Source organism: Corynebacterium tuberculostearicum, assembly GCF_032821615.1.
Taxonomy (GTDB): domain Bacteria; phylum Actinomycetota; class Actinomycetes; order Mycobacteriales; family Mycobacteriaceae; genus Corynebacterium; species Corynebacterium tuberculostearicum_H.
Genome location: NZ_JAVBIF010000002.1, coordinates 110,526 through 195,554 on the forward strand (window position 1 = coordinate 110,526; position 85,029 = coordinate 195,554).

The 85,029-nt window shown below is 63.0% G+C and carries 79 protein-coding genes, 1 tRNA gene, 2 pseudogenes and 1 riboswitch (1 of these 83 cut by a window edge); of the genes and pseudogenes, 50 read left to right on the plus strand and 32 right to left on the minus strand.

All coding sequences use genetic code 11. The features are described 5' to 3' along the window. The 5 genes in view from RAE09_RS03375 to RAE09_RS03395 are tightly spaced (at most 55 nt apart) and all read left to right on the plus strand, a layout consistent with a single transcriptional unit that may run on beyond the window. A protein-coding gene (locus RAE09_RS03375; protein WP_005323115.1) for a type II secretion system F family protein crosses the window boundary here: on the plus strand, positions 1 to 476 show its 3' portion. Its footprint begins 313 nt before the window's first position; the window shows 476 of its 789 coding nt (coding positions 314-789); its start codon lies beyond the left edge, outside the window; the stop codon is at positions 474 to 476. Beyond that, complete coding sequence (locus RAE09_RS03380; RefSeq protein WP_179387299.1) at positions 473 to 1,069, plus strand: type II secretion system F family protein; 597 nt, start codon at positions 473 to 475, stop codon at positions 1,067 to 1,069. The genes RAE09_RS03375 and RAE09_RS03380 overlap by 4 nt, the downstream gene beginning before the upstream one ends. A 24-nt stretch (positions 1,070 to 1,093) precedes the next feature. Continuing rightward, a complete protein-coding gene (locus tag RAE09_RS03385) occupies positions 1,094 to 1,282 on the plus strand; it encodes a DUF4244 domain-containing protein (protein ID WP_005327144.1) in 189 nt (62 codons plus the stop codon). Between the two features lie 55 nt (positions 1,283 to 1,337). Continuing rightward, positions 1,338 to 1,652, plus strand: coding sequence for a hypothetical protein (locus tag RAE09_RS03390; RefSeq protein WP_005323101.1), 315 nt, complete (start codon positions 1,338 to 1,340; stop codon positions 1,650 to 1,652). Then, positions 1,645 to 1,971 (plus strand): Rv3654c family TadE-like protein, encoded by a 327-nt coding sequence (locus RAE09_RS03395; RefSeq protein ID WP_005327146.1) that lies wholly within the window; start codon positions 1,645 to 1,647, stop codon positions 1,969 to 1,971. The genes RAE09_RS03390 and RAE09_RS03395 overlap by 8 nt, the downstream gene beginning before the upstream one ends. Before the next feature lie 447 nt (positions 1,972 to 2,418). Here the strand turns inward: RAE09_RS03395 and RAE09_RS03400 are convergent, their stop codons facing one another. Further along, the gene (locus RAE09_RS03400) at positions 2,419 to 4,782 is read right to left on the minus strand and encodes a Zn-binding domain-containing protein (RefSeq protein WP_316980945.1); all 2,364 of its coding nucleotides are present in this window, start codon (positions 4,780 to 4,782) and stop codon (positions 2,419 to 2,421) included. A gap of 176 nt (positions 4,783 to 4,958) precedes the next feature. On the opposite strand from RAE09_RS03400, the gene RAE09_RS03405 reads away from it, so the two are divergent. Next, a complete protein-coding gene (locus RAE09_RS03405; protein WP_005323097.1) occupies positions 4,959 to 5,162 on the plus strand; it encodes a cold-shock protein in 204 nt (67 codons plus the stop codon). Between the two features lie 44 nt (positions 5,163 to 5,206). On the opposite strand, the gene RAE09_RS03410 is transcribed toward RAE09_RS03405, so the two are convergent. Next, the gene (locus tag RAE09_RS03410; protein WP_005327150.1) at positions 5,207 to 5,836 is read right to left on the minus strand and encodes a DedA family protein; all 630 of its coding nucleotides are present in this window, start codon (positions 5,834 to 5,836) and stop codon (positions 5,207 to 5,209) included. A gap of 248 nt (positions 5,837 to 6,084) precedes the next feature. Here RAE09_RS03410 and topA point away from each other — a divergent pair, with 248 nt between their 5' ends. After that, entirely contained in the window at positions 6,085 to 9,060 is a 2,976-nt protein-coding gene (topA, locus tag RAE09_RS03415; RefSeq protein ID WP_316980946.1) for a type I DNA topoisomerase, read from the plus strand. A gap of 18 nt (positions 9,061 to 9,078) precedes the next feature. Further along, a complete protein-coding gene (locus RAE09_RS03420; RefSeq protein ID WP_316980947.1) occupies positions 9,079 to 9,675 on the plus strand; it encodes a hypothetical protein in 597 nt (198 codons plus the stop codon). On the opposite strand, the gene RAE09_RS03425 is transcribed toward RAE09_RS03420, so the two are convergent. Then, on the minus strand, positions 9,625 to 10,839 hold the full coding sequence (locus tag RAE09_RS03425) for a DUF418 domain-containing protein (RefSeq protein WP_394371987.1): 1,215 nt from the start codon (positions 10,837 to 10,839) through the stop codon (positions 9,625 to 9,627). The two genes, RAE09_RS03420 and RAE09_RS03425, sit on opposite strands and share 51 nt — an antisense overlap. Positions 10,840 to 10,875: 36 nt before the next feature. Beyond that, positions 10,876 to 12,408, minus strand: coding sequence for an adenylate/guanylate cyclase domain-containing protein (locus RAE09_RS03430; RefSeq protein ID WP_316980948.1), 1,533 nt, complete (start codon positions 12,406 to 12,408; stop codon positions 10,876 to 10,878). Here RAE09_RS03430 and RAE09_RS03435 point away from each other — a divergent pair. Then, the gene (locus RAE09_RS03435) at positions 12,407 to 13,645 is read left to right on the plus strand and encodes a DNA polymerase III subunit delta' (RefSeq protein ID WP_316980949.1); all 1,239 of its coding nucleotides are present in this window, start codon (positions 12,407 to 12,409) and stop codon (positions 13,643 to 13,645) included. The genes RAE09_RS03430 and RAE09_RS03435 overlap by 2 nt on opposite strands. Positions 13,646 to 13,721: 76 nt before the next feature. Further along, positions 13,722 to 13,797 (plus strand) — tRNA-Thr (locus tag RAE09_RS03440). A 139-nt stretch (positions 13,798 to 13,936) separates the two neighbouring features. Here RAE09_RS03440 and RAE09_RS03445 read toward each other — a convergent pair. Together RAE09_RS03445 and RAE09_RS03450 are read right to left on the minus strand one after the other, a co-directional pair. After that, positions 13,937 to 15,115: an IS256-like element IS1249 family transposase gene (locus RAE09_RS03445; RefSeq protein ID WP_005323424.1), complete on the minus strand. Its 1,179-nt coding sequence runs from the start codon at positions 15,113 to 15,115 to the stop codon at positions 13,937 to 13,939. 154 nt (positions 15,116 to 15,269) lie between these two features. Continuing rightward, complete coding sequence (locus tag RAE09_RS03450; protein WP_316980950.1) at positions 15,270 to 15,686, minus strand: DUF4442 domain-containing protein; 417 nt, start codon at positions 15,684 to 15,686, stop codon at positions 15,270 to 15,272. A gap of 183 nt (positions 15,687 to 15,869) precedes the next feature. On the opposite strand from RAE09_RS03450, the gene RAE09_RS03455 reads away from it, so the two are divergent. Further along, positions 15,870 to 16,748, plus strand: a complete 879-nt coding sequence (locus RAE09_RS03455) for an alpha/beta hydrolase (protein WP_302259023.1) — start codon at positions 15,870 to 15,872, stop codon at positions 16,746 to 16,748. A gap of 19 nt (positions 16,749 to 16,767) precedes the next feature. Here the strand turns inward: RAE09_RS03455 and RAE09_RS03460 are convergent, their stop codons facing one another. The 4 genes from RAE09_RS03460 to RAE09_RS03475 are packed head-to-tail and all read right to left on the minus strand — an operon-like array spanning position 16,768 to position 20,351. After that, positions 16,768 to 17,385, minus strand: a complete 618-nt coding sequence (locus tag RAE09_RS03460; protein WP_316980951.1) for a response regulator transcription factor — start codon at positions 17,383 to 17,385, stop codon at positions 16,768 to 16,770. Continuing rightward, positions 17,382 to 18,557 carry a sensor histidine kinase gene (locus RAE09_RS03465; RefSeq protein WP_316980952.1) on the minus strand — a complete coding sequence of 392 codons (1,176 nt, stop codon included), beginning with the start codon at positions 18,555 to 18,557 and terminating at the stop codon, positions 17,382 to 17,384. Before RAE09_RS03465 ends, RAE09_RS03460 begins: the two co-directional genes overlap by 4 nt. Positions 18,558 to 18,584: 27 nt before the next feature. Then, positions 18,585 to 19,427 carry an ABC transporter permease gene (locus RAE09_RS03470; RefSeq protein ID WP_316980953.1) on the minus strand — a complete coding sequence of 281 codons (843 nt, stop codon included), beginning with the start codon at positions 19,425 to 19,427 and terminating at the stop codon, positions 18,585 to 18,587. A 24-nt stretch (positions 19,428 to 19,451) separates the two neighbouring features. Next, positions 19,452 to 20,351 (minus strand): ABC transporter ATP-binding protein, encoded by a 900-nt coding sequence (locus RAE09_RS03475; RefSeq protein WP_302259030.1) that lies wholly within the window; start codon positions 20,349 to 20,351, stop codon positions 19,452 to 19,454. Between the two features lie 206 nt (positions 20,352 to 20,557). On the opposite strand from RAE09_RS03475, the gene RAE09_RS03480 reads away from it, so the two are divergent. Genes RAE09_RS03480 through nagE form a run of 3 tightly spaced genes read left to right on the plus strand, consistent with a single transcriptional unit; the run spans position 20,558 to position 24,701 of the window. Further along, positions 20,558 to 21,715, plus strand: a complete 1,158-nt coding sequence (locus tag RAE09_RS03480) for an N-acetylglucosamine-6-phosphate deacetylase (protein WP_316980954.1) — start codon at positions 20,558 to 20,560, stop codon at positions 21,713 to 21,715. 19 nt (positions 21,716 to 21,734) lie between these two features. Next, positions 21,735 to 22,514, plus strand: coding sequence for a glucosamine-6-phosphate deaminase (nagB, locus tag RAE09_RS03485; protein ID WP_316980955.1), 780 nt, complete (start codon positions 21,735 to 21,737; stop codon positions 22,512 to 22,514). Positions 22,515 to 22,556: 42 nt separating this feature from the next. Beyond that, positions 22,557 to 24,701, plus strand: coding sequence for an N-acetylglucosamine-specific PTS transporter subunit IIBC (nagE, locus tag RAE09_RS03490; RefSeq protein WP_316980956.1), 2,145 nt, complete (start codon positions 22,557 to 22,559; stop codon positions 24,699 to 24,701). Here nagE and RAE09_RS03495 read toward each other — a convergent pair. Further along, positions 24,698 to 26,314, minus strand: coding sequence for an AMP-binding protein (locus tag RAE09_RS03495; protein WP_316980957.1), 1,617 nt, complete (start codon positions 26,312 to 26,314; stop codon positions 24,698 to 24,700). The two genes, nagE and RAE09_RS03495, sit on opposite strands and share 4 nt — an antisense overlap. A 151-nt stretch (positions 26,315 to 26,465) precedes the next feature. On the opposite strand from RAE09_RS03495, the gene RAE09_RS03500 reads away from it, so the two are divergent. The 3 genes from RAE09_RS03500 to RAE09_RS03510 are packed head-to-tail and all read left to right on the plus strand — an operon-like array spanning position 26,466 to position 29,033. Further along, positions 26,466 to 27,281 (plus strand): GDSL-type esterase/lipase family protein, encoded by an 816-nt coding sequence (locus RAE09_RS03500; protein WP_040424914.1) that lies wholly within the window; start codon positions 26,466 to 26,468, stop codon positions 27,279 to 27,281. Between the two features lie 52 nt (positions 27,282 to 27,333). Continuing rightward, on the plus strand, positions 27,334 to 28,419 hold the full coding sequence (locus RAE09_RS03505) for an S-(hydroxymethyl)mycothiol dehydrogenase (protein ID WP_316980958.1): 1,086 nt from the start codon (positions 27,334 to 27,336) through the stop codon (positions 28,417 to 28,419). Then, positions 28,419 to 29,033: an MBL fold metallo-hydrolase gene (locus tag RAE09_RS03510; RefSeq protein WP_316980959.1), complete on the plus strand. Its 615-nt coding sequence runs from the start codon at positions 28,419 to 28,421 to the stop codon at positions 29,031 to 29,033. The genes RAE09_RS03505 and RAE09_RS03510 overlap by 1 nt, the downstream gene beginning before the upstream one ends. 3 nt (positions 29,034 to 29,036) lie before the next feature. On the opposite strand, the gene rfbA is transcribed toward RAE09_RS03510, so the two are convergent. The 7 genes from rfbA to RAE09_RS03545 form a co-directional block, all read right to left on the minus strand. Beyond that, positions 29,037 to 29,885: a glucose-1-phosphate thymidylyltransferase RfbA gene (gene rfbA, locus RAE09_RS03515; RefSeq protein ID WP_005323086.1), complete on the minus strand. Its 849-nt coding sequence runs from the start codon at positions 29,883 to 29,885 to the stop codon at positions 29,037 to 29,039. Then, the gene (gene rfbD / locus RAE09_RS03520; RefSeq protein WP_316980960.1) at positions 29,886 to 31,241 is read right to left on the minus strand and encodes a dTDP-4-dehydrorhamnose reductase; all 1,356 of its coding nucleotides are present in this window, start codon (positions 31,239 to 31,241) and stop codon (positions 29,886 to 29,888) included. It lies immediately after the preceding gene. 2 nt (positions 31,242 to 31,243) lie between these two features. Continuing rightward, positions 31,244 to 32,248 carry a dTDP-glucose 4,6-dehydratase gene (rfbB, locus tag RAE09_RS03525; protein WP_316980961.1) on the minus strand — a complete coding sequence of 335 codons (1,005 nt, stop codon included), beginning with the start codon at positions 32,246 to 32,248 and terminating at the stop codon, positions 31,244 to 31,246. A gap of 2 nt (positions 32,249 to 32,250) precedes the next feature. Beyond that, entirely contained in the window at positions 32,251 to 33,783 is a 1,533-nt protein-coding gene (locus RAE09_RS03530; protein ID WP_316980962.1) for an HNH endonuclease signature motif containing protein, read from the minus strand. Between the two features lie 141 nt (positions 33,784 to 33,924). Continuing rightward, a complete protein-coding gene (locus tag RAE09_RS03535; RefSeq protein WP_316980963.1) occupies positions 33,925 to 35,250 on the minus strand; it encodes a M1 family metallopeptidase in 1,326 nt (441 codons plus the stop codon). A 45-nt stretch (positions 35,251 to 35,295) separates the two neighbouring features. Next, positions 35,296 to 36,375 carry an alpha/beta hydrolase gene (locus RAE09_RS03540; RefSeq protein WP_316980964.1) on the minus strand — a complete coding sequence of 360 codons (1,080 nt, stop codon included), beginning with the start codon at positions 36,373 to 36,375 and terminating at the stop codon, positions 35,296 to 35,298. A gap of 50 nt (positions 36,376 to 36,425) precedes the next feature. Next, positions 36,426 to 37,820 (minus strand): alpha/beta hydrolase, encoded by a 1,395-nt coding sequence (locus tag RAE09_RS03545; protein WP_316980965.1) that lies wholly within the window; start codon positions 37,818 to 37,820, stop codon positions 36,426 to 36,428. 534 nt (positions 37,821 to 38,354) lie between these two features. Here RAE09_RS03545 and lpdA point away from each other — a divergent pair. Then, complete coding sequence (gene lpdA / locus RAE09_RS03550; RefSeq protein WP_005327177.1) at positions 38,355 to 39,767, plus strand: dihydrolipoyl dehydrogenase; 1,413 nt, start codon at positions 38,355 to 38,357, stop codon at positions 39,765 to 39,767. Between the two features lie 128 nt (positions 39,768 to 39,895). On the opposite strand, the gene ramB is transcribed toward lpdA, so the two are convergent. Beyond that, complete coding sequence (gene ramB / locus RAE09_RS03555) at positions 39,896 to 41,305, minus strand: acetate metabolism transcriptional regulator RamB (protein ID WP_316980966.1); 1,410 nt, start codon at positions 41,303 to 41,305, stop codon at positions 39,896 to 39,898. 369 nt (positions 41,306 to 41,674) lie between these two features. Here ramB and RAE09_RS03560 point away from each other — a divergent pair, with 369 nt between their 5' ends. The 10 genes and pseudogenes from RAE09_RS03560 (at position 41,675) to RAE09_RS03600 (ending at position 50,589) form a co-directional block, all read left to right on the plus strand. After that, the gene (locus RAE09_RS03560) at positions 41,675 to 42,430 is read left to right on the plus strand and encodes a succinate dehydrogenase cytochrome b subunit (RefSeq protein ID WP_316980967.1); all 756 of its coding nucleotides are present in this window, start codon (positions 41,675 to 41,677) and stop codon (positions 42,428 to 42,430) included. A gap of 15 nt (positions 42,431 to 42,445) precedes the next feature. Then, entirely contained in the window at positions 42,446 to 44,461 is a 2,016-nt protein-coding gene (locus tag RAE09_RS03565; RefSeq protein ID WP_239230185.1) for a fumarate reductase/succinate dehydrogenase flavoprotein subunit, read from the plus strand. Continuing rightward, positions 44,461 to 45,210 carry a succinate dehydrogenase/fumarate reductase iron-sulfur subunit gene (locus RAE09_RS03570; protein WP_005327185.1) on the plus strand — a complete coding sequence of 250 codons (750 nt, stop codon included), beginning with the start codon at positions 44,461 to 44,463 and terminating at the stop codon, positions 45,208 to 45,210. Before RAE09_RS03565 ends, RAE09_RS03570 begins: the two co-directional genes overlap by 1 nt. Positions 45,211 to 45,266: 56 nt before the next feature. Continuing rightward, positions 45,267 to 45,641 carry a hypothetical protein gene (locus RAE09_RS03575; RefSeq protein WP_005323072.1) on the plus strand — a complete coding sequence of 125 codons (375 nt, stop codon included), beginning with the start codon at positions 45,267 to 45,269 and terminating at the stop codon, positions 45,639 to 45,641. Positions 45,642 to 45,927: 286 nt separating this feature from the next. Beyond that, positions 45,928 to 46,449, plus strand: a pseudogene (locus RAE09_RS03580) (IS6 family transposase); the annotation flags it as partial. A gap of 482 nt (positions 46,450 to 46,931) precedes the next feature. Further along, the gene (locus RAE09_RS11900; protein WP_367239367.1) at positions 46,932 to 47,210 is read left to right on the plus strand and encodes a pentapeptide repeat-containing protein; all 279 of its coding nucleotides are present in this window, start codon (positions 46,932 to 46,934) and stop codon (positions 47,208 to 47,210) included. A 791-nt stretch (positions 47,211 to 48,001) separates the two neighbouring features. Further along, positions 48,002 to 49,336: a DUF445 domain-containing protein gene (locus tag RAE09_RS03585; RefSeq protein ID WP_316980968.1), complete on the plus strand. Its 1,335-nt coding sequence runs from the start codon at positions 48,002 to 48,004 to the stop codon at positions 49,334 to 49,336. Positions 49,337 to 49,355: 19 nt separating this feature from the next. Continuing rightward, on the plus strand, positions 49,356 to 49,784 hold the full coding sequence (locus RAE09_RS03590) for a CGLAU_01105 family protein (protein ID WP_316980969.1): 429 nt from the start codon (positions 49,356 to 49,358) through the stop codon (positions 49,782 to 49,784). 5 nt (positions 49,785 to 49,789) lie between these two features. Continuing rightward, positions 49,790 to 50,080, plus strand: a complete 291-nt coding sequence (locus tag RAE09_RS03595; RefSeq protein ID WP_150851018.1) for a DUF2516 family protein — start codon at positions 49,790 to 49,792, stop codon at positions 50,078 to 50,080. Next, positions 50,080 to 50,589 carry a beta/alpha barrel domain-containing protein gene (locus RAE09_RS03600; protein WP_316980970.1) on the plus strand — a complete coding sequence of 170 codons (510 nt, stop codon included), beginning with the start codon at positions 50,080 to 50,082 and terminating at the stop codon, positions 50,587 to 50,589. Before RAE09_RS03595 ends, RAE09_RS03600 begins: the two co-directional genes overlap by 1 nt. On the opposite strand, the gene RAE09_RS03605 is transcribed toward RAE09_RS03600, so the two are convergent. The 3 genes from RAE09_RS03605 to RAE09_RS03615 form a co-directional block, all read right to left on the minus strand. Further along, positions 50,586 to 51,437, minus strand: a complete 852-nt coding sequence (locus RAE09_RS03605; protein ID WP_316980971.1) for an LmeA family phospholipid-binding protein — start codon at positions 51,435 to 51,437, stop codon at positions 50,586 to 50,588. The two genes, RAE09_RS03600 and RAE09_RS03605, sit on opposite strands and share 4 nt — an antisense overlap. 64 nt (positions 51,438 to 51,501) lie before the next feature. Further along, complete coding sequence (locus tag RAE09_RS03610) at positions 51,502 to 52,314, minus strand: class I SAM-dependent methyltransferase (protein WP_239193807.1); 813 nt, start codon at positions 52,312 to 52,314, stop codon at positions 51,502 to 51,504. Between the two features lie 20 nt (positions 52,315 to 52,334). Continuing rightward, positions 52,335 to 52,826, minus strand: coding sequence for a DUF2505 domain-containing protein (locus RAE09_RS03615; protein WP_179387320.1), 492 nt, complete (start codon positions 52,824 to 52,826; stop codon positions 52,335 to 52,337). Positions 52,827 to 52,850: 24 nt separating this feature from the next. Between RAE09_RS03615 and RAE09_RS03620 the strand changes: the two genes are divergently transcribed. Then, positions 52,851 to 53,957, plus strand: a complete 1,107-nt coding sequence (locus RAE09_RS03620; RefSeq protein WP_316980972.1) for a UDP-N-acetylmuramate dehydrogenase — start codon at positions 52,851 to 52,853, stop codon at positions 53,955 to 53,957. 137 nt (positions 53,958 to 54,094) lie between these two features. On the opposite strand, the gene RAE09_RS03625 is transcribed toward RAE09_RS03620, so the two are convergent. Continuing rightward, the gene (locus RAE09_RS03625) at positions 54,095 to 54,571 is read right to left on the minus strand and encodes an S-ribosylhomocysteine lyase (protein WP_086588932.1); all 477 of its coding nucleotides are present in this window, start codon (positions 54,569 to 54,571) and stop codon (positions 54,095 to 54,097) included. 71 nt (positions 54,572 to 54,642) lie between these two features. On the opposite strand from RAE09_RS03625, the gene RAE09_RS03630 reads away from it, so the two are divergent. Further along, on the plus strand, positions 54,643 to 55,941 hold the full coding sequence (locus RAE09_RS03630) for a YihY/virulence factor BrkB family protein (RefSeq protein WP_316980973.1): 1,299 nt from the start codon (positions 54,643 to 54,645) through the stop codon (positions 55,939 to 55,941). Here RAE09_RS03630 and RAE09_RS03635 read toward each other — a convergent pair. From RAE09_RS03635 to RAE09_RS03650, 4 genes are all read right to left on the minus strand, one after another. Further along, a complete protein-coding gene (locus RAE09_RS03635) occupies positions 55,938 to 57,476 on the minus strand; it encodes an AMP-binding protein (protein ID WP_316980974.1) in 1,539 nt (512 codons plus the stop codon). The two genes, RAE09_RS03630 and RAE09_RS03635, sit on opposite strands and share 4 nt — an antisense overlap. An 11-nt stretch (positions 57,477 to 57,487) precedes the next feature. Next, positions 57,488 to 59,197, minus strand: coding sequence for a long-chain-fatty-acid--CoA ligase (locus RAE09_RS03640; protein ID WP_316980975.1), 1,710 nt, complete (start codon positions 59,195 to 59,197; stop codon positions 57,488 to 57,490). Positions 59,198 to 59,269: 72 nt separating this feature from the next. Next, positions 59,270 to 59,755: a methylated-DNA--[protein]-cysteine S-methyltransferase gene (locus RAE09_RS03645; protein ID WP_316980976.1), complete on the minus strand. Its 486-nt coding sequence runs from the start codon at positions 59,753 to 59,755 to the stop codon at positions 59,270 to 59,272. Between the two features lies 1 nt (position 59,756). Next, entirely contained in the window at positions 59,757 to 61,472 is a 1,716-nt protein-coding gene (locus tag RAE09_RS03650) for a long-chain-fatty-acid--CoA ligase (protein ID WP_316980977.1), read from the minus strand. A gap of 66 nt (positions 61,473 to 61,538) precedes the next feature. Here RAE09_RS03650 and mshA point away from each other — a divergent pair, with 66 nt between their 5' ends. The 4 genes from mshA (at position 61,539) to RAE09_RS03670 (ending at position 65,620) form a co-directional block, all read left to right on the plus strand. Continuing rightward, on the plus strand, positions 61,539 to 62,804 hold the full coding sequence (gene mshA / locus RAE09_RS03655) for a D-inositol-3-phosphate glycosyltransferase (protein WP_316980978.1): 1,266 nt from the start codon (positions 61,539 to 61,541) through the stop codon (positions 62,802 to 62,804). A 39-nt stretch (positions 62,805 to 62,843) separates the two neighbouring features. Beyond that, positions 62,844 to 63,590: a phosphoglyceromutase gene (locus RAE09_RS03660; protein ID WP_005323030.1), complete on the plus strand. Its 747-nt coding sequence runs from the start codon at positions 62,844 to 62,846 to the stop codon at positions 63,588 to 63,590. A 63-nt stretch (positions 63,591 to 63,653) separates the two neighbouring features. Further along, complete coding sequence (locus RAE09_RS03665; RefSeq protein ID WP_005323028.1) at positions 63,654 to 64,916, plus strand: sensor histidine kinase; 1,263 nt, start codon at positions 63,654 to 63,656, stop codon at positions 64,914 to 64,916. Continuing rightward, the gene (locus tag RAE09_RS03670; RefSeq protein WP_005323020.1) at positions 64,913 to 65,620 is read left to right on the plus strand and encodes a response regulator transcription factor; all 708 of its coding nucleotides are present in this window, start codon (positions 64,913 to 64,915) and stop codon (positions 65,618 to 65,620) included. The genes RAE09_RS03665 and RAE09_RS03670 overlap by 4 nt, the downstream gene beginning before the upstream one ends. On the opposite strand, the gene RAE09_RS03675 is transcribed toward RAE09_RS03670, so the two are convergent. Next, positions 65,617 to 66,543: a hypothetical protein gene (locus RAE09_RS03675; protein WP_316980979.1), complete on the minus strand. Its 927-nt coding sequence runs from the start codon at positions 66,541 to 66,543 to the stop codon at positions 65,617 to 65,619. The two genes, RAE09_RS03670 and RAE09_RS03675, sit on opposite strands and share 4 nt — an antisense overlap. A 33-nt stretch (positions 66,544 to 66,576) precedes the next feature. Here RAE09_RS03675 and RAE09_RS03680 point away from each other — a divergent pair, with 33 nt between their 5' ends. The 5 genes from RAE09_RS03680 to RAE09_RS03700 all read left to right on the plus strand — a co-directional run bounded on the left by RAE09_RS03680 (position 66,577) and on the right by RAE09_RS03700 (position 70,168). Continuing rightward, entirely contained in the window at positions 66,577 to 67,506 is a 930-nt protein-coding gene (locus RAE09_RS03680) for a Ppx/GppA phosphatase family protein (protein WP_005327216.1), read from the plus strand. Between the two features lie 9 nt (positions 67,507 to 67,515). Then, a complete protein-coding gene (locus RAE09_RS03685) occupies positions 67,516 to 68,538 on the plus strand; it encodes a tripartite tricarboxylate transporter TctB family protein (RefSeq protein WP_316980980.1) in 1,023 nt (340 codons plus the stop codon). Between the two features lie 72 nt (positions 68,539 to 68,610). Next, positions 68,611 to 69,402: a pyrroline-5-carboxylate reductase gene (proC, locus tag RAE09_RS03690; protein WP_234447401.1), complete on the plus strand. Its 792-nt coding sequence runs from the start codon at positions 68,611 to 68,613 to the stop codon at positions 69,400 to 69,402. Between the two features lie 225 nt (positions 69,403 to 69,627). Beyond that, complete coding sequence (locus RAE09_RS03695; RefSeq protein WP_005276651.1) at positions 69,628 to 69,816, plus strand: helix-turn-helix domain-containing protein; 189 nt, start codon at positions 69,628 to 69,630, stop codon at positions 69,814 to 69,816. A 250-nt stretch (positions 69,817 to 70,066) separates the two neighbouring features. Next, positions 70,067 to 70,168, plus strand: coding sequence for a 30S ribosomal protein bS22 (locus tag RAE09_RS03700; protein WP_003855542.1), 102 nt, complete (start codon positions 70,067 to 70,069; stop codon positions 70,166 to 70,168). A 92-nt stretch (positions 70,169 to 70,260) separates the two neighbouring features. On the opposite strand, the gene RAE09_RS03705 is transcribed toward RAE09_RS03700, so the two are convergent. Continuing rightward, positions 70,261 to 71,418, minus strand: a complete 1,158-nt coding sequence (locus tag RAE09_RS03705) for an IS30 family transposase (RefSeq protein WP_316980991.1) — start codon at positions 71,416 to 71,418, stop codon at positions 70,261 to 70,263. A gap of 502 nt (positions 71,419 to 71,920) precedes the next feature. Beyond that, positions 71,921 to 72,958 carry an HAD family hydrolase gene (locus tag RAE09_RS03710; protein ID WP_204610349.1) on the minus strand — a complete coding sequence of 346 codons (1,038 nt, stop codon included), beginning with the start codon at positions 72,956 to 72,958 and terminating at the stop codon, positions 71,921 to 71,923. 88 nt (positions 72,959 to 73,046) lie between these two features. Between RAE09_RS03710 and RAE09_RS03715 the strand changes: the two genes are divergently transcribed. The 9 genes from RAE09_RS03715 (at position 73,047) to RAE09_RS03755 (ending at position 82,175) form a co-directional block, all read left to right on the plus strand. Further along, the gene (locus RAE09_RS03715) at positions 73,047 to 73,289 is read left to right on the plus strand and encodes a glutaredoxin family protein (RefSeq protein WP_150851354.1); all 243 of its coding nucleotides are present in this window, start codon (positions 73,047 to 73,049) and stop codon (positions 73,287 to 73,289) included. Positions 73,290 to 73,362: 73 nt separating this feature from the next. Beyond that, positions 73,363 to 74,697 carry a glutamyl-tRNA reductase gene (locus RAE09_RS03720; RefSeq protein WP_316980981.1) on the plus strand — a complete coding sequence of 445 codons (1,335 nt, stop codon included), beginning with the start codon at positions 73,363 to 73,365 and terminating at the stop codon, positions 74,695 to 74,697. Then, a complete protein-coding gene (gene hemC, locus RAE09_RS03725) occupies positions 74,698 to 75,585 on the plus strand; it encodes a hydroxymethylbilane synthase (RefSeq protein WP_150851790.1) in 888 nt (295 codons plus the stop codon). Positions 75,586 to 75,793: 208 nt separating this feature from the next. Then, the gene (locus RAE09_RS03730) at positions 75,794 to 77,470 is read left to right on the plus strand and encodes a bifunctional uroporphyrinogen-III C-methyltransferase/uroporphyrinogen-III synthase (RefSeq protein WP_316980982.1); all 1,677 of its coding nucleotides are present in this window, start codon (positions 75,794 to 75,796) and stop codon (positions 77,468 to 77,470) included. 28 nt (positions 77,471 to 77,498) lie between these two features. Further along, complete coding sequence (gene hemB / locus RAE09_RS03735; RefSeq protein ID WP_200435968.1) at positions 77,499 to 78,482, plus strand: porphobilinogen synthase; 984 nt, start codon at positions 77,499 to 77,501, stop codon at positions 78,480 to 78,482. A 9-nt stretch (positions 78,483 to 78,491) separates the two neighbouring features. Then, positions 78,492 to 79,235, plus strand: coding sequence for a hypothetical protein (locus RAE09_RS03740; protein ID WP_316980983.1), 744 nt, complete (start codon positions 78,492 to 78,494; stop codon positions 79,233 to 79,235). Next, the gene (locus tag RAE09_RS03745; protein WP_316980984.1) at positions 79,232 to 79,723 is read left to right on the plus strand and encodes a tellurium resistance protein TerC; all 492 of its coding nucleotides are present in this window, start codon (positions 79,232 to 79,234) and stop codon (positions 79,721 to 79,723) included. Before RAE09_RS03740 ends, RAE09_RS03745 begins: the two co-directional genes overlap by 4 nt. Before the next feature lie 37 nt (positions 79,724 to 79,760). Beyond that, positions 79,761 to 80,795, plus strand: coding sequence for a uroporphyrinogen decarboxylase (hemE, locus tag RAE09_RS03750; RefSeq protein ID WP_316980985.1), 1,035 nt, complete (start codon positions 79,761 to 79,763; stop codon positions 80,793 to 80,795). Further along, entirely contained in the window at positions 80,796 to 82,175 is a 1,380-nt protein-coding gene (locus RAE09_RS03755) for a protoporphyrinogen oxidase (RefSeq protein WP_316980986.1), read from the plus strand. It begins immediately after the preceding gene. A gap of 70 nt (positions 82,176 to 82,245) precedes the next feature. On the opposite strand, the gene RAE09_RS03760 is transcribed toward RAE09_RS03755, so the two are convergent. Both RAE09_RS03760 and RAE09_RS03765 read right to left on the minus strand, forming a co-directional pair. Further along, positions 82,246 to 83,283: an HNH endonuclease signature motif containing protein gene (locus tag RAE09_RS03760; protein ID WP_316980987.1), complete on the minus strand. Its 1,038-nt coding sequence runs from the start codon at positions 83,281 to 83,283 to the stop codon at positions 82,246 to 82,248. 116 nt (positions 83,284 to 83,399) lie between these two features. Beyond that, on the minus strand, positions 83,400 to 84,248 hold the full coding sequence (locus RAE09_RS03765; RefSeq protein ID WP_316980988.1) for an NAD(P)-dependent oxidoreductase: 849 nt from the start codon (positions 84,246 to 84,248) through the stop codon (positions 83,400 to 83,402). A 31-nt stretch (positions 84,249 to 84,279) separates the two neighbouring features. Next, a riboswitch (guanidine-III (ykkC-III) riboswitch) is annotated at positions 84,280 to 84,345 on the plus strand. Positions 84,346 to 84,353: 8 nt separating this feature from the next. Between RAE09_RS03765 and RAE09_RS03770 the strand changes: the two genes are divergently transcribed. Both RAE09_RS03770 and RAE09_RS03775 read left to right on the plus strand, forming a co-directional pair. After that, positions 84,354 to 84,668, plus strand: coding sequence for a DMT family transporter (locus tag RAE09_RS03770; RefSeq protein WP_250413600.1), 315 nt, complete (start codon positions 84,354 to 84,356; stop codon positions 84,666 to 84,668). Between the two features lie 150 nt (positions 84,669 to 84,818). Next, positions 84,819 to 85,029, plus strand: a pseudogene (locus RAE09_RS03775) (hypothetical protein); the annotation flags it as partial.

The following is an 85,029-nucleotide window of genomic DNA, read 5'->3' on the forward strand; positions in this document are numbered from 1 at the left end:
GGGCGCTCGCCCGTGGCGTGGAATCCCTGCCAGCTACCACCCCGCGCGAGGTATCCGCAGCACTAGAGTCCACGGCCGCTCTCGCCGCGCGCGGTGCGCCGCCGCACATGGCGCTGATAGATGCGCAGAGCGGCAAGGCCCTGCCAGAACTTCACCGCTTAGGTCACTTATTAGAGCTGTCCACTTACCACGGCATTGCGGTGGCCAGCTTGCTCGACCAAGCCCAAAGCCGCCTCGACGCTTCCCGACGCCACCAGCAATCCACCGCCGCTAGCCTGCAAGGCCCCCAAGCCACCGCCACGGTGCTCGCGTGCCTGCCCATAGCCGGCATCGCCATGGGCGGGGCCATGGGTGCCAACTCCCTCGGCTTCCTTTTAGGCGGCGGATTAGGCGGTATTCTCCTCGTGGTGGGTGTGGCGCTGGCCTGCGGCGGATTCGCCTGGTCGCGCGTCATTATCCGGAAGGCGGCCGCATGACCCCGCTCATCTTTATCGCCCTCGCCGCCCTTATCGGCCTGCCGCCGCATGCCGCCCGCTTGGCACCTGCCAGCGCAACCGAGACCACCGCCAAGACCCCGCGCGATGGCCCGACCGCGCGCGGGGGACTGATAAGCAAGCTCAAGCCCGCCGCACCGCTGGACCCACTGGCAGTAGCTGGCGACGTCGAACTTTTCGCAGCATGCCTGGCCGCAGGGCTATCCGTGCACGGCGCCACCACCGCGGTGGCCCGCACCGCGGATGCTCAGACCAAGGAACTGTGGGAGACCGTCGCCGCGCTGCTCGGCGTGGGCGTTCCCGCGCAGTCCGCGTGGGGCCACATGAAGGGCCATGCGGGGCTGGAGGACTTAGCGCAGCTTGTCATCATGTCGGGCCAATCCGGCGCCACCATCGCGGCCGGATGCCACCGAATCTGTACTTCTTTGCGCGCGGAAGCATCCGCCCACGCCACGGCGCAGGCGGAGCGCGCAGGAGTATTCATTGCCCTCCCGCTGGCGGTGTGCTTCCTGCCAGCATTCATCGTTCTAGGCCTTGCGCCCGTAGTCATCAGTTTGGGCGCACAACTTCTCTAAACCTCATGTGAAAGGACACTAATCATGCACGCACTTAATAAGTATTCCCAGCTCATCCGCAATGACGAGGGGATGAGCACCATCGAATATGCCATGGGATCTCTGGCGGCCGCCGCGCTTGCCGGGGTGCTCTACATGGTCATCAACGGCGGCGGGGTGGTCGATGCTATTGAGGGCATCATTACCGACGCCCTCTCGAATACCCCGAGCTAGCGACGCTCTTTAACCGCGGCCGGCGGGCCCAGCCTGCCGGCAGAAAGGAGGAAAGATGCACAGGGTATTTGATGACGATGGCTCCGTGACCATCGAGGCCGCCTTGGCTTTAAGCTCCCTGGTCTTGGTCGCGGCGGGAATCGTGGGTGCCATTGCCACGCTGGCATCCTATATCGCCGCGGTGGACATGGCGGGCGCGGCCGCGCGTTCGCACGCCATCGGCGTCGAATACCATCCCCCGCGCGAGGATGCCCAGGTCAGCGTGGAAGAAAGCGGTGGGTTGGTGAGGGCGTCGGTAAGCGTCGATGCCCCCGTCGGCACCATGCGCTCCGAGGCGGTATTTCCGGCCGAGGTGGGCGGAAATGAGTAGGCCGAGGCGCTGCGGCGAGGAAGGCTATGCCACCATTGCCGCGGCCGGTATCATCGTCGCCATCGTGAGCCTGCTGCTTATCGTGGCGGCAGTGGGCTCGCGCGTGGCCGCGCGACACGAGGCTCAGGTGGCGGCCGACCTCGCGGCGGTTGCCGGTGCCTGGGCCCTCGCTACGGGTGAAGATGCTTGCACCGCCGCGCGCGATACCGCCGCGCTTAACGACGCCACCTTAGAAACCTGCACCGAATCCGGCCGCGACGTCATCGTCACCGCCACGGTCCGTGGACGGTCCACTCAAGCGAAGGCCGGGCCGGTATGACCTGGCAAGAAGCAGTAGTGCGCCTTATCCCCACCGCAGTGGCAGCCGTAGCAGGCTTTATCGCTTGGCGGGAATACCGCCGAAAGAATTACTGGATGGTATTTTCTCCCCACAATTCTGGGATTATTATCGGACGTTGAAGGAGATTCCCCTTTTATCAACACGCTGTGGGACTTTGCCCAAGAGTTTAGAGAGGGTGAGCTCGACAAATCTGCCCCGAAAGAAGAAAGAGGCGATGCTCCATGAGGCATCCGCAAGGCTCGCCTTTTTATGAGCCGAATCCGGAAGTGCGGCGCACTCGCGCACGTGCAGCGGCGGAAATTCAGCGCATAATATTGGAGCGGTTTCCTCATCGGCGTGAGGAGCTATTGCAGCGCAGCGCCGACTATGAATACGCGCGGGCGCAGCGAGTAAATGAAGAAAAAGGCAGAACCGCTTAAGCTGCGGCTAGCCCTGCGTCATGGTGACCAGCGCACCCAGTAGCTTGATGGCGCCTTCCTTGCTGAGCGGATTATTTCCGTTGCCGCACTTCGGCGATTGCACGCACGACGGGCAACCGGATTCGCACGGGCAGGAGCGCACCGCCTCGAAGGTGGCCGCGATCCATTCGGGGAAGCGGCGGAAGCCCTCCTCGGCAAAACCGGCGCCGCCGGGGTGGCCGTCGTAGACAAAGACGGTGGGCAGCTGCGTATCGGGGTGCAATGCGGTGGACACGCCGCCGATATCCCAGCGGTCGCAGGTGGCGATAAGCGGCAGCAGGCCAATGGCGGCGTGCTCGGCCGCGTGTAGGGTGCCGGGCGTATCGGAGGCCGTCACACCCATGGCGGAAAGCGCCATCGGATCGATGGTATAGGCCACCGCCCGGGTGACTAGGCGTTGTTCGGGGAGATCGAGAGGGATGTCATCGCCAATGGTGCCGTCGGCAAGCCGCACCTGGTAGCCGGTGACGCGGTCGGTGACCTCCACCTCCACGTCCGCCACCCACAGCCCTGGGGAGTAATTGACTAGGTTATCGGCCTCGCGCAGGATGCGGATATCCGTGGTGGAGCGCGGAGTCGTGGAATAGTCCGGGGCCTCGGGCCGGGCCAGCGCCAGGTAATCGCTTAAGACGAGCTCCTCAATGACAAAGCTTTCGCCCTGGTGCAGGTACACCGCGCCGGGGTGGACTTGGCTGGTAGCGCGGGCGGCGTCGATGGTGCCGAGCAGGCGGCCGTCGGAGGAATCCACAATCATGACTTCTTCGCCCGCGCCGCCGCGCAGCGACACCGCGGTATGCGCCGTCTCCGGGGAGAGCTCTTCCGGCGCATGGGCGGGGATGGGCACGGCGAACCAGCCGCGCGCGCGGCGGCGCAGCAAGCCAGATTCGGCCAGCTGGTGAACCACGTCTTGCGCGCCCCAGGCGGCAATCGTGGCATCATTCAGCGGCTTTTCCACCGCGGCGCAATAGACGTGGCCGAAGAGGATATACGGATTGGCCGGGTTGAAAACGCTGGCCTCCACCGGCCGGCCCAGCAGGGCCTCAGGATGGTGGACCAGGTAGGTATCCATCGGCTCATCGCGGGCAATGAGCACCACGAGCGAGCCTTGCCCCCGGCGGCCGGCGCGCCCGGCCTGCTGCCAAAAGCTCGCGACGGTCCCCGGGAAGCCTGCCGTGACCACGGCATCGAGCCCACCGACGTCGATGCCCAGCTCGAGGGCGGAGGTGGTGGCGACGCCGAGCAAGGAGGCGTCGTCAAGCGCGCGCTCCAACTTGCGGCGGTCCTCGGCCAGGTAACCGGCGCGGTAGGCGGCGATGCGCTGGGCAAAATCGGGGCGGCCGAGGCTACCGGAGAGCACCTCGGCCGCGCGCATGGCCACCACCTCGGCCGAGCGGCGCGAACGCACAAAGGTCATGGTGCGCGCGCCCTCGGCGATGAAGGAGGCCATCATCTCGGCCGCCTCGGTGGTGGCGGCGCGGCGCACCGGCGCCCCGTGCTCGCCCTCGGCCCCCTCGATAAAGCCCGGCTCCCATAGCGCCACGGTGCGCGCGCCGGTGGGGGCGGTGTCCTCCGTAATCGCGCGGGCGGGCCGGCCGGTAAGGCGCTGCGCATGCCGGCCCGGGTCCTTCATAGTGGCCGAGGCATAAATAACCGTCGGCCGCGAGCCATAGTGCGCGCACAGGCGCAGCAGTCGCCGCAGCACCAGCGCCACGTTCGCGCCAAAAACGCCCCGGTAGGAATGGCATTCATCGATGACAATGAACTCCAGGTGCCGCAGCAGCCGCGCCCACCGCGCGTGCGCCGCCAGCAGCGACATATGCACCATATCCGGGTTGGAGAAAATGAACCGCGAATGATCGCGCACGCCCGCGCGGGATTCCTGCGGCGTATCGCCGTCATAAGGCGAGGGCACCACGCCCTTGAGCGCCGGAATGCCCCGGCACAGCTCGAGCACCGCCTGCAGCTGGTCAGATCCCAGCGCCTTGGTGGGGGTGAGATACAGCGCGCAGGCGGTCGGCTCCTGCGCCAGCCGGCTCAGAATGGGCAGCTGATAGCCCAGGGACTTACCCGAGGACGTACCGGTAGAAATCACCGCATCCTCGCCGGCCCAGGCCGCCTGCGCCAGCTCTGCTTGGTGGCTATACAGCTTGCCGACGCCCCCTTCGACCAGCTTCTCCTTCAATTCCGGCAGCACCCATTTGGGCCACTCGGCATACTGCGCGCGCTGCGGCGGCAGGGTGGTGTGAAATGTGAGAGTGGACTTATCGAGGCGGCGCTGGATGAACTCGAGCAGCTCTTCTCCCAGGGGATTATCCGTTTCCGGGTGAGCCAATTTTTACCCCCTCGTGAGTTAGGCCTATCGCTTTGGCGTGGAACGTGTCACACTGATATGAGGCCAATGATGTCTTGGTGCGGTGTTTACACTTTAAGGTACTGCTAAAGGACGCATTTACCGAACCCCTCGGCGCGGAATCGCCGCACCGCTAATCAAGAAAAGGACTGCACACCATGGCACAAGGAACCGTTAAGTGGTTTAACTCTGAAAAGGGCTACGGCTTCATCGAGCGCGCGGACGGCGAAGGCGATATCTTCGTCCACTACTCCGAGATCCAGGGCAGCGGCTTTCGCACCCTAGAAGAAAACCAGCAGGTCACCTTCGAGGTAGGCTCCGGACCGAAGGGCGAACAGGCCCAGTCCGTGTCCGTCATCTAGGCGGCCGGCTCCCTCGCTCAGGCCTTTCTGCTCAGGCCTTCCCGCTATGGCGTTTCGGCGTAGCCGCGGCGGGTATCCCACCACTCGGTGAACTTATTCTGCAGTTTCTGCAGGCCCACGCCGATGATGACGGCGGCGATGATGCTGACCACCACGGCCAGCACGGGCGAATTGGAAAAGGCCATGCCGCCCAGGTAGCCAATGGCGAGCGCTTCGGCCGCCCAGAGCGCGACGCCGATGGTGTCGAAGAAGACAAAGACGAGCCACGGGAAGCGCATCGACCCCAGCAGGATGGTCATAAATAGGCGCGCTGAAGGAATGAAGCGGGCAATAATAATGGCCGCACCGCCGCCGCGACGCATATTGCGCTTGACCCACTTGAGCCCCTCGTAGGCCTTCGATCCCTTAGGTACGCGCTGAAGCAGGGGCATGAAGCGCGTGCCCAGCAGGAAACAGAGATTATCGCCCATCATGGCGGCAATGAGCGCCACGAAAAACATGGTGGGCAGGTGCGGAAAGCCCTGGGAGCCGGACCAGGCGCCGGCCATATTGAGCGGGATTTCAGAAGGCAGCACGGGGAAGAAGCAGTCACCGAAGATCAGCACGCCGACCAGCGGGTAGATCCACTCTGTGGACATGACGGTTTCGATCCACATAGTGATGGTGTCAACCATGAATCCTCCGCGGGCGTCGTCTTGGGTGTGCTATCGTGCCCCACAATGCTTTCACAGCTACTGGGCGTTCTAAGTAGGCCAGTATAGACCCGTTCCGTGGGGGTACATAGTGCCCCTGAAAACGGCCTTTTGGCAGAACCGCGTATATGGTGCGAGAAAGGAAACGCAGATCAACTGTGTACGCTAGGGGCGATTGCTGAAAGCGTGCATACCTTATTGTTCGCATCATCGAAAGGGATGAAGTCGAAGTGGCAGAAGCAGCCGGGCCGGGAAAGACCTTGGTGATCGTCGAGTCGGCGACGAAGGCGAAGAAGATTCAGCCTTACCTCGGAGATAACTACATCGTGGAGGCCTCCGTGGGCCATATCCGCGATCTTCCCCGTGGCGCTGCGGACGTGCCGGCTAAGTATAAGAAGGAATCCTGGGCGCGCCTCGGCGTGAACCCGGAGGATGACTTCGCTCCGCTGTATGTGGTGAGCCCCGATAAAAAGAAGAAGGTCGCGGACCTCAAGTCCAAGCTGAAGCAGTGTGACCAGCTCTACCTCGCAACAGACCCTGACCGCGAGGGCGAGGCCATCGCCTGGCACCTGCTCGAGGTGCTCAAGCCCAAGGTTCCGGTGCGCCGCATGGTCTTTAACGAGATCACCAAGTCCGCGATCCTGGAGGCCGCGGATAATACCCGCGATCTGGATTACAACCTTATCGACGCCCAGGAAACTCGCCGCATCCTCGACCGCCTCTACGGCTACGAGGTTTCCCCGGTGCTGTGGAAGAAGGTCATGCCGCGGCTTTCTGCCGGCCGCGTGCAGTCGGTGGCCACCCGCGTCATCGTCGAGCGCGAGCGCGAGCGCATGGCGTTCATCCCGGCCGACTACTGGGATCTGGCCGCCACGCTAGATACCGGCGCTGCGGACGCGGACAACCCCGCTACTTTCGACGCCCGCCTCACGGCCGTCAATAGCAAGCGCGTGGCCTTGGGCCGCGACTTTGATGACCGCGGAAACGTCAAGAGCAAAGACGTCATCGTCATCACCGAGCCACAGGCTAAGGCGCTAGAAACCGCGCTGCGCGGTGCGGATATGCAGGTCGCTGGGGTCGAACACAAGCCCTATACGCGCAAACCCTATGCGCCGTTTATGACCTCTACGCTGCAGCAGGAGGCCGGCCGCCGCCTGCACTTTACCTCTGAGCGCACCATGCGCATTGCGCAGCGACTGTACGAAAACGGCCACATTACTTATATGCGTACGGACTCCACCTCGCTCTCCAAGCAGGGCCTGTCTGCTGCGCGCAATTCCGCTACCAGCATCTATGGCGCAGAGTACGTCTCTGATTCCCCGCGCGTATATGACCGCAAGGTGAAAAACTCCCAGGAGGCCCACGAGGCCATCCGCCCGGCCGGCGAGTCCTTCGCCACCCCGGGCCAGCTCTCCGGCCAGTTGGATGCGGAGGAGTTTAAGCTCTATGACCTGATTTGGAAGCGCACCGTCGCCTCCCAGATGGCCGATGCCAAGGGAACCTCCATGAAGGTCACCGTGGCCGGCACCGCCGCCACGGATAAGGGCAGCTATGACGTGGAATTTTCCGCCACCGGCCGCACCATTACCTTCCCCGGCTTCCTGAAGGCCTACGGCGCGGACGACGCCAAGGGTGACAAGAAGGGCGAGACCCGCCTGCCACACTTGGAGGAGGGCCGCGGCCTGACCGCCAAGGAGGTCTCCGCCGAGGGCCACTCCACCAACCCGCCGGCGCGCTATACCGAGGCCAGCCTGGTCAAGAAGATGGAGGACCTGGGCATCGGCCGCCCGTCCACCTACGCGTCCATCATCAAGACCATCCAGGACCGCGGCTATGTGGTCTCGCGCGGCAATGCGCTGGTGCCATCCTGGGTTGCCTTCGCCGTCGTGGGCCTATTGGAGGAAAACTTCACCGAGCTGGTGGACTATGACTTCACCTCTTCCATGGAAGACGAGCTAGACCAGATTGCCACCGGTATCGAGGACGGCACTGCTTGGCTTAATGGCTTCTATTTTGGCAACGCCGAGGCCAACGAACAAAAAGCGGCTTCCATTGCCCGTCACGGCGGCTTGAAGTCGCTTATCGACGTCAACCTGGAAGCCATCGACGCCCGCAAGGTCAACTCCCTGCGCCTTTACACCGACACCGAGGGCCGCGACGTTTTCGTCCGCGTCGGCCGCTACGGCCCGTATATCGAGCGCGCCGTTGGCACCAACGACGACGGCAGCATCGAGTATCAGCGTGCTAACCTGTCCGAAACCGTCACCCCGGATGGCCTGAACGAGGAGCTGGCGGAAAAGCTTTTCGCCACCCCGCAGGGCGGCCGCGAGCTGGGCGAGAACCCAGAAAACGGCCGCATGATCGTGGCCAAGGAAGGCCGCTTCGGCCCCTATGTCACCGAGGTTGTCCGCGAGGATGAGCGGGAGAAGGCCGAGGGTGAGGCCGAGGAGGTCGTCGCTAAGGAGCGCGCCGAGGAAGACAAGCAACGCGCCGCGGAAGGCAAGCGTGCCAAGAACTGGGAAACCAAGACGGCCGCGAAGCAGAAGGAAAAGCGCGTCAAGGAGTACATCGAGAACAAGCTCAAGCCGGGTACGGCCTCGCTGTTTAGCTCCATGGAACCCTCCACCGTGACTTTGGAGGAGGCCCTCAAGCTGCTTTCCCTGCCGCGCGAGGTGGGCGAGGACGACGGCGTGATGATCACCGCGCAGAACGGCCGCTATGGCCCGTATCTGAAGAAGGGGACCGATTCGCGCTCGCTGGCTAAGGAAGAGCAGATCTTCACCGTTACCTTGGACGAGGCCCGCCGCATCTACGCCGAGCCGAAGCGTCGCGGCCGCGCAGCGGCCCAGCCGCCGATTAAGCAGCTGGGCGATAACGACGTCTCCGGCAAGCCCATGACCGTCAAGGACGGCCGCTTCGGCCCCTATGTCACCGACGGCACCACGAATGCCTCCCTGCGCCGCGGCGATGACCCGGAGCAGCTTACCGACGCCCGCGCGAACGAACTCCTTTCCGAGCGCCGCGCCAAGGAAGCTTCCGGCGAGACCAAGAAGAAGTCCACCAAGAAGTCCTCTAAGAAGACGACGAAGAAGAAGGCAACCAAGAAGGCCACCAAAAAGTCCACGAAGAAGGCCGGCAAGAAGGCGACTAAGAAGCCTTCGCCCGGTACGAAGAACGTGGTAAAGGCCGGCTCGCGCAAGAAGTAACCGCGTAAGGTGGCGGGCATGAAGGATTTTCTTGCCCGCACCCAAGAAGGCGCCGCGGCCCTGTGGCGCGCCGTCACCGATATCAGCGCGCGGCCGCAGGTTTTGGCCTCGGTTCGCGAAGAGCCCGCCGTAGGCGCCGGAGTTGTAGCCGGAGCCATTGGCCAGGTGGAAAAGGCCCGCCGGCTCACCCGTCCTTCGGCGCTTGGCGTGGCGGCCGTAACAGCGAACCACGCCGCCTATGCGTGGAGCCTCTATCGCCGCGGCGCGCGCAATGATGCCCTGGGCTGGGGCCTGCGCGCGGCCGCATGGGGCGCGGGCGTTGCCGCCACTCGCACACAGCCGACGGCCGCTGCGGTCGCGGTGGGCGGCGCGGCCGTGCTCACGACCTCGGCTTTGGCGGGAGATCCAGCGCTGCGCACCGAGGCCGGCAAAGGCATGAGCCACGGCGCCAACCTGCTCGTTGCGGCCGAGGGGCTGACGGCCCTGCGCGCGGCGCTCGCGCAGCAACATAGCGGTAAGCGGAAGCAGGGGGCGCGCCTAGTGGGCGCGGCCGAGGCGGGCGCCCTAGTTGTTGGCCACCTGCTGCTCATTGATGGCCTGTGCCGCACGCGGTAGCTGCGGCTGCATCGTCGGACCATAGGACAGCCGGCGGTGCACCGCCTCGAACGGCCCACGGAGGTCGAAGGCTTCCAGCACGCAGGCCCCGATAAGCGTGACCAGCCACACCGCGAATGCCAGCGCGGCCTGGCCGAAGGCGCCCAGATCGTGGCCGAAGTTCAGCGTGAATGGGTGCACGAGGAAGAAAAAGAGAATGGACTGCCCTACGTAGCCGCTCATGGAGCGCTTGCCCAGCGCCGCAAAGGGCCACAGCACTGCGGGCAGCGGCGCGCCGGCTGAAAGCCGCTCCTGCACCGGCTGCAGCAGCAGCGCGAGCCCGGCCAGGATGCCAGGCCCGGTAAAGACGCCGATGAAAGCGTTGGCATTATTGGCCGCATTGGCCCAGCGCTGCCCGATGACCCCCAGCGTGCTCAAAGACCACAAGCTACCGATTACGACGGTAATGGCCACCGCAATGGCGACCCAGCGCAGGAGGGTGGGGCGGTGAGAGGGGACGTCGGCAAGCACGCTCTGGCGCGCCCACACAAAGCCCACCAGCATGACGGGCAGGTACATCAGCACAATGATCGGCGTGGCAACAGCCTGGCTGCCAAGGGTAATAAGCTGGCTGAGCAGCAAATCGGGGTAGGACTCAATGGTGCCAATGCCCTCTGTGGACACTACGCCGCTGGGATCCACAGCGCCGGAAATGAAGGCCACCACCCCGCCCAGCGCGCACAGCGCGAATAGGATATAGGCAACGCGCAGGAGGGTAGAATCCCGTTTGCGCAGCAGGAAGGCGATGATAATTCCCGCCACGCCATAGAAGAACATAATGTCGCCCCAAAACAGCAGCACCAAGTGCACTGCGCCCATGAGCGCCAAGAAGGCATAGCGCTTGGCGATGACCCAGCGCGCCGCCCGCACCGGAAACCCGCGCCGCCACAGACTCATCGCAATGAGCCCCACGCCAAAGCCGAGCAGGGTAGAAAACATGGGCAGGCCGCGGTTGTGGACAAAGAAGGCACCGAAGACGACGGCCGCCTTATCCCACGCGCTGCCATCAATGATGCCGCCGAAATAGCTGCCCGGCCGGTCGGTGGTGATGATCCATGCCGTGGTCATATTGGCCATGGCGATGCCTAGAAGGGCCATGCCGCGCGCCACATCGGGCACGATCATGCGGGGCCGGGAAGCTGAGCTCACTTAAAAACCTCGTTATACCTCGGAACGTTCTGCCAGGGTAGCGCGGATAGGGCGAGCCAGCTGGGTCATGCGGTGACGACCGCGCAGCTCAATGGATTTCATCATAGTCCAGCGGGCCTGCTCGGCCTCGTTAGCGGTCTTGAGCGTGGCGGCGTTGGTAAGAACCTGGCCCGGGGTGTCCTTGGCCAGCTCGGTCAGGCGCGCAGCCTCGTTCACGGCGTCACCAATGACGGTGTATTCGAAGCGATCCGCGCCGCCGATATGCCCGGCGACGACGTGCCCCGCCGCCACGCCGATGCCCGCTTGCAGCTCCAGCCCGCGCAACTCGCCGCGCAGCTCGCGGGCGGCCTGCAGCGCCATGGAGGCGGAATCATAAACATTGAGCGGCGCGCCAAAGACAGCCAGCGCGGCATCGCCTTGGAACTTGTTAATGATGCCTTTATTGCGGTGCACCACCTCGACGACGTGCTCGAAGAACTTATTGAGCTCCTCCACTACTTCCTCGGGGGAGTGGTTGACGGCGAAGGTAGTAGAACCGATGACGTCAATGAAGAGCACAGCGACCTTGCGGTCCTCGCCGCCCAACTCGGGGCGCTCCTCTAGGGCGCGCTGCGCCACCTCGGCGCCGACGTAGCGGCCGAAGATATCGCGCACGCGCTGGCGCTCGCGCAGACCGCGCATCATCTCGTTGAAGCCGGCCTGCAGTACGCCCAGCTCGGAACCGTCATAGATATCGACCTCTGCATCGTTCTCGCCACGGCGCACCCGGTTAATGGCGTCCTGCAGCTCCACGATCGGGTCCACCACGCTCATCACCGCGAAGCTAGTACCGATAAACCCGGTGGCCAGAGCGGTAAGTGCCAGGGCCGTGATGGCGGGAACCAGGTCTCCTGCGGTGCCGGAGAAGAGCCCGGTGCGCTGGGCGATGAGCACGAGCAAGATGCCCACTAGTGGTACGCCGGAGGTCATCAGCCAGGTTGAAATGAGGCGGTACTTGATGGGCGGCTCCAGGGTGGCATCCTCGAAGCGGCGCGCCACGGCTTGGGCGGCCACCGGGCGCACCAGGCGCTCTGCCTGCAGGTAGGTCAAGATAACCACCACGAGGCCGGCCAGGGTGGCGGATACGCCCACGACGAGCCCGAGGCTGGCGGATTCCCGGCCGGAAATCACCACGGCCAGGATGATGCCGATGAGCCACACCGCGGCCGCCACCACGGATTGGTAGACGGGGATGCGCAGCACTAGGTTGCGCACCATATTCGGATCGTGCTCGTCCGGGTTCCGCTGCCAGTCCAGCACCGGGCGGAAAAGCAGCAGGGTGACGGCGATGCCGATGACCACGGCAAAGATGAGGTACACCGCGGCGACGCCCATCAGGCTGGGCAGCTCGGCGGCAAAGTCCTTAATTTCCGGCATCGGTAAGAAATAGAGGACGAAGGTCATGATCGCGATGGCACCGATGAGGTTCGCACCAAGGACTAAGGCGGCGTAGACCGGCCATTGGGTACCCATGAGCCATCGTGCGCCGCGCAGTAGTCTGTTCATGCTTTCATACTTTAGTAAGACCAGTAGGCTAGGGCGAGTGAATACCGGAAGCGTTGCGCAAAGATTGGCAGATACCCCAGGTGTGGCCCGCACTATCCTGGGCGCCGCCCGGGCAGCTCGGGGGATGCCGGGGGCAGACCCGCGGGCGATGAGCCATTCCTGGCTATTTACCGGCCCGCCGGGCTCCGGCCGTTCCTTGGCCGCCATCGATTTTGCGGCCGCACTCATGTGCACGGATCCGCAGGAACCGGGCTGCGGCCGGTGCGAGGCCTGCCGCGCGGTGCTGGAGACCAAACAGCACACCGATCTAGTCCTCGTGGATCCACAGGAGGTCATCATTCCCGTGGATACGGTGCGCGAGGTCATCGGCCGCGCGGCGAGCCTGCCCACGGTGGCGCCCTGGCGCGTGGTGATCTTCAATAACGCTGACCGCCTGAACAATAACGGTGCGAATGCCCTGCTCAAGACGGTGGAGGAGCCGCCGGCGCGCACCGTGATTATCATGTGCGCGCCTTCCGACGCCCCCGAGGACTTCTCCCAGACCCTCCGCTCGCGCTGCCGCCACCTCTACATTCCCTCCCCGTCGGTGGAGAGCATTACCTCCCAGTTGGTCAGCGAGGGCGCCTCGGATCACGACGCCCACTTGGCCGCCCTCACCTCCCTCCGCCACGTCGGCCGGGCGCGGCGCCTGGTCAACGATCCGGCGGTGCAAAAACGCCGCGCGGTGGCCATCAACTTGGCAGAGGACGTCTTCCACGGCTCCCAAGGCTTCCAGGCGGTGACCTCGCTGCTGAAGCTGGTGGACTCGGAGGCGAAGGAGTCGCATAAGGACCAGGAAGAGGCCGAGCTGGCGAAGCTGGAACAGACCCTCGGCGTCGGCGCGAAGGGCAAGGGCGCGGCCAAGGCGCAGCGCGACGCCCGCTCCGCCATCAAGGATCTGCAGGACCAGCACAAAAAGCGGGCGAAGCGCCGCGTGATCGACAACCTGGACCTGGTGCTTGTTGATCTCTCTGGCGTCTACCGCGATGCGCTCATGCAGAAGGTGGGCGCGCAGGTGGATCTCACCCACCCGGATTTCGCTGGACTTTCTGGTGAGATCGCGCAGCGCGTGAGCGAAGAAGGCCTGCTGGAGTGCCAAGCGGCCATTACGTTGTGCCGCGAGCAGCTCACCCAAAACGTCGGCACGCAGATTGCCTTCGATGGGTTGGTGGGCCGCCTGCGCCGCGCGTGCCTGTAGGTGGGGCCCGATTTCTATTCCGCGGCGCCCCTAGGTTAAACTTTCTCTTGCTGCACTGGCGCATGCCGAGCAGCGCGCCGCCTTAGCTCAGTCGGTAGAGCATTTCACTCGTAATGAAAAGGTCGCGAGTTCGATTCTCGCAGGCGGCTCCACATCAAATCCCCCGTGACTAGTGCAAATGGTTACGGGGGATTATTTTTGCTTGCGTCGGTAATACACCTGCCGGCGCACATGAGCGACGATATCGGGTTAAGGGTCAAAATGTGTGTCTGGCTCGGCGTGTCGCGGGGGTTAGATTTGGCCTTTTTGAATGCCGATTGAGTGGGTGTAGTCGGTGTCGATAGCGTTGTCGTAGAGGGCTGGGCGTCCTGTTTCGTGGTCGGCTTGGTTCTCGGTTTGGGTCAGGGTGGATACTTTGGCGAGTTGGCCCTGGCCCCAGTCGGACTGCCTGGCGATTCGTACTGGATCGTCAGGCAGTTCCGTTTTTAAGTAGAGCCACCAATCCAGCATGCGGCGTTGTCGTTCGCCTGATCTGCCGCGGTGGGTTCTGGCGAGCAGTTTGAGCTGGGCGTTGATGCCGCCTTCTAAGCTGTTGGTGGTGGATTTGATCCGCTCGGGCGCAAGGACTCCTGCTGGCGGGTTGAGGTAGACAAACAGCATCTCGGACCGCCAAAGATGGTTGAGGCTGTTGTAGGCCTTGCGCACGTTGTGGTGGGTCCACACGCGGGTCCATGCACCTGTTTTGGGGTCTTTGATCATGGTTTTCTCGTTCATCCATTCCCGGTAGATCGTTGAAAACTCGTGCAGTTGCACACCCCACGCGGCGGCTTCATCCAGTGTGGTGATCCGGGTCAGTTTCAGCGCAAGTCGGTAGATGGTGCGCCCGGCATCGGTGCGTGGGTTGGTGGTGGTGTAGCGGCGGACCACGCGTTGGGCGTGGACGAGGCAGCGTTGAATTTTCGTAGTCGGCCAGCACTTTTTGATTGCGCTGTATGCGCCTTGGCCGCCGTCGATGACGGCGATGAGTGGGGCTTCGATGCGTTCAAGCAGCAGTTGGTAGTCGCGGGTGGTTTCGTGTTTGCACCAGTGCCAGGCGATCACGTGGTCGATGGTCGCCGCGACGATCAGGCAGCCACCGGCGGTGTAGGTGCCATCGAGAAATACCTGGTCGTAGATCCGCTTGTGGTGGCCGGCGGTGGGGTCAGGCACATCAACGAGCCAGCACCACTTGAAGCGCCGCTTCATGGTGGCGCGGCTAACACCGTTTCGTTTGGCTAGGTCGTCGAGTGATATTGCGGTGGTGCAATGCTCGATGAACTGGGTGAACACTGCCGCGTTGGTGATGTCGTTTCGACGTTTGACGCTGGAGGCGCCGCATTGTTTGCAGCGCCATCTGGTGGTGCCTTTGCTGGTGGTGCCGTTGCGTTTCATTTCACCGCCGCAGTGGCAGCGTGGTTGGTTCTTCGACATTGCGACACCACACCACGCCGCGCATAGCACATCACGGCTGCCACACCGAGGATTTCCCGTCGGGGGCTAGATATATGCTTCCGGAGCATATACTTTCCGGAAACCTACAGGTCAATCCGTGAAAATCCGCGATTCCGGACACACTTTTTGACCCTTAACCCACGATATCGCCTTCCTCATCCATGATGTCCACGTCGAACCAATGCAGGTACTTCTCGCCGTTGGCCGTCTTTTCTTCGATGAGTGCGTAGGTCTCCTCGGGGATACGCATATCGGCGGTGACCGTGCCGCGGCCAGGCTTGAGGTACTTAATCTCACCAGCGGCATCCCAGATGCGGTACTCCTTGCCCAAGCGGTGCATGGAAGCGAGCATGAAGAACGGATCCGTCATGGCGGAGAGCGTGCCGCCGAAGGCAACGCCCATGGCGTTCTTGGTCAGCAGGTTTGGTGTGTGGCTAACAACGACGCGGGTGCCATCATCAGCAAATTCCTTTATCTTTATGCCAGCGCCCAAGAAAGGCGGCCAGAATCCCATGAAGCGATTGAGCTGGCGTGCAGTGAAGTGGGCCATGAGAATAGCTCCAGTTGATTGGTGGGGCAGGAAGCGATCTTTCTGATGAATTGCGACATCACTTTGGTAAACCTCTAGTCTAACCTGTTTCCTTCAGGCGGAGACAGGTAGTGCACTGGGTACAGGAAAAAGTAGTGCTAGCGCTAGTGTCTTTCGCGCTGGTGGGGAAACACAATGTAGGGCATGAAGAAGCTTGTGGTGGGCATGATTGCCGTGGTGGCCGTGATTGTGGTGGCGTTTGTCGGGTTTGTGGGGTTCATGCAGTGGGTAGACGCAGATAGCGTGACCGGTGATGACGGCGTGGCTGCCGGATACAGCGCTGAGGCAGGTGGCCCGCTGGAAGCATCGTTTGCGGGCGAGGGGCCACACGAGGTTGGCGTCCGGCGTGACGGCGACGTGACCATCGCGGCACCGACTGGCGCGGGACCGTTTCCGGCGGTGGTCATGGCCAATGGCACGAACACGCCGTTGAGCAGCTACCTGCCCGTGGCGGAGCACCTAGCCAGTTGGGGCTTCGTGGTCGTCGGTGATGAGACTCCCCACACCGGAACAGCGGAGAATGTCGTGCACTTAGTTGAGCGATTGCCGGAACTGGATCCCCGAGTGGATCGATCACGGGTCGGCATTTTCGGGCACTCCCAGGGCGGTGCGGGCGCTATCAACGCTGCGGCCCACGTGGAGGTAGCAGCTGTGTATGCGGTGAGCCCGGCGTCCCACAATGTGGCGCGGTCCAATGGATGGGACTACAACACCGCCGACGTAGAGGAACCGCTTTTCCTGATGACGAGTGATGGCCGTTCAGACCGCTGGTTTGTCAGCCCGTGGTCAGACCTAGAGGAGAGCTTTGAATCAGCTGGTGGTCCGGCGGTCATTGCTCGCCGCCTTGGTGCGGACCACAAGGACGTTTTAGAGTTCGGGGACGGTTATGCCACCGCGTGGTTCCGCTTCATCCTCGCTGATGATCCTGACGCCCAAGACGTGTTCCGAGGCACGGGGACGGCGGGTGCTGGCGAGTTGGTGAGCAACGCGCGCTGGGACCGCGTGGGCTACAGCGGCTGGTAGCGCTCAATACGCCACGCAGTTACAGCCAGCCGCGCTCGTTGGCGATGGTATAGGCCTCGAAGCGATTTTCCGCTCCAGTCTTTGTCATGGCGGAAGAGATGTAATTGCGGGTTGTGCCCGGGGCGAGATGGGCCGCTTCCGCGATGGCCTCGATGGAGCGGCCACGCCCGGCCAAGGCTAGGACCTCTGCTTCGCGCTCGGTGAGCGGTGAGTCCCCGGCGGCGATGGTTGCGGCCGCCAAGTCGTGGTCTACGTGGCGCTTTCCGGCGTGCGCTGCGCGGATGGCGGCGGCGAAGTCTTCTGCCGAGGCGGTCTTTGGCAGAATTCCCAGGACCCCGGCTGCGAGGGCGCGTTTGACCATAGCGGGGCGTGCGTGGCTGGTGACGACAACGACGCGGGCGGCGATGCGCTCTGCCACAGCAATGCCGTCGAATTCATCATCGTTGTTGCGTGTGTGGCTGAGTTGGAGGTCGGTCACGACGACGTCGGGAAGCGCGGCGGTATTATTCCACCACGCCAGAAAGTCCACTGCGGAGTAGGCGACGTGGACGACATCAATGTCCTCTTCGAGGCCAATCAGTGTGGCAAGAGAGTTGGCAACGAGAGCTTCATCATCCAGCAAAGCAACCGTGATCATGCATCCACCTTAAGTGAGACCGTGAAGGTCTTTGAGGTCTGTTCCACAACGAGGTATCCGCCGTGTGCGGCTGCGCGGCGGCGCAGGCCTTCCAAGCCCGTGCCCGGCTGGGAGGAGGATTGTGGTTGGTTGTTGGACACAGTAACCCCCGTGGGGCCCAATGCGATGCTGACCCGTGTGGCCTGGGAGTGACGCAGAACGTTTGTGGCGGCCTCGCGGAGGAACCACGCGGCGGTATCACGCAGCCCAGGCGGGATGTCCTCGCCGGAGCCTAGGACAGTGACTTCCGCGCCTGCGGCAGTAAGGACAGTCTGTGCGCTGGTCAGCTCGGCACCCAGGTCCGGTGTGCGGTAGGTGTTGACCACGTGGCGCATATCGGAGGCAGCGGTCTGGGTGAGCTGATACAGCTGCGCGAGTTCCTCATGCACGCGGGGATCGTCGCGCGCGGCGAGCGCTTGGGCGAGCTGTGTCTTGATGGCCAGCGCCGCGAGATGCTGGCCCATGGTGTCGTGCAGGTCCTGGGAGAGCCGAAGCCGTTCCTCGGCTGCAGACAACTGTGATTCCAGGCGGCGCGAACGCTCGGTTTCAATCATGGTGCGCGAAAACCACATGGTGAAGAATACCGCTCCGGAAAACAGCACCCCGTATGTAAGCACGTACCCAGCGGTGCCTAAGGAGAGAAGCGCTGAGGCTGCCCCGGCGGTGACAACGAGGGAGACTATCGTGAGCACGAAGCCGTGAGGGAGGAAAGGTAAGTAGGCGGTGAGCAGGGTGGAATAGAGTATTCCGGTGGCCAGCAGTGCGACTGTCTCCCAGGACCGCGGTCCGATGCTGAGCGCGAGGGCACATGCAGCCAGCGCGCCACCGTGACCGATAAGCCCCCATCGCATCCACCACGAACCGCGGGGATGCGGCGTGAGGCGAAGCTGTCGGTTCGTGTGCAGTGCACCGGAACCGGCGGCACAGGAGACCACAGTGACAGCTGCTGCCATCCACAGCGCGTTGACTCCGATCCCTGCCCGGGACAGAAACAGCGAGATGAGTGCGAGCGCCGCGAGCCAGGGCAGGCCGATGAGTGACCATCTGTTGACTGCCAGGAACTTGGAGGAAGGTTCCATTTTCCGCCAGCCAAAGCCGGCCGTGCGGATATTAGTGGGTTTCGCAGGTGCCATAGTGGTGTCTAAGTGTAATGAGCGCTCTTAGCGGTGAGTGTCCCAGCGCATGTACTTGTGCGCTGCCCACACTAGGACCACCGTCCACGCGGCGAGCTTAATCAGGTCAGTGGATGAGTCTGCGAAGACGGAGGCGAAGGAGCCGTCCCCAATCCAGCCAGCGCGCACAATGTCGACCGCCAGGGCAAAAGGTGTGGCGTCGAGGACCTGGCCAAGTGCATCGGGCAGCCCGCTACGCAGAGAGGACTGCGAAAACATAAGCAGCATCAGCACCGGCATCGAGGTGATCTGAGCATTCTCGGCGTTGGCTGTAAAGCTGCTGGTCAGCATCGCTACCGCATGGGAGCATACTATTCCGAACACCATCGCCAGTGCCATGAGTAGCGCGTTGACAGGCCACACGTGCGGAACGGGTGGGTCGAGAGGCAGGAACATGGACATGGTGGACAGCCCCGTCACCATGAGAATGGACAGCAGCAGCATGGTCGCGGCAAGTGGAAGGGCAATGGCTGTGAGGATCTCCCAGTCGCGGGATTCACCGGTACGCAGTCGTTTGAGCACCTCTTCGTCACGACGAGTCACCGTCATCGACAGTGACGGATAGAAGATGCCGAAGCCCAGCGCCAGAAGAACGAAAATCTCTGATGCGGAATCCGTGGAGCCTATGGATTGATCGCCGACAATCCACACGAAGAGAGGTAGGGCCGCTGGGAAGAGCAATGCCATGATGACGAGTAGTGGGTTTCGGGTGAACTGCCGCAGTTCGGCGCGGCTTAAGGCGCGTAAGCGCCGTAGCGAGGATGCTTTCGGAGTCGCAGTCTCCGAGTGCGCTGTGGGGTGTGCAGTCTGTGAGGATGTCGAGGATGTCATTGAGTTCTTCCTTTTCGGTGTGAGCTAGCTAGTGGCAATGGAGTGGAATACCTGCTCGAGGCGGGCAGGCCGCGCGGTGAAGTTATTCAGCGTTATTCCGTGGTCGTGCGCCCATGTCAGCAACGCGTGCGTGTCCTCCTGTAGGCGCGAGGTGGTGATAGTGACCGTGTCATCAGCGCGGTGAATGGTGGTGCCGGGCAGCTGGGGGAGCGGTGCCGATGGGGGAGACGGTGAGAACGCAATCTCGGAGGCAGCACTCGACGCCAGTTCAGACATTGTGCCTTCCACGCTGATACGGCCCTGGTGCATAATCGCGATGCGGTCGCAGAGTTCTTCCGCCTCTTCCAAGTAGTGTGTGGTCACAACGATGGTCACGCCCTTAGCTTTGAGGCGGCGCAGCAGGTCCCATACGTGGCGTCGCGACTCCGGGTCCAGGCCAGTAGTGGGCTCGTCAAGGAAGAGGATCTGCGGGTTACCCACCAGTGCGCAGGCAAGATCCAGCCGTCTCTTTTCGCCACCGGACAAGGCCCCGACGGTGACGTCGCGGCGGTGGTCCAGATGGACTTTGCCAAGCACAGCGTGGCTCTGCACTGGCGCCGAGCAGGTACCTGCCCACATGGTGAGCGTTTCCTGCACAGTGAGTGCCTGCGGCAAACCACCCGACTGCAGCATGATGCCGGTGTGGGGCCGCACCGTGGCGCGCTCGGTTATGGGGTCGTGTCCCAGTACGCGCACGGTACCGGCCGAAGGCGCGGCAAGGCCCTCCATCACTTCCAGCGTGGAGGTCTTGCCCGCGCCATTCGTGCCCAACAGCCCGAAGGCTTCTCCGCGTGCAACGCACAGGTTTATCCCGTTCACCGCGGTGAAGTCGTTGTACTGCCGGTAGAGGTCATGTATTTCGATGGCTGATTCTGCTGTGTTCATGACTTCAACCTTTCCGTGGGGCAATGCCTGCCGGTAGAGGCGTATGTCAGCGATTCACATGACAAAAGTCATCGCTTTTCACACACAGCTCAGAAGGCATCACAGTTCACAAGTGCGCCGCATCCTGATAAATTGCAACGTAGTTATCAACCGAGCGGGTGACGTGTCTGCCCCAGACACAAAGAAGTGGATGAACTATGCAGCCAGTGGGAACAGGGATTCAAGGCCACGTCGAGGGCCTCTACATTGATGAGAACTTCGAGCTGCGCGCCGGGAGCATCACGTTCGGGGACAATATTGAGGGCTTAGTGCTTGGCGACGTCTCAGCGGCCGAAGCAGCCTGGCGCGCCGGCGACCCAGATGTGCTGCTGTGGGTGCCCGGTTTCGTAGACCTGCACAACCACGGTGGCAACGGCGGGGGATTCCCCAATGGCGACTACGAGCAGTGCCTGGCCGCCGCCCGCTTTCACCGTGCGCACGGCACGACGACGCTGCTGGCTAGCTTGGTTTCCGGTACCCAAAATGAGCTGTGCGCACGGGCAGAGCTGCTCGCGCAGCTGGTCGAGGAAGGCGAGATTGCCGGCATCCATATGGAGGGCCCCTTCATCGCGGCGGCCAAGTGCGGTGCGCAGGATCCCTCCCGCATCGTGCCTGGGGACCCGGATTTCTTCCGCGCAGTGATTGAGGCTGCCGGTGGCTACCTGCGTTCCATCACCTTTGCCCCGGAGACCGCGAACGCCGAGGAACTACTCGCGGTCTGCGCGGAGCACAACATCATCGCCAGCCTGGGCCACACCGAGGCCGATTATGACACCACGTTGGGCGTCATTGCCCAGGCCAAGGAGCTCGGCGTGACCGTGACCGGAACGCACCTGTTCAACGCCATGCCCGCCATCCACCACCGCGCACCGGGCACGGTGGCCGCCCTGCTCACCGCGGCGAAGGCGGGGGATGTGTCCGTCGAGCTCATCGCCGATGGCGTGCATCTTGTCGACGGCACCGTGGACATGGCGCACAGCCACCGCGCCTTCGCGGTGACGGATGCCATGGCGGCGGCTGGCATGGCCGACGGTGACTATGAGCTGGGCTCGCTCCCCGTCACCGTCAGCGGGGGAGTGGCCCGAGTGGAAAGCGGTGCCATCGCCGGCGGCACGTCCACCCTGGCCCAGCAGTTTCAGCGTTTTGCCGCCCGCCATAGTCTGGGCGAGGCCGTGCGTTTTACCTCCACCACTGCGGCCGGGGTGCTGGGGCAGGAGAACCTGGGACGCATCGCGCCGGGTGCGCGCGCCCACCTCGTGGGCCTCAACGCACAGCTGGAGCCGGTCCGCGTCCTCGTCGACGGCGCGGACATCCCACTTTCTTAGACACACAGGAAGGCATCTCATGGAAATCCTCATCCGCCCCACGCCGGCCGAAGTGGCCGTGGAGGCCGCTGACATCTTCGCGCACTACGCCAACGCCGGCGCCACACTGGGCCTGGCCACGGGGTCGACCCCGGTAGCAATGTACAAGGAGCTCATTACGCGCCATGAGCGCGGCGAGGTGAGCTTTGCCCGCAGCCGCGCATTCCTGCTTGATGAATACATCGGGCTGGACCGCTCACACGAGCAGTCCTACTATTCCACCATCCGCCGCGAATTTACCAGCCACGTGGATTTCGACGATGACCTGGTAAAAAGTCCCGCTGGTGACTGCGATGACCCCGCCACCGCCGCGGCCACCTATGACAAGGCCATCCGTGATGCCGACGGCGTAGACATCCAGCTGCTGGGCATCGGGGCCAACGGGCACGTCGGCTTCAACGAGCCGTCGAGCTCCCTGCAATCACGCACCCGCATCAAGACTCTGCACCCGCAAACCGTGCAGGACAATGCCCGCTTCTTCGACAATGAAGATGAAGTCCCGCGCCACGTGCTAACCCAAGGATTGGGCACCATCAGCGAGGCCCGCCACCTACTCTTGTTGGCCACCGGCAGCAACAAGGCTAGCGCGGTCCACGCCATGGTGGAGGGTCCGCTCTCCGCGCACTGCCCAGCGTCGATCTTGCAGTGGCACCAGCGCGCCACGGTGATCATTGATGAAGCTGCCGCCTCCCAGTTGGAGGACCGCGAGTACTACGTTTTCGCGGACAAGCACCGTCCGCACCGCCCACTCTTCTTCTAAAAACTCCATCTCATTCCTTACTAGTGTGAAAGGACTCCTCGCATGAAAGTCGATGTCATGGGGCCGCTGCAGCGGCTCGGAAAAGCCCTCATGGGCGCTGTGGCGGTGCTGCCCGTCGCGGCGATCCTCAGTGGTGTTGGATACTGGATCTCCAGCGCGGCTGGCCCGGATAACCTCGCCGCCCAGCTACTGATCAGCTCTGGCGACGCGGTGCTGTCCAACCTGGGCTGGATCTTCGCCATCGCCATTGCCTTCGGTCTGGCCAAGGATTCCAACGGTGCCGCGGCACTCTCTGGTTTCCTGGCCTTCGCCACGTTTATGAAATTGCTCGGCCCGGAGGCCGTGGCCGGCTACCGCGGCATCGAAGACCCCACCGCGCTGACCGGCGATGAGGCCCTGGAATGGGCCTCGGAGGGCTGGAATGCCGTGGGCGGCGGCAACGTCCTCTTCGGCATCCTCGCCGGCGTCATGGCGGCCTGGGTATATAACCGCTTCCACGGCACCAAGCTGCCGGACTTTTTGGCCTTCTTCTCAGGACGACGCCTCGTGCCGATTCTTACCGCCGTCATCGCTATGGTGATTTCCGGCATCCTCTACTTCGTGTGGCCGTTCATCTACAACGCGCTCTTTAACTTCGGCACCTCCATCCAGGGATTGGGCGCGGCGGGCGCCGGCATCTACGGCGTGGCCAACCGCCTGCTCATCCCGACCGGCCTGCACCATGCTCTGAACTCCGTCTTCTGGTTCGATGTCATCGGTATCAATGACATCGGCAACTTCCAGGCCGGCCAGAAGACCATCGAGGCAGCCGCGGCCGCCACCTCCGCCGCTGATTGCCCGGGTATGTGGGCCAACGGTCAGTGCACAGTCGACGGCGTCGTCGGCCGCTACCAGGCGGGCTTCTTCCCAGTCATGATGTTCGGCCTGCCGGGAGCGGCCCTTGCCATGTACCTGCGCGCGGATGAAAACAAGCGCAAGGTCGTCGGCTCGCTCATGGCCGCAGGTGCTTTGGCCTCCTTCTTCACCGGCGTGACCGAGCCGCTGGAGTTCTCCTTCATGTTCGTCGCCCCGCTGCTCTACGTGGTGCACGCGCTGCTTATGGGCCTGTCCGTCTTCATCGCTTCCGCCATGGAGTGGACTGCCGGCTTCGGCTTCTCTGCCGGTTTCGTGGACATGCTGCTCTCCTCCCAGAACCCGCTGGCTAATAAGTGGTATATGCTGCTGGTTATGGGTGTGGGCTTCTTCGCCCTATACTTCGTCATCTTCTACTTCCTCATCGGCTGGCTCAACCTCAAGACCCCGGGCCGTGGTGAGGACGATGCGGTAGTTGACCCCATGGAGGATTCCGCCGCCGGCGATGACAAGACTGCTCGTGATGCCGCGCGCATCATCGAGGGTCTCGGCGGCAAGGACAACATTGACTCACTGGACTACTGCACCACGCGCCTGCGCGTGGGGGTGAAAGAGCGCGCGCTTGTTCGCGACGCCCTGATCAAACGCGCCGCCGTCTCCGGTGTTATCCACCCCTCGGAGAAGAGTGTCCAGGTCATCGTGGGCCCGGCCGTGCAATTCATGTATGACGAGGTCAGCCACCAGCTGCGCCACGGCTCCCCGGCCCTGGCCACGACTGGTGCAGCGAGCGCGGCTGGAGCCGCGGGGGTCGCAGCCAGCGTGCCGGCCAGCGCCGGTGCCGCGTCCGCTCAGAGTGTCAGCGGTGAGACGGACGTTGACGTGCGTGTCCCGTTCGCCGGAGACGTCGTCGAGCTCTCCCAGGTCCCGGATGCGTCCTTTGCGCAGGGCATGGTGGGCGAAGGCTTCGCCGTGATGCCTGATGCCGTCGATGCTTTCGACGTCTGCGCCCCGGTAGACGGCACCATCACGATGATCTTCAAGACCCGCCACGCCTTCGGCATGAAGACGCGCGACGGCCTGGACCTGCTGATTCACATCGGCATCGACACGGTGGAGTTCCAGGGTGAGGGATTTACGGCGCTGGCGAAGAAGGGCGATGCCGTGCGTGCCGGCACGCCGATTATCGGGGTGGACGCAAAGGCGCTGCGCGAGCGCGGCGCGAACCTCATTACTCCGGTCGTGTGCCCCACCGCGAAGCAGGTGCGCGCAGTGGAGGTAGCGCGCGAGGGCCGTACCGAGCTGGGCCAGGTCGCGGCCACCGTCGAGCGCAGCTAGCTGTTGCCGCGCAGCAGGCGCGGCACCACCTTGCCCGTGGCGTTGCGCGGGAGCTTGTCCATGAAGTGTACATCGCGCGGCACGGAGTGATCGGCAAGCTTGGTGCGGACCCACTCGCGGATGGCGTCGGCGGTAAGGGCCTTTCCTGCGGCGTCGGCAGTAGGCACCGCCCACACGGCGATGCGCTGGAAGGTCTCGTTATCCTCTACGCCGCCAGCATGAACCTCGTGGATGCCGGGCATGGCCTCGAGGATCTCGGTGACGGACTGTGGGTGGACGTTTTCGCCGCCGACGATGATCATGTCATCGGCGCGGCCGACCACGTGCAAGAAATCATGCTCGTCGATATAGCCCAGGTCACCGATGGAGATGAGCCCGTCGATCTTATTGAGGCGCAGGTTGGGATTGGTATATCCGGTCATGGCGGTGGAGTTGGTCAGGTAAATCTCGCCCACCTCGCCGCGCGGCACCGGGTGGCCTTCCTTATCGAGGATGCGCAGCTTCGTGCCGGAGGCTACGCGTCCGGCGATGGTGGGGTTGGCGGCCACCTGGTCCATGGTGGCGGTCGTCGCGAGCGCGAGCTCGGTGGAACCGTACACGTTGCAGAGGATGGCGCCGAAGCGCGCATTGGTCTCCTTGACCACCTCCGGGGTTAGCGCATTGCCGGCCGAGGCGATGAATTTCAGGCTCGAGGCATCGAACTCACCGGTTGGGTCCTGCTCCACCAAGCGCTTAAAGAAGATGGGGGAGGAGATCATGCCATCGAGGCGGTAGCGCTGGGCATCGTCAAGCACCTGCTCCGCGTCGAATACGCGGCGGGTGACGATGGTATTGCGCAGGCCCAGCGCGATATTGATGCAGGCCCAGCCCCAGGTGTGAAAAATGGAGGCAGTGAGCTGCAGGCGCTGGTCGGCGCGCCACGGAATCGTATCCACGATGGAGGCCAGCACCACCGGCAGGGTCGGCTCCGGCCGCACAATGCCCTTCGGAATGCCGGTGGTGCCGGAGGACATGAGCACAATCGGGCCGTGCTTGGGGAAGCGCGGCAGCTCCACGGCCGGTGGATTCTTCACAATCTTGTCCAATTTCGGCAGCTCGCTTGCCCCGGTATCGTGCGCGATGATGACCGGGATATCGGTGTCCACGCGGTCGATGAATTCATCATCCACGACGAGCACATTGATGCCGTTTTCCTCAATGCAGCCGGCCAGCTGCTCCGGGGAGGAGCCCACGTTGAGCAGGTAAATAGAAGCGCCCACATATCCCTTGGCGCCGAGCGGGATGATGATGCCGCGGCCGTTGCGCGCCATGACGCCGAGGCGAATCTCGGGTAGGTCCAGCGAGCGGAGGTAGCGAGCGAAGCCCTGCGTGTGGGTGCGCAGCTGGCGGTAGGTGAGGGTGCCGTCGTCGTCGATAAGCGCTAGGCGCTCTGGGCAGGTGAGGTAGCCCTGCTCAATTTCACGTGCGGTGGTGAAGCGGTAGCGGGCCAGGTTAGGTAGCAAACTGAGCTGGGCCTTCGCGCCGCCTTGGTGGCTGATGAGTCCGGCGTTATAAAGCGCCGGCACGAACCGGCCGAGGGCTGCTGCGTGGAATGTGAAATCAGAAAAATTCACGGTTGGGGTAGCTCCAAATAAGCGAAGATAACAAAAAGGTAACCATGGACGATATCGTGAGAGAGGCGCGCGGTGTTGCCGCCAACTCGAAATATGTTACAGAAGTGACTACAGTTACCAGAAGTTACTGGTGTTTCTAGAAAAGGATCTCATGAAATCTCTGCAGCTCAAAGTCCTCTCCGTGGTGGCTTCCGCGCTGGCCGTCGTAGGCGTGGCGGTCGCGCCGCAGGCCACCGCCGCGGAGCGCAACCTGGTAGCCTTCGGCGATTCCGTCCTTGCGGATCCAGACGCCGGCTCCTACTTTGCTCACCGTTTCGATCCCTCTAAGGGTGTGGGCGTTGATTGCCCTACCTCCAATAACTACGCCAAGCGCGCCGGCGCCAAGCTGCGCCTTCCGGTGCGGGATTTCTCCTGCTCCGGTGCCGTGTCCATGTCCAAGGGTCCGCAGGTTTCTCAGCAGGTGGATGCGGCCATCCGTACCGGCGCGCTGAGCCCAGCCACTAACCGCGTGGTTATCACCACTGGCTTTAATGACACTTACAACCACCGCGATATGAGCCTGCCGCAGATTCGCAAGCAGTTCGCGGACCGCACCGCCCCGCAGATCGAGCGCATCAAGCGCGCGGCCCCGAACGCTCGCGTTCAGATCGTGGGATACCCCACCATCGGCACCGGCCCTTATTACTGCCTCTTCCACTTCGGCCCGCGCCCGGCTGATTCCACGTTCCTGCCGGGTATTCAGGACTTTGAGAATAAGGCACAGTGGATGCAAGTGGATCTGGCGGCGCGCACCGGCGTGCAGTTCTTGGATATGAAACCTTCCACCCGCAATAACGGCATGTGTGCCGATGCAAATCAGCGCATGTGGGCTGGTCTGGTGGACTTTAGCGCTGGCGATGGCAACCTTCCCATCCACATGAACCAGCGCGGCCACGAGCATGCGGCCAACGTCATTGCCCGCTCTTAAAAAGAATTTTCAATAATGCGCCGATTTTGAAAATACTGGTACGCTCGGGCGCATGACTGTAAAAGCTGTTATTGCCCGCTCCAAGGGCGCGGAAGTCGAAACCGTCAATATTGTTGTCCCCGACCCCGGCCCTAACGACGTCATCGTGCGCGTGCAGGCCTGCGGCGTATGCCACACCGACCTTGCTTACCGCGATGGCGATATTGAAGACGCCTTCCCGTTCCTGCTCGGCCACGAGGCCGCAGGCGTGGTGGAGACCGTAGGTTCTGCGGTCACCCACGTGGAGGAGGGCGACTTCGTCATTTTGAATTGGCGCGCCGTATGCGGCGAGTGCCGCGCTTGCAAGAAGGGCGAGCCAAAGTACTGCTTCAATACCCACAACGCCTCGAAGAAGATGACCCTCGAGGACGGCACCGAGCTCACTCCTGCGCTGGGCATCGGTTCCTTCGCGGAAAAGACCCTGGTCCACGAGGGCCAGTGCACCAAGGTGGAAGACACTGACCCAGCCGCTGCAGGCTTGTTGGGCTGCGGCATCATGGCGGGCCTCGGCGCGGCCGTGAATACCGGCGATATCCAGCTCGGCGAGTCCGTCGCTGTCTTCGGCTGCGGCGGCGTCGGCATGGCAGCCATTGCGGGCGCCAAGCTGGCGAGCGCGGCGAAGATCATTGCCGTGGATATCGACGAGTCCAAGCTGGAGACCGCCCGCGAATTCGGCGCGACCGACACCATCTGCTCCAAGGACCTCTCGGAACAGGAAGTCATCGACGCCGTCCGCGAGCTCACCGGCGGCTTCGGCACCGATGTCTCCATCGACGCCGTGGGCATCCAGCCCACCTGGCGCCAGGCCTTCTACTCTCGCGACCACGCCGGCCGCATGGTCATGGTGGGCGTGCCGAACCTCACCGACCACGTGGACATTCCGGCCATCGACCTCTACGGCCGCGGTGGTTCCATCAAGCCTGCGTGGTACGGCGATTGCCTGCCGGAGCGCGATTTCCCCGCTTACGTAGCGCTGTCCAAGGCCGGCAACTTCCCGCTGGACAAGTTCGTCACCGAGTACATTGCGCTTGACGACGTCGAGCAGGCCTTCGCCACCATGAAGTCCGGCAAGGTTCTGCGTTCGGTGGTGGAGTTCTAATGCGTATCGATAGCACGGTTACTTCTGGCAAGTTCCGCCTCGACGGCGGCGAGTGGGACGTGGACAATAACGTCTACGTCGTGGGCGATGACTCCAGCGTGTACGTGGTGGATCCCTCCCACGATCTCGATGCGGTAGCAGAGCTCGTTGGTGACCGCCGCGTGGAAGGCATTTTGCTCACCCACGCGCACAACGACCACTGCGAGCTCGCTCCCGAGGCCGCCAAGCGCTTCGATACCGAGGTCTACCTGCACCCAGACGATGACATGCTGTGGCAGGAGTCCAATGGCGATGCTCCGCACACGCCATTGGCGGACCGCGGTCAGTTCGATATTGGCGGCGAGAAGATTACGGTCTACCACACCCCGGGACACTCGCCGGGCTGCGTGGTGCTGCATGTGGGCGAGACGCTGCTGTCGGGCGATACGCTCTTCAACGGCGGCCCCGGCGCCACCGGCCGCAAGTACTCCGACTTCGATGTGATCATCGAGTCGCTGAAGAACGTCGTCTTCACCCTGCCGGAGGACACCAAGGTCCTGCCAGGGCATGGCGATGCCACCACGGTGGGCGCGGAGGCTGCGCGCATCGACGAATACATCGAGCGCGGCTACTAGCCTCTAGTACGCCCTCAGGTACTCGCCGTAGCCGGACTTGAGTAACGGCTCGGCGAGTTTTTCTAGCTGGGCGCGGTCGATGAAGCCGGCGTCGAAGGCGGCCACTTCTGGTGAGCCGATAACGATGCCGGTGCGTTTTTGCATCACCTCGACGTAGGCGGAGGCCTCGCTCATCGAGTCCACCGTTCCCGTATCGAGCCACACGCTGCCGCGGTGCAGGCGCTGGACATTGAGCTCGCCGCGGCGCAGGTACTCCTCGTTTACCGCCGTGATCTCCAGTTCACCGCGGCCGCTGGGTTCGATGCCCTTGGCTATCTCCACGACGGAGTTGTCATAAAAGTACAAGCCCACCACCGCGTGGTTCGACCGCGGCACTTCCGGCTTTTCCTCGATGCTGAGCGCATGGCCTGCGGCGTCGAATTCCACGACACCATAGCGCTGTGGATCCGAGACCTCGTAGGCGAAGATGATGCCGCCCTCCGGATCTTGGCAGTGGGCGAGCTCGCCGCCGAAGCCGTGGAAGATATTATCGCCGAGCACCAGCGCGACGCTGTCGTCTCCAATAAACTCCTCGCCAATCAAGAAGGCCTGCGCGAGCCCCTCCGGCCGCGGTTGGACCGCATAATCGATCATGAGTCCGAGCTGCGATCCATCGCCAAAGAGGCGCTGGAAGGCGCCCGCATCCTCTGGGGTGGTAATGATAAGGATTTCCCGAATACCCGCTTGAATGAGCGTGGTCAGCGGGTAATAAATCATCGGCTTGTCATAAATGGGCATGAGCTGCTTCGAGATGCCCTTGGTAATCGGGTAGAGCCGCGTGCCGGAACCGCCGGCCAGGATGATGCCTTTCATTTAATCCTCCGGGTACAGCGCCAAGTACAGGGCAAGGGCCGCGCGCCAATTCTGCGGCTTGAAGCCTGTAGCCTCGATTTTATCTAGCGCAAGCGTCGACTCCTTGGGGCGCGGCGCCTCGGGGCCCGCGATTTCGCGGTACTGCTCGGTGCTTACCGGAGTGACCTCGGCCGGGTCGTGGCCGAGCCCGATGAACACGGCCATGGCAATCTCATCGCGGCCCACGGTATCGCCCGAGTTGGAGAGGTTATACACGCCGTAGTCCGCGTCGGAATTGAGCAGGTGGACGATGCCCTTGGCCAAGTCCTCAGCAAACGTGGGCCGCCCGCGCTGGTCATGGATGACCTTCGGCTCCACGCCCTTATTGGCCAGCCGGCGCATGGTGGACATGAAATTCTCGCCATCGCCAAAGACCCAGGAAGTACGGATGACGTAGTGCTGCGGCGCGGTCTGCGCGGCGGTATCGCCCGCGGCTTTTGACGCCCCATACGCACTCAGCGGCGACGGCAGCTCCTCCTCGGTGTGGACCTCGTTAGTGCCGTCGAAGATGTAGTCGCTCGACACATGCACCAGCGTGAGTTGGTTCTCCGCGGCGATGCGCGCCAGCCGTGCGGGCGCTTCCGCATTGACGGCCCAGGCGGCGGCGCGGTCGTTTTCGGCACCGTTGACGTCGTTATACGCCGCGCAATTGATGATGGCGGAGTACTGCTTCCAATTCCGCTCTGGTGGGTCGGTGATGTCGAAGTCGGCGTGGGTGCACAATTCGGCGTCGGCAAGCAGGCGTTTGAGCGCCCGCCCCAGCTGCCCGTTCGCGCCCGTGACGAGGATGCGCCGGGCGGGCATCGGGCTCACGTCTTCAAGAGCGGGGTGCTGCGTGTCCTTCTCCGAAATCTCGGTGGGCTCCAGCGGCCAGTCGACGATGTTGAGGTTCACCGCGGCATAGCGAGCCTCGGCCGACCAGTGCTCATTCACCAGGTAGCAGTAGGAGGTTTCCTCCAGTGCCTGAAAGCCATTGGCGACGCCCCGCGGGACAAACACCGCAGTCTCCGGCCCCACCTCGTGGGTAACGACCTTGCCAAAGCTCTCCGAACCCTCGCGTAAATCGCACCACGCGCCGAAGATTTTTCCCTGCGCCACCGAGACGAGCTTGTCCCACGGCTCAGCGTGCAGGCCGCGCGTAGCACCGGCGTGGTTGAAAGAGATATTGTTCTGCACCGGCTGGAAGCTCGCGAGCTCTGGCGCGAGGCCGGTGAATTTTTCGCGTTGCCAATTCTCCTTGAACCAGCCGCGGTTATCGCCGTGCACGTCGAGGTCGATGATGAGCAGCCCCGGGATGGCGGTTTCGGTAATACGCATATCTACTGTCCTTGCTGCTTGTAGCGGGCTTCCACGTTTTCTTTCTCGGGCTTCCACCAGCCTTCGTTATCGCGATACCACGCGATGGTGTCTTCGAGACCGGCGCGGATATCCGTGAACCGCGGGGTCCATCCCAGCTCGCGACGCAGCTTGGCGGCGTCCATGGCATAACGTTGGTCGTGGCCGGGGCGGTCCGCCACGTGCTCATAGAGCGCGCGCCCATTGCGGGTGTGGCCCATGATTTCGCAGATCAGCTCAATGACCTGCTTATTATTAATATCTTCCTGGTCCGCGCCGATATTGTAGGTCTCGCCGATGCGGCCTCGCTCGAGGATGGCGAGCACCGCTTCGTTGTGATCATCGACGTGGATCCAATCGCGCACCTGCTCGCCCGTGCCATAGAGCTTTGGCGTGTGACCGGAGAAGATATTGGTGATCTGGCGGGGAATGAACTTCTCGATGTGCTGGTAAGGCCCGTAATTATTGGAGCAGTTCGAGATGGTCGCGCGCAGCCCGAAGGAACGCACCCATGCTCGCACGAGGTGGTCAGACCCCGCCTTGGTGGCTGAGTACGGGCTGGAGGGAGCGTAGGCGGTGTCCTCAGTAAACTTGGTGTCTGCCCCGATTTCCAGGTCGCCGAAAACCTCGTCAGTGGAGACATGATGGAGGCGGGTATCGTGCTTCCGGCAGGCCTCCAGAAGGGTGAAGGTGCCTACGAGGTTCGTGTGGATGAAGGGCGAGGGGTCGCGCAAAGAATTATCGTTATGGGACTCGGCGGCAAAATGAACCACTACATCGGCAGCGGCGACGAGCGGTTCTACGGTGGCGGGATCGGCGATATCCCCCTCCACGAGGTCAATATCGAGGCCGGCGAGGTTGGCGCGGTTTCCGGCGTAGGTGAGTTTATCGAGCACCGTAACGCGGGTATCGGGGCGCGCCTGGCATATTAGGCGCACGAAATTGGCGCCGATAAAACCGGCGCCGCCAGTGACGAGCATCGTTTGCATGGTTATCCAGTGTAGGGCAGTCGGGCGCGCGGCTGTGGCAGGCCGCGGGCCCCGGTCAGGCCGCGCCCGGGGGGCGACGGCGGTGGCGAAGGCGGATCAGTGAGCCTGCGGGCCGGGGCTTGTTCCGCGGCGGGGTGGTCGTTGACCTCCACGGTGGGCGATAAGCCGTTGGTGTGGGCAGCTCGGTATCCTACCCGGCCGGTGTTGGGGTCTCGTTCGGCGTGTCCCATTCCGTTGCGGCCATCGCGGTAATCGTTATTGTCCACGTGGTGCCGGCGGCACAACAGAGTGAGGTTTTTGAGGTCGGTGGCGCCACCGTGAGACCAGGCCTGGAGGTGGTGGACGTCGCAGTCCTGCCACGGGCGGTTGCATTCTGGGTGCGTGCAGACGAGTTCGGAGGCTGCGAGAGCGAGCTTCTGCCAGAGGGACGCGGTGCGCTTGGTGCGGCCAAGCTCGAGGGGGAAGCCCTTGTCGTCCACAGCGCAGAAGAAATCGTGCCGCGCGCCGCCGAGGCGGAGGAGGTCGAGCGGGGTGAGCTCGATGCCGGTGCTGGTGGCGAAGCGGGTATCTCCGCCCATCGCTTCCAGCTCTTCCAAGGTGGTGGCGACGAAGAAGGAGCCGAGACCGTCGGAGTTCTTTTGGGTGGCGGACAGATAGTTCGATAGCGCAGCGGTCAAATGGTCCGCCATGCGTTGGGCATAGGTGCGGGTATCGTCCTCGGGGCTGAGGTCCGCGCTGCCCTTATTCTTTGCGGGCGCGAAGGCGCTGGCGAGGATGGCGGCTGCGGAGGCATCGAGGTAGCCGGAGATGTGCACGCCGCCGTCAGCATCTTGGCGGGAGATGCTAAAGCGGCGTTTGCGGGTAGCGGCGTGCGGATCGGGCTCGCCGGCAGGGTTGAGAGCGTGCTTATTCGCTTTGCGGATGGCCTTGCGCAGCCACTCGCGCAGGGAATCGAAGGAACGACGCTTGGCCTGCTCGAGAGCCTGATTGCGCAGTTCGCTCGGGCCGGGGATGGCGTACTTGCTGAGGCTGCGCAGCTCGTTTTCGATGAGGTTAAGGATGCGCTCGGGGATAGGCTCTTCCTCAAAGAGCTTCTTGCGGCGCTTCTCTTCCTCGCGGCGCTCGCGGTCAGCGCGGCGGCGAGCTTCTTCTTCGGCTTGGGCGCGTGCGGCTTCGTCGGCATCGGGGTCCGCAGGGGGAGCCGGCTCCGGATCGGGGATGGGTGCGAAGAGGTTGCGTCCATTGCGGAGACGGGCGGCGGCCTCGGCATCGGTAAGGCCTAGACGCGTGGTCAGGTAGTCCTTGGCCTTGGAAGAACCAACGCGGCGGCCGGCGTCATCCCGCTCCGCGATGAAAGCGAAGGCGGCGTCGATGGTGGACTTATTGCCTAGCGCCCGCTCCAAGTGTTCGAAATGCGAATGAAGAAGCTCGAAGGACAGATCGGAAGGATCCTGCATGAGGCTGCGCAGCTGGGTCAGCCCAGTGGCAACCTGTGCGATGGCGGAGTCTATCTCCGCGTGCTTGGTGGTATGCATGATCCCTCCCTTCCTTTTCGTTTACATGTTCTATCTTACCCAGATAAAACACCCCGTCAACAGGAAAGAAGGGATTGGTCAATAGATTAGACATTCCCCAAACAAACGCAGTCAAAACCCCGCAAAGCGGGGCCAAAACCACTAATTCGGGAAGGGAGGAAGGGCCTTCTGGTTAAGCCAGGCGTCTACGGTGGCGTCGAAAAGCGCGGCGTCAGGAGCGGCGGCGCGGAAGTCATCCAGCAGCATGGAAGGCTCTACTACCGAGTGTTGGTGTTCGGTGAGGTAGCTGCGGAGGGTGGTAAAGAAGGCGTCGCCAAGCAAGCGGTGAATGGCGTGCACGGTCAAGGCGCCGCGCTTATACACGCGGTCATCGAACATATCGCGCGCACCCGGATCGGAAACGGTGAGGTTCTGCGCCTTGCGTCCCAGGACGTTGTAGTGGGAACGTGCCGCCTCGCGCGCGGTGGTCTCGCCCTTGTGCTCGCCCCATAGCCACTCGCTGTAGCAGGCAAAGCCCTCGTTGAGCCAGATATCCTTCCACTCGCCCAGGCCCACGGAATTGCCAAACCACTGGTGGGAAAGCTCATGCGCAATAAGACGCTCAAAGGCATGATCGCCCTTAATATGATTGGAGCCAAAGATGGAGAGGCCCTGCGCCTCCAGTGGAATCTCCAGCTCATCTTCCGTGATGACCACCTGATAATCCGCAAATGGATACGGGCCATAGAGGGAAGAGAAGAAGTCCACCATTTCCTGCTGCTGGGCAAATTCATTCAGCACGCGCTCGCGCAGCGCGGCCGGCGCCCAAGCACGCGTGGAAGGCCCCAAATCAAAAGTAGAGAACTCTCCTACCTGCACCGTCGCCAGATAGGTGGCCATGGGCTCGCGGGTGCGGTAGTGCCAGCGCGTGGTGGAACCGCCCGCCCGGCGGGAGACAAGGTCACCATTAGATACCACGATAAAGGGATCATCGGCCGTAATGATGATGTCATAAAGCGCCTTGGCAGAAGGCGTATCGTCGCAGGGGAACCAGCTCGGCGCGCCATTGGGCTGGCTGGCCACCAGCGAACCGGACTCGGTTTCTTCCCAGCCAATCTCGCCCCAGGTGGTGCGGATCGGCCGCGGGCTGCCGCCATAGCGAATGACCAGCTCAAACTCCGTACCAGCGGCAATCTCCTCAGCAAAGCGCAGGCGCAGCTTGCCGGAGGACTGGCGGAATTTAGCCACCCGCGGCGCACCCTTTGCGGTCACGCGCCGAGCCACCATCGCCCCGCCCAGATCCAGGGTCAGGGACGCCAGATCTTCATCGGTTCGGATGGCCAAAGTAGCCTCGCCGTGGAGCAGGTTGGGCTCCACGCGGTAGGTCAGATCCAGCGTGTAGTGGGAAACCTCAAAGCCGAGGTTAAAATCCACGCCGGTATAAGGATCAGTGTGGGCACGCGAAAGGGCGGTAGGAAGCAACTTCATAATGCTGCAAGCCTACCGCCCTTTTAGCCGCGGAAAGAAACGAGCTTATTTATTGAAAGCGCGCTCGAAGACCGGCCAAGAATCCTTGAGGTCCGCAATCCAGTGCGGCCAGGAGTGGGTGCCGGTATTGCGGAAGTTGTAGGTTGCCGGGATGCCAGCCTGGTCCAGCTTGGCCTTGAAGTTGTGGGTGCAGTAGTTCACGCCAGCCTCGATGGCGCCACCTTCGACCTGCAGCCGAGCGGAGCCCACAGCAGCGGCAGCAGGGTTAGCTCCCTGATTCGTATAGTAAGAATACGTATCGGTTTCTCCGGCCAACCCGGAACCGGAAGAGATGTACAGCTCCGTGCCACGCAGCTTCTCATGGTTCATCATTGCGTCGTTATAGCGGTTCGTGGCGGAGCCGAACGGGCCCCACATCTGCTCCGCGGTAGCGCCGCCGCGGTTAACGGTGAGCTCAACGGCCTTGTGCTCTACCGGGTAAGCGGTGGCTGCGCAGCCGGCGTAGGAACCGACGGCGTCGTAGAAGCCCTGGTTGTGCTCCGCCAGCAGCAGGGAGGAGGTGGCGGACATGGACATGCCCGCAATAGCGCGGTGGTTATCGGCCTTGATGTGGCCCTCGATGGCGCCCGGCAGTTCCTTGGTAAGGAAGGTTTCCCACTTCTGCGGGCCCTTGAGGTACTTAGAGTTCGGCTCGGATACCCAGTCGGTGTAGTAGGAGAAAGCACCGGCCTGCGGGATAACCACGTTGACGTTCTTGGAGTGGTAGAAATCGACGGCGTCAGAAAGCTTCAGCCAGTCCATGTCCTGCTCCGCGCCGCCTGCACCGTTGAGCAGGTAGATGGTCGGGCGGTTCTCGTCCGTCGCGCGAATGACGGCCAGCGGAATCTTGCGGCCGTTCATGGCAGGGGAGGTGGCCTGCAGCTTTTCGACGCGCGGATCGTCCTTGTACTTCTGGTACCAGGTCAGCTGCTCCAGCTCCGGGGTGACCTCTAGTGGGGCCAGGGTGGACTGGGCGGCGTTGCCCGCTACCTGCTGCGGGGTGAGCTGTGCGGCGCCCGCTAGCGGGGCGCAAGCCAAGCCTGCACACACGGCGGTGGCGGCAAGGATGGAGCTAAGACGCTTCATAGTGCTTCTTTCCTGTAGTTATGAACTCGCTGATTATACTTCTGCGCTACTTATTCCGCGGCGCCGGCAGCCTCTGCGGCTCCAGCAGCCTCTGCACCCTCTGCGCCCTTGCCCTCGACAAAGTCCTTGTCCGGGGACTGGTCAGCGGCGCTCGGGGCGTCCTTAACCTGCGCATCTTCCTCGGCCTGCGGCGCATCGATGGAAAGCTCGTTGGGCTTTACCTCCGGCTCGGCCGGTGCTTCTGCGGCGTCCTTAGCAAAGCCACGCTCGAAGGTGGCCCAGGAGGTGAAGAGATCATTGCGCCAGCCCGGCCAGGAGTGGGTGCCGGTATTGCGGAAGTTCCAGTCCGCCTTCATGCCCTGGGAGTCCATCTTGGCCTTGAGGTCATGGGTGCAGGAGTTCATCGCGGCCTCGATGACGCCGCCCTCAACGATGAGGGTGGAAGAGCCCGGAACACCCCAGTCGTTGGCGCCGCCCAGGCCGGAGTTGACCGAAACATAAGTCTCGGACTTGCCCAGGTTATTCGGATTAGCGTTCACCAAGGCATCGTTGTACACGTTGTACTCGCTGCCCATAGCGCCCCACATCTGATCGGCCGAGCCACCGCCGCGGTTGACAGTCAGCTGGGTGTACAGGCGCGGCAGCGGGCGAGAGGTGGAAGCGCAGCCAGAGAAGGAGCCCACGGCGTTGTAGAAGCCCGGGTTGTGCTCCGCCAGTAGTAGAGAGGAGGTAGCGGACATGGACATGCCGGCAATCGCGCGCTTGCCATTGCCGCCGATGTGGTCTTCCAATGCGCCCGGCAGCTCCTTGGTGAGGAAGGTTTCCCACTTCTGCGGGCCCTTGAGATAGCCGCTATTCGGGGAGGATACCCAGTCGGTGTAGTAGGAGAAGGCGCCGGCCTGCGGGATGACCACGTTGACGTCCTTGGACGTGTAGAAGTCCACCATGTCCTGCATGCCCTCGGCCTTAGGGTCGATGTCGTGGTTGGCGGTGGCGGTCAGCCAGTCCATGCCCTGCTCGGCACCGCCGGCGCCGTTGAGCAGGTACAGGGTGGGGCGCTTCTTATCAAAGTTGCCGTCCGGGGTGATGACCGCCAGCGGAACCTCGCGGCCGCCCATGGCGGCGGAGGTGGCGGTCAGGGCCTTAACGTGGTTGCCGTAGTGCTTGCCCTGGCCGCTCTTGTGGCCGAAGGCATAGCCCTTCCACTTGTCCTTATCTTTCAGCTTGGCAATATCCACCACGCGGTTTTCACCTTCGGTGGTGATGGCGTAGTTGATGTTTTCCGCATCCGCCGAGTCGGTGAGGTTAACCTCGCGAATGGTGGACGGGGTGGCGTCGCCCTGGATCTCGGCCGGCTCGACGGCGGAGGCGATAGGGGCGGAGAGGACTCCTGCCGCGATGGCGATGCCTGCGACGCTGGAGCCGATAGAGCGCAAAGTATGCATATTTTTTAGCTTCCTCGAATTAAGAGAATCTTCTCAGTAGGTATCGTTCCGCATAGCGGGAGTGTTAGCAAGACTCTATGCCTTTATAGCCCTTTTAATGTAGCAAAACCTGTGACGCATGTGGTTTGTGTGCCATAATTCTGAACGCGGCGCGTATGTAACGGTGGCGCTACAATCTCCGCTAGTACTAAACGTGTGAATAATGCGGTCCCCAACCGCGGACCCATCCCTCGCTCTAGGCAAGTAAAAACACAGAAAGAAGCATAATGAACGTTTTCGATTCCATCCTCGTGGCCATCAACGAAGTTCTGGGCCAGTTCCTGCATACCGGTTCTTCCATGTCCTCCACCGCTGCACTGGCTCTCGGCCTGTTCTAAAACACCGATTCCATAGCCCTGCGTGGGGGCGTCGCGCGCTTGCCGACGCCACCGTGCAGGGCCTTTGCGTGTTTTACCCCCGAAGCGTGGGGTACTCGGGCACAAGAGTGTGACCCAATGCGCGACATGGAGGGGAAAGTTACGTATCCTAAAGGGCGTGACTAATGAACATTATGACGTAGTAGTACTCGGCGCGGGCCCTGGCGGCTACGTGGCCGCCATCCGTGCAGCTCAGCTTGGTAAGAAAGTTGCCGTAATCGAGAAGCAGTACTGGGGCGGTGTCTGCCTCAACGTAGGCTGCATCCCTTCCAAGGCGCTGCTGAAGAACGCTGAGGTTGCCCACACCTTCAACCATGAGGCCAAGGACTTCGGCATTTCCGGCGATGTCTCCTTCGACTTCGGTGTTGCCCACAAGCGTTCCCGCAAGGTTTCCGCGGGCATCGTCAAGGGTGTCCATTACCTGATGAAGAAGAACAAGATCACCGAGATCAACGGCCTTGGCTCCTTCAAGGACGATAAGACCATCGAAATCACCGATGGTGATGACAAGGGCAAGACCGTCACCTTCGATGACTGCATCATCGCTACCGGCTCCGTGGTCAAGTCCCTGCCGGGCGTAGAACTCGGCGGCAACATCGTCTCCTACGAGGAGCAGATCCTCAACGATGAGGCCCCGAAGTCCATGGTCATCGTCGGCGCCGGCGCCATCGGCATGGAATTCGCTTATGTTCTGTCCAACTATGGCGTGGACGTCACCATCGTGGAGTTCATGGACCGCGTCCTGCCGAACGAGGACAAGGACGTCTCCAAGGCCATTGCCAAGGAGTACAAGAAGCTCGGCGTTAAGCTGCTGACCGGTTACAAGACCACCTCCGTCAAGGACAACGGCGACAATGTCACCGTTGAGGTCGAGTCTAAGGACGGCTCCAAGCAGGACACCCTCACCGTGGACCGTGCCATGATCTCCATCGGCTTCGCCCCGCGCACCGAGGGCTTCGGCTTGGAGAACACCGGCGTTGAGCTCACCGAGCGCGGCGCCATCGCCATCGATGACACTATGCGCACCAACGTGGACCACATCTATGCCATCGGTGACGTTACCGCGAAGCTGCAGCTCGCCCACGTTGCTGAGGCCCAGGGCGTTGTCGCCGCAGAGACCATCGCCGGCGTGGAGACCCAGCTTTTGGGCGACTACATGAACATGCCGCGCGCTACCTTCTGCAACCCGCAGGTCGCTTCCTTCGGCTACACCGAAGAGGCCGCCAAGGAGAAGTTCGCTGACCGCGACATTAAGGTCGCTACCTTCCCGTTCTCCGCTAACGGCAAGGCTGCCGGCCTCAATGAGACCGCGGGCTTTGTCAAGCTCATCGCGGACGGCGAGTACGGCGAGCTCATCGGCGGCCACATGGTGGGCTCCAACGTATCCGAGCTGCTGCCGGAGCTGACCCTGGCGCAGCGCTTCGACCTCACCGCTGAGGAAATCGGACGCAACGTTCACACCCACCCGACCCTCTCTGAGGCCATGAAGGAAGCAGCCGAGGGTATCGGCGGCCACATGATTAACCTCTAAGCAGGGCTGTTTGCCGACGTCGCCTTTGAGTGCGACGCCAGCGGCACCGCACCGTTCGCCCCCCTCGTCGGAGGGAGGCGGACCGCGGTGCCGCTTTTTTATGTGCATTCCACCTGGGTGGCAGCGCGTTAGTACGGTGCCACGGCGGAGCGGTGGGCATCGACGTTGATGACCTCGTTGATGGGTGGAAAGGCGCGCTGCGCGCAGTTCTCGCGCGGGCACGTGCGGCAGCCGGAGCCGATGGGGGTGGCGGTGGAGAGATCGGTGAGATCGAGGCCCTCGGCGTAGACGGTGCGGTCGGCGTGGCGGGCCTCGCAGCCTAGGCCGATGGCGAAGAGCTTATTGGTATCGCCAAAACGCCCCTGGTGGTGCTGTACCGCGCGGGAAATCCACAGGTAATTGCGGCCATCGGGCATTTGGGCCAACTGGCGGGAAATGATGCCCGGCTGGGTGAAGGTCTCGTAAACATTCCACAGTGGGCAGGTGCCGCCATTATTGGAAAAGTGCACGCCGGTGGCGGATTGGCGCTTGGACATGTTTCCGGCGCGGTCGACACGGACGAAGGTAAAAGGAATGCCGCGGAGGTTATCGCGCTGCAGGGTGGACAGGCGGGAGGCCACGGATTCATAGCCCACGCCGAAGACCTGGCAGAGGTATTCCACGTCGTAGCCAGAGCGCTCGGCTTCGGAATGCATCAGTGCATAGGGCATTACGGTGGCGGCGGCGAAGTAGCTGGCCAAGCCGCGCTGCGCGAGGTTGCGCGAAGCATCCGAGGTAAACGGCTCCTCCTCCACTAGGGAGGCGATATCGTCCCCGGCCTCGAGGAAGCCCAGCTCCGCGGCCATGCGGAAGGCGCGCTGGCCTTCGCTCAGGCGCGACGCGAGCCGGAACTCGCCGGTCTCGCGGTCGAAGCTGTGCAGCGTGCCATCCATCTGGGAAGTGATGTGGATATCTACGTTGTGCCGATCGCGCAGGCGTTGGGCCAGGGCGTGTTCGGTGTCGCGGATGCCGAAGTGGGTGACCGAGAGGGCGTCGGCAAGCTGCTCTGCATGGTGGTCCAGGTTGTCCAAGTAGTTTTGGCGGGCATAGAAGAAATCGCGCACCTCATCGTGTGGCATGGACAGTGCCTGGGTGGCCTCGGTGGTGCGGCGGGTATCGGTGGCGAGTGAGAGCTTATCGCGCACATTGCGGTAGCGGCGGTGGACATCCACCAGCGTGCGGGCGACGGTGGGGTGGTTATAGACCAGCTCGGAGAGCTCCTGCAGCTCGACGGGGGAGGGGCAGAGCTCCTTGTCTTGGATGACGTCCTGGATCTCCGCGAGGAGGCGCGAGTCATCGTCGCGGGAGAAGAAGGTGGCGTCAACTCCGAAGACCTCGGTGATGCGAAGGAGGACCGGAACGGTAAGTGGCCGAACGTCGTGCTCGATCTGATTGACGTAGCTGGCGGAGAGCCCCAGCGTCGCAGCAAGGGAGGCCTGACTGAGATCGCGCTCACGGCGAAGCTGGCGAAGGCGAGATCCCACATACGTCTTACTCATGCCGGCAAGGTTACTGGCTGGCCTGCGGGTGTGCACCTTAATCGCAAAGATCTTGTGAAGAATGTTCACCCGCCTGTGGGCTACATGTGGGTTTCATGCGAAAGTTTGACACATAAAGGGGTAAGGCGGTCACTCTAGTAACACCGGGTGACCAAGTTCACAACTGCGGAGGGAATTACGCAACGTCAATATTGCGGAATTCCGAGCAGCCAAGGTAGTGACGTTTTGCCCCGAGCCTTCTAAGGCAACCCTTACCTAAAAGAATTCTGACTTTAACCGTACCGCCGTACCGTTAGGTGAAACGCTGCAGGAATTGACTAGTAACCAGCGGTTAAGCCCAGTTAAAGTGAGGGCGACAATGGAGGTGTCATGACTTTAAGAAATCCGGACCGTGAGGCAGTAGCTCACGGCCACATCACTAACGAACCAATCCGCCAGAAGCCGGGAGTGCCCTCCTGGGTTCTGAAGCTCATCATGGCCGTCACTGGCCTGCTTTTCGCCCTCTTCGTTGTTGGCCACATGGCCGGCAACCTGAAGTTGTACTTGCCGGCGCACGGCGGCGAAGAGGCGCTGGATGAATACGGCGCATTCCTGCGCTCCATGGGCGAGCCACTGTTCCCGCACGAGGGCGCATTGTGGATCATCCGCGCCGTCCTGCTGGTTGCCATCCTTGCCCATATCTACGGTGCGATCGCTTTGACTGCCCGCTCCAAGGCTTCCCGCGGCAAGTTCAGCCGCAGCAACCTTATGGGTGGCCTAGATTCCTTCGCCACCAAGACCATGCTGGTCTCCGGCCTGGTTTTGCTGCTGTTCATCATCTTCCACCTGCTGGACCTGACCATGGGCGTGCAGCCCATCGCCCCAGGTGACTTCGCAGAGGGTGCGGTGAAGGCCAACATGATTGCTACCTTCAGCCGCTGGCCGGTCACCATCGTGTACGTGATTGCCATGTGCTTCCTGTTCCTGCACCTCACCCACGGCATTCGCCTTGCCGCCTCTGACCTGGGTATCACCGGTGCGAAGTGGCGTCAGACCTTCCTGATCCTGGCGTACGTCATCCCGGCCGTTGTCTGCATCGGCAACATCGTTATGCCTTTGTCCGTTGCCCTGGGCTTGGTCAGCTAAAGGAGTTAGAAACCCATGACTAATACTGAACTCAAGCGCGAGCACCCTAAGTTCTCGCACCCACAGTCCATCGTTCCGGGCGTATCTGCCGGCAACATCCTGGAATCCCACGAGCCGCACGGCGTGCCGATGAAGGATATGTGGTCCCACCAAAAGGACCACATGCAGCTGGTCTCCCCGCTGAACCGCCGCAAGTTTGAGGTTCTCGTGGTTGGTACCGGCCTGTCCGCTGGTTCCGCTGCGGCCGCACTGGGCGAGCTGGGCTACAAGGTAAAGGTATTCACCTACCACGATTCCCCGCGCCGCGCGCACTCCATTGCCGCGCAGGGTGGCGTCAACGCCTCCCGTGCCAAGAAGGTGGACAATGACTCCGCCTACCGCCACACCAAGGACACCGTGAAGGGCGGCGACTACCGCTGCCGCGAGTCCGACTGCTGGCGCCTGGCAAACGAGTCCGTCCGCGTCATCGACCACATGAACGCCATCGGCGCCCCATTCGCTCGCGAGTACGGCGGCACCCTGGCTACCCGTTCCTTCGGTGGCGTGCAGGTCTCCCGTACCTACTACACCCGTGGCCAAACAGGTCAGCAGCTGCAGCTGTCCACCACTTCGGCGCTGTACCGCCAGATCGGCCTGGGCAACGTGGAGCTCTTCGCTCACAACGACCTGCAGGACATCATCGTCTACAACGACAACGGTAAGAAGCGTGCCGGCGGCATCGTTACCCGCAACCTGATTACCGGTGAGCTCAAGGCCTTCACCGGCCACGCAGTTGTGCTGGGTACCGGCGGCTACGGCAACGTCTACCACATGTCCACCCTGGCAAAGAACTCCAATGCCAGCGCCATGATGCGTGCGTACGACAGCGGTGCTTACCTGGCTTCCCCGGCCTTCGTGCAGTTCCACCCGACGGGCCTGCCGGTCAACTCCGATTGGCAGTCCAAGACCATCCTGATGTCGGAGTCCCTGCGTAACGACGGCCGCATTTGGTCCCCGAAGAAGGAGGGCGACGACCGCGACCCGAATACCATTCCGGAAGAAGAGCGCGACTACTTCTTGGAACGCCGCTACCCGGCATTCGGCAACCTGGTTCCGCGCGACGTTGCTTCCCGTGCCATCTCCCAGCAGATCAACGCCGGCCTGGGCGTTGGCCCGCTGCATAACTCGGTGTACCTGGACTTCCGCGACGCCATCGAGCGCCTGGGCAAGGACAAGATCCGCGAGCGCTACTCCAACCTCATCGAGATGTACGAAGAAGCCATCGGCGAGTCTGCTTATGAGACCCCGATGCGCATCGCCCCGACCTGCCACTTCACCATGGGTGGCCTGTGGACCGACTTCAACGAGATGACCTCTATCGACGGCCTCTTTGCCGCCGGTGAGTGCTCCTGGACCTACCACGGTGCTAACCGCCTGGGTGCTAACTCCCTGCTTTCGGCTTCCGTCGATGGCTGGTTCACCTTGCCGTTTACCATCCCGAACTACTTGGCCGACCACCTCAACGAGGAGAAGCTGGCCGAGGATTCCCCAGAGGCACAGGCAACCCTGGCACAGTCCCAGGAGCGCATCGACCGCCTCATGGGCGTGCGCGGTGAGAACCCGCACGGTCCGTCCTACTACCACCGCCAGCTGGGCGATATCCTCTACCACGGCTGCGGCGTCTCCCGTAACGTCGAGGACCTCAAGACCGCGATCACCAAGATCCGCGAGCTGCGCGAGGACTTCTGGGCTAACGTCCGCATTCCGGGTGAGTCCAACGACATGAACCAGGTGCTGGAGTACGGCCTGCGCGTTGCCGACTACCTGGACTTGGGCGAGCTCATGTGTGTTGACGCTCTGGACCGCGATGAGTCCTGTGGTGCTCACTTCCGCGAGGACCACCTCACCGAGGACGGCGAGGCAGAACGCGACGATGAGAACTGGTGCTTCGTTTCCGCATGGGAGCCGGGCGCAAATAAGAACGAGTTCATCCGCCACGCCGAGCCGCTGTACTTTGATTCGATCCCGCTGATGACAAGGAACTACAAGTAATGAAACTGACACTTGAGATCTGGCGTCAAGCCGGACCGACCCAAGAAGGCCACTTCGAGACCGTCCAGGTGGATGACGCCTCTGAGCAGATGTCCATCCTGGAGCTGCTGGACCACGTCAACGAGGGCTACATTGAGCGCGGCGAAGAGCCCTTCGCCTTCGCCTCTGACTGCCGTGAGGGCATCTGTGGTACCTGTGGTCTGACCGTCAACGGCCGTCCACACGGCCCTGGTCAAAACACCCCGGCCTGCCAGCAGCGCCTGTTCAACTTCACTGATGGCCAGACCATCAAGCTGGAGCCCTTCCGTTCCGCTGCCTACCCGGTCATTAAGGACATGATCGTGGACCGTGCGGCACTGGATCACGTGATGGAGCAGGGTGGCTACGTTTCCATGGATGCTGGCACCGCCCCGGATGCGGATACCATGCACATCAACCATGAGACCTCCGAGTACTCGCTGGACCACGCTGCCTGCATCGGCTGCGGTGCCTGCGTCGCTGCCTGCCCGAACGGTGCGGCTCACCTGTTTACCGGCGCAAAGCTGGTGCACCTCTCCCTCATGCCGCTGGGCAAGGAAGAGCGTGGCCGCCGTGCCCGCAACATGGTCGACGACCTGGAGGCCAACTTCGGCCACTGCTCCCTCTACGGTGAGTGCGCTGATGTTTGTCCGGCCGGCGTTCCGCTGACCGCAGTTTCTGCGGTTACCCGCGAACGTGCACGTGCTGCTTTCCGTGGCAAGGACGACTAAGCTAAGGTTATTCCGTAGGAATACTAGGAACGAGAGAAAGACAGAAAGACTCCGCCATGAGCGATAACACCCACGCAGTCGCTGACTACGCCAGCGAGACCTACCCGGAGTTCTCCGGCAAGATTCAGGACACCTACATTGAGGGCTACGATCCAGTATCCTTCGGTGCTCCTCACTCTTCCCTTCTGCGCACCTCCACCTGGGTGGGCATGGGTCTAATCCTGTCTTGCCTCCCGGCCGCCGGCATCCTCATCTGGGGCCTTGGCGTGTGGGACAACCCCATCGGCACTGCCGGTGAGGGCAACTACTCCCTGACCATCATCATCGGCATTATCGCTCTGGTGGCTGTGGCAATCGCCGCATTCGGCACCGTCCACTACGGCCGCCGCTACTACCGCAAGTACCGCAAGGAAACCGGCCGCGCTAACTAGTATTCGCTCTTAAGCCAAGCACCAACAACCCCCGCTCCCCACAGCATGCACGCCATGCAGGGAGGCGGGGGTTGTTACATATCCTCCGCCAAAGACCCAAGAAGACGCCAGCATAGCGTTGCTTTAAGCAGCGCTTGCCGACGCCTCCCTCCATACCGTTGCTTCAACGCCCCCCCAGATCGCGATCGAGAGGTGCTCCCCGCGTTCGTAGTTGAACGAAGGCGGATCAGTGGGTGCTGTTGCAAAGTTGGGGCAGTAGGAAGAGCGACGTGAAATAATCACAGCCATGGGTATCTTCTCCGGTCGTCATTTCCCCCGTGACATCATTCTGTGGGCAGTGCGGTGGTACTGCCGCTACGGGGTGAGCTACCGCGATCTGGAGGAAATGATGACCGAGCGGGGCGTGCCGGTCGATCACACCACGATCTACCGCTGGGTCCAGAAATACGCCCCTGAGCTGGACAAGCAAACACGGTGGTACCGGCAGGTACCTGATTGGCAGGCCAGTTCCTGGCGGGTGGATGAGACCTATATCCGGGTCGGTGGCAGGTGGTGCTATCTCTATCGGGCGATCACCGCCGGTGGTCAGACCCTGGACTTTTACCTCTCTCCGAAGCGGAACGTGGCTGCAGCGAAGCGTTTCCTGGCCAAGGCCCTCAGATCCAATGCGTCAGCCGGGTATCCCAGAGTGATCAACACCGATAAAGCACCCTCACTAGCCAGGGCAATCGCCGAGTTGAAGTCAGAGGGAATCTGCCCGCCAACAGTGGAACACCGGCAGGTGAAATACCTCAACAACATCTTCCAGAATATCTAAGCAGGCTGGGCCATAATGCTGGCCAGGCGACGAAGAAAGGAGTGTTCGCGGTTCTCCACCCAACTTTGCAACAGCACCCCCGTATGCAACTCGATGCTAGAGACAAGAAATACAGTTTCGCTTTTCACCGTGAGTAGACATGGAAAATAGCAAAGTTCTTGTTTTAATTGGAATCACCCTAATTATTTGGTGCGCGTTATACAGGTACAGAACAACCACCGCTAAATGGGTTTTTATTGCAGCCTCTTTAAGCACCTGTCTAGCGTTTGTCCTAGGTCTATCAGGATTTCTAGGGTTAGGTCATGGTTACATCGATTTGTTGTCTCTAGTAAACGTATTTTTAAACGCATTTATATTGTTGGCCATAGGCCAGTTCCGCAATCGAAACAGATCGGACCACGTAAAAGATGTATAGAGCAATGCCCCAAACGTGGGTCACGGGACTCGCTGGTAAAGACATTTCCGGAAAAGATATGTCCAACTATGATCTGACGGATATCAATCTCGAAGGAAGCATATGCAAAGGATGCTCGTTCCGCGGCTCCATGGTGGCATGGGCTAACTTGAAATCGGCAGATTTCACCGACGCAGATTTTACGAACGCAATTCTTAGCGAGTCAGACCTTCGTGGAGCGACATTAACGCGCGCTAATCTTACTAACGCATATCTAGTACCTGTTACCGCCAATCCAAGGCAATTCTCTGGATGTACAGGTTTGGATGCAAGGAATGCGATATTTTATAGCCCTTGATTGCGCCTACACGAATTCCGTTTGAACCCTTCTTTATAATGAGCATTGAAAACGTGTAAACAACGCAAGGTGAGGGTAAATCAGCGCACTCGCCGAGCCCGCCATAAATCAGAACATATGCTAAAGCATATGTTCTGATTTTGTGGTTTTAGCTGCTGGTTTCCCTAGAGAAGATGAAAGCAAGGGGCAAATCGACATGATAATGCGTGTCTCTGGGTGAACCTGGGCGGATTTTTACTTTGCGTACTTCTGGGCATTAAAAGCCTCTGACGCTGCTTCCGGGAAAGTTGGAATTGGGGATGTGGTTATGACACTACGGTTGGGCTCTATCCAACAATCGCTTTCGAGGGGGATAGCCTTCTGCTGCTCGGACACGTCACCGCGTTTCGTGATGCGAACGTAGTCTTGATCAATAAATTCGCTGCGCCAGCAGAGTGTCAGCGCAGCGATGTGCAGAGACAGAGACGAGGAGGCCGAGGATTAGTCGTCCTTCAGGCCGCCGATAACCTTGTTGGCCTTATCCTTCATACCCTCGGCAGCATCGAAGAGCTTATCCTTAGCCTCGGAAGCGACCTGGTCAACCCCATTAAGACCGCCTGCTTAGACAAACGAAGTAAGTATTTGTGCTGGTGGGTGTTTATCTTCATCTAACAGAAAACCGGGGCCCTTCTGTTCAGATTCTTTGGCGTCCACAAACTTAATTACTGAAGGCAGAGGTCGAGTGCTTTTAAGCACGCACTAGTCTTAATGGCCGAAGCCCGAATACACCTTCACAACCCCAAGGAGAACTCATGACGCACCGCGCGGACGACAGCCTCGAAACGGCTACGGCAACGGCATCGTCGGGTGCTGCTCCCGTGCCGCAGGCTGGCAATCAGGAGGCCCGGCGTGCGGACCTGCGCCGGTGGAAGGCGATTGCGCTGTCGTTCCTGATTGGTGCCGCGGTGATCTTTTTGGGGTGTTCGTGGTGGCAGGCGTCGGAAAGCGGGGCTCCAGTGTGGGTGGGCTACGTGCGTGCCGCAGCGGAGGCCGGCATGGTAGGTGGCCTGGCGGACTGGTTTGCGGTAACCGCGTTATTTCGCCGGCCGTTGGGGCTGCCCATCCCGCATACGGCGCTGATTCCGAATAATAAGGACCGCGTGGGCGATGCCTTAAGTGACTTCGTGGAGGAGAACTTCCTTACCGCAGATGCGCTTAGCGCCAAGGTGCGGGAGGCGGAGCTGCCGCTATGGCTGGCGCGCCAGGGCGTGGAGCCCGGCAAGGCGGAGGAGGTCTCCGCGTGGATTGGTCAGCGTGCCGCCAGCGTAGTCGCAGATTTGGACCCCGAAGAAGCAGAGCATTTCATCCGCACCCAAGTCATGGACCGCCTGGCCGAGCCAGAGTGGGGCCCGCCGCTCGGCAGGTTGCTGGAGGGCTATATTGCTGACGGCAAGGCTCGTCCGCTGGAAGACGACCTCATTGAGTGGGCGCACGGCAAGATTCTGAGCATGGAGCCCACCGTGGTCACCGCAATCGACGAGCGCATGCCGGGATGGGCGCCGCGCTTTGCCCGCGAGATGGTGGGGGAGAAGGTCTATACCGAGCTCGTGGAATTCGCCGATGAGGTGCGCCGCAACGGCAACCACGAGGCCCGCCTGGCCATTCGCCGCAACCTGTCCAAGCTGGCCTCGGATCTGCAGTGGGATGCGGACATGCGCGGGCGCATTGAGGGCATCAAGCAAGAGATGCTCGCCTCCGACCAAGCCCAGCAGGCACCGGCGGCCATGTGGCGCACGGTATCCACCACGCTCATTGACCAGCTCAATGACCCGGAGTCCTTCCTGCGCCAGAAGATTACGGCCAAGGTAAAGGAGCTGGCGCACCGCCTGCTCGAGGACTCCGAATTCCTGGCCCAGGCCAATGCGCTCGTGGATAAGGCCGCGCGCTACGCGGTGGAGAAATTCGCCCCGGAAATCATTGCGATTATCCCCGAGACCATCAAGCGCTGGGATGCGGAGGAAGCTTCCCACAATATCGAGCTCATGGTGGGCAAAGACCTGCAGTTTATTCGTTTGAACGGCACTATCGTCGGTTCCCTGGCAGGATTGGTGATATTCGCGATCAACCACCTTATCTTTGGTGCTTAGACAAAAGGAGTAATGAGCAATGAGCGATAATAAGAAGATTTTTGATTCCCTGAAGGATGCCGGCAGCGCTGCTTTTGAGGTAGCCAAGGACTTCGGCGGCCGCCTGCAAGAAGAGCGCACCCAGCACGCTCAAGCACACAGCCCCTACGGCGCCACCGGCAAGGACGGCCTGGTGGACAAGGCCACCACCACCGCGAAGGAATTTGGTGCTTCCTTGAAGAAGGCCGCCGATGGCACCCGCGAGTCCGCGTCTTTCGCTGATGCCAAGGGCAAGTTCACTACCGCCTACCAAGAGACCCGTGGGGGCGTTATGGACGCCTATAATTCCGCCCAGGCCCGCCGCGCGGAAAAGAAGAATGCGCCGCGCCCCGGCCAGAATTCGGCTCCTTCGCAGGGCGATAATATTATCGATGGCGAAGTAATCGACACCGACGACCCACAGAATTAATCTGCATGTATTTCCTTTATGAACTTGCCTGGAATCTAGACGGCTACATCTTCCGAATCCTCACCCTGACCGCCATCGTCGGTGCGGTGCTTGCCGCCGCCACGCGCGAGGATGCCTTCCGCGCCGGCGACCGTCAGGGCAAGTGGGTGTGGGTTGGCCTGCTGGCGGGCTCGGCCGTAGCGATGGCCACCGGCATGCCATTCCTTTCCTGGATCGGCACGGTCATTACCGGCGTGTACTGGTTTGATGTGCGCCCGCAGCTCAAGGCCATCATCAACGGCGATTACAGCTACTAATGCTTAACCTGCTTGCTGCCCCGGCCGCGACGGTCAAGGACCGCGCCGCCGATAACACCGTCGTGGTCTCCCCGCACCATGTTTCCATTGCCGCGGGGGCCGGCGCGGCCGATATCATCTCCGTCGCCGGCTATCCCACCGGCCGCCATCACACGCTCATCAAGGCCTCTGAGGCGCGCTTGGCCATCCAGTCGGGCGCCAGCGAGGTGTGGGTCAGCCTTGATGAGACCGTGACGGATGCCAATGCCGTGCTCTCCGAGCTCATCGCCATCCGCGAGGCCTGCCCGGATCCGGCCCGCTTGGGCCTCATCGTCCCAGACGCCCCGCTTGCCGACGCCACCCTCATCGCCGCCCACCAAGCCGGCTACCAGCGCCTCATTGTGCGCAGCTCCGCGGCCGCAGGCGCGGACCGCGCGGAATCCGGTGCCGGTGAAGAAGGTATGAAAAAAGGACCGGCGTTGGCTGCTGCCATGCTTCCGGTCCTCGAATTTCCCGCCGCTTTGGTTTAGGCGGCTTCCTTCTGCGCGTCCTGCTGCGGCGCGCCATTGTTAGACCCACCATTGCCGGCGGTGCCCTCGCCGCCACCGGCCAGCTTGTCCATGTCGTTCATCGGAACATCGGTGCCGGTGATGGTGAGCTTGAGCTCGCCATCGAGCACCTCTACGGAATCGACGTTCATGTCCGAGCCCACGAACTGATCCGACATGCCGTTTTGCAGCGCGGAGGAGATGGCTTCGGTGGCCTGGTCCGGCAGCTCGAGGCCGAAGATGGCGGCCTCGGTGGCGCGGATATCGAGCTTTCCATCGTGGGCAGTGGGCTCCAGCGAGAGGTTGGCCAGGCCGCCGGCGAACTTCACGTCCAGCACATGGTCCTGCTCATTGGCGGTAATCTCCGTGACTACCATATTGCCTACCTTGTCGCTGCCGGCCTGCTCGGAAATGCCCTTCTGGAAGGAGGCCAGCAGGTAGTCATCCGGCACGGTGGTAGAAGCGCGCAGCTTGCCGGCCACCGGGTTGTCCTGGTCCGTGCTCATGTCTTCCACGTGGATCTCGGAGGCAGGCTGGCCCTTGATCTCAGTGCCGTCGATTTGCAGGGTGGACGGCGTGGTCATATCCATCTGGGAAATGGAGCCCTTAAACAACCCCAGCAGGAGTGGGCTGCCGCCGAAGCTGACGGAGGGGTCCTCTTTGACCTGGATGCCCTCTTGCTCAGCGGCCTCGTTGAACTGCGAGGTCATCTGGTGGCCGATGAACCAGCGCAGGCCGAACTCGGCCAGCAGGATGAGCACGAGGAGTGCTACGAGGATGCCAATGATGATTTTCCAGGCGAGTGAACCCGCCGATTTCTTCGAAGCCATGCGTACCAGTGTGGCGCATGAGACGGCGCGGGGCAAAGTCTGCGGCGAAGTTAGCAGGACATTTTTAACCTTGCGGCGCCACCGATTCCCAGTCCACAGTGAGCACATTATCGCGCAGGCGCCGGCGGACGGGGTGGATGTTGAAGGGGGCGTCGGCAAGCATGGCGCGTGCTCTACGCCAGCGCACGCGCGGGCCGTAAGGCGCCCAGCCGGCCGCGCGGTCCCAAGCCTCGTCGGCGGCCTGAAGCAGCTCGTGGATGGGCTCGCCGGGCACGTTGCGGTGGATAAGGATTTTGGGCAGGCGCTCGGCAATATCGGAAGGGCGCGCCACGTCAAACGGGTCCCACGCCAGGGTGAGCGTCCGCGGACCATGGGCATCGAGTAGCAACCAGGCTGCGCGCCGGCCGAGCTCATCGCAGGTGCCCTCCACAAAGAAGCCGCCCGGGGCAAGCCGGGAACACACCGTCTGCCAGGCCTCTTCCACCTGGTCCACGTCATATTGGCGCAGCACATTAAACGCGCGCACCAGCTGCGGCCGGTAGCCTGCCAGCTCAAAACCGCCCAGCTCGAAGCGCACGCCATCGCGTGGCGGCAGCACCCGGTCCGGGTGGATCTCCAACCCGCGCACGTCTACCTGCGGATTCGCCCGGCGCAGCCACCCCGCCCACTCCACGGTGGTCGCATGCGAGGCCCCGTAGCCCACATCGAGCGCCAGCGGCGTATCCACATGCCGCAGCAGCGCGGAAATCTCCGGGTGCGCGAGCATCCACCTATCGCAGCGCCGCAGCCGGTTGTGGTTGGTGGTGCCGCGGGTAATAACGCCAAAAGGCCGACCCGCAGCTGCGCTGGCGCGCAGATTATGTGCGTGGTCGGCCATAGATATTGGGGCTTAAGAACTTAGGCGTTCTCAGAAATCCACTGTTCGGTCAGCTTGCCCTCATTATCGAAGAGCTCGCCCAGGGACTCGCCCACCTTCGGCTCGATGGCGGCGCCCATCATCGGAATGTTGACGGAAATCTCGTTGACGTAGGACAGCTTGGTCATTTCGCCTTCGCCGGCCAGGGAGATATCGCCCTTGAAATCAACCGGGGTGCCCTTGACGTCCGCGGTGTAGTTAACGTCAGCAGCCTCACCGTTGAGCTCGCCCACGGTAACCACGCGCTTGACCTTCAGGTCCTGGGAGACCATGGCGCGCACTGCCTCTGGCAGCAGGGTGGTCGGCAGAACCTCGAAGAGGGTGGCTACGTTATCGCTGAAGTCGTGCACCTGGCCCGCCTCGGGGGAGAGGTTGGCCACGATGTACTCCCAGTATTCCTTGGTGAGCAGCGCCTTGTGGACCTTTTCGATGGGCTGATTGATGGTTACGGTGTTTTCACTACGGGTTGACATGCCTAACAGACTACCTTGGTAGGCGTGCTTGATAAATCTTTGACGCAACAGCTCACAGCGATCGACGGCGTAGAACTGGACCCCGCCGCCACCTTCGCGGACCTGACTACGCTGCGTGTAGGCGGAAAACCGCAGGCCGCACTGCGCTGCTCGCAGCCGGAGGCCGCCGTTGCCGTGGTGCGTGCCCTTGATCACGCCGAAGTGAAATTCATCGTCGTTGGCGGCGGATCGAACCTCTTGGTGGCCGATGGCGCAGTGGATCTCGTCGCGGTCATCCTCGATTTCGACGAGGTCTCTATGGATACCGAGACCGGAATGGTGCGCGCACAGGCGGGCGCCGTCTGGGATGACGTGGTGGCTCGCTCCGTGCAGCTCGGCTTGGGTGGCATCGAGTGCCTCTCCGGCATCCCCGGCACCGTGGGCGCGGTCCCGGTGCAAAACGTGGGTGCCTATGGCGCGGAAATCTCTGAGGTCCTTACCCGCGTGCGCCTTTATAACCGCCGCACCGATAGCGATGAGTGGGTCCCCGCCTCCGATCTGGAGCTAGCGTATCGCTATTCCAACCTGAAATTCACCGGCCGCGCCGTGGTCCTTGAAGTGGAGCTGCAGCTCGATACTGAGGGCCTTTCCCGCCCGCTGCGCTTTGGCCAGCTCACCCAGAATCCGGGCGAGCGCCGCCCCGTGGCCGAGGTCCGCGAGGAAGTCCTCAAGCTCCGCCGCGGCAAGGGCATGGTGCTCGACCCCACCGACCATGACACCTGGTCCGCCGGCTCTTTCTTTACCAACCCGGTGGTGGACTCCGCTCTTGCCGACGCCGTCCAGGCCAAGGTCCGTACCTCGCTTGGCGACGCCACCGCAGACTCCATGCCCCGCCACCCCTCTGCCGAGACCGGCCGGGAAAAGCTCTCCGCCGCCTGGCTCATTGACCGCGCCGGGTTTGCCAAGGGCTATCCGGGCTCCGGCAGGGCCACGCTCTCGACGAAGCACACGCTGGCGCTGACCAACCGCGGCGAGGCCACGGCCGCCGATATTGTGAACCTCGCCCGCACCATCCGCGACGGCGTCCACGAAACCTTCGGCGTGGAACTCGTGCCCGAACCGGTGTGGATCGGCCTCTCCCTCGACGAGTAGCGCGCGACCGCGCTTTCGCTCCGAGTCTCTGGGGCATAAAACCTACAAAGCAGCCACGATAGCGACCTTAACCACGCGGTTTTCGGGTCTATCGTGGCTGCTTTTTCAGTTCGGCGCCTAGCGCGCCGGCGACTCGCTTAGGCCGCCATGACCTGGAGCCACTCATCCTTAGCGCCCAGGAATGCGCGGGCCGCCTCCTGCGCGCCCTCCAAGCTGTGGTGCGCACCCCAACCGCACTGCTCTTCATTGGCGGCCGGTACCTCGGTAGCGTTAAGAATATCGTTGAGCGCGCCTTCCACCGCGCGCAGCAGCTCGTCCTGCTCCATGCCGTTGGTGATGGCGTAGAAGCCGGTGCGGCAGCCCATCGGGGCGAAACCGATGAGCTTATCGGTGTAATTGCGCATGAAGTTTGCCATCATGTGCTCCACCGAATGCAGCGCCTTGGTGTCCAGGTGATCCTGGTTAGGCTGGCAGAAACGCAGGTCGTACTTGATGATTTCGACGCCGCCGCCCAAATCCGTGCGGTCGGCCACGCGGATATATGGCGCGCTGACTAGGCGGTGGTCGAGTTCGAAGGACTTAACGTTGAGCTTCTTTTCATTCTGGTCAGTCATGCTTCCCCAGTGTAATCACGGCTGAGTGTCACTTCCTGAAATAGATTCTTTACCGCATACGCTGGGATAATATGAGCACTCTCGACGACGCCGCCGAGGCCCCCGGCGCCGCACGCACCCCTGGGGACTTGCCTTCTGCCGTACAGCCTGACGGCAAGCAGCCCGCTGGCGAGCAGCCTGCCGGCCACCCGCCTGCCGGGACTCCGTCGAACGCCGCGGCTATTCCGGTGAGCGAATCCGTCTACGAAGGGGCGGATAAGATCGTGCCGAGCACCGCGCCCACCGTGGTCAAGATTGCGGGCCATACCGAGGAAGTAGATCCCCTGGCCCGCGGTAACCGCTTGCGTAGGGAAAGCTGGGGGCTGGTGGTGCGCCGCGTGTGGGCTGATTTCTTCCACGATGCCTTGATGGACCGTGCGGCCACAATGACGTACTTCACGCTCATGGCCTTTGCCCCTACGGTGCTGGCCGCCTATTCCATCGCCACGCTCATTTTCTCCTCGCGGCGTGCCGAGGTGCACGAATTAACCTCTCAATTCATTGCGGACTACGTGCCCAGTTCCATGACGGAGCAGGCCGAGAAATTGGTTGGCTCCATCATTGGTTCCACGGCGCAAGGCACCTTCGCGCTGGTGGTATCCGTGCTGATTTCGCTCTTTGCGGCCTCGGCCTATGTGCGCGCCTTCTCGCGCACGGCCAATACCGTCTATGGGCGAGTAGAGGGCCGCGGAATCATCCGCACCTGGGCGTTGATGTGGGGGCTGACCATCGTCCTCGTCATCGGTGCGGTCATCGTCCTCTTTGCTAACCTGCTGCGCGATACCATCGTGAGCGGCGTTATCGATCCGCTCGCGGGCAAGTTGGAGATGCAGGGCACCGCGGACTTTTTGGGTGGGATCTTCATGCCGGTGTGGAATTGGCTGCGCTTCCCGCTCACCGTGGTGATCGTGCTGAGCTTGATCGCCATCTTGTATCACTTTTCCCCGAACGTGCGGCCGGCGCGCTTTCGATGGATAACCCTAGGCTCCGTTGTGGCGCTGAGTACCAATGTCGTGGTGTGGGGAGCATTTGCGCTGTATACCCAGCGCTTTGCCGGAGCCAGCGTCTACGGCGCCTTCAGCCTCATCATGGCCGTATTCATGGCCGTGTGGCTATCTAATACGATGCTCATCCTGGGTATCAAGCTCGATGCGGAGATCCTGCGCGCAAAGGAGCTGCAATTGGGCCTGCACGCTGCGCGGCATATTCAGGCCCCGCCGCGTTCCGACGCCGCCGCTAAATCCCAAGCCCGCGCCCAGCACGACCTTGAGGAACGTTCCGAGCGCATCTATCGACAGGCGGTGCGCCGGGAAGAGCAGGAAGAAGGCTAGCCCTGGCTGAGCAGGGCGAGGAGATCGCGCTGGACATCGCGGCGGCGCAGCTTGCCCAGCTGATCTCCCGCGAGCTTATCCATGGCAAAAAATCGTTGCGGGACCTTATAGCGCGCCAACAACCCGCGGCAATGGTCGCGCAAGGCGGGCTCATTGAGCTGCGCGCCGGGGGCAAGCACCGCGCAAGCGGCGACATCTTCTGAACCATCGGAGCGAGGAACACCTACGACCGCGGCCTGGGCGATGTCAGGGTGGGAGGTTAAGGCCTCCTCAACCTCGCCGGGATAGACATTGAAGCCACCGGTGATGATGATTTCCTTGATGCGGCCCACCAACCTGATATGGCCATCGGGCTCGCGAACGCCCATGTCTCCGGTGCGGAACCAGCCTCCATGGAAGGCGGCGGCGGTGGCGGGGGCGTCGGCAAGGTAGCCGCTAAAGACTTGCGGGCCGCGGGCGAGGATCTCGCCGGGCTCGCCATCCGGCTGGGTGCGGCTGAGGTCGTGAGGATCGCCGATGCGCAGCTGCGTATCCGGCAGCGGCAGGCCGATGGTGCCGGCGCGCCGGGTCTCATCGAGGGGGTTGATAGTCAGTACGGGCGAGGTCTCCGTAAGCCCATAGCCTTCCACCAGCATGCCGCCGGTGCGCGCCTCCCATGGCTCGATGATGCGCGAGGGGAGGGAAGCCGCGCCCGAGATGGAGTAGCGTACCCCGCCGAGGTCCGCGGGTGCGTCAGAAGCGGCGGTGGCTGGGGCCGCGGGAGTGGCCGCCATGGCGCGCTCGTAGATGGTGGGCACGCCCGGCATCCAGGTGGGGCGGCGCGTGGCTAGCACCTTGGTCACCGCGTCGGTGTGTGGGGCAGGCAGCAGGATGATCTCGGCCGCACAGCGCACCGCGAGCAGCACGCTCATCGTCAGGCCATAGGAATGGAACATGGGCAGCGCGGCCAAGAAGCGCTCATGGCCGGGGCGCAGCGGGGCTTGGGTTTCCAGCTGCAGGCAGTTGGCCGCGAGGTTGCCGTGGGTTAAGACCACGCCCTTGGGGCGGGCGGTGGTGCCGGAGGTGTAGAGGATAAGGGCGGCGTCGGCAAGCGTGGCCGGGTACGGCTCCACCGGGGTGCCGTTTAGCGGAAGCGGTGCGCTCAGGGAAACGGAAATGGTGGTCTCTACCTGCGCGGAGACGGTGGGGGCAATGTCCTCCCATGCAATGGCCACGCGGGCGCCATGGTGGGCGAGCAGCGGGGTGAGCTCGTGCGCGGTATAGCGCGGATTATGCTCTACCACCACCGCGCCTAGGCGCAGGATGGCGAAGAATGCCACCACGTGCTGCGGGCAATTGGGGAGCAGGAGTGCCACCCGGTCGCCGGGACGCACTCCCATCTCGCGCAAGGCGCCGGCCGCGGCCGCCACCTGGGCATCGAGCTCGCTATAGGTTAGCGTGTGGCCAGCGAAATAGGTGGCGGGGCGCTGCGGAAACCTGGCGACGGCCGTCGCGAGGAAATCCGTCAAGGTAGCGCCGTAATGAATATCAGCCATAGCCGCTAAGTTTAGGCCTTTGCTCCCAGCAGCTCGAGTAGGTCCTTGCGCACCTGGTGGCGGCGGATTTTGCCCAGGAGGTCGCGCGCCAGATCTTCGAAGTGGTAGAAGGTGCGCGGCACCTTATAGCGGGTCAGGCGCTCGCGGCAGAATTCCTTCAGGCCTTCTGGATCAAGCACGGCGCCATCGCGCAGGGTGACGCAGCCGACGACATCCTCGGAGCCATCCTGGCGCGGGCGGCCCACGGCGGCGACATCCACGACGTCGGGATGCTGGGCAATCGCCTCTTCCACCTCGGCGGGGTAGACGTTGAAGCCGCCGGTGATGATGATTTCTTTGATGCGGCTGACCAGCTTGATATAGCCATCCGGTTCCATGAGCGCCATATCGCCGGTGCGGAACCAACCATTGTGGAAGGTCTTTTCGGTAGCGGCGGCATTGCCAAAATACCCCTGGAAAATCTGCGGGCCGCGCGCGAGCATCTCGCCCGGTTGGCCGTCGGGTTGGGTTTCATCCAGATTCTCAGGGTTGGCAATGCGCACCTCCGTATCCGGGAAGGGCACACCCACATAGCCGGGGCGGTGCTTGCCATTCATGGGGTTGGCGGTAAGGACCGGGGAGGTTTCCGTCATGCCGAAGCCTTCCACGAGCCGGCCGCCGGTCATGGCCTCCCAGCGCTCCACAATCTCCACGGGCAGCGTGGCGGCGCCAGAAAAGGCGTTGCGAATGCCGCTTAAGTCAACGTCTTTTTCTTCGGCCGCGTCCATGATCTTCTGATAGAGGGTGGGCACACCCGGCAGCCAGGTAGGCGTGCGCTTCTTTATGACGTCCAGGATGAGCGGCATCTGCGGGGAGGGAAGCAGGATGAGCTCGGCTCCCAGGTAGATGCTGAAAATACACAGCGTGGTCATGCCATAGGCGTGGAAGATGGGTAGCGCTGCGAGGAAGCGCTCTTGTTGTTTGCCCATCTGCGGCACCCAGGCCTTGCCTTGGATGGCATTGGCAATGAGATTGCCGTGGGACAATAGCGCGCCCTTGGGCTTGCCGGTGGTGCCGGAGGTGTAGAGGATGAGCGCGATATCGTCCTGGGAGATCTCGGGGAAGTCGAGGTCTGAGCCATCGCCGCCAATGGCCGCGCCGATGAGCGTGGACCATTCCACGGTGTTGGGCGCGGGACTGGTCAGCTGCTCGCGCTTGGCGGCCAGCGGCGGGATGGGCAGGCGCAGCGCGAGGCGCTTGATCGGTGGCATGGCATCGACCATGTTGACGGAGACGATGGTCTCCAGCGGGGTGGTCGAGCGTAGTCTTTCCAGCGTGGAGGCGGTTTTATCCCAGGAGATTGCCACGCGCGCGCCGTGGTCTTTGAGTAGCCCCTCAAATTCCGGGGCAGTATAAAGCGGGTTGTGCTCGACCACGGTGGCGCCAAGTAGCTGGACCGCATAAAAGGCGACGACGTGCTGGGGGCAGTTGGGCAGGACGATGGCTACCTTATCGCCCGGGCGAATGCCAAAGGCCTTGAGTCCGGCCGCGGCGGCGCGCACCTGGCTATCGAGCTCCGCGTAGGTGTGCGTGCGGCCGAAGAAGTAGGTGGCGGATTTATTGGCGTTGGCCCGCAGGTTAGTGCGGTAGTAGTCGACGATGGTTTTATCGCCGTAGTCCAGCGTGTGTGGGGTCCAGTCGCTGTAGTGCTCGAGCCAGGCTCGGGAGGTGGAAGCGGACACGCGAAAACCCTTTCGTTTGGCTACAGAAACTATTTCTGAAGGGATAGCATATCCCAAGTTTGAGGAATCCCTCTAGTGTTCTTCTAATGTCAGCAAAAAACGTTTGGCTTCCAGACCACCCGCGTAGCCGCCGAGCCCGCCATCGCTGCGCAGCACACGGTGGCACGGCCGCACGATGAGTAGGGGATTGGCGCCGCACGCACTGCCCACGGCCCGCGTCGCGCCGGGGCGGCCGAGTAACTTAGCGACGTCGCGGTAGGTGACCGTCTCCCCGTAGCCAATTCCCGCCAACTGCGCATGCACTGCGGCGCGGAAGTCGGTCGTCGCAGGCGGGTCTAGGGGCAACTCGAAGGCGCGGCGCCGGCGGGCGAAATACTCCGCGAGCTGCGTCTGGGCGGCGTCGAGCACGTCTGTGCTGCGCTTTCCGACGTCCCCTTCTTCCGCACTGCTTACCTCCTCCTGCGGGGTGCCGGCTGCGGTGAATTCCACGCGGGAAAGCCCCCGCGGGCTCGCCTGCAAGCGCAGGGGTCCGAGGGGGCTATCGATGAGGCGGAACATGTTAGTTTTGTTCGGCCTCGAGACGGCGGATGAGGTCCGCTTGGACCTCGCGGCGGCGGATCTTGCCCATCTGGTCCTTGGCCAGCTCCTCAAAGTGGTAGAAGGTGCGCGGAACCTTGTAGCGGGTCAGGCGCTCGCGGCAGTAGTCCTTGAGTCCCTCCGGATCCAGGGCGGCGCCATCGGCGAGGTCGAGGCAGGCCACGACGTCCTCGGAGCCGTCCTCGCGCGGGCGGCCGACCACGGCGACGTCATCGATGCTCGGGTGCTCGCGCAGGATTTCTTCCACCTCGCCGGGGTAGACGTTGAAGCCGCCGGTGATGATGATTTCCTTGATGCGGCTGACCAGGCGGATAAAGCCGTCTTCTTCCATGATGCCCATGTCACCGGTGCGGAACCACTCGCCGTGGAAGGCGGCCTCGGTGGCCTCTTCATTGTTGAGATAGCCCTTGAAGATCTGCGGGCCGCGGGCCAGCACCTCGCCCTCTACGCCATCGGGCTGGGTTTCATCGAGATTATCCGGGTTGGCAATGCGCACCTCGGTATCCGGGAACGGAATGCCCACGTAGCCCGGGCGGCGGTCGGTGCTCATTGGGTTGCCCACGATAATCGGCGAGCACTCGGTGAGGCCATAGCCCTCCACCAAGAGGCCGCCGGTGTAGTTCTCCCACTTGTTAACCGTGTCCGAAGGCAGGGTAGACGCGCCGGAGAAGGCCGCGCGCACACCCTTGATGGGGATTTCCTGATCCTCGGCGGCCTTCACGATGCGCTCGTAGAGCGTCGGCACGCCCGGTACCCAGGTCGGGGTGTGCTTCTTCATCAGCTGCATGATGAGCGACATATCTGGCTTGGGCAGGATGACTAGCTCGCCGCCGATGAACTGCGCAAGGGTGACGTTCATAGTTAGGCCATAGGCGTGGAAGAAGGGGAGGGCGGCCAGCATACGCTCCGGCTTATCGCCCAGACCCGGTACCCAGGCCTTGCCCTGCATGATGTTAGAAAACAGGTTGCCGTGTGAGAGCATGGCGCCCTTGGGTTTTCCGGTGGTGCCGGAGGTGTACATGATGAGCGCGATGGTGTCCTTGTCCACGTCCTCCGGCGTGGTGATATCGCTGCCGTCGCCGCCGATGGCATTGCCCACCAGAGTCTCCCACGGCACGGTATTGGGCGCCGGGGACGATAGCTGCTCGCGCTTGGACTTCAGCGGCGGGATGGGCAGGCGTAGGGCGGCGCGCTGCAAGGTAGGCATGGCGTTGATCATGTTGATGGACACGACCGTTTCCAGGTTGGTAGTCGCCCGCAGCTTTTCCAGGGTGGGGGCCGCCTTGTCCCAGGCAATGGCGATGCGCGCGCCGTGATCCTGGAAGAGCCCTTCCAGCTCGTGGGCGGTGTAGAGCGGGTTGTGCAGCACCACCTGGGCGCCCAGCTTCAAGATAGCGTAGAACGCCGCGATGTACTGTGGCGAGTTTGGCGCCACGATGGCGACGCGGTCACCGGGGCGCACACCGAAGGCTTTCAAGCCAGCGGCCGCAGCGCGAACCTGCCGGTCCAGCTCCGCATACGTTTGGGTGCGTCCGAAGAAGTAGGTGGCCGGTTTATCGGCGTTGACCTCAAGGTTGTTGTCGTAAATATCCAGCAACGTGGTGTCGCCGTACTCGAGGTGGTGCGGTGTCCATTCCGGGTAATACTGGAGCCAAGCCTGTGATTCGTATGCGGACAAAACTTTACCTTTCGGTGGCGTAGGTTTCTGGCAGGGGCCAGTATAGCGCCGGTAGAATTGAGCGCCATGCGCATCGCCATGATCTCTATGCATACCTCGCCGATTGAACAGCCCGGCTCAGGGGACGCCGGCGGCATGAACGTCTACGTCCTCAATAGTGCGCGCCAATTGGCTCGCCGGGGAATCGAGGTGGACGTCTATACCCGTGCCACTCGGCCTAGCCAGGGCGAAATCTTGGAGGTTGAGCCCCACCTGCGCGTCATTAATATCGTCGCCGGGCCGTACGAGGGCCTGGATAAAGAGGATCTGCCGACCCAGCTGGCCGCCTTCGCCGGCGGCATGGTGCAATTTGCCAAATGGCAGGGCAAAAAATATGACCTCATCCACTCCCATTACTGGCTCTCCGGCCAGGTGGGCTGGCTACTGCGGGATCTCTGGGGCATCCCGCTCATCCACACGGCTCATACCCTCGCCGCGGTGAAGAACGCCTCCCGGACCGCGGATGACACCTTGGAGTCCGAGGCCCGGCGCATCTGTGAGCAGCAACTAGTGGATAACGCGGACCTGCTCGTGGTCAATACCGAGCAAGAGGCCCGCGACTTGGCCGAGCACTACGACGCCGAGTGCGACATCATTCGCGTGGTCTCGCCCGGCGCCGACGTCGAGCTTTTTACCCCTGGCACGGACCGCAATACCGAGCGCTCCCGCCGCGAGCTGGGCATTCCACTGCACACCAAGGTGGTGGCCTTTGTGGGGCGCCTGCAAAAATTCAAGGGCCCAGAGGTCCTCATCCGCGCCACGGCCGAGCTCTTCCGCCGCGAACCGACCCGCAACCTGCGCGTGGTCATCTGTGGCGGACCATCGGGGGCCAATACGGCGCCGGAGGCCTATAGGGAGTTGGCGCGTGAGTTGGGCGTCGATAAGCGCGTGCGCTTTTTGGGCGCCCGCCCGCCAGAGGAGCTGGTGGGGGTCTACCGCGCGGCCGATATCGTGGCGGTGCCTAGCTATAACGAGTCCTTCGGCCTAGTGTCGCTGGAGGCCCAGGCTTCTGGCACGCCGGTGGTGGCCGCGGCCGTTGGCGGGCTGCCCATCGCCGTGGCCGAAGGGGAGACCGGCCTGCTGGTGCACTCGCATGACCCATCCGACTGGGCCGATGCTCTAGCCCGCCTGCTTGACGACGACCCCATGCGCATCGCCATGGGCGAAGCCGCCGTCGCCCACGCCGCGCGCTTTAGTTGGGCCAGCTCCGCCGCCGCGCTCGCAGAAATCTATGACGAGGCCAGCCGCATCGAGGTCCCGGATTGCCATCAACGGCGGGCGATTGGGGATTAAACCCCGACGCCGGTAATAATTTCATGGCATGCTGGAGGCATGACTAACGGAAAGCTGATTCTTCTTCGCCATGGCCAATCCAAGTGGAACGAGTCCAACCAGTTCACTGGCTGGGTCGATGTAGATCTGACCGAAAAGGGCGAGGCGGAAGCCAAGCGCGGCGGTGAGCTGCTCGCGCAGGAAGGCGTTCTGCCCGATGTACTCTATACCTCTCTTCTGCGCCGTGCTATCCGCACCGCGAACATCGCTCTTAACGCCGCCGACCGCCACTGGATTCCAGTGGTGCGCGACTGGCGCCTCAACGAGCGCCACTACGGCGCCCTGCAGGGCCTGAACAAGGCCGAGACCAAGGAAGAGTACGGCGAGGAAAAGTTCATGGCATGGCGCCGCTCCTATGACACGCGCCCGCCGGAGCTGGCCGATGACTCCGAGTACTCCCAGGCCGATGACCCGCGCTACGCGGACCTGGACAAGGTCCCGCAGACCGAGTGCCTGAAGGACGTCGTCGCCCGCTTCGTGCCGTACTTCGAGGAAGAAATCCTCCCACGCGCTAAGAAGGGCGAGACCGTACTTATCGCCGCTCACGGCAACTCCCTGCGCGCACTGGTCAAGCACCTGGACAATATCTCTGATGACGATATTGCCGGCCTGAATATTCCGACCGGCATCCCGCTGGTCTATGAGATCACCGAGGACGGCTCCGTGGTAAACCCAGGTGGCACTTACCTGGATCCGGAAGCCGCCGCTGCCGGCGCCGCCGCCGTTGCTGCGCAGGGCGGTAAGTAAGAAACTGCGCTAAAGTCCCCGGGGAGTATTCCCTGGGGACTTTGTGGTGGATAGGGTAGACACGTGGAATTGATTCTTTCCTTTGCCGCCGGCGTGGTGGCCTGCGGATTGGCGCTGCCGGTGATTTCCTGGTTGCGCGGGCGCATTGCGCGCTACCGCCAAGCCACCGATGCCGAGGCCAACCAGGTCACGACGGTCAGCCAGGTGCTGCACTTGGCCGTGCAGGGCTCACCGACGGCCCTGGCGGTGCTGGACCGCAACCAAGAAATCGTCATGTCCAATCCGGCCGCCCATGAGATGTCCCTGGTCCATGATCGCGCCGTGAACCCAGAGGTGTGGCAGACCGCGCAGGAGGTCTTTGAAGACAAGGAGACCCGCACCGTCGACCTGGCCATTCCCAAGCGCCGCACGGGCCACCGCGTCACCCAGTTCAAGGCGGTCATTAAGCCGCTGACGCTTAACGACGGCCGCTTTGTCATCATTTACGGCACCGATGAGAGCGAAAACGTCCGCATGGAATCCGCCCGCCGCGACTTCGTGGCAAACGTCTCCCATGAGCTCAAGACCCCCGTCGGCGGCATTGCCCTGTTGGCCGAGGCCCTGCTCCAAGACCCCGGTGACCAGGAAACCGTGGAGTACTTTGGCAACAAGGTTTACAAGGAAGCCAACCGCATGGCCGATATGGTCAGCGAGCTTATTTCCTTGTCCAAGCTGCAAGGCGCCGAGGCGCTGCCGGAGATGGAACCGTTGGCCGTCGATGACCTCATCGAGGAAGCGCTCTCGCGCAACCAACTGGCTGCGGAGGCTCGCTCCATCGAACTCAACCGCGGCGCTTCCGCAGGCGTGCAGGTCAAAGGAGATAGGTCCCTGTTGGTTACCGCCCTGTCTAACCTCGTCTCCAACGCAATTAACTATTCGCCGGAGAAAATGCCGGTGTCCGTCTCCCAAAAAGTGGTGGATGGCGGGGTCGTGCTCATCCGCGTCACGGACCGCGGCATCGGCATCGCACCGGATGATCAAAAGCGCGTCTTCGAGCGCTTCTTCCGCGTAGACCAAGCCCGGTCGCGGCAGACCGGAGGCACTGGCCTAGGATTAGCAATTGTTAAACACGTGGTGGCCAACCACGGCGGCAACATCAAACTGTGGTCCCGGCCCGGTACGGGTTCTACATTCACTATTGAGTTGCCTATCTACAGGGAAGAAAAGCCAGCGCAGGATGCTGGCATGAAGGATAATGAGAAAAAGGATGCCGTCACTGCGGCGGCGCCTGGGCTCCCGCGGGCAGTAGCACGCGTTGCAGCACGTCGAAAGGATAAAGCACAATGACCACCATCCTCATCGTTGAAGATGAAGAGTCGCTGGCAGATCCGCTGGCATTTCTCCTTCGCAAGGAGGGCTTCGAGCCGATCATCGCGCACGATGGCCCCACCGCGTTGGAAAAGTTTGCCGCTAACGACATCGATATCGTCCTTCTAGACCTCATGCTGCCCGGCATGTCCGGCACCGAGGTATGCAAGCAGCTGCGCACCACCTCGTCCGTGCCGGTCATCATGGTGACCGCGCGCGATTCCGAGATCGACAAGGTCGTCGGCCTCGAGCTCGGCGCCGATGATTACGTGACCAAGCCTTATTCCTCCCGCGAGCTCATCGCCCGCATCCGCGCGGTGCTGCGCCGCGGCCACGATTCCGGCGCCGGTGCCGATACCGAGGCGGAGGAAGAAGTAACCGAGCAGCTCCTCGAGGGCGGCCGCGTCAAGATGGACGTGGAGCGCCACACCGTTACCGTGGCGGGCGAGCCGGTTTCCATGCCCCTCAAGGAATTCGACCTCCTGGAGTACCTGCTGCGCAACGCCGGCCGCGTACTTACCCGCGGCCAGCTCATTGACCGCATCTGGGGCGCCGATTATGTTGGCGACACCAAGACGCTCGATGTCCACGTCAAGCGCCTGCGCTCCAAGATTGAGGAACAGCCCTCCCGTCCGAAACACTTGGTTACGGTGCGCGGTCTGGGCTATAAGTTCGAGCTCTAGCTCTCCGCCCGTTGGTTTTCTGCCTGTAGGCTCCCGGCCTTTACGCTGGCCGGATGCTGCGTGAGCTGGACGCCGTGCTCGGCCGCCGCGGCGCGGGCCTTGCAGTGCGCGGCCAGAATCTCATAAGACTCTCGGCCCATGAGCGCTACCAGCTCGTCCTCGTGCGACTGCCACATCGGCAGCGGGTTGGCATGGCAGGCAGCATCGGCCGAACAATACCAATCGAAATCCTCACCGCCATTGCCCCAACCGCGGCGGTCATACTCGCCAATCTGGGTGCGCAAAATCTCCTGTCCATCCGGGCGCTCTTCATAATCCTCGTAGCGGCGCAGCGGTAGCTGCCAACACACCTCGGGTTTTACCACCGTGAGCTCCTCGCCGGTATCGACAGCCCACTGGTGCAGCGCGCAGCCCGTGCCCGTAGCCCAGCCGGTGCGGTTGGCAAAAATGCACGCGCCATCCACAATGGGGGTCTTCAGCGCCGGTTCCGATTCGCCGTCCTCGCCGTCGAGCTCGTCCCACTCCAGCCATGGCTCCAACTCGTCCGTAGCGTCCTGCGCGAGGAACTCATCTACCCCCGCTGGGCGCAGCTGCCAATATTTGGCGGGCATGCGCGAGACGGCGTCATAAAGCTGGTCGCGGTCTTCCTCATCGGCCATATAGGCGCCATGCACGCAGCAGCCCACCTCGGGCTGGCTCTTATCGATGCCCCGGCATGCCGACGTCCCAAATTGGCAGCTGTAGTGCGATTCCACCCATGTCAGGTCGATGGAGAAGACGTGGTGTGGGTCGTTCGGGTTGGTAAATTCAAACCACTCCCGCGGGAAATCGGGGGCCTCTTCGCGGCCCGCTCTTATCGACGCCGCCGCGGGCGAGCTCGCGGGAAAACCTAGGTATACCGTGTCAGATTTTGGGCGATTCACACCTAACCACGGTAGACCTACTACGCTATTAGTGTGCGATTAGGTGTATTAGACGTCGGAAGCAATACCGTCCACCTCGTTGCGGTCGATGCCGCGACGGGCGGACGGCCCACTCCGATGAGCGATTGGAAGACCCCGCTCCGGCTGGTAGAACAGCTGGACAAGAAGGGCAACATCCATGAAAAGGGTGTAAAGAAGCTGGTCAGCGCCGTAGCGGAGGCGAGCGAGCTGGGCGATAAGCTGGGCTGCGCGGAATTTATCGCCTTTGCTACCTCGGCGGTGCGCTCCGCGCCCAATTCCGAGGCCGTGCTCGATGAGGTGGAAAAGCAGACCGGCGTACGCCTGCAGATCCTCTCCGGCGTGGAAGAAGCCCAGCTGACCTTCCTCGCTGCCCGTCGCTGGTATGGCTGGTCCGCCGGCCGTATTACCAACCTGGACATCGGCGGCGGCTCGCTAGAGCTGTCCACCGGTACCGACGAGCACCCCGACCTTGCCTTCTCCCTCGACCTGGGTGCTGGCCGGTTGACCCATAATTGGTTCGACACCGACCCGCCAGAGAAGAAAAAGGTAAGCGCGCTGCGCGATTTCATTGATGCAGAGCTTGAAGACGCCGCCCAGCAGATGAAGGCCATGGGCCCCGCTGGCCTTGCCGTGGGTACCTCCAAAACCTTCCGTACGCTGGCCCGCCTGACCGGTGCCGCACCCTCGTCTGCCGGCCCATACGTCAAGCGCACGTTGACTGCACCGGGTCTGCGCCAGTTAATTTCCTTCATCTCTCGCATGACTGCGGCAGACAGAGCGGACCTAGAAGGTGTAAGTTCTAACCGATCGCACCAAATCGTTGCCGGCGCTCTGGTGGCCGAGGCATCCATGCGAGCCTTGGACATCGAGAAGCTGGAAATCTGCCCGTGGGCGCTGCGTGAGGGCGTCATTTTGCGCCGGACCGACAAGGGATTGGAATAGGAAGAGATCATGGCTGACAAGAACAAGTTGACCGTGGCAGAGCTGCTGGCTCGCGATAAAAAGGCCCGCGGCGAGAAGGGCGGCAAGGATGACAAGCGTTCGCGCCGCCACCGCCGCAGCTTGGATGAAGGCGGCATCTCCGTTGCCGAGCTAACCGGCAACCTCAAGAAGGTCAAGGCTTCGCCTGCAGAGGCCAAGCACACCTCCGTCTCCATCGACGAGGACGCTCCCGTCATCCGCGCCCCCAAGGCTGCCGACGCGACCGATGCCGACGCCGCAAAGAAGTCCACCGACAAGCCAAATTCTCAGTCCGCAGCCACGACCGCCGCTCAGCCTGCCGCGCCGAAGGCTGCACCCAAGGCTGCACCAAAGACCGCCGCAGAGGCAGCACCAAAGGCTGCTCCTAAATCCGCGGACAAGCCCGCAGCCAAGTCTGCTGCCGCTGCGGCACAGGAGGCGCCGAAGAAGAATCAGCCTTCTGCGGATGACACCGCGGTAATCCAGCGCGTGGGTAAGGCGAAGGAGGAGGATGCCAAGACTGCTGCCGCCAAGCCTGCCGGGGCTGAGGCAGCTGCCGCGAAGCCCGTTGCCGAAAAGCCGAAGGCCGACAAGGGCGCGAAGGTGGCCGGAGCGGGAGCTGCGGCAGCTGGCGCTGGAGCGGCCGCTGCGGCGGCGGTGCCGGCGTCGAAGAAGGCGGGCGTCGCTAAGGATGCCGAGGAAACCGGCAACCTGCCCAAGGTCGAGGACGACGAAGAGTGGATCGAGGAAGAGCACGAGAAGCTCAACCCAGTTTCCATCCTGCTGATGATTGTCGCGGGCATCCTGCTGGCGATTGTCATCTTCAAGGGCTTTGAGATTCTGTGGGATAGCTTCCCGCGCGTGATCGTCGCCATCCTCGCGTTGTGCGTCACCGCGATTATGGTGGGCGTGACGCACGCCCTGCGCACCGCGCGCGATGGATTCTCCATGTTCCTGGCCGGCTTTACCGGCCTAATCCTGACCTTCGGCCCGCTGCTGTTGGTTATGCTCTAAGCCCCCGCTTGTCGACGCCCCGGTTACCCCACGTGGTAGCCGGGGTTCCGCATTTTTGGCATGGTGGAGGCTATGACAAAGATTGCAATTTTAGGCGGCGGACAAATCGGTGAGGCTTTGACCTCGGGACTCGTAGCATCGGGCTTTGCGGGCTCGGATATCACGGTCACCAACCGCACCGAATCACGCAGCCAGGAACTCAAAGAGACTTATGGCGTCGCCACCACCAGCGATAATGCGGCGGCGGTAGACGGCGCGGATTATATCTTCGCGTGTGTGAAGCCCTACGCCATCCTGGATCTGCTCGAAGGCCTTGAACCGGCCAAGGATGCCGTTGTGGTGTCCATGGCCGCGGGCCTGACGTTAGAGCAGCTGCAGGGTGCGGCGGGCGAAGGCGTGCCGGTGGTGCGCGTTATGCCTAATACCCCCATGTTGGTGCGTCGCGGCATGTGCACCTGTGCGGCCGGTGAGCACGTGAGCGACGCCCAGATGGACGGCGTGCGCGAGCTGCTAGAGGCCGTGGGCGAGGTGGCGGTCATTCCGGAGAAGAATATCGATGCCGCCACCGCGCTGGCGGGCTCCTCCCCGGCTTATTTCTTCCTCGTGGCAGAGGCGCTTGTCGATGCCGGCGTGCAGCTCGGCCTACCCCGCGACGTCGCCGAGAAGCTTGCCGCCCAGGCCGCAGCCGGCTCGGGTGAGATGCTGGCTAGCTCCGGCCGCTCGGCCACCCAGCTGCGCGCTGGCGTAACCTCGCCGGGTGGCACCACCGCGGCCGCCGTGCGCGAACTGGAGGAGTCCGGCTTGCGCGGCGCGTTCTACCGCGCGGCAGAGGCCTGCTCCGATAAGGCCAAGGAGCTCGGCTAGCGCCGCCGTGTGCGACCTCCCCGTGGTGGGGGTGTACCCACCCGGGAGTGTTGGGGCGGGTGTTAAGCAGCGCTTTTAGGGGAAACCCTAATGAATGCTGTGAAAAAATTTGGCACTTGGGTCGCATTAGTCACATGTTTCACGATAGGCTAGGGCAAGCACGTGCGTGAAGTCCTGTGGGAGGGGAAGCCTACAGCGCGTAACGAGCTGAAGGGTTAGATATATATGGCAAATGAAGAAAAGGGAACCTTTCTGACGATCGCGGAGGTCGCCGAGATTATGCGCGTCTCCAAGATGACCGTCTACCGTTTGGTTCACGCAGGCGAAATGCCGGCTGTTCGCGTCGGACGCTCCTTCCGCGTTCACGAGTCTGCCGTCAACGAGTACCTGGAGGCTTCCGTCTACGGAGCCTAGGCTCGCGCCGCACAGACAGCGCCCACCTCTGTTGGCCCTAGTGGTCAGCGGTGGTGGGCGCTGTTGTTTCTCGCTGTTGTTGTCGCGGGCCCTTTTTGGTCACGGGCTGGGTGCTGGGTAAGATGGTGTGCATTCGTGTCGGCTCGCTGATGTGGCCCGCGGTCCGTGTGGCCACGGCGGCAAGAGTGCACCTTCGCCGTTTTAGCGCTGACAAGTTTGACAGTACGTACTACACGAAAGTGAGGACTCCATGGGTTCCGTCATTAAGAAGCGCCGCAAGCGCATGTCCAAGAAGAAGCACCGCAAGATGCTGCGCCGCACCCGCGTGCAGCGCCGTAAGCTGGGCAAGTAAACCCCAGCCCGCTTCTTGCCCTCCGCCATTGTGCGGAGGGTTTTTGCATGCTTGCCGACGTCGGCGGATTCTAGTGGTCGTGGAAACACGTCTTATGTTTCGGTTGAGTTTATCAGTGCGGCCATTTTCTCGGCTGGTGTTTGAAAGCCCAGGGTTTTGCGGGGGCGGCGGTTGAGTTGCATGGCGACGAATTCTAGGTCGGCTGCACTATGGACGCTTAGGTCTGTTCCTTTAGTGAAGTACTGCCTTAGTAGTCCATTGGTGTTTTCATTGGTGCCTCGCTGCCACGGCGAACCAGGATCGCAGAAGAACACGGGACAGTTTGTAGCTACAGAAAAGGCCTTATGGCAGGCCATTTCACTTCCCTGGTCCCAGGTAAGTGATCCTTTGAGATGGTCTGGCAAGGTAGCAATCGCTTTAGTAAGTGCTGCATTTACTTCGGTAGCATTATGCCCATTAGGTAGATGCAGCAAGATGACATAGCGCGTGGTTCGCTCTACTAGCGTGCCAATTGCAGACTTATTACCTGCGCCTAAGATGAGGTCGCCTTCCCAATGACCTGGTACGGCTCGGTCGTCTACTTCTGCTGGCCGGTCGGAAATCATCACTATAGGGTCAACAAACCGCTTGCGGGCGCTGCGCGTGCCACGAGGTCGACGTTGGGCGTGACCGCGACGCAGTGCAGCAGCGATTTCTTTTTTCAACTCGCCTTTAGCCTGGAAATACAGAGATTGATAAATCGTTTCAGGACACACGTACATAGTCTCATCACCGGGATAGCGACTGCGCAACCTCCCAGAAATCTGCTCTGGCGAGTACCTATCTTTTACCATTTCCCAGATCACCGTGCGCAAGCGTGGATTGGCATCAATCTTGCGCTTTTTCGGTCTAAACCTACGCAACACCGATTTACGGTGCGCATGCGTGGGAAGATACACCCCAAATTCATCCCGGTTGCGTTTAAGTTCCTTGCTGATAGTTCCAGCAGAGCGCTGAAGACGCCGAGCTATCTCGCGTACACCTTTGCCTTGCCGGTCAAGATCAAAGATGAGCTCGCGCTCTTCTATCGATAGATAGCGCGAAGAAATACGCCTATCGATACGCTCTTGCGGAATAACCTGGACTGGAACTGCTTGGCGACCATCAACGTACTCGAGTACCTGCATAAGCCTGTTATACAGCGCCACATCCGGGCCAGCCGGGACAAAAGGCACACGCCCCGCAGAAAGCTTGATGACACCTTTGTCCATATCAGCAGCATCACGCGGATGAATGCCACAGGCTAAAGCGGCATCTTTGCGCCCTAAAGCATTTACACGCAGTTGCAGATAACTACACCGGCGAGTTGTTGCCGCAGCTTTGCGGCCATGTGGATTGCGCTTCCACAAACCAAGCTCAATACCGATGCGATATACCGGAGAAGAGCCTATAGAAAGCTGGCGCGCAATATCCATCGGTGCCACACCTTCCAGCCACAACCGAGCTATTTCCTGACTGTCAGCCGAGCTAATACGCCTACAGCGCTTGCGCGGCAAGTCCAACTCACCAGCCAGCCGATAAGCTACCGACTCTGGTAAACAAACCACCCCAGCAGCCGCCCGTATTGAACTACCAGCCCGAACCAACGACGCAAACCGCGCCACAACAGCAGAATCCGGAACCCATTTCGACTCCACACAATCACCTAACCCATGTCAGGTGTTTCCACGACCGCTAGAAATCAAGGTCCCCCTGCGCCCTCTACCGCCCTGGCTACCGCCGGTAGTAGCGCCAGCCGCCATAGGAAAAGGCGGCGGTGGCCAGCGCAGGGAGGCCATAGGTGCGGATGGCGCGGCGCACGGAGCGATAGTCGCGCACGAGCCAGCCGCGGTCGCCAGCGATATCGCGCAGCTTGCGGTCTGGGTTAATGGCCACGGCGGTGCCGACCATGGACAGCATGGGCACGTCGTTGGCGGAGTCCGAATACGCGGTGCAGCGCGAGAGGTCGAGACCTTCGATGGTCGCGAGCGCGGCCACGGCGTGCTTTTTGCCGGGCCCGTGGAGGATATCGCCGACCAGCCGTCCGGTGAACTTGCCGTCCTTGACCTCCGCGACGGTGCCGAGCGCGCCCGTAAACCCGAAGCGCCGGGCGAGCACCTGCGCCAGCTGGACCGGCGTGGCGGTGACCAGCCACACTTGCTGGCCGGCGGCTAGGTGCATCTCCGCCAGCTGCGTGGTGCCGGGGTAGGCGCGGCGGGCCAGCGAGGCGTCCACGATCTCCTCGCACAAATCCACCAGCTCGTCGACGCTGCGGCCTTTGACAAACTCCAGCGCCTGCGCGCGGCCCACGGCCACGTCCTTGGCATTTTCGCTGCCGGAGACGCGGAACTTGAGCTGCTTCCACGCAATCGGCAGGATTTCAGAAAGCCGGAAGTAGCGCTTGCGCGCCAAGCCAAAGGCGAATTCCACGAGGGACGAGCCTTGGATGAGGGTGTTGTCGACGTCGAAAAACGCTGCCGCGCCCACATCCACCGGTACGTCTGGGTCCTGGGCGGTGATGCGCTGCGCACCGGCCGCGTCATAGGAGCCGGTGACCGAATCCACGCCGGAAGCAAAGTCCTCCAACTCCAGCCCGAATTCCTCCAGCGCCGCGGCGGCCGCGGCTTCACCGGCGGTGCGCTGCGATTCCTCGTCCAACGGGGCGAGCGCCTGGGTCTCCAAGAAATTGCGCAGGTTACCGCGCGAGGCGGTCCAATTGGCCAAGAAGTCGCGGGGGGATTCGGGGAACCCTGGGGGAGTGGTAGCGGACACGAGTGGGACAAACAGCTTTCGCAAATGCGGGGTGGACTAACGTGTCCATAGTAATGGTTTCGACCGCCGCCGTCCTTGTGAGGAGAAAATGTCCCAGCATCTCGTCGAGCTCATGGTGCGCACCACCTGCGGTTCTTGCGCGCGCGTGAGGGAGCAGATCACCCCCGTCGTCAAGCAGGCAGGCGCGGAGCTTGCTGTGCGTAACGTGGATGAGGACGCGGAGCTGGCCATGGAGTTCGGTGACCGCGTGCCCGTTGTGGTCATCGACGGCGAAGAGTTTGCTTGCTGGGAAGTAGACAACGAGGAGTTAGCGGCCGAGCTGGCTGGTTGATTCGGGATCCGCGACACCGACGGGTAGTCTTTTGGAGGATTAAAATCAATCAAAGGGTTGAGGAGTGTTGTGCATGAGCGTGCTCGTCGTGGGCATGTCCCACCAGTCGGCGCCGGTGGCGCTGCTGGAAAAGCTGAGCATGGATAGTGCGGTCCAGGATTCCGCCTGCGGGCAACTCGTGGCGGCCGAGCCACTTTCAGAGGCCATGATTATCTCCACCTGCAACCGCATGGAGGTCTACACCGTCACCAACTCCTTCCACGCTGGCGTGCAGGAAGTCGTGCGCGTGCTCACCCAGGTTTCGGGCGTGGGCGAGCAAGAGCTGCGCAACTACCTCTACGTGCGCTATGCCGACGCCGCGGCCGAGCACCTCATGTCCGTGACCTCCGGCCTGGATTCGATGGTGGTGGGCGAGCAGCAGATCATCGGCCAGGTGCGCAGCGCCTACCAGTCCGCCTCCGAGCAGGGCACGGTCGGCCCGCGCATCCACGCACTGGCGCAGGCCGCGCTGCGGGCGGGCAAGCGCGTGCACTCCGAGACCGATATCGACGAGGCCGGCGCCTCCATGGTGTCCTTCGCCTTCGACCAGGCCCTGCAGCGCCTCGACGCCGGGGACCTGACCGGCAAGACTGCGCTGATCCTTGGTGCGGGCGCCATGGCGTCCCTCGCCGCCACCCACGCCGGCCGGCTGGGCGTCAAAGAGCTGGTGCTGGCCAACCGCACCCGCGAGCGCGCCGAGCGCCTGGCCAGCCACGCCGAGGAAGCCGGCGTTTCCACCCGCGTCGTGGACTTTTCCGAGCGCGCCGCCGCGCTTTCCGACGTCGACCTGGCCATCTCCGCCACCGGCGCCGATAACTTCACCATCGAGGCCGCCGACCTCCCCGCCGGCCGCGAACTCATGCTCATCGATCTCTCCCTGCCGCGCGATATCGACGATGCCGCCGCCGCGGCCGAGGGCGTGGACTTGGTCAATATCGAGCGCCTGAGCAAGTCTCTTTCGGCCGCCGATACCGATGTCGCGGCCGGCACCAGCCCGCACGCGCAGGCCCGCCACATCGTCGACGAAGAGCTGGCGGCCTATACCTCGGCCCAGCGCGTGCGCGACGTCGCCCCGGCCGTAAGCGCCCTGCACCGCCGCGCGGCCGATCTCGTCGAGTGCGAGGCCGCGCGCCTGCAGCACAAGCATCCCGAGCTCGCGGGCAAGCAGCTCGAGGACGTGCAGCGCGCGCTCAAGCGCGTGGCCGATAAACTGCTGCATGAACCGACGGTTAGGGCGAAGAAGCTGGCGGCGTCGGAAAGCAGTGTCAGCAGCGAAAGCGCCCTGCAGGAGCTCTTTGGCCTGCAGCTGGAAGGCTCCGGGGTGTCCGTGGCCGTCAATGAACTGCCCACCATGACTAAGGAGGCCTAGATGTTTCAGATTGGTACCCGCGGCTCCAAGCTCGCCACCACCCAGGCCGGCCATGTGCGCGATTGGCTTATCGACGCCGGCTTTGACTCCCAACTCCACATCGTCACCACCGCCGGCGACGTCAATATGGCGCCGGTCGAGCGCATCGGCGTCGGCGTATTTACCCAGGCGCTGCGCGAGGCGCTGTATGCCGGCGAGTGCGATATCGCCGTGCACTCGTTTAAGGACCTGCCCACCGCGCCCGATGATCGCTTCCGCCTCGTCGTGCCGCAGCGCCAGGATTCCCGCGAGGCGCTCGTCGCCCGCGATGGCCTGAGCCTGGCGCAGCTGCCGCAGGGCGCGCGCGTGGGCACCTCCGCCCCGCGCCGCATCTCCCAGCTCGCCGCCCTCCGCCCGGACCTGGAGATTCGCCCGCTGCGCGGCAACATCGATACCCGCATGTCCAAGGTCACCGACGGCGAGCTCGACGCCGTTCTGCTGGCCTACGCCGGCCTGCTGCGCGGCGGCTACGCAGACCGCGCCACCGAAATCTTCGAACCCTCCGTCTTCATGCCGGCGCCGGCCCAAGGCGCACTCGCCATCGAGGCCGTGGCCGGCACCGAGGCCGCCGCGGCGCTAGACGCCATTGTCGACGACCGCGCCTCGGCCGCCGCTGCTGGTGAGCGCGCCGTGTTGGCCCGCCTCGAGGCCGGCTGCACCGCGCCGGTGGCCGCCACCTCGCGCTGGGACGGCGACCAGCTCACCGTGCGCGGCGGCGTCTTCGCGCTCGACGGATCCCGCCAGCTCACCGCCACCGCCTCCGGCTCCGCGGCCGAAGCCGCCGATCTTGGCGCGCGCATCTCGGACGAGCTTTTCGCCGGTGGCGCGGCCGAGCTGCTGGGCAAGTAATTTCGCCTTTAGGCGCTAATAATTTAAGGTGTAGATACCACAGATCATTGTCCCGCAATGATCCGGCCCCCTTTAAGGGCATCCCAGGACGCAAGGCCTGGGATTTTGGCCGTTAAGACCGTGTCACCCACCGCCGGCGCGGGGAACCACACCGCATGCGATCATGTCCGTGCGCGGTGCCGCGCGCCCGATTTTAGAAAAGAACTTTATGAGCAATGCCGCGCCAGACACCCAATTGGGCAAGATCGTCTTTGTGGGCGCTGGTCCAGGTAATCCCGACCTGCTGACCGTCCGCGCCCGCGAGGTTCTGGCAAATAGTGCCATCGCCGTGACCGATCCGCAGGTCATGCAGGGCGTGCGCGATGCCGTCGCCGCCGCGCTGCCCGTTCCACAAGAGCTTCTCGACGCCGCCGAGGCCGAATACGCCCAAATGTGCGCCGATGCCAAAGCCAAGGGCGCGCGCCGCAAACCGCCGCGCCCCGCACCGCCGACGGCCGCGGTGCTGTACGAGCCGGCCGCAGATATCGTCGGCCAGCTGCGCGAGTGCTTGGTCGAGGCCGATGGCGAGGATGTGATCCGCCTGGTCACCGGCAACCCGCTGCACCGCGAGTCCATCAAGGCCGAGATTAACGCCGTGGCGTCTGCCGGCCTGGAATTTCAGGTAGTGCCGGGCATGTCCCTGCCATCTACCGTGCCGTCCTTTGCCGGCATTGCGCTCGGCTCGACCTACACCGAGGCCGACGTAACCGACGGCGCCGATTGGGACGCGCTGGCCAATGCCACCCAGCCCATCGTCCTGCAGGCCACCAAGGAGGACCTGCCGGTCATCTCCGACGAGTTGCAGCAGCGCGGCATGCCGGCCGAGACCGAGGCATTTGTCACCGTCCACGGCACCACCCGCCTGCAGCGCACCTATGAGACCACGCTGGGCACCATGGGCAAGCTCGACGCGGACCTCACCGGCCCGCTCGTGGTCACCCTCGGCCGCAGCATCGACGACCGCACCAAGTACTCCTGGTGGGAAAACCGCCCGCTTTACGGCTGGCGCGTGCTCGTCCCGCGCACCAAGGAGCAGGCCGGCCCGATGTCCGCGCGCCTGGCCGGCTACGGCGCTATCCCACAAAACGTGCCCACCATCTCCATCGAGCCGCCGCGCAATCCGGCGCAGATGGACCGCGCCATCAAGGGCATCGTCGAGGGCCGCTATAAGTGGATCGTCTTTACCTCCGTCAACGCCGTGACCGCGGTGTGGGAGAAGATTGCTCAGCTCGGCCTCGACGCCCGCGATTTCGCCGGCGTCCACCTCGCGGCCGTGGGCACGAAGACTGCGGCCGCCATCCGCGCCAAGGGCATGGTTCCGGAGCTTCTGCCACACAAGAAGAAGCAGAACGCCGAGGGCCTGCTCGATGTCTTCCCCAACTTCGTAGAAGACATCGACGCCGTCGGCCGCGTCCTGCTCCCGCGCGCCGATATCGCGGCCGACACCCTGGTTGACGGGCTCAAGGCCCTCGACTGGGAAGTCGATGACGTCGTGGCCTACCGCACCGTCCGCGCCGCCCCGCCTTCGGCCGAAATCCGCGACATGATCAAGACGGGCGGCTTCGACGCCGTCGCCTTCACCTCCGGGTCCACCGTGCGCAATCTGGTGGGCATTGCGGGCAAACCGCACCAGCGGACGATCATTGCGTGTATCGGGCCGTCGGCAAGAGCGGCCGCGGAAGAGATGGGCCTGCGCGTCGATGTCGTGCCCGAAGTTGCGGACGTGCCCTCGCTTGTCGACGCCCTCGCAGACCACGTGGCCGCCCTCCGCGCCGCCGGAAACCTGCCCGCGCCGCGCAAGAAACGCCGTTCGCGCAAGAAGGCTACTAAGGTCGACAAGGCATAAGTTTTAGTCTCGCTCTAAGGAGTACCCAATGAGCACCTTCCCAGCCCGCCGCCCACGCCGCCTGCGCACCACCCCGCAGATGCGCAACCTTGTGGCCGAAACCGAGGTCCGCCCCTCGGACCTGATTCTGCCCATGTTCATCGTGGACGGACTCGACGCCCCGCGCGAGATTCCCTCCATGCCGGGCGTCTACCAGCACACCTTCGACTCCCTGCGCCGCGCGGCCGAGGAGGCGTTGGAAGCCGGCGTGCCGTGCATCGACCTTTTCGGTGTGCCGCTCGATGAGGACAAGGACGACACCGGCTCCGTCGCCTGGGACCCGCAAGGCATTTTGAACCGCGGCATTTCCTGCCTGCACGAGGAATTCGGCGACGACCTCATCGTTATGGCCGATACCTGCCTCGACGAGTTCACCTCCCACGGCCACTGCGGCGTGCTGGATGACAAGGGCCGCGTGCTTAACGACGCCTCCGTCAAGCTCTACCAAGACATGGCTCGCTCCCAAGCCCGCGCCGGCGCCCAAATCGTCTCCCCGTCCGGCATGATGGACGGCCAAGTTGCCGCCATCCGCGCCGATCTCGACGAGGCCGGCCACGAGGACGTGGCCATCATGGCCTATTCCGCCAAGTACGCCTCCGCCTTCTTCGGCCCGTTCCGCGATGCCGTCGGTTCCTCCCTGGAAGGCGACCGCCGCACCTATCAGCAGGACCCGCGCAACTTCCGCGAATCCCTGCTTGAAGCCGAGCTCGACATCGAAGAGGGTGCGGACTTCGTCATGGTCAAGCCCGGTCTGCCCTACTTGGACGTGCTCTCGGCCGTGGCGGAGACTTCCCCCGTGCCGGTCGCGGTCTACCAGGTCTCCGGTGAGTACGCGATGGTCAAGGCCGCGGCCGCCAACGGGTGGATCGATGGCGAGTCCATCATGCTCGAGTCGCTGACCGCATTCAAGCGCGCCGGCGCCGGCCAGATTCTGACCTACTTCGCTACCGAAGCCGCCCGCCTTCTCAAGTAAAGGACCCCTGTGACTGCTACGCCCCCGTCGCCCGCCCCTGCCCCTCGCGCGCAACGCCCGCCGCGGAAGCAGCAGCGGCCGGAGTCCGTGACGTACATGCTGTGGCTGTGGCTGGGTGCGCTATGCGGCGAGGCCGTGCACCAGGTGCTCAACGTGGTGCTCACGCTGCTCAACCACGACGTACTCATGTCGCAGGCCAAGGAGATGGCCAAATCCGCACCGGCCGGCGTGGATGAAGCCCAGCTTTCCGACGCCTTCCTCCGCACCGCCGCCTACGGCTCCGTCGCCCTTTCGGCGGCCGTTTCGCTTGCGATTATCGTGCTGCTGGCCTTCCTGTTGCGGTCCCTTGCAAACCGCAGCAAGCGGGCCGGCACCTCGCGCCGCGTGTGGTTCGCCTTCTCGCTGTACTTCGGATTCCGCATCCTGCTGGCCTTCATGGTCACCCCGGCCGGCGCGGACGTGCCCGATTGGCTCTTTGCCGCCGATGGCATGGTGCAGATCCTTGTCGGCGTCGCGGCGGTCCTCGGCCTGATTTTCTCCGTGCGGACCGAAACCTTGGACTACACCGGCGAACTCGAGCAAATGCGCGAGCTGGAAAAGGAACTCGAGCAAGCGCAGCGCGAGAAGAAGCGCGCCGAAGAAGAGCGCAAGCGCTCCAAGGACGACCAGCGCGGCAAACGCGACGTCGGCAAGCGCGATCGCACCAACCGCACCGACCGCGTCGGCCGGTCTGATCAGGAGGATAAGCGATGAATAACACCGAGCGGCCCGGGCCCCGCGACTATAACCGCGCGGCCCGAAACACCTCCGCCAAGGAGAGCCTCGACGCGTGGCCGCGGCCGCTGCGCTGGGCATATTGGGTGCTCGTCGTCAGCGCCGTGATTATGCTGGTGAGCGGTATGGTGGGCATCTTCGGCTCGGGCGGGCCACAAGCAGAGCCGCAGAATGCGCAGGTCGCGGAGTACCTCCATTCCAATCGCCTGTTTGTCGCGGTGACCAATGCCGTCGGCGCCATCCTGCTTGCGCTCTTCGCAGCGCAGCTGGCCGGCGGGTCCAAGTGGGCGCGCCGCATCATTACCGTGGTCATCGCGTTCGCGCTTTTTACCAATATCGCCGCCCTCGCACTCGGAATCGGCGGGCTCGGGCTGCTGATTATCCCCATCACCTTGATTGTCGCCCTCGCGCTGCTTTTCCAGCCACAGTCCAATCGCTTCATCAAGGACCGCAGCTTGCGTGGCTAATTAGCCCCCACTCCAACTTTTGATTCATAATTGGGGCATGTCTCGACTCAATCGTGCCCCGCTTATCGACGCCGCCCTCGGCCGCACCCCCTCCCGGCCCCCAGTCTGGTTCATGCGCCAGGCCGGCCGCTCGCTGCCGGAGTACCGCGCCGCCCGCGAGGGGATTAGCATGCTCGATTCCTGCTTCATGCCGGAACTGCTGGCAGAAATTACCCTCCAGCCGGTGCGCCGCCACGACGTCGACGCCGCCATTTTGTTCTCCGATATCGTCGTCCCGCTCAAGGCGGCGGGCGTCAAGGTCGATATCGTGCCCGGTCGTGGGCCGGTGATGGAGCAGGCGGTGAGGAGTAGGGAGGACGTCGGCAAGCTGCCGCTGCTAGAAGCCGACGTCCCCGAGGTCACCGAGGGCATCGCCCGCATCCTGGCCGAGCTTAGCGAAACCCAAGCGCTCATTGGCTTTGTTGGCGCGCCGTTCACGCTGGCCAGCTACCTTGTTGAGGGCGGGCCATCCAAGAACCACGAGCGCACCAAGGCCCTCATGCACGCCGAGCCGGAGACCTGGCACATGCTCATGCGCCGCCTAGTTCCGACCATCACCCGCTTCCTGCAGGTGCAGGTCGACGCCGGCATTGATGCCATGCAGCTTTTCGATTCCTGGGCCGGCTACCTCAACGAGCGTGACTACCGCGAATTCGTGCTGCCGTACTCCCGGGAAATCCTGGCCGGCGTGACTATCCCGCGCATCCATTTCGGCGTCGGCACCGGCGAGCTCTTGCCGGCCATGTCGGAGGCGGGGTCGGAAGTTATGGGCGTCGATTATCGCGTGCCCATGGACGCCGCGGCCGAGCGCGTAAGCGCCCGCGTGTTGCAGGGCAACCTCGACCCGGCCATGCTTTTTGCCGGCGACGACGCCGTGCGCCAGGCCGTGCGCACCATCCGCGGCGAGGTCGATCGGGCCCGCGAGCGCGGCGATATCGACGGCCATATCTGGAACCTCGGCCACGGGGTCTTGCCAACTACCGACGCGGAGGCCATCACCCGCGCCGTATCCATCATCCACGAGGAGGGCTAAATGCGTATTGCGATTATTGGTGCTGGCCTGGCGGGCTTGACGGCCGCCTACGAGCTGCGCGACCACGACGTTGAGGTTTTCGAGGCCGCCGGCCGTATCGGAGGCAAGCTGTACTCCGTGCCGTTTAATGACGGCCCCACCGACATGGGCGCCGAGGCCTTCCTCGCCCGCCGCCACGACGCCGTGGAATTCATCGAATCCCTCGGCCTGGGCGGGAGCTTGGTCGAGCCCTCCGGCCTGCATTCGCTGGTGTATTCCGGCGAGCTTAAGCCGCTGCCGCGCGGCGGGATGATGGGCATTCCTTCGCACTCGGAGCCGGTCGCACACCTGGTCTCGGCTGAGACCGCCCGCCGCATCGATAACGAGGAGCCTTTCGAGTGGACGGCCGGCAGCGACGTCTCCGTCGGCCGCCTGGTGCGCCAGCAGTTTGGCGACGACCTCGTCGACCACGTTATCTCCGCCCTGCTCGGCGGCGTGTACTCCTGTTCGGCCGACGATCTGGGTGTGCGCGCGACCATCCCGGCGCTGGCCGAGACGCTCGACGCACTCTCCGCGCGCGGCCCAGTCACCCTCTCGGCCGCGGTCCGCTCGCTGGAAGAAGCCCGCGCGGCCAAGCCGAGCAGCGGCGGACCCGTCTTTCAGACCTTCCGCGGCGGCTACGCAGAACTCTACGAGACGCTGGCCGATAAATCCCGCGCCAAGATTTACCTTGATACCTTCATCTCCGGCATCACTCGCGAGGGCGAGAAATTCCGCTTGGCCGGCGCACCCGGCGACACCGCCGCCTTCGACCGTGTGCTGGTCGCCACCCCGGCCCCGACTGCAGCGCGCCTGTTGCCCAAGGTATCCCCGGGGGCGGCGGAGCGGTTGAAGAGCGTGAAGCTGGCGGCGTCGGCAGTCGTGGGCCTGAAGTTCGAGTCTGACACGGACCCGGCCGGCAACGCATTGCCGCAGAACTCTGGCATCCTCGTGGCTACGGACCAAGACGACGTGCACGCCAAGGCCTTCACGCTGTCCTCTCGCAAGTGGCCGCACCTGGCCGAGCGCGGCGGTGCCTTGGTGCGCGCCTCCTTCGGCCGCTTTGGCGACGACGCCATCGTCCGCGCCGAGGAGGACGACCTCGTTGACTATGCCCTCGACGACCTCCAGCGCCTCACCGGCTTCGACGGCCGCGCCGCGGGCGTTGCCGAGATTTTCACCCAGCGCTGGTTCGGCGGCCTCCCGCGCTTTGATGCCGGCCACCTGGAAACCGTGGCCGGCGCGCGCGGCGCCCTCGCGGCGACGCCGGGCATCGATGCCACCGGCGCTTGGGCCGGCGGGGTTGGCGTACCCAATGTCATCGCGGATGCCCGCGCTGCCGCGGCCCGCATCGCTCGCTAGCTGCGGGGCTCGCTAGCTGCGGGCATGCCAATGCGGCAGCAGGGCATCCTGCTGCCTGGCGGTTTAGGGGCTAGTGGGCCGGTGGCGGTGCTGGCGCGGTATCTGCCCAGGGCGGCTGCCACACCACGCGGCCTCGGCGCCGAACGAGGCGCCCGCGCACCGGTGGGGCATTAGGGTCATCGTCGTTGACGCCGTTGTGGTACGGACAACAGGTCGCCAGGTTTGCCATATTGGTATCGCCGCCGTGCCGCCACGCCTGCAAGTGGTGCACCTGGCATTTATCCGCCGGATAGTTGCATTCCGCCCACGGGCATACCGGATTTTCCGCGGCGGCCATGAGCCGCTGCTTCTCGCTGGCCATGCGCTCCGTCCGGTAGAGGTTGACCGCGCCCTCGAAGGGGTGAACGAGGGTGATAAGCCCGCGCTCTGCCAGCGTGCGCGAGACAAGTTCCGCGCCGGTGAGGCGGGCGCCGTTGGTGAGCTGGATGGTGATTTCCTCGCCGTCGCCATCGATGATGCGGTCAAGCTCGTCGAGCGTGATGATCGCGTTGGTCGTAATGGTTGGACGGGTGGCTGGGGCGGCGCCGGAAGGGGAGAAGAGCTCCGCAACGGAATCGAGCGGCGCGTTCTCGTCCAGGCTGGATTCCAAGTCCGCGATGAGTGAGGAAGGCCCGGTAATCGCGAGGGTCCACGGCGCGTCTTTACGGCGGCGGATACGCACGCCGGGGCGCGGCGGGGTCGGGGGATTGAGCTCGCGCAGCTTTTTGCGCGCCAGCTTTTCCATCTCATCGGTATCGGCGGCGGTGCGGCACAGCTCCACGCGCAGGCGCCAGGCATCGCGCTTGGTCTTAGCGCGGGATGCGTAGCGCTCGATTACCTCCAGCGTGGGCAGCGGGTGGGCGCGGTCGCGGGCGGCGGCAACCGCCTGGCGTTGCTGGCGGGTAAAGGAGGTGGGGGCAAAGAGGGCGTCGGCAAGCGTGAGCAAAGTGCGGGCCGTCTTATTGGGTGCCCCTGCGGCGCGCAGCTGGTCTTCAGACATGCCGGCGCACCCGGCAACGATATCGATGCCAGGCGCCAGGGCCGCAAGATAAGTCTGAAGAGCTGTCATGCCCCGCAGCCTAAGCCACGGCGCGCAACCCGCGCGAGGGCGAGCGCGCGAACTTGTGGATAACTAGGGCCCAAAGGGCGAATTTCGGCCCGCACGCCCGGCGGGCCTGTGGATAACTAGCCCTTATTGCGGAAGACGAAGATGGAGGAGAAGTCCTGATCGCCGTGGCCCATGGCCTGCATTTCCTCGAAGCGGCCGATGGCGGCGGTCAGGGCGGGCAGCGGCTTGGTGGAGGTCATCTCCATGAGCTTGGCGTCCTTGGCTAGGGCGTCGACGGTGAAATCGCCCGGGTCGGTATTGCGCTCGCCGGTGATAAACGGCGCCTTCATATTGGCGATGAAGGACAGGCCGGTGACATCGAGCATCTGCAGCACCACCTCGGAGTCTAGGCCCTCGGACTCGCCGAGTTGCAGGGCTTCGAGCAGGCCCTCGGCGGTGACGGCGAGCGCGAGGTTCGCCAGCAGCTTTCCGATGGCCGCCGTGGCCGCCGCCTCCACTCCGATGAGCTTGTCTTCTCCCGCCCAGGACTCGGCGAGGGACATGGCTTGCTCGCGGCGGGCGTCGTCAGGCGTGCCCACATAGACGCCGAGCTTGCCCTCGCGGGCCGGGCCGAGCGTGCCGACGACCGGGGCGTGGACGTAGGTGTCCACGGCGGCGGCGAATTCGCGGGCATCGTTGGGCGAGACGGTGGTGGTGTCGATCCACGTCACGCCGGCGGGGATGAGCTGCGGCTCGACGACGACCTCGCGGACATCGTCCGGCCCGAAGAGCGAGGTGATGATGACCTCGGCGTTCGCTACGGCCTCGGTGGGTGAGGCGGCAAGCTCGGCGCCTTCCTCCACCAGCGGCTGGGCGCGCTCGGCGGTGCGGTTCCAGACGGTCAATTCGATGCCGTCTTGCTCAGTGAGCAGGCGGCGGGCTAGTTCGGTTCCCATGCGGCCAGTTCCAAGAAATGCAATCCTCATGCTTTCCCAGTGTGCCATCATTGGGTGCAGGTTCGCCGCGTCTTGCGCGAGCCCCGGACGAGGGAGCCGTACCCGGCAACGCGACAAGACGGCCAGGAAGCAGTTATGGCGTGGTTCATCTTGATTTTCTCCGGCGCATTCGAGGCCGTGTGGGCGGCGGCGTTGGATAAGTCCGCAGGTTTTACGCGTTTGTGGCCCTCGCTTATTTTCCTCGTGGCCTGCGCGATTTCCATGGGCGGGCTGGCGTGGGCGATGCGCAGCATCCCGGTAGGCACGGCCTATGCGGTGTGGGCGGGCGTTGGCGCATCGGTGGCGGTTATTTATTCCTTCGCGGCCGGACACGAGGCCGCCACGGTGTGGAAGGTGTTTTTCCTCGCCATGATCATCGGCGGCATCGTGGGGCTGAAAGCGGTGAGTTAGAGGCCCGGAATCCGCGGCGCGGGTGGCAGCGGCGGCGCAGGTGGCGGTGCGGGCGCAGGCATAGCGGGCACTGCCGGCATATCAGGCACCGCGTCCTCGATGCGCCCGCGGACTTCGTGCGGCGGAATATTGAGGTTCGGCAGGCCGCTTTTGTCCCGCGCAGGTGGGCGTGGGGCCGGCGCCGCTGGTTGCGGGCGGGGTGCCGGTGCGGGCGCTGGCGCGGGCCGCTGCTGGGGCGCGGGAGCCGGGGCAGGACGCGAACTAGGCGCAGACTCAGGCGCCGGCGCCGCGGCCGATGGCGAAGGCCGCTCGGTCGGCGGCGAGGGAACCGGGGCGTCCTCCCGAGGCAGGTCGCGCGGGG

What these genes read in the sequence shown, in the direction of transcription:
- RAE09_RS03380 (WP_179387299.1), top strand. Translation starts at nt 473, where the DNA reads ATGACCCCGCTCATCTTTATCGCCCTCGCCGCCCTTATCGGCCTGCCG.
- RAE09_RS03385 (WP_005327144.1), top strand. Translation starts at nt 1,094, where the DNA reads ATGCACGCACTTAATAAGTATTCCCAGCTCATCCGCAATGACGAGGGG.
- RAE09_RS03390 (WP_005323101.1), top strand. Translation starts at nt 1,338, where the DNA reads ATGCACAGGGTATTTGATGACGATGGCTCCGTGACCATCGAGGCCGCC.
- RAE09_RS03395 (WP_005327146.1), top strand. Translation starts at nt 1,645, where the DNA reads ATGAGTAGGCCGAGGCGCTGCGGCGAGGAAGGCTATGCCACCATTGCC.
- RAE09_RS03405 (WP_005323097.1), top strand. Translation starts at nt 4,959, where the DNA reads ATGGCACAAGGAACCGTTAAGTGGTTTAACTCTGAAAAGGGCTACGGC.
- RAE09_RS03410 (WP_005327150.1), bottom strand. Translation starts at nt 5,836, where the DNA reads ATGGTTGACACCATCACTATGTGGATCGAAACCGTCATGTCCACAGAG.
- RAE09_RS03420 (WP_316980947.1), top strand. Translation starts at nt 9,079, where the DNA reads ATGAAGGATTTTCTTGCCCGCACCCAAGAAGGCGCCGCGGCCCTGTGG.
- RAE09_RS03425 (WP_394371987.1), bottom strand. Translation starts at nt 10,839, where the DNA reads ATGATCGTGCCCGATGTGGCGCGCGGCATGGCCCTTCTAGGCATCGCC.
- RAE09_RS03435 (WP_316980949.1), top strand. Translation starts at nt 12,407, where the DNA reads ATGCTTTCATACTTTAGTAAGACCAGTAGGCTAGGGCGAGTGAATACC.
- RAE09_RS03430 (WP_316980948.1), bottom strand. Translation starts at nt 12,408, where the DNA reads ATGAACAGACTACTGCGCGGCGCACGATGGCTCATGGGTACCCAATGG.
- RAE09_RS03445 (WP_005323424.1), bottom strand. Translation starts at nt 15,115, where the DNA reads ATGTCGAAGAACCAACCACGCTGCCACTGCGGCGGTGAAATGAAACGC.
- RAE09_RS03450 (WP_316980950.1), bottom strand. Translation starts at nt 15,686, where the DNA reads ATGGCCCACTTCACTGCACGCCAGCTCAATCGCTTCATGGGATTCTGG.
- RAE09_RS03455 (WP_302259023.1), top strand. Translation starts at nt 15,870, where the DNA reads ATGAAGAAGCTTGTGGTGGGCATGATTGCCGTGGTGGCCGTGATTGTG.
- RAE09_RS03460 (WP_316980951.1), bottom strand. Translation starts at nt 17,385, where the DNA reads ATGATCACGGTTGCTTTGCTGGATGATGAAGCTCTCGTTGCCAACTCT.
- RAE09_RS03465 (WP_316980952.1), bottom strand. Translation starts at nt 18,557, where the DNA reads ATGGCACCTGCGAAACCCACTAATATCCGCACGGCCGGCTTTGGCTGG.
- RAE09_RS03470 (WP_316980953.1), bottom strand. Translation starts at nt 19,427, where the DNA reads ATGACATCCTCGACATCCTCACAGACTGCACACCCCACAGCGCACTCG.
- RAE09_RS03475 (WP_302259030.1), bottom strand. Translation starts at nt 20,351, where the DNA reads ATGAACACAGCAGAATCAGCCATCGAAATACATGACCTCTACCGGCAG.
- nagB (WP_316980955.1), top strand. Translation starts at nt 21,735, where the DNA reads ATGGAAATCCTCATCCGCCCCACGCCGGCCGAAGTGGCCGTGGAGGCC.
- nagE (WP_316980956.1), top strand. Translation starts at nt 22,557, where the DNA reads ATGAAAGTCGATGTCATGGGGCCGCTGCAGCGGCTCGGAAAAGCCCTC.
- RAE09_RS03500 (WP_040424914.1), top strand. Translation starts at nt 26,466, where the DNA reads ATGAAATCTCTGCAGCTCAAAGTCCTCTCCGTGGTGGCTTCCGCGCTG.
- RAE09_RS03505 (WP_316980958.1), top strand. Translation starts at nt 27,334, where the DNA reads ATGACTGTAAAAGCTGTTATTGCCCGCTCCAAGGGCGCGGAAGTCGAA.
- RAE09_RS03510 (WP_316980959.1), top strand. Translation starts at nt 28,419, where the DNA reads ATGCGTATCGATAGCACGGTTACTTCTGGCAAGTTCCGCCTCGACGGC.
- rfbA (WP_005323086.1), bottom strand. Translation starts at nt 29,885, where the DNA reads ATGAAAGGCATCATCCTGGCCGGCGGTTCCGGCACGCGGCTCTACCCG.
- rfbD (WP_316980960.1), bottom strand. Translation starts at nt 31,241, where the DNA reads ATGCGTATTACCGAAACCGCCATCCCGGGGCTGCTCATCATCGACCTC.
- rfbB (WP_316980961.1), bottom strand. Translation starts at nt 32,248, where the DNA reads ATGCAAACGATGCTCGTCACTGGCGGCGCCGGTTTTATCGGCGCCAAT.
- RAE09_RS03530 (WP_316980962.1), bottom strand. Translation starts at nt 33,783, where the DNA reads ATGCATACCACCAAGCACGCGGAGATAGACTCCGCCATCGCACAGGTT.
- RAE09_RS03535 (WP_316980963.1), bottom strand. Translation starts at nt 35,250, where the DNA reads ATGAAGTTGCTTCCTACCGCCCTTTCGCGTGCCCACACTGATCCTTAT.
- RAE09_RS03540 (WP_316980964.1), bottom strand. Translation starts at nt 36,375, where the DNA reads ATGAAGCGTCTTAGCTCCATCCTTGCCGCCACCGCCGTGTGTGCAGGC.
- RAE09_RS03545 (WP_316980965.1), bottom strand. Translation starts at nt 37,820, where the DNA reads ATGCATACTTTGCGCTCTATCGGCTCCAGCGTCGCAGGCATCGCCATC.
- ramB (WP_316980966.1), bottom strand. Translation starts at nt 41,305, where the DNA reads ATGAGTAAGACGTATGTGGGATCTCGCCTTCGCCAGCTTCGCCGTGAG.
- RAE09_RS03560 (WP_316980967.1), top strand. Translation starts at nt 41,675, where the DNA reads ATGACTTTAAGAAATCCGGACCGTGAGGCAGTAGCTCACGGCCACATC.
- RAE09_RS03565 (WP_239230185.1), top strand. Translation starts at nt 42,446, where the DNA reads ATGACTAATACTGAACTCAAGCGCGAGCACCCTAAGTTCTCGCACCCA.
- RAE09_RS03570 (WP_005327185.1), top strand. Translation starts at nt 44,461, where the DNA reads ATGAAACTGACACTTGAGATCTGGCGTCAAGCCGGACCGACCCAAGAA.
- RAE09_RS03575 (WP_005323072.1), top strand. Translation starts at nt 45,267, where the DNA reads ATGAGCGATAACACCCACGCAGTCGCTGACTACGCCAGCGAGACCTAC.
- RAE09_RS11900 (WP_367239367.1), top strand. Translation starts at nt 46,932, where the DNA reads ATGTCCAACTATGATCTGACGGATATCAATCTCGAAGGAAGCATATGC.
- RAE09_RS03585 (WP_316980968.1), top strand. Translation starts at nt 48,002, where the DNA reads ATGACGCACCGCGCGGACGACAGCCTCGAAACGGCTACGGCAACGGCA.
- RAE09_RS03590 (WP_316980969.1), top strand. Translation starts at nt 49,356, where the DNA reads ATGAGCGATAATAAGAAGATTTTTGATTCCCTGAAGGATGCCGGCAGC.
- RAE09_RS03595 (WP_150851018.1), top strand. Translation starts at nt 49,790, where the DNA reads ATGTATTTCCTTTATGAACTTGCCTGGAATCTAGACGGCTACATCTTC.
- RAE09_RS03600 (WP_316980970.1), top strand. Translation starts at nt 50,080, where the DNA reads ATGCTTAACCTGCTTGCTGCCCCGGCCGCGACGGTCAAGGACCGCGCC.
- RAE09_RS03605 (WP_316980971.1), bottom strand. Translation starts at nt 51,437, where the DNA reads ATGGCTTCGAAGAAATCGGCGGGTTCACTCGCCTGGAAAATCATCATT.
- RAE09_RS03610 (WP_239193807.1), bottom strand. Translation starts at nt 52,314, where the DNA reads ATGGCCGACCACGCACATAATCTGCGCGCCAGCGCAGCTGCGGGTCGG.
- RAE09_RS03615 (WP_179387320.1), bottom strand. Translation starts at nt 52,826, where the DNA reads ATGTCAACCCGTAGTGAAAACACCGTAACCATCAATCAGCCCATCGAA.
- RAE09_RS03625 (WP_086588932.1), bottom strand. Translation starts at nt 54,571, where the DNA reads ATGACTGACCAGAATGAAAAGAAGCTCAACGTTAAGTCCTTCGAACTC.
- RAE09_RS03630 (WP_316980973.1), top strand. Translation starts at nt 54,643, where the DNA reads ATGAGCACTCTCGACGACGCCGCCGAGGCCCCCGGCGCCGCACGCACC.
- RAE09_RS03635 (WP_316980974.1), bottom strand. Translation starts at nt 57,476, where the DNA reads ATGGCTGATATTCATTACGGCGCTACCTTGACGGATTTCCTCGCGACG.
- RAE09_RS03645 (WP_316980976.1), bottom strand. Translation starts at nt 59,755, where the DNA reads ATGTTCCGCCTCATCGATAGCCCCCTCGGACCCCTGCGCTTGCAGGCG.
- mshA (WP_316980978.1), top strand. Translation starts at nt 61,539, where the DNA reads ATGCGCATCGCCATGATCTCTATGCATACCTCGCCGATTGAACAGCCC.
- RAE09_RS03660 (WP_005323030.1), top strand. Translation starts at nt 62,844, where the DNA reads ATGACTAACGGAAAGCTGATTCTTCTTCGCCATGGCCAATCCAAGTGG.
- RAE09_RS03670 (WP_005323020.1), top strand. Translation starts at nt 64,913, where the DNA reads ATGACCACCATCCTCATCGTTGAAGATGAAGAGTCGCTGGCAGATCCG.
- RAE09_RS03685 (WP_316980980.1), top strand. Translation starts at nt 67,516, where the DNA reads ATGGCTGACAAGAACAAGTTGACCGTGGCAGAGCTGCTGGCTCGCGAT.
- proC (WP_234447401.1), top strand. Translation starts at nt 68,611, where the DNA reads ATGACAAAGATTGCAATTTTAGGCGGCGGACAAATCGGTGAGGCTTTG.
- RAE09_RS03695 (WP_005276651.1), top strand. Translation starts at nt 69,628, where the DNA reads ATGGCAAATGAAGAAAAGGGAACCTTTCTGACGATCGCGGAGGTCGCC.
- RAE09_RS03700 (WP_003855542.1), top strand. Translation starts at nt 70,067, where the DNA reads ATGGGTTCCGTCATTAAGAAGCGCCGCAAGCGCATGTCCAAGAAGAAG.
- RAE09_RS03705 (WP_316980991.1), bottom strand. Translation starts at nt 71,418, where the DNA reads ATGGACAAAGGTGTCATCAAGCTTTCTGCGGGGCGTGTGCCTTTTGTC.
- RAE09_RS03715 (WP_150851354.1), top strand. Translation starts at nt 73,047, where the DNA reads ATGTCCCAGCATCTCGTCGAGCTCATGGTGCGCACCACCTGCGGTTCT.
- RAE09_RS03720 (WP_316980981.1), top strand. Translation starts at nt 73,363, where the DNA reads ATGAGCGTGCTCGTCGTGGGCATGTCCCACCAGTCGGCGCCGGTGGCG.
- hemC (WP_150851790.1), top strand. Translation starts at nt 74,698, where the DNA reads ATGTTTCAGATTGGTACCCGCGGCTCCAAGCTCGCCACCACCCAGGCC.
- RAE09_RS03730 (WP_316980982.1), top strand. Translation starts at nt 75,794, where the DNA reads ATGAGCAATGCCGCGCCAGACACCCAATTGGGCAAGATCGTCTTTGTG.
- hemB (WP_200435968.1), top strand. Translation starts at nt 77,499, where the DNA reads ATGAGCACCTTCCCAGCCCGCCGCCCACGCCGCCTGCGCACCACCCCG.
- RAE09_RS03745 (WP_316980984.1), top strand. Translation starts at nt 79,232, where the DNA reads ATGAATAACACCGAGCGGCCCGGGCCCCGCGACTATAACCGCGCGGCC.
- hemE (WP_316980985.1), top strand. Translation starts at nt 79,761, where the DNA reads ATGTCTCGACTCAATCGTGCCCCGCTTATCGACGCCGCCCTCGGCCGC.
- RAE09_RS03755 (WP_316980986.1), top strand. Translation starts at nt 80,796, where the DNA reads ATGCGTATTGCGATTATTGGTGCTGGCCTGGCGGGCTTGACGGCCGCC.
- RAE09_RS03760 (WP_316980987.1), bottom strand. Translation starts at nt 83,283, where the DNA reads ATGACAGCTCTTCAGACTTATCTTGCGGCCCTGGCGCCTGGCATCGAT.
- RAE09_RS03765 (WP_316980988.1), bottom strand. Translation starts at nt 84,248, where the DNA reads ATGAGGATTGCATTTCTTGGAACTGGCCGCATGGGAACCGAACTAGCC.
- RAE09_RS03770 (WP_250413600.1), top strand. Translation starts at nt 84,354, where the DNA reads ATGGCGTGGTTCATCTTGATTTTCTCCGGCGCATTCGAGGCCGTGTGG.